Source organism: Turicibacter faecis (genome assembly GCF_037076425.1).
Lineage (GTDB): Bacteria > Bacillota_I > Bacilli_A > MOL361 > Turicibacteraceae > Turicibacter > Turicibacter faecis.
This window is the reverse complement of record NZ_AP028127.1, coordinates 837,402-952,744: the sequence shown is the minus strand read 5'-3', so window position 1 is coordinate 952,744 and position 115,343 is coordinate 837,402. Positions and strand designations below refer to the sequence as shown.

The following is a 115,343-nucleotide window of genomic DNA, read 5'->3' as shown; positions in this document are numbered from 1 at the left end:
CCATACTCTTTACCTCATTACCCCAGCCCCGTATCTTCCTCCGATAAAAGGCTGCGCGTCAAAAATGACAAAACATCCGATTCTCAAAGGAGTCGTGATCGGGATTTTCTTCCTCATTGGTAGTGGGCTCATTAGTCCTAATTTCCTCTCGATTGGTCGGAGAAACTTTTCAGATGATATTCAAATTATTGCTCATCGCGGTTCAGCAACCTATGTTCCTGAAAATACATTAGCTGCTCTTGATTATTCCATTCAACATGGTGCTGATATGGCAGAAATTGATGTTCAGATGACCAAAGACAAAGAAGTGATTTTGATGCACGACTCCAATCTGAAACGAACATCTGGTTATGATCAAAAAGTAACCGAGACAACTTATCAAAAAATCAGGCAATTAGAAGTAGGAGGACGATTTGATGCCGCCTTTTTCGGGGAACCGATCCCCACGCTAGAGGAAGCCTTAAAAAAGGCAAAAGGAAAACTGACACTCATGATTGAAATTAAAGTGAGCGATGACACCTCTGAGATAACAAAAAAAGTCATCGAATTAATTGAGGCACACAACATGGAAGATGAATGTCTCATTGGTTCGATGGATTATCGTGTCTTACAAGTGGCCAAAATGATTAACCCCGACATTCAAACCGTCTATATTACAGCGCTTGCATATGGGGATTATCAAAATTTAAAAGACGTTGACTACTACTCGATTGAGGCTTCCTTTATCTCCTATGCCCTCATTAGTCAAGTCCATCATTCAGGAAAACAAATCTATGCTTGGACGGTCAATAAAGAGGCCACGATGCAAACAATGATTGCCATGCAAGTGGATGGGATTGTCACCGACAACCCAACCCTCTTAAAAAAACAAATGGCGCATCTGAATGACCACTACATTATGTTCATCAATCAACTTTTTTTCAGACCTTCATGATAAAAGGGATCCCCAAACAGGTGATCCCTTTTATCATGAATTTTTAACCGTTAAGCGACTGATTTTACTTTGTTCTCGTTCCATTCATCGACGGTTCTCATGATTGGATAAAAGCATCCTCGCATGATTAAAATGGAGGATAACGTTAATAAAGCTAAGCCCACCATCGCAAATGAGGGAGAAACAGTATCTGCTATCCAACTCATTACTAATGATAAAACAGCTCGCATCAAAAATTGGCCTTGAGATTGAATAGACAACAACGTTGCCCGATTATCCTGAATCACTTTATTTAATAAAATAGTTCGGTAGGGAAACATGACCCCATTTACGATTGAAATCACTAAGATCGATAAGATAGTGACTAAAATAGACGCTTGATTTCCCAATCCTAAGATAGCAACTGTTGAAATAACGTATAACCACAGATAAAAATTAGAACTATTTTTGACATGTACAAACTTTTTAACGAGATGTACGCCAAAAGAGCTTACAATTAACTTCAAACACGTCACAACACCTAACCAGTTAGCATCTAAACCTTGGTCCACAAGTAACACCGATTCATACGTAAACGTTAAACTTAAAAAAGTAATTAAACACACGTTATGAAAAACAACAGCAAGATAGGCGGGAGATAATACCGTCCCCTTAAACTGTTTAAAAGACACCTTTCGTGGCGTTTGTTTAACCTTTATAGGTTTGAAACTTAATGCGGTACCCGTCGAAATTAAACTATTGACTATTGTGAGTAGAAATGGGAGTAACTGAAATACAGAATAAACCATTGACCCAATTAATTTAAAGCCTGATCCGACCAATTGCCGCCACATGATAGTATTTGATTGAACGATAGGATAGCGTTGTTCGCCTACTTGCTCGTATAAATATGCATCACTAATTCCGGAATCGCATGATACGGCTATGCCCCAACAAATAAAACTTAGCAATAATAGCGCCCGATTTGTCGTCACCATCATGAGTAACATCGAAAGCGTCATAAAAATACCCGAAAGCGCCAAAACAAATTTATATCCTATTTTTTCAGAAAGGTAACTCAATGGAATCTCTAATCCCATCACGGTTAAATCTTTGGCTGTATGAAACGCCGCAATGCTCACAAACGAGCATCCCAGTGATCGTAAATAAATGACATAAATGGCCGTCATAAAATGATTTAACGTAAAAATTCGATACAGATAAAATCGCTTCATATTTTTAGCTCCTATCCTCCATTAAAAGAATAACGATTCAAAATTATATTAATCTTCTAAATAGAGATATACGACTTTTGGACACATTTATTATTCATGTCTACGACTTGTTTATAACCCTGATTAAAATTCCGTTTTATAAATTCAGTAACATCAACTATTTCTTCTAAACTCATATTATATAGATTCAATTGTTCTTCATAATAAGCTCTATATACATTATATGAAATTGTTTTATACCCCTTATTCTTTAATTGAAGGAGTGCACTCATAGTATCTTCATAAGTATCAATACCGATAATCAAAACCGGCTCAATGTTTTCTTTACCAAATACCTTAGATGCAGTATCTAATATTGTGATGATTTCTGAAAACATGACATCTCCTTTATTATTCGGCACCCCCTGACTTGCCATATACTTCTTTCTTTTTTTATCACAAACAATTTCTATAGGATATAAATATTTTTTCACTCCGCATTTCTGTGCTTGTATCATTGCCTCTTCTGTATCTAATAAATGGGTTGAGACCTTAAACCATTGGTGTTCCTTACTCACTGGGTCAAACTGATTACACGATATTTCTTTTAAATTAATATATAAACTTTCTAAATAATTCAGTAAATGTTTAGAATCTCTAAATCTCCCAGTAGAGATATAAAATTCATTTAATGTTTGATAGTTTACCTCTGGTAGTTCACTTATAATATATCGACATAGCTGATCCGCCCTTAAATTTATAAGTTCATCGGTTCTATTTTTCGAGTACATTTCCTGAGTTCTTAGGCAAAATTTACATTCTTGATTACAAAATTGTAGGGGGTTTACACATAGGATATTTTCCCCATATAAATTTTTGGATACGTACGCAATATTATTTATAGAACATAAATTACACCATGAAGTAATGGTACATATTTTTTTATCTTCTAGATAAATATCTGTTCCCTTTAGATGGAAATTTGTAGTTAATATTGAGTCCTTTCCTCCCCAACTGTTTGGAACAACCCGCATGGTTATTGGTTTATTATCCACTGTTGCAATCACCCTTAAATATCTATAACTTTCCTCCTTAGGCGCATTAATAAATGATAAAGCTAACTCATCATCAACCTTAATACCACATATTGATAACGCCAGTAAATACAAATTTCTAATATTATCTTGTGAATATTCAGAATATCCTTTGAAAATTTCGTTAATTTGTGACAATGTATAATTAAATCTAATTTTTGGACTGACCAATAATGGTTTCCTATATCTTTCAATATAAGCAAAAGTAACTTTTTCGAGGGGTTCCTCATAAGAGTTTAATAATTTATATAAATTATTAAATATTTTCCCCCCGCTATTACCTAGTATTTTCTCTGTTTTGGCCAATAAAAGATTATTCATATTATCCTCTCCTTATTAAATAATAAACGAATAAGGTCTACCTAATTGGGATAGACCTTTCCCTATCTGTTGCCCCCTCATCATAACAAACCAGTCTGCAAAAAAGAACAGCAATTCCCTATTCGGTCATTGAAAATGCCTGAACGGTTCATTTAGTCAAAAAAAATCCCTTTTTTAAAGGGATTTTTCTGCCTCTTTTGTTATTAAACCTTCCAATTCTTTGACAAATCGTCTTGAAATGAGACAAGATTCTTTATTCTCAAAATAGACCTTTTTTTCTTTTTTATCTACCTTTACAACATTTTGAAGGTTAATGACATAAGATTTATGGCATTGAAACAACCGTTCATGAAGTTGCTCAACATCTCGCAAACTCCCCTAAAACTGTGTATTCATTTTTTTACTCACTAAATGTAGTTTATGAGAACCGGTCAACGTCTCAATATATAAAACCTCCTCGAAAGGAACACTCATTTGTTTGGTAGGAAATATTTACAAAATTAACGGTTTATATTTTTTTAAGATCATCAATCTAAATATTATCTTTAAAAAAAGAACGTAAATAAGTTTATCAAGTAAATTTTATGACTACGATTTATCCATGCTACTCCCCCTCTTACTTCTTTTCAACTTGAATATACTGTTTTTTTCTTAAAAAAATGTCGATTCATGCGGTATATGTATTATTAAATTTTTTAAAGCGTTATCAATTCTTTTGATAATATAATAATTAACAGCTATCTGAACTCTCCACACTTGATTTAGAATAGCTTCTCACCGGCTGACAAACGTTGAATCAACAGCTGGGAGAACTTATTCTTCTCTTTCCATCAATCATTCCTAAGAAATACATGTTATCCTTAATCAAATGGATGCTTTACTCCTAAGTAGGAAGTTTCCAATAAGAACACTCACTCTCATTTTAATAAACCTCTTCTTTCAAATAGCTCTACCCTATTTTAAAAACCATCCTTCCCAACAAAAAAAAGAGGGAAACTTGACCCATGGCACGCCTGGTTTCCCTCTTTTTGATTCTTATACTTGTTCGAATTGACTGTTATAAAGTTCAGCGTAAAAACCGCCTTTTGCTAGTAATTGTTCATGGTTTCCGCTTTCTAAAATATCGCCATCTTTTAAAACTAAAATCACATCTGCATTTTTTATCGTTGATAAACGGTGCGCAATAATAAAGGAAGTTCGACCGTGCATTAACTGATCCATCGCTTGTTGAATGATTAATTCTGTTCTCGTATCGACCGAACTTGTCGCCTCATCTAAAATAAGCATCGGTGAATTTTTAAGCATCGCTCGGGCAATCGTGAGCTGTTGCTTTTGACCGGCCGACAAGTTAAGTTGATCATTTAATCGCGTTTCATACCCTTCCGGCAACGTTTGAATAAAATGGTGTAATCCGACCGCTTCACAAGCGCGCTCAACATCTTCATCCGTTAAATGCGTTTGATTATAAATTAAATTTTCTTTAATCGTTCCTTCAAACAACCAAGTGTCTTGTAAAACCATACAAAATAAATCATGGATGTTTTCACGCGTCATATCATGAATTGAAACGTCATCAATTCGAATATCTCCTCGATTGATTTCATTAAATCGCATCAATAAATTAACAAGCGTCGTTTTTCCCGCTCCTGTTGGTCCGACAATCGCAACTTTTTGCCCTGGATGTGCCGTCATTGAGAAATCTTTAATGACAGGGCGATCACTTCCTTCATAGGCGAATGAGACATGGTCAAATTCTACTTTTCCTGTTACTTCTTCTAAATAACCGGCCTTTTTTGACTCGTCTTCCATTTCCCAAGCTTCTAAAAACTCAAAAACGCGGTGCCCTGCTGCCGAAGCGGATTGTAAACTTTGGGCAGCTTGTGCCATTTGTGCAAGAGGTTGTGTAAAATAGCGGACATACATAATGAACGCCACAATGACCCCGAATGAAATCGTTCCATTCATCGTCAATAATGCCCCGACAATACAAACGGCTACGTAGCCAAGGTTACCGATAAAGGTCATCAGTGGCATCATAAATCCGGCAAGAATTTGTGCCCGGTAAGTATTAGATGTCAATTCCTCATTAATCGTTTGAAAAGTTGAAATCATCTTTTCTTCACTATTGTAAGCTTTAATAATCATCTGACCTGAATAAGCCTCTTCAATATAACCATTTAATTTCCCAAGCCCCTCTTGTTGCTTTAAAAAGAACACCTGAGAGCGTTTCATAATGAACATCATCATAATAAATCCAATAATTGTCGCCAGTATTGCCGTTAGCGTTAGCACGACATTTGTCTTTAACATCATCACAATTGACCCAATAAACAAACAAGTTGCGCTGACTAATGTGGTTAAACTTTGGTTTAATGATTGCCCTAACGTATCCACATCATTTGTCACGCGTGATAAAATATCACCTGTCGTTGCTTGATTATAATAACTCATCGGTAAGCGGTTAATCTTCACCGTTAACGATGTTCGTAATTGCTTAGAAACTCGCTGAATCACTTGTGTCATAATGAGTCCTTGCGTCAGTGATAAAATGAAACTAACAGCATAAATCATTACAAGCGTGATCCCAATCGAAGTAATTCCTTCTAAATCAAGCTCGCCCATTAACCCATTTGTCATTAAATCGGTCATTTCTGATAATTTATCTGGACCAAAAAGAGTTAAGAGGGTTCCAATTACACTTCCAATGAGCGCTATGATAATTTGCACCGTATATTTTTTACAATATTTTAATAATTTTAAAAAACTACTCTCCTTTTTCTCCATCTTTCTCATGACTCAAGTTCCTCCTTTGAAAGTTGAGAGTATGCAATTTCACGATAAACCTCACAAGATGCCATTAAAGAATCATGAGATCCCATTCCAACAATTCGTCCTTCATCCAAAACAATAATTTTATCTGCATCCTTAATGGTTCCAATTCGTTGGGCGACAATAAATAACGTGGCACCAGCCGTTTCCTTTTTAAGCCGCTGACGGAGTGTTCGATCCGTTTTATAGTCTAGGGCAGAAAAAGAATCGTCAAAAATAAGGACCTTCGGACGACGGGCAACAGCCCTTGCAATCGATAACCGTTGTTTTTGACCTCCAGATAAATTCGTTCCACCTTGTGCAACATGCGCCTCATATCTCTCTTCCATCTTGTTAACAAACTCTGACGCTTGAGCAATCTCGATGGCTTCTTCTACCGTTTCATCTTGAGATGACGCTTTTCCGTTATCTCCAAACGCGACATTTGACTGAATGGTTCCCTCAAATAAGATGGCACGTTGTGAAACATAACCTAATTCATTACGAAGCGCCTGCTGGTCGTAGTCTTTAATATTGACTCCGCCAATTAAAATCTCACCTTCTGTTACATCGTAAAAACGTGGGATTAAATTAACCAGTGTACTTTTTCCACACCCTGTCGCTCCAATAAGGGCAACCGTTTCTCCTTGGGACACTTTAAAATTAATGTTATCTAAAACATAGTCCTCACCATCAGCGTATCTAAAGCAAACATCTTTAAATTCAATCTCTCCCATCAATCGCTCATCCTTAGGAATAAAATTCCCGTCTTCAATGGTCGGCTTCATCTCCAGCACCTCATTAATTCGACTCGCTGAAACCGTCGCTCGAGGAAGGATAAACATAATCATAATGAGCATCATAAAAGCCATCACGACTTGCATCGCGTAAGAAGAGAAGACGATCATATCTGAAAAAACCGTCATTCGTTCCATTCCAATTGCCCCATCAATTAAGAAGGCACCAATCCAGTAGATCGCAAGCGTTAAACCACTCATAATTAAGTTAATACTTGGAAACAAAAAGGCCATGACACGCCCAACAAATAAATTATTGTACGTTAACTCGGTATTGGCTCTTTCAAATTTTTCCTCTTGATATCCTTCGGCATTATAAGCTCGAATCACGCGTAATCCATTAATATGCTCACGTGCAATTTTATTGACATTATCGGTTAAGCGTTGAATGCCCTTAAACTTTGGCATTCCTAACCAAACGCAAATGGAAACGATAACAATTAAAACAGCAACTGCCACTGCCGTCGCTAACGTCCATTGCCAACCTTTATTCGTAATCTTTACTAAGGCCCATCCTGCTAAAATGGGTGCCTTAATCAGTATTTGAAGCCCCATGACAACAAACATTTGAACTTGCGTCACATCATTTGTTGAACGCGTCACAAGACTTGCTGTTGAAAAATGGTTAATTTCCTCCATTGAAAACGACTGAACACGGTTAAACAGTGCAAAACGTAATCTTCCGGATAAATTGGCCGCTATTTTCGCCGAAATCGCCGCTACAATAAAAGAAGTCGCTAGGCTAAAAAAGGCACATAGTAACATCTTCCCGCCTGCCGCTAAAATTTCTTCCATCTCACTTCCTTCTGTTTGCACTAACTGCGTAATCTTACTCATGTAGTCCGGTAATTTTAAATCAAGCCAGACTTGGGCAATGATGAAGAGGACGCTACATAAAAACAATAGCCACTCCCTCTTTTTTAATTGTCGAAACATCTTAATCATCTTTTCGCACTCCTTTTTCAAATCTCCACCTGATAACTATAACAAAGAAACATTAACTCATGATAAACAATTGAAAAAAGAGCAACTTTTTCATCAACCATGAGGTAGATTCCTATCTAGCATTGGTAAGTCATGATAAAAGGCCCCCTTTTATAAAGATTTAGGGAGCCTTATCGTAAAGATAGTCCGTTGGTTTGGTATACTTTCGCACGTAATCTCCCCCTGATGAAGGAGAATAATTTTTTTGACAATCGATAGACCCAGTCCGTTTCCCATCGTCTTTCGGGAATGGTCTTCTTGATAAAATTTATCAAATATTTTAGGAAGCGTCTCTTTCGCAATTCCGCATCCATTATCGGCAATCATCACGGTTAAATCCGCCTCATAACTTCCCATGGACACTTCGATCTTTCCACCTATTGGAACAAATTTAATGGCGTTATCTAATAAATTTAACCACACTTGATTGAGTAATTCTTTATTCGCATAAATATCCTCATCTTCAATCGTTGCAAGCAGTAAAATATCTTTTTTTATTAATTTGGGTTCAAACATCAAAATACATTGTCGTAACTGTTCCCCCAAATTAAAGCGTTGGCGATCAACTAAAAGAGTTTGTGATTCGATATTCGATAACATGAGGACATTCGTCGCTAAAGTTGACAGGCGGTCGGCCTCCTCTATCATAATCGTTAAATATTCCTCGCGCTCTTCCTTAGACAACGTATCATCCTTTAGAATCTGGGCAAATCCTTTAATCGAAACAATCGGAGTTTTAAACTCATGCGAAAAGTGATTAATAAAATCAGTGCGTAGCACCTGAATGCCTGCTAATTGTTCCGCCATCCGATTAAAATTATCAGATAACAGCTGATATTCTAAGGGATGAGTCATATTTAAACGCACCGAAAAATCCCCGCTAGCTAGTTGATCCATCGCTCCGGTAAAAATTCGAACATTTTTCAACATTTTATGCCCCCAGATAATTGAAATCGTTGTTCCAACTAAAAAGCAGGCAGCTAACGTCAACAACATAGGGTTAAGACTCTCCTCATCAAACCACCCGAGGCCAATCACCGTATAAATTAAACAGGCGGTAATCGTAAAAATCAAGACGTATAAAATAAAAATAAACAGCGTCGTATAAAAACTAAAACTAATTTTCGTTAATAATTGCCTCATTCCTTTTTCACCGCCTTATATCCAAGCCCTCGCACTGAAACTAACTCGAAAGCTTCACAATCAGCAAAACGTTTGCGCAATCGATTAATATGAACGTTCACGGTTGTGTCCGTACTCTCCGTGTCAACGCCCCAAATCTCATCCATTAACTGAATACGTGTAAAGATTCGTCCCGGATAAGATAACAATTTATACAATAAATAAAACTCCTTTTGTGGAAGCGTCTGCACGTCTTGATTTCGGTGCACCGTTAAGGATTCATAATCTAAGACGACATCGCCAATCGTTAATTTTTTCTCACTTGCAATTTTTGACCGTCGCAGTAAGGCTTTAATCCTTAAAACAAGTTCCTCCGTATCAATCGGCTTCGTCATATAATCATCGGTTCCCATGATAAATCCCCGCTTTTTATCTTCTGGTAATTGCTTAGCTGTCACCATTAAAATAGGCATCATAAACTCCGCCTCTCTTAATAATCTTGCCACCTCATAACCATCAAGCTTTGGCATCATCACATCCAAAATGACTAAATCGACATGATGAGATTCGATCACTTTTAATGCCATCTCACCGTCTTCGACGCTTAAGACATGATATCCCTCTCGCTTTAAGACGACCTCTAATAATCTTCTGGCATGCTTGTCATCTTCTGCCACTAAAATATGAATCATCACGAATCACCACCTTTAATATCTTACCTCTCCCCCAATAAAAGGCCCATCCTTGAAGACTCACTCACCTTAGTACGTCCTTCTAACACTCTTTTCGATAAAAATGACTGGTATTCTCCCTATAACATCCGCTTTATTATTTTACCAAACAAATATAAACTCTAAATAAACAAAAGAATAGAATTCAAAAAAAATCACGTTTTAATTCAGACGTGATTTTTTGGCGAAACGTCAAACAAGTTGAGTCCCTGGATGAGAAGTTTATCCTAAATTTTGTCCCTTCTGCTTGGATAGTTAGGCCTCCTTAGACGTCATAAAGCGATCCAGGGTCCTAGCCCTTCAAAAAAGGTGGCTCATTTTTTCGAGGTCACAAACAATTCAGACAAAAGACGAATTAAATCCGGATAAAGACATTGAAGTTCACAGGTTAGTGCCTCTAACTGTTCAAAATAGCTCTGTAACTGGCCGTCTGTAAAGTAAGGTTGACATCCGATAATTTCCCCTCTATACACATCGCATCCTTCATATGGATTCGCCGTCCCAACATATAGCTCATCCTCTTGGCTAACAAGTAATGTCCGTCCTCCGTAACTATACGGATTATTAAGTCCACTTAAAACCTCAGGTCTAAAATGAATACCATCTTTTGAAACATATAAATCGAATCCTTTCGGATACTGATATTTTTCTAAAAGGCAGATGATCTCCCCGTAAAGACATACAAGTTGCTGGTATTTTTCCTGTCCAATGCGTTGAATCAACCCCTCTTTTCGTTGGATAAATACATCTCGCATCAGTTTCATATTAACAGAATCATCAAACGTTGTTAAAATCAATTGATCTTGATAGGCAAGTAATTGCCACCCATATACATTAAATGGCGAATTAAAGCCCGATTTAAAGCCCGAAAGACTCGTTGTTCGTTCTCCTGTCTTCGGATGAGTTGGTTTCATTGGTCGTCCTCCTACAATGAGTTCCCAACAGTCACAACGATCAAAACGAACAAGATCAAAACCAAGCGGCGCAAATAAGGCTAATGGAAATTTTTTAGTTAATGCCACATATAAATGATTTTTAAACGTTCCCATCGACATGATTTCTTGATTCATTCCATCCCCAAATCCTGCATCACCAATTTTTATCCATTTATTCATTGCAGGTTGGCCCTCCATTGAACGCCAAACTTCTGCCCCGTTTTCACCTGAAACACCTAAATACAACTTGTGATTAAACACCTCCAGTGCATCTATTCCGCCCATCGGATTTTTATCTTTCTGAAAATAAGGATGATGAGGGTCCATAACGAGCTTAAATGGTTCAAACTCAGGATCGGCGCTCGAATACAGGTAGGAATTTTTTCCTCCAATTCCTTCCTGCAGCGTTGACACATAAAGTCTACCATTTAGTGAAGCAAATGAACGTGAACTTCCTCCAACTACCTGTGGTGTTCGTAGTTTTTTCCAAGTCACACCGTCAATACTTTTATAAATATAAACACGCTCCCCGATTGTTGCTGCATAAAGGGCTGTTGAATATTTTGATTCATGCACCGTCATCGCCCGAAACCCAAAACTTTTATCATAAGGATGTGTTTTAAACACGCGTTGCCATCCTTGTGTCCCATCCTTTTTATAACGCCAAATTTCAGCATTATTATCTAACCCCGTTGTTTGAACTTGGCCCAATAAAGGTCGTTTCGCTAATGAAAGCATCGATGTGAACATATTACGGCAAGTTCCAACATAAATATAATCTCCCATTTCCGCCATTGACCACGCATAATTATTTTGATGTGCATTAACAGGGTTCCACATATCAAATCCTTTAATTGCATTTAATTTTTCAAAACATAACATACTATTTCTCCTTTTTCTCACCTTTATTCTATGTTATAGTATGTTCACCCTTGAATGTGCGTGACACGAAAATGCGAAGGCCATCACTTTTTCCCTCAACATAAAAAGCTTTACAAAAAAAAGCATCTGAAGTCAATGTCCTCAGATGCATAAACTTATTTAAAATTTTAACGATACAAGCGAAGAACGCAAAACATCTACCCAAATATAAGTTTCTCTATTAAAAAACGAGTCCCCACATCATTTTTTAACCTTTTGTTCCCTTACTTTAAAATTATACTGAAAAGCTCCCACATATTTTGTCGTAATTTCTAAAAATCTTCTTTTTTTTAAATTTTTCTTTTAAAAAAACCTTATCTAGAAAGATAAGGTTCGTTTATTAACACGCTTGCTGTTTTAAAAAGTTTACCTGTGAGTGAGTAAGAACCTCACTCACAGATACAGTTTGTTTCAATACATAGCCAATCTGTCCATCATAAATGACTTTTAACCATAAATGATCTGATCCAATAACCTCAAATTTCGTATGGGATGGAATGATGGTTAACACCTCCGAAATCAATGATTTTTCTGCACGCAAATTTAAACTTGTCCATGTATATTGATAGACAGATATATGGCATTTTACAACTTTCACTTTCTATTCATCCTTTCTAATGACATTTCTCTTCATTTTATGAATGGCCCTTCAAACTTGTTCCTATTAAATGAAACTTTTCATGAAGTTTCCTAATGAATCACAACGGTCGTCCCATCTAAAATAGCGTCATAAATCCATTTCGCTTGATCCGCCGCTAAACGAATACACCCATGGCTTAACGCCTCGCCTAAGCGACCTTCCGTTACCTTTGTTCCACTTGGGTCATACAAAACTGAGTGATAATAATATCCTTCTTTGATTTTTGTGGCATATTTCGCTTGATAACGTCCTGTTTTAAAAGACTCTTTACGCCCATTAATATGAAAAACTCCTGTAATCGTAGGTGTTTGGGCCGCCCCAATCGAACATGGCCAACAATATAATTCTTTCCAGGATCCCTTAACATCCTCAAATACATACGTTTGCTTTGCCTTTAAATCTGTGACAACTAAAAAGGGAGTCGGACTCTTAATCTTCTGGTCATTTACGAACTTTTCAGCATTGTAATAAAAATTTCCGAGCTTATCAGGTTGATATTTGATTCCATCATCACTTAACAGATCAGCTTCAACATAGCCCAGTTTTCCTTCATAAAAGACTTGATTAAAAACTCCCTCTTGATCAACCACTTCAACCACTTGATGCTTTTTAATCGTCTTCATTGATTTGGATTCTTTTAAAGGTCTTGTTTTTAAACGCGTCGTTGCCGTCGTTATTTTGGTGACTGACACGTTACCTTTAGCGACATATCCCTCTCGATGGTTAAAACTCACCTTTAACCACTCATCATCTGAATCCAATAGTTCAAATCGAGAATAGGCTGGAATTACTTTAATAATCATAGCTGACTTCGAGGGTTCCTTTTGTAAATTTAGATTTTTGATCGTATACTTACTTATCCCTTCATTAACCTCTTCACTCATCTGATTCACATCCTTCCTCCTATCTTTTTCTATCGTATGTAAAAGACCCCGATTGGTGCTATGACCTAGACATTTTCTTCCTAATCGAAAAAAATTTTTTCATTCCCCCATGAAATATCCCCCTTATCGCAAATGCTTTATCAAAAGTGTCCCCCTCCTCACCATCTTTAAAATAATGGGGCACAAAGAAAAAAATCATAAAAAAAACACTTCATGTCTGACACATCAGGTCATCAACACAAAGTGCTTTTTTTCCTTTTATTTACTTATACTTGATAGGCCCGTTGAACCTTTAATTTCTTTCCTTTAATCGTCCGTGTCTTTAATCCATCGAGAACATCAAAACCTTTCCCATTTAAAATATCGATATAGGTCACTTGATCCTTAATCTCAATAATCCCGATATCCTCTTTACAAATTCCATCGATAGATAAAATCGTTCCAACAAAATCAACAGTGCGTAATTTCTTCTTCTTTCCACCATTTAAATAAAGTTTCATAATTTCACGATGAACATCCGCCTGTTTTGTCTGTTTCTGTTGCGGACGACGTTTGAGTTGAGACTCAAACCGTTCCCTTGACTGTTCGACCTCTATTTTTACAGGGCGCTCCTTCACCGGTAATTCAAACCCAATATAGGTTTGAATTTCTTCAAGCTTTCTCGCTTCAAATGGTGTCACAAATGTTACTGCTTTTCCTTTTTCTCCTGCGCGACCAACACGCCCCACACGGTGAACAAAAGCCTCGCCATCTTCCGGTAAATCAAAATTAAAAACATGGCTCATCTGACTCACATCGATTCCACGGGCTGCGACATCCGTCGCAATTAAATATGGGAATCTCCCCATTTTAAATTGGCGCATCGTCTCAAGTCGCTCTTTTTGTTCCATTCCCCCATGTAATTTTAAAACCGGATAGCCTTGCGCCTTTAATCCTTGATACAATGCGTCAACTTCATCGCGCGTCGCACAAAAAATCATACATTGAGTCGGATTCTCAATCGTTAAAACATCCTTTAATACGCGCACCTTCTCAGGCACCCGAACCTGATATAGCGCATGTTCGATGGATTCATTGACAATAGACTCTGATTCAATCGTTATCATAGATGGATTCTTTAAATACTGTTGGCTTAATTTTTCAATTCGAGCTGGCAGAGTAGCTGAAAAAAATAAGGTTTGTCGATTTAAAGACGTCATCTTTAAAATCATCTCAATCGTCTCGATAAATCCCATGCTCAACATTTCGTCGGCTTCATCTAAGACCACGTATTTTACTCGTTGTAAATTCAATGTCCCACGCTCTAAATGATCAAGCACACGTCCTGGTGTTCCAACAACGACATGCGTCTTTTGTTTTAACTGTTGGGCCTGTTCTTTAAACGGGGACTTTCCATAAACGGCAACCGCCTTTAACCGTTTAAAGCGTCCAATATTCATCATTTCCTCTTGAATCTGAATGGCTAATTCTCGCGTCGGTGTTAAAATCAATGCCTGTGGTCGATTTTCCTCCCAGTCAATTTGCTCACTAATAGCCGTTCCAAAAGCAGCAGTTTTCCCGCTTCCTGTTTTAGATTGGACCATCACATCGTTTCCTTTTAAAATCTCAGGAATAACACGTGATTGAACATCCGTCATTTTTTCATATCCGAGTCCCGCCAAAGACTTTAAAATTTCAGGACTTAGGTTTAATTCGTTAAAGGTTGACATCTTCCTACCTCTTTCAATTCTGTCTATTTTTAGGCTCATTGCCCGTAGTTTTCTTTATTTTTACAAATTTCTTCTTTTTCATTTCTTCTTCTCTATTGTAACACGATTCCTAATGGCGTCAATGTTTTAACCTTTTTAAACATAAAACTCGTTGGATAAACATTCAACGAGTTTTATGTGATGCCATTAGACTAACTTCCTTTTTATAAAAACTGACCTTTGTTTCATGGTGCCATTTAGTCTTTCGACTAGACGACAAGCGATTAAACATTTTAAAAGATCGCCTACAATAAACGGATAGACCGAGAGTTGAAAAGCGACGACAAAGTCTATCTCCATCAGAATGCTCATCCAAAAAGCACCCACGAAATAAACAATCGGCATCCCAATCCCTACGGTTAAAAAAATATTGGACCCGAGCTTTTGCGGGAATCGTTTTTTTAATCCGCTAATCACCCCCACCGAGATAAAAAAGGCGATTAAAAATCCTCCCGTCGGCCGAAGGAACACGGATATGCCCGAACTTCCCCCAGCGAAAACAGGAAAACCGATCAGTCCTAATATCAAGTAGGCACCCATCGTTGTCATGGCTTGTGCGGGGGTTAGCCAAAGTGCAATCGTATTAATCATAATCGTTTGTGCCGTAATGGGCGTTGTCATAAAAGGCAATGGAATTGATACATATGAGGAGACACAGAGCATCGCCAAACAAAGGGCGATTGATGTTATCTCACGAATTTTCATCATCTCTTTTCTCATAGTGAAGTCATCCCCTACTTTCTTCGGATTGAAACTTCACCCGAATGTAGCGTTTCAACCTCTCCATTTTGTAATCGGACAATGAGTCCACCCGTTTCATCGATGTCTTCGGCCACGCCTTCAATCGGAGCACGATTTTTAACAAACTCCACGGTCTTCCCCAAAACGTTCGATCGTCGTTTATATTCAACTAAAATCTCTTCATCAAAAGAAAAAGATGAACTAATCGGTAATACCTCATTTAATAAAGCCGCACAAATCTCATTTCGTGTCGTCTTTAAAGGAGTTAAAGCAGTGGCGATCTGTTTTAATTCATCTGGAAACTCTTCGTTCCAAACATTTAATCCAATCCCTAAGATCATGTATTGGACCTGCCCTGTTTCAAAATCGGTAACAGCCTCCGTTAAAATACCGCATACCTTTTTATCTCCTAAGTAAATGTCATTTACCCATTTGATACTAGGGGCTTGATGGGTCAAACGCTCTAGTACACGACAGATGAGGACGGCAACTTGCATCGTGACATAGACAGACTGACTCAGATGCATCTGAGGACGTAAAATAAGGCTCATATAAAGCCCCTCGCCCTTAGGTGAGTAAAAGGGCCTTCCAAAACGACCATGTCCCCTCGTCTGCTCATCAGCTAAGATCACATGCCCATGTTGGGCTCCTTCTATTGCACGAACCTTTGCCCGCGTATTCGTTGAATCAACTTGTGGGTAAATTTCAAGTTGTATTTTCTGATAATCGGAATGCAACGCCTTAATAATTAAATCCCGTGATAGGGGATCACGAACCTGGCATAAACGATATCCTTTATTTCCTATCGACTCAATTGGGTATCCCTCTTCCCTTAATTGTTTAATCACCTTCCAAATTGCTGTCCGACTAAAAGAAAGACGATTAGCTATTTCCTGACCGGATATGACCTCATCATGATGATTCATGAACAAGGCTAACACCTCTTGTTTTAATTCCATCAACTTCCACCTCTCTATTATCCTCATCATAGCATACCGCCCCTTTTATCGTCAACTACTTTGGTTTTCAAAGTTTATATATAAAAAAAACAGGTAGTTTTCTACCCGTTCTTTATATTGTGAGGATAACATCGCGCCATCCCCCACTTAAAAAACTTTTCTAAGAGGCTCCATTGAGGCGACCTTTGGATAATCATCCAACTATCTTGCAACACCAAGAAGAAAGCAACTGGAACCACGATAACCATAGGATTATACATGAATGCCTTTAGAATCTGACCATGCATGAGGCTAAAAAATGCCCGTGTAAACCCGCAACCTAAACAATCCATATGAAAGAGATGATACCAGATACATAAACGCTGGCCTTCAACGGTTTCAAGTGGAATCATATAGATTAAAATAAAAATAGCGGCATAAATAATCAGACGGATCCACCTTATTTTTTCACTCATTTATTGAAGCTCATTCCCGCCAGCATCTGTTGTAATCACCGTTCCACAAAGAATTAAAATACCTTCTACAAATCCCCATAATGACACAAGCGCAGTTGAAATTCCAAATGTGAAAATTCCAAGAATCACACTCACTAATAATTGAACAAGTCCAATTGTCGTATACCCTAAATAAAAGCGGTGAATTCCAAATACCCCCAAAAAGATTCCTAATAATCCAGCAACTAATTTTGATTTTGGAGCCCCCACTCCTCTTTTCAAATTAGTTCCGCATGTTGGACAAACATCCGCCTCTTTAGCAACTTCTGAACCGCAGTTTCCACAATAAGAATCACCTTTTGTTGTTGCTACTCCGCATGAAGTACAGTAATCAGCATTTTCATTTAACTCTTTCCCACAATGACGACAATACATACTCATCATCCTCTCTTTAACTCATGTTACACTCTTAATTTATGTCACAATTAACCGTTATATGACTTCTAAATGATTCCTCCGTAAAAAAGCGTTTGCTCCCTTTACAAGGAACAAACGCCTTCATTATTTCTTACCTTTACCCATCGTTTGTTTTAAACGTTCGCCATAAGAATGTTGATTTTTTATCCAATCCTCACATTCTACTTCTTCATCTGAAATCGACTCCCCATAAAAATAATAACCTAATGTACTCATACAGTAATTATTCACATTATGGAGACACGACCCGCAATGGCTTTTTTTATCTGTTACATCCATCCTCATATCTCATCTCTTTCTCTTTAAAGTTATACTGACCACCAATTACCATACATTTAGCGTCGGCCCCATGACCAATCGCATCAGTCTTAATCATCGGTAAAGATGGATTTTCAACAATTTGACGAACAAGTGTCACGATATCCGGCTGAAACGATTTTTTCTGCATTTCAGTGAAATGTCCGAGAATAAGGCCGTTAATCTCTTCAAATACCCCAAGTTGCTTATATTGATTCAAATAAGTTGCCATTTTCGCCACATCACCACTATACGCCTCAAGCAGTAAAATCTTCCCTTTAAACGAGGGCCAATACGCTGTACCTGCTAATTTTAAGAAACATCGTATATTTCCTCCAATCACAACGCCCTCCATCTTCTGTCCCTGAATCCAGTCAAATGGAAAAGTGAATAAGGCGTGTTCCTGCTCAAAAAGTGAGGCTTTAAATTGCCCCTGTTGTGCATCAGCAAAGGTTCCGACCAGGTGACGAATTTGATAGAGATAACTCGATTGTCCTGTTTTTGTATATAGCGCATTTAGCACCACCGATAAATCACTGTACCCGAAAAAAGGTTTGGGATGTTGGCTCATCCACTCGTAATCCAGATAGGAAAGAACTCCATTTGCTAAATCTCCTCCAGATACATCAAAAATCGCTCGGATATCTGGGTTTTTATAAAAATCCATCAACATCTTCGCACGCTCTTTATCTGAGGCATGATAGACACTCTCTTTAGCAAACAAAGAAGGGGGACGTACGGTAGAGAGCCCCATTTCCTCTAATGTTTGCTCTAACCGATCAAGCGTTGGTTTTTGTTGTACAGATAATCCGTTAGATAACGCAATCAACCCTATGGTTTGCGTTGGTTTTAATAAGGACACGAAAGATGACCTCCTTCGCTTTCACGTTGTTCTAATAGCGTACGCTGATGCTTTTTATTAAATGGGCTTAACATAATCACTGTACTAAACAAACTTGGATAGAATTTATTTAAATAGTTCAAATAGTAACACCATTCGTAAGTTAGGTAGCGATAAATGGCCGCCATATCTTCCTCTAAATGTGTGCACTTAATTTTTGATAAATCGGTAATATCTTGGGTATCTAATTCCTCTTTTAAATGCATAATTCGCATCAACATTTCTGTAAATGTCTCATGTTCATGCAAGCTATCTGTTGTCATGAGTGTAATAATAATATTTTTCCCCTCATGTAAAATTTGTTGCAACTCTCTTAAATCAATTTTAGTAAGTTGCACCTCATAATGATACGATGAGTTAAGTTGTTGTAGTCGTTTAAAATACTCATCATTCCAAACACTTGGATCTTGGATCCGTAATTTTTTACAAATAGCGACACGATCATCTTGATTAACAAAGTACTCCAATAATTGCGTTCCAAATTCAGCATAAAAAACGCCAACTAACATATTTAATTTTTCAAGATCCTGTTCCTTCTTACGTCTCTCTAACACGCGCTCTAAAATCATTGTCGTAAAAAAGACCTCTAGCGGAATAAACGCAATATCTGCAACTAAAAAGATCATCGTATGATGAACATCTTTAAAAATTAATACGTGGACGAAATGCAAAATCAAGGATAAACTCACGAGGCCACACCCGATGAGAATCGTTTCTTTCTGTCGTTTTTTCATCTTTAATTCCTCCTCTCTTAAACACCATGTCCGGACATTTTTATAAACACCCTCTATGACTGATTTAAGTCTATCTTATAGTCCACCTTTGTCCGCTATTTCTAACGCTTGATGAATTGAATAAACATTTCTATCTATTCCATATAAAACGTTTTAATTTTATTATAAACAAAAATGCTTAATTTAACAAGAAGATCCGTCTTCCCTCTTAGCATACCCGGAATCAAAAAAAACATCAACTTAACTACAAAGTTGATGTTTTTCTAAAGACTTTTTATTTCATTAATTGACAAACATTATTGGTAAATGCCACTGGATCTTCAATATCTAATCCTTCAATTAGGCGTGCCTGGTTATATAAAACATCTGTATATAAATCAAATTTAGCTTGATCTTGTTCATAAGCCGCCTGTAAAGATTTAAATACTTCATGATTAACGTTAACTTCTAGCACTTTGTCTGCTTTAACTTGTTGTCCATTTGGCATGGAATTTAACACTTTTTCCATTTCAATGGATAATTCCCCTTCATTCGCTAAACAAACAGGATGTGATTTTAAACGTTGGCTTGCACGTACAGCTTTTACCTTACCGCTTAAAACAGATGTCATATTTTCAAATAATGAGGCGAATTCTTTAGTTGCTTCTGCATCCTTTTCATCAGTTTCAAGGTCTAAATCGGCACTAGAAACTGATTTGAATTCTTTTCCGTCATAAGACATCAGCATCTTAATCGCAAACTCGTCAATATCTTCTGTAAAGTAGAGCATTTCATATCCTTGATCAAGAACTGCTTCTGATTGCGGTAATTTTTTAACTCGATCAATTGAATCCCCTACTGCATAATAAATATGAGATTGACCCTCTTTCATACGTGATACATATTCAGATAGAGTGACTAATTTATCTTCGTAAGAAGAAGTAAACATTAATAAATCTTGTAATACCTCTTTATTTGCACCAAAATCCGAATAAACCCCATATTTTAATTGACGACCAAATGATTGGTAGAACGTTTCATATTTTTCACGGTCATTTTTAATCATTTTTTCTAATTCATTTTTAATTTTTGTTTTAATATTTTTCGCTATTAACTTTAACTGACGATCATGTTGTAAGATTTCTCGTGAGATATTTAATGATAAATCCTCTGAGTCTACAATTCCCTTTACAAAGCTAAAGTAGTCGGGTAATAAATCCGCACATTTATTCATGATTAAAACACCGCTTGAATATAACTCTAACCCTTTTTCATATTCCGTTGTGTAGAAATCATATGGCATTTTTTCAGGAATATATAAAATAGCTTGATAGCTAACATTCCCATCAACACTTAAATGAACATGAGCTAATGGATTGTCAAATCCAAAATGTTTCTCGTGATAAAAAGCTTGATAATCAGCATCGGTCAATTCGCGTTTATTCTTTTTCCAAATTGGAACCATGCTATTCACTGTCTGCTCTTCTGTAACTTCTTCGTATTCATTCTCTGTTCCTTCTTTTAATTGCGAATGTGTGATATCCATTTTAATTGGATAACGAATAAAGTCAGAGTATTTTTTGATAATTGCTTTTAATTTGTATGGGTCTAAATATTCATCGAAGTTTTCATCTTCGGTATTTTCTTTAACCGTTAGGATAATATCTGTTCCCACAGATTCCTTTTCGCATGGTTCAATCACATAACCATCTGCACCGCATGACTCCCACTTATAGGCTGTCTCTGCCCCTAATGCTTTTGAAATCACCGTTACCTTGTCCGCCACTAAGAATGCAGAATAAAAACCAACACCGAATTGACCAATGATATCATGTCCGTCTTCTAATTCTGTATCTTTTTTAAACTGTAACGAACCACTCTTTGCAATGACTCCTAAATGCTCGTCTAATTCCGCTTCTGTCATCCCAATTCCAGTATCCGAAATTTTAATTTGGCGCTTTGCCTCATCAACCGTAATTTTAATAAAATAATCTTCCGAATTGAAACTTAAATTGTGATCCGTTAGTGCTCGATAGTAAAGTTTATCAATAGCATCACTTGCATTTGAAATTAATTCTCGCAAGAAAATCTCGCGATGCGTATAAATCGAGTTGATCATTAAATCAAGTAAACGTTTTGATTCTGCCTTAAACTGTTTCAATTGAATCGCTCCCTCTTGTTTTATCACTCGTTAAGTAAGAGTGCTAATACAATCTACTCTTTTTATATCATACCCCTATTAGCGTGTCAATCTTTTTTAAGAAAAATTAACCTTCCGTTATTCTCCCAACCCACTTTCTTTAAATTTATCACTAAATCCTGACATCAAGCGGTTGAGCGGTTTTTTCAAGAAAACTGAGACGAGAATAGCTACTATAATATAAGTACTTAGAATCACTATATCTCTAGATAAAACACTTTGAACAACCCCACCTATTGATTCTCGTGCAAACGAAATGGCATAAGTAAACGGTAAAAACGGATAAATGATTTGGAAAAATTTTGGAGTTAATTGGATAGGGAAGGTTCCTCCAGAACCCGCTACCTGTAAAACGAGCAGAATAATCGAAACAACTTTTCCGACATTTCCAAAAACAGAGACAAGTGAGTAAATAATGAATGTAAAAACGACACTTGTGAACAAGATACCGCCCACAAATAAGAGTGGATTCATACAATAAATTTTCAATAGGTATAAATCCCCCAATGCGATAATTAATCCTTGAAGAAGCGCAATACTTAAAAATAAAAGTAACTTACCAAAGTATTCTTCGCTTTTTTTATACTCTCCTCTTGCATGCACAGCTAACATCGAAATTAACAATGTCATTCCGACCCATTGAGCAAGTACACTATAAAATGGCGTCATCGCTGTTCCATAATTATGCATTGGGAATAACGTTTCTTCAACTAACTCAACAGGTGTAGCCATAAAGCTTTCACGTTGAGCAATTCCTTCTTGAATGAGCGTTAATACTTCCTGTAACCCTTCACTACTGTTTATTTCTCCAAGTTTCTCTGTCAACGTTTGTAGTTTTTCCTCTGCCTCTGGAAGCTTTCCATTAATATACTCAATTGCCGAAATTCCTTGGTCAGAACCACTATAGGCGGTATTTAATAAATTTGTTACATCAGGTAACTTATTACTTGCTTCATTTAAAACAGTTAAGACAGACTCTGCTGTTTCATACGCTTTATCGATAACTTGATTTAAAGAGGGAGCAATTTCGTCATCAAAACGTTTAACAATTGAATCGGCTGTGTTAGATACATCATTTAATAAAGTTAAAATTTGATCAAACACTGTCAAATCTGGTCCTTCTCCTGTTGCTAATTGACCTTTAACCTTTTCTAGTAGCTGTTGAACACGAGCTAAATCACCTTGAACTCCCTCAAGTTGCGCAATCATTTCATCAAATCGCCCTGCAGGAAACTTATTAAAACTTTTTAACATTTTAATAAACGATTGAATAAGTCCTTGTGTTCCATCTACCTTACTTATCAGTCGATCAACAACCTGTGGAGCCTGTTCTGAACCGCTTGAAATAGCATCCTTAACCCCTTGTGTATACGTTTTTAGTTCCCCACTAATCACCGATACAAGTTCTAAATCTGATTTTAGTGTTGGGACGAAATCAGAAAGGGCTGACTTCGATGAGGTTATAAAGCCTTCTAACCCTGTCGCCGTCTGCTTAGCAGAATCAATCGTTGATTCAATCAGAGGTAAATCATTTTGAATGGATTGGATTAAATCCTTTAATTGAATCCCTCCACGGTGAGCCGTGTCTACTAACTCATTCATCTCACCAAACTTAGAAACGAGCTCTTCTAACTGTGAGTGAACATGTGATAATTCAGGTAAAACCTTTTCTTGAATCTCAATTCCTAACTCTTTTCCTGCCTCTAACAAAATACCACTGACAGTTTTGACAATAGTTTGATTAATACTTTCTTGAACACCCGTTGCTCCTTTACTTGTTAATTTAGGAGCAATCGCATTTATTTTTTCATTCACTTGATAAATAATTTTTCCTTTTTTCACATCCGTTGTAACAAGAGATGAAATATCTTGTGAAAAATCAGTTGGAATTGTAAGAGAAGCATAGACTTTTCCTTCTTCTAAAAGAGTTTGGGCCTCTTTCTCGCTCATAAACTGCCATCCCATTAAATCATTGTTTTTTAACTCCTCAACTACTTGATCCCCAACATTTATTTCCTTCCCATTGAGCGTCGTTCCTTGATCATTGTTTACAACGGCAATTTTAATTTGACTGGTTGCTGATTGCCCATAAGGATCCCAGGATGCCTTAATATTAAACCAGGCATATAACGAGGGTAAAATGCATAGGGCTAAAACGACAATAGCTGCTGCGTAATTGGTCCCGATGTGTTTCAAATCTGTCTTATAAATGGTCCAAATATTTTTTAACATTTCAATCCTTCTTTCCTTATATTGAATAGAGCAATTATACACCTCTTGTCTGAAAAAATCGACAATGTTTCCCATTTTTCTTATATAAACTGTCATTTTTTTATTCAATCTTGATCGTTTATCACAAGATAAAAAGGGGATTAAAGATTTCCCATTATTATAAAATCCTCTCCTCATTATTATAAAAAAAAAGGCTCCTTTTTATAGGATGCCTTTCTTATCATATCTCATTCACCTTTTAAAGAAAAATCATTCTCTTGACAACTAAAAACAAATCGTTCAAATAAAAGTCGTTCGGCCTGATCCCTTTTATACCTTAATTCAGGGTGCCACTGAACGGCCACTAAAAACGGGTAATCTTGATGACGGACGGCTTCAATTAATCCATCCGGTGCTAACGCTTCTACAATTAGTCCCTCGCCTAATCGCTTAATTCCTTGATGATGCCGACTATTCACTGCCAATTGTTGAACACCTAACCAGTGTTGTAATACTCCATTCTCAGATAGGTATACCTCATGCGCTGGTTCATCATAGGGAGGCAGCTGACGATGCGAAAAAGAACGCTCTTTCATGTACTGACTTTCAATGTCTTGAAATAAACTTCCATTAAAATAGACATTTATAAATTGAAACCCCCGACAAACACCGAAGATAGGTTTTCTTTTTTCAATCGTTTTTGTTAGCACACACCATTCAAAATCATCTAAAACTTTTGATGTATGGCCACACTCCTCTTCTTTCACCTCTTCGTAAAGACTCGGATGAATATCATCACCCCCCGTTAAAAAAAGACCGTCTATTCGTGCTACTAGTTCCTCAATAAACTGTTCAGATTGAAAAATAGGTAGGATAATAGGAATTCCACCCGCATCATAGATTGCCTCAATATAGGTCCGTTTAACCCAACTACTTTGTTTTTTGTCATCCCAAAGAGGAACAATTCCAATTAAAGGACGCTTTGTCATCCATATCCCCCCTACTCTTTACCTCATTGATAATGTATCATATGCAACACCCTCTAGAGACGTAAAGGCCCATTACCCATTTTTTTATTTTCTGATCAATAGAAAAAGGGCCTCTCCCCATTTGGAAAGACCCTCTACATTATTTAGATTCAACTAAAATAAGTGGCACTACCATTTCTTCGCGTGTTAATCCGGCATGTGTTGCAGTAAAATTAAACTTTTCCTTTTTCACGGCTGGTAAATAACCTAGTACTTTATGCCCCGTCGCACAAGCGATAAAGTCCCCAATAAAATCGAGTGTTTTAGGATGAGGAGTATGGTACCCGAATAAATTCATTTCAAGTGCTTGTTGACGCGTGAGCAGAATAAAATCATCCCCGAATGTTTTATTAAATTGCGTAGAGAACGTCTCCCGTAAATCTTCACGAATAAAAAATGACATCAGGCGTCCCTCAATAAATGGTGGCATTAAAAAGCATGCCGTTAACTCAGGATAATCATTTAAATACGTCGTAGGCTCTACATCAATTAAACCATGATCGGCAGATATAATTAATAAAGTGTCCTTCATCTGTTGGGATAAATTCATTAATAGCTCATTAATTTCTGTCATTTTTTCTTTCGTTTTTGCCGAGTAACACCCCGATTCATGCATTGTTTTATCCGGGTCTGTCCAATACCCGAAAACAAATTTTTGTTCGTCAGTCGACACTAATTTTGCAACCTCATCAACTAATTGCTGTGCAGATTCAACACCAATCTTTGTATTTTTCCCTTGGTAATTGATATAATTTGGTTCAATCATATAAGCTTTTATGTGATGATTTGTCGCTTCTTCCACACGGTCTAACACATGAGTATAGCCCATTAATGTATATCCTGCATGGGGAAGCTCAAGTTTCTCACCTGTATAACTGTCAGTATTTAAAAAAGTATCGATGCAACGTCCATATTCCTTGAAATAGAGGGACCAACCTAACCATCCATGCTCAAAAGGTGATTTTCCACTATAATAGGCCGTCATCGCAGCAGTTGTAGTAGAAGGTGCTACAGCCGTTAACTCCTCCTTCAGATGGCGATTTAAAAAATCTGTTGACTTTAAGTTTTTCTCTAACGCATCAACCCCCATTCCATCAAAAACAAGAAGCACTACATTTTTATACTCCTTATCTAATACTTCTTTTATAACTGATAAAGACTGATAGGAAGACGCTACGTCATAATAGTTTAACAAGGTCGCCATAATATTCAAAGTACTTTTTTCATAATTAGGATAAATGATATTTTTCATTGAATCACTCCTTTATCTATTCTGTTAGTAGTCTTTCACACTTATTGATAATTTATAAAAAAATAACATTCCTTTTTTAGGCACCTTCCCGTTCATTCTATTACCTTTTTCATATTCTATACTGTAGCTGAATTAGAGATTGAAAGGATGTCGCACAAATGAAACAAAATATGAGATGTTTAGGAAATGCTCCAATGGGTGGATGTGTCACTATGCCACCTATGGGACAATATGAAACTTGCCAACAAGTTGTTGAACCAACTATTGCCTGTACCCCACAACAACACCACTATCATCGAGTTGATCATGTTATTCCGGTCGTTGTTCGAAATGTTCATCATCATCATAATCACCACAACTATGTCGTCAATCGTCAAGAAAGCGTGGAATCCTATTATTATGATGAGTATTTAGCTGGACAACCACCTATGAATTTAACACAAGGGATGCATTCGAATTCATTTGACTGGGGACAACCGCTTCCTCAAATGACTAGTAATCCCCAACCAACAACTGTAAGTCAATCAGTATATACACAACAAATGATGGCCCAACCAACAGTTACGCAGCAACCTCAATTAAATAACTTATCCTTAGTGAACAACGCTGGTTATTACAATCCGTTGATGTAACTTTATTCACCCGGGAAATATATATTTTCATCATGTATAAAAAATGACTAATCATTCGATTAGTCATTTTTTATTAACTTTATAGTATTAATTAGTCACCGATAATATCAAGGATATGGTTTTTAAGAGTATTCGAGTTTCCACCAAAGATAGCTTGAACTCCACCTTTAACTTCCATTACCCCTGCTGCTCCTAAAGCTTTTAAACGATCTTTATCAACTTTAGCAGTATCTTTAACTTCAACACGTAAGCGAGTAATACAAGCATCGATGTTTTCGATATTTTCTTCTCCACCTAAAGCTTCTAATACTAATGGTGCTTTTTCTTTCCACTCATCAGTTCCAGTTGCAGCTGATTTTTCTGCTGCTCCACCACCATTACGTTCTTGGAAGTCTTTTTTCGAGAATAATTTTACCTCTTCGTTATCATCCTCGCGTCCAGGTGTTTTTAAGTTTAATTTTTTGATTAAGAAACTGAATACGAAGAAGTATACAGCAAAGTAAACGACACCAACAACTAATACCCAATACCAATGAGTTGCTACACCAGCACCAGCAGGTAATAATCCGAATAAAACGAAGTCAATTAATCCACCAGAGAATGTCATACCGATGAAAACATCTAACATCGCCATAATCATGAATGATAATCCACAGAAGATAGCATGCACAACGAATAAGATTGGTGCAACGAATAAGAATGTAAACTCTAATGGCTCAGTAATACCTGTTAAGATTGTTGTTAACGCAGCAGCTCCTAATAAACCACCAACAGCTTGACGTTTTTCAGGTTTAGCACATTTATACATTGCTAAAGCAGCCCCTGGTAATCCGAACATCATGAATGGATATTTACCAGCTAAGAACGCTGTTGTTCCCATAACAATCTCATGCATTCTTCCAGATTCTAATCCAACTAAATCACCCATTGATCCTAATTGTACGAAGTAAGCTGTATTTGCCCCTTGAACAATTGTATCAACACCGTTGATTAATAAGTTAGCTTCAACGAATGAACCATACCAGAATGGTGTATAGAATACATGGTGTAATCCGAATGGTACACATGAACGTTCAACTAATCCGAATAAGAATGAACCAAATACTCCAGATGAGTTAACAACATTTGCTAATGCTCCAATTCCATCTTGAACGAAAGGCCAAAGGTAAGCTAATACTACCCCAACAACAGCCATTACTAAAGATGTAATGATTGGAACGAAACGTGAACCAGCAAAGAAAGATAAAACTGGATGGAATTGAATATTGAAGAATTTATTATGTAACGCAGATGTTACCATCCCTGTAATAATCCCACCAAACACTGACATATTTAAAGTGAAAATCCCAAGGTTAGTTGTCACATAAGTTCCGTATTCCCCAACGTTATCAGGTGTTACAACACCTAACTTCGTTAATCCTAATCCTAATAAAGTAGAGATAACTTGGTTCATAACTAAGAAACCAAACACAGAAGCTAACGCTGCTGTTGCTTTATCTTTTTTAGCTAAACCAGCCGCAACCCCAATCGCAAATAAGATCGGTAAGTTACCAAAAACGATATCTCCAATATTTTTCATAATTGTTAAAATCGCTGTAAGCACCGCAGAGTTATTAATCGCATTAGCGATTGTTTGATAAATCGCTGGTGCATCTGTCATTCCAGCAATTCCTAAGAATGCCCCACCAACACCAAGTAAAATACCGGCAATTGGTAAAGCAGCGATTGGAAGCATTAATGCTTTACCTGTACGCTGTAAATACTTAAACATACTTGAATCCTCCTCTTATCGTATAAGATAACCGCAACTCATGGTTGTATTATTTTGATCGTGTTGTATTATTTTTAATACCGCAAACTTTGGCAATAGAAATATGAAATTAAGCCATATATCTTCGCAACGTTTACATTTATGATTATAATACATTCCGTCATAAATTAATACCACTTTCATTCAATAGGTAACCGGTTACTCATCCTTTTTCACTATTTTTTTCTTCATGTTTTTTAAAATTAAATATGTTTTTTCGTCACATTCGCTCAATATTCTCCTTTATAAAAAATAAAATTCATGTGACATTTTACCTCTTTTTTTGTTCTAAATGATAATTACCTTCTTTTTTCACACTAAAATTATGGACGATTTTACTCAAAATATACATATTTTATTTAAAAAATCTTTTTTTATCCTTTCATCCTGCTGTATCCTGTTTAAAATGGCCCCATCCTCCGTTCAACCGAGACCCTTTTTATCCTAAAATTTAGTCGGACGATTTTTAGTAGAGCTATGGTTTAATTCATACCAACGTATATCTGGATGTGTATATCTTTTTTTTCTTTCCATCGATTTACCATATTGAATCGCCGACTTCGGACAATAGTGGAGACAGGCTAGACAATGTAAACACTCCCCCTTCCATGAAGGTTTTTGAGTCACCTCAATACATTTTGTTGGACAAATTTTCTCACATACTTTACATGAGATACAATGATCATTTGCGTAAAAAGGGGTGATTCGTTTAGACATGATTCGCATCCATCTCTGTCCCGCTAAGGTTCGTATCCTAGGAAAGAATTCGATAGCTTGTTCATAAACGTGCTCTTTTTGTGCTATTTCCCGATTTATTCTTTCTAAGGTTGGTAAAGTAGCTGCCAATATCTCATAAACCCTCTCATATGAATCGGTATGCCCCACAATTAAATAATTATGAGGCATTTTTAGGGTGTAAAAACTTGTTAAACGCCATCCTTTATCTTCAATGGCTTGATGCACAACCTTAAAACAATTTCCGATTTGTTTAGAGTAGGTCACAATGACTCCTAAATAATCGGGGTCTTCCCCTAAAAATGTTAACCGTGAAAGAAATTGCATCACAATTTCAGGAGGCGCCCATGCGTAAACCGGAAAAACGAAAATCACCGCCTCCCCCTTCTGCAACACGTAATCGTATTGCTCTGCCTCAATGGCCTGTATGATTGAAACGAGTCGTTCTTGTTGTACCCGCGCAATCGTTTCTGCTGCTGCCTGGGAGTTTCCCGTCCCACTGAAGTAAAAAATCATCTTCTCACCCTTTCACCGAACAGGTAAAGACCCACGTCGTTGGAGTCGAAAGGTCTTCATTAAATTGATAGCCTTCCTCATTAAATTGTTTGAGTTCTTCAACCGAATGAAGCTTGCGCGTTAAAATATAGCGTGCCATTTGTCCACGCGCTCGCTTAGCATACATCCCTACTGTTCGGAACGACTCTCCCTTTTGTTCTTTAAATTCAATCGTTAATACGCCATACTGTTGCTTAATCTGTTTGAAATCAACCACCTTGCTATATTCCGTAGAAGCCAAATTAATTAACACTTGATCACCTGGCGTTGTTGCGAGTGCTGACAAAAAGTAATCCGTTACTTCCTTTTTCCAATACTCATACAAGTTTTTTCCGTGTTCTCCCGAAAACTTTAACCCCATTTCTAACCGATACGGATTAATCGCATCAAAGGGGTGCAAAACACCATAAAGTCCTGATAAAATGCGCAACGACTCATTTGAAAACTCAAGTGCCCCTTGATCGAGTGTTAATGCATCCAATCCCTTATATGCTTCGCCAGAAAAAGCATAAATACTTGGAAGTGCCTGCAACTCATCCGAATAAAATTGACGATAGCGCGCACTATTTAACGTCGCCAATTCCTCGGACATCTTCATAAGACTTCCTAATTGTTCATTAGAAAAAGAAGACAATTGTTCAACTAACTTCGCTGTCTTTTCATGAAAAAGAAGCGCCTTAAAATTCGTATGGGGCACGTTCTCCCCTGATGTAAACGTCTTAGCAGGTGATAAAATCATTAACATTCTTCACACATCCTTATCTTTTATTTTCATATCCTAACACTGATTACTTTTCGATTAACCAACCTTTTATCCTTTCCATCAACTGGGCGTCATCCTATACATCCTATTTTAGCGATCACCTTTTAGAAAAACACCGTGCTACTCTATCGCGACGGTCACCCCATATTTAAATCCTACTCATAGAAAACAATGACCGACCTCTTTCTCTTAGTATTTTGGCTATATTCCCCACATTTTACTTAAAATGAGACTAAAAAGTTCATTAATATTTTAGCATATTTGTTTACAATCCCCTCACCATAACGCATAATTATTTATAATCACTATAAAAGAAAGAAGTGAAGTTTAATGGAACCTATTACTTTAACTGAAGGAATGCAAGCCCCTGATTTTACATTACCAGGATCTGATCAATGCCAACATCGCTTAAAAGATTACTTAGGACGAAAAGTAATTCTTTATTTTTATCCACGCGATCATACGCCAGGATGTACGAATGAAGCAAAAGATTTTCGCGATGCGATTCAATCCTTTAAAGACCAAAACGCTGTCATCTTAGGCGTAAGTCGTGACAGTGTTCAAAGTCATGAAAAATTCGTCGCTAAACACGATTTACCGTTTATTCTGTTATCTGATACCGAAGAAACGGTTTGTAAGCAATATGATGTATTAAAGGAAAAAAATATGTACGGAAAAAAAGCCATCGGGATTAAACGATCAACGTTTATCATCGATGAAACAGGAATGATTACAAAAATTTTCCGTAAGGTTCGTGTCCCTAACCATGTGGAGCAGGTCCTAGAACAATGTACTTTATAAAAACTTTATGATTTTAAAAGAGGATGTCTAACTCACGTGAGTTAGACATCCTCTTTTAAAAATGAAAAAAAATGAGCTCGCTCTTATACTTCCATGCAAAACGCCCCTTCTGCCAGATTACGTTGAGTGAGCTATTCGATGAAACTTCTAATGACAAAATGAAAAGACCCAAGGTACTGGGTCTTTTCTATTCTAAACATACATCCGATCAATCACAATGACACAACGGTATTGCGGATGGGTTTCTCTAATTTTTGCGATAACCTCATCTTTAATGGACTCCTCTGTCACTGTTTTGTTTAGTAGCGAGCCATTCACGACTAAATCAAAAATCAAATTTTTATTTGGTTCTTGCCCAATAATTCGAAAATCATGCATCGACATGATCACCGGATGCGCGTCAATAATTTGCTCTAGTTCTTTTTTCATCAGCTTAATCTCTTCGGTTTCTACAGAAACAGGATCCATATGAATCACTAGATGGAGCTTCAATTCTTCTGAGATTTGTCGTTCTGCTTCATCGATGATATCATGGATCGTCATCACATCGATGTCTGCTGGAATCTCCGCATGAATAGAGGCAATGACACATCCCACCCCATAATTATGAATCATTAGGTCATGTGCCCCCGTAATATGCTCAAATGAAAGGAGTCGATCATAGATCTGTTGCACGAGCTCCGCATCGGGTGCCTCTCCTAGAAGAGGACTAATCGTTTCCTTCACCAGATTATATCCCGCATATAAAATAAATCCTGCAACAATCACACCTGCATATCCATCAATAGGAAATGATGTCAAACGCGCCATTAAAAACGATAAAAGCACCGTACTTGAGGTAAAGACGTCACCTAAAGCATCCACGGATGCAGCCTTTAACGCCCCCGATTGAATCGCTTCTCCCATGTGTTTATTAAAGAAACTTAACCAAACTTTAACAAGCACCGATACAAACAACAATAAGAAAGAGACCCACTCGAAACGAACCTCACTCGGATTTAAAATTCGACCGACTGAGGATTGAATAAATTGAACCCCCACCAACATTACCATAAATGCTACAATGAGCGCTGAAATATACTCAATTCGCCCATGCCCATGCGGATGCTCCTTATCTGCTGGTCGATTTGCTAACTTCACACCAACAATTGTGACTACAGAAGATGCGGTGTCCGATAGGTTGTTAAAAGCATCGGCCATGACGGCGATACTTCCGGCTAACCACCCGACGCCAAACTTCACCCCAAATAATAATATATTAGCAAGGATACCAATTAATCCTGAAATAAAAATGAGCCGCTCTCGCCCCTCTTCTCTTGTTTCCTCCTGTTTTTCTAACCGTTTAATTAACCACTTCGCAAACATTGCACTCGACCTCCATTTTAAATTCCTGTCCACTAATTACCCATCATTCAACGTTCCGATTCGCCACTCTCATACATGATATCATACCCCATTCCCCTAAATTTTACTAGTCCTTGATGAGAAGTTCCCCCTTAAGGGCAACTCGTTCCTTCTTTTTAACATTTTTATCGCAGTCTCAGAATAAGGTATCTATAGACAAACGAAAAAGACAAACGAAAAGTGAGTTTACACTTTATGAAACAGACCTCGTTGTCTGGTTCCTACTATAAAAGGGCTATGGTGAGTGATCGATGAACGCGTTTAAAAGGATCCATCACTCATCAGTAAAAAGCAGAATGATCTTTTACCCTTCATCTCCCTAATCTCTATTCAAGGAATGCCTTTTGCCGGTGCCAAGGGGATAGATGTTATGAAGGCAAAAAAAGATTTTTGTGCAACTTAAAGCCTGGTTGAAACAAGAAGGAGGGAAGGAAACCAAGTTTTTGGTCTCCACTAATGATGATTAATTTTAAAATAGACTACGCAGACGGGGCACACCCAAAAATTTTAGAAAAACTCCTAACGACTAACGCGGACCAAACGCCAGGTTATGGGGAGGACGACTACTGTCAACAGGCACAGGCAGCCATTCAATCATACTTAGGTTCAACGCCATGCGAGATTCACTTTCTCGTGGGAGGAACCCAAACCAATTTAACCTTCATCTCACATGCCTTAAAACCATACGAGGCCGTCTTATCCGCCCAAACGGGGCATATTATGACAAACGAAGTAGGGTCAATTGAGGCAACGGGGCATAAAATTATTCCACTCCCTGCCACGGATGGAAAGGTGACGCTACATGCGCTCCACACCTTTTTTAAACAGCCTCAAACCATTCACATGGTCAAACCTAAACTTCTTTATCTATCGAATCCAACAGAACTTGGAACCCTCTACTCGAAACAAGAATTAGAGGAACTTTCTAAGTTTTGTCGACAGCATCATCTCTATCTCTATGTGGATGGCGCACGACTAGGAAGTGGATTAGTCGCTCCATCTAATACACTAACCCTTGAAGACTATGCACGTCTTACCGATGCATTCTATATCGGTGGGACCAAAAATGGAGCCCTTTTCGGAGAAGCGCTTGTCCTCATTCATCCTGAACTTGCCCAAGATTTCCGTCTGAATATGAAACAAAAAGGAGCTTTATTGGCAAAAGGACGTTTACTAGGCCTTCAATTCCTCACCCTTTTTCAAGACGCTCTCTTCTTTGAAATTGCCCATTTGGCCAATCAACGCGCGAATGAACTTCGCCAAGGTCTTTTACACTTAGGAATTTCCTTTTGGACGTCTACACAAACCAATCAATTATTCCCAATCTTGCCTAATCATCTTCTTCCGGTGTTAAGTGAGCGATTTTCCTTTACTATTTGGGAACCCTATGATGAGCATCATTCGGTTGTTCGACTTGTAACTTCCTATGCCACCTCAAAAGATGATATCATTCAATTTCTAGAAACCTTAAATACGCTATATAAAAAGGATGCCCTGAATTAATCAGATGCATCCTTTTAACGTTGTCCAATACAACCCATTCGGTATAAAAACCAAATGACAAATAAAATAATAACTAAAAGACTTGCAAATGTACTTCCCTTATAACGATCAATCGATGACCCGCTATCCTCATCCGCTATATCGTAATCCTCAATTGAGGCATCATCTACATCCGCCATCCTTTCCCCTCCTTCTATCACCATCACTGGGCATCATCAACTCACTATATATATATATGACCCACGTTTTATGATGTTCCCCCCAAAAAAATAATCACTGAATTATTCCATCAACGGCACCTTCGAGCTCCATCAATCCTGGGGCCTTAACCATTAGTGGAACTAATGATTAAGGCCCCGCTGACCGCTACAAAACGATAATAGCCATTAAATAAGCGAAGAAGGACCCCACCGCAACGATGTGCCATTTCATCCAACGTTTCCCTTGTTTGATCACATAGTAACCACTAATTCCAATGAACAACATCGTCAATGAAAAACCGCTATACCGCCAAAAACGGTCGCTTCCAATTTGCATGACCGTATCCATCACCATCGAAAGGATGGACACGGTACCTAATATCACGTGTAAATAAATCCCCAAGGAGGCCTTCTTAAAACCTACCTTTGCTACATAATAAACCCCTAGTGCTAGAAAAAAACAAACATGTGCCAGCATTCTATCTCACTCCTAATCCTTGCTTTTAATTTTTATCGTGTTGAATGGTGTCAATTTTAAAGAAAAAGTAATAAAACTTTGCAACAACCAAGGTCAGTAAGCCCACCCGCATCACAACTGAATCTACGAGGAAAAACGGAACACACAACATAGCATCCGCCATTAATAAAATCGTCCATTTTTGTCTTCGCGTCATTTGCCGATGTTTCACAAAATCTGCTAAATACTTTTGATAAAGGGACGTCGATTGAAACCAATTATCGAATCGCGTCGACCCCTTCACAAAACAAACGGAGGCTAATAGCAGAAATGGGGTGGTTGGTAAAATAGGTAACAAAATACCGAGGATTCCAAGACCAACACAAACAAACCCACCCATCACGAATAATCCCTTTACTAATTTCTTCATTCACTCTACCTCCCTATTTATCTAGTAAATGTTTAAAAAACTCCACCGGTGAATAAAACAACACGCGCGGTCCTGAAAAACGCATAACTTCTTTAATCTGTTGTCGCATTTTCTTTTTATAACAGTGAATTGGACATTTCTGACACGTCGTCTTCTCATCTTGAAATTTACAAAAATTCAAGCGTTGGTGGGCGTAGGAAAGTAATGCCTCACAATCTGAACACCTTCCCTTTGATTGGTGCTGATGCTTCTTGTGACAATACACATTGATCATCAATTCAATCACACGTTTTTCACGCTCAATTCTTCCCTTTGCCACGTTCTCCACTCCTATCGTTGATAATCATTATCATTAACTTTGTAAAAAGAGAGGACTAGGCCTCCCTAATCCACGCTTAAGAACTCATTTCTAACTTTCGATCTTTTAACTGGTACACTTGGTCACAAATCGCCGTTGTTGACTGGCGATGAGAGACAAGAATAATCGTCTTTTCCTGATGATAATCACGAATAGACTTTAAAATTGAACCCTCGTTTAACGCATCTAAATTACTCGTTGGCTCATCTAAAATAAGAAGACCCCATTATGTAAAAAGGCGCGTGCCAATCCTAGACGCTGTCGTTCACCTGAAGATAACAAGCCGCCTAACTCACCAACCGATGTATCATATCCCTTGGGTAGGGTCATGATAAACTCATGAATGGCCGCCTGTTTCGCCGCCTGCATCACTTCTTCTAAAGTAGCCTCGGCTTTTCCAATCCTGATATTGTTCACAATTGTATCATTAAATAAGTAAGTCTCTTGACTGACAAGCGTTTGCTTTGCTTTTAATGCATTCGTCGGAATCTTTGAAATAGTTGTGCCATCAATTGTAATACGCCCCGCCTGAACATCAAAATAACGCATTAATAATTTAATAAACGTACTCTTCCCCGTCCCACTCGGACCGACAAGTGCTAATTTATCCCCCTTGGAAATTGAAATTGAGGCCTCTTTAAAAATTGCTCTGTCACTAGAGGGGTATGTAAATGTCACCCGATCAAAAGCAAGATGATCAGCCCGAATCTCCATCTCCCCAGCGACCTCATCTACTTGTGGAACCTCATCTAATAGATCAAAAAGACGTTGAGCACACGCAAACGTATGCGCCAATGTATTGGATAAATTGCTTAAAGCGACGACAGGTCCAAACGACGAGGCAATGAGAACCAACGCAACCAAAACTGCCGTTAAACTTAATTGATGCGTTGTATAAAAATAAAAACCAGTCCCCGTAAAAACTAACATGGCCGAGGAAATAATGACTCCTGTTAACCCCGTAACAAATCCTTCATGATTTTTAATCTGTCTGACACTTTGATTTAAAGTACATGAGTGATGATCCAGATTGGCTAGACGGTTTGCCCCCTGATTAAAGAAAATAATTTCTTTTAACCCTCGCAAAGAATCTAAAATATATTGATTACTATCTGCAAATACCTGACGATATAAAACGCCTGCTTCCTTTACAGAAATCGATGAAAAATAGGGAATTAAAACGCCGACGACGATAAAATAAATAGCCGAAACCCATCCATAAACAGGATGAATTTGAGATAACACAAAAGAAATCAAACTATTCGTTAAGATAGCAATAGCGATAGGAGCAATCGTATGCGCGTAAAACACTTCTAATAACTCAATATCCGAGGTAATCATTGAAATTAGATTCCCCTTGTCTTTCCCTTCCAATTTAGCCGGTGCCAGTGTCCGCAATTTTGCAAAAATTTTATCGCGCAACAGATATAAAATTTTAAACGCAATATAATGACCGGATAACTGTTCCCCATAACGTAATAAGCCGCGACTTACAGCACAAACCCCCATTAAGACGAGGGCTGTTTCAAAGGATACAACACTCGAGCCCTCGACCCATGTTCCTAATGCAATCGCCGCTAAAACTCCAATCGCAATTGCTGCTAAAAATCCTAAGACCCCTAACGTTATCGTCATAACCATGACATGAATGAGTGGCTTTAATTCTAAAATTAATCGCCTCATTATCTTCAATCCAGATTGACGCTTCATCTGCTCACCTCTCTCATACTTTCTAACTGGTGTTGTTTTTCTACCATCCTAGTATAGTGTCCTCCTCGGTGCATCAATTCATGATGGGTTCCCGATTCCACGAGTTGTCCCTCATTTAACACATAAATAACCTTTGCCTCTTTAACACTTGCCAATCGGTGTGAAATAACCAACACAGTCTTTTGCTTGGCCAGCTCATAAATCGATTCCCAAATGGCCTCCTCACTTTCAACATCAATATTTGATGTCGCCTCATCAAAAATAATGACAGGACGATCGGCCAAAATAACGCGAGCCAGTGCTAACCGCTGTTTCTGTCCCCCCGATAACGAACTTCCATTATCCGAGACCTCCGTATCCAACCCTTGCGGTAACTGCATCACAAATGATTCTAAACGGGCAGTCCGTAACGCCTGCATCATTTCATCCGTTGTCACCCCTTCACGGGCCATTAATAAATTTTCTCTGATCGTCCCTTTAAAGATATGGCTATGCGCTGAAACGAGCGAAACATATCGATAAAGTTCCTCTTTCCTCACATCAGATAATGGAAGATTATTGATTAAAATCGATCCGTTCGCTACCCGTCTTTGGGCGAGGAGAAGAGAGGCAATCGTGCTTTTTCCACTTCCACTTTCCCCGACAATCGCGGTTAATCCCCCCGATTTAAGGTCAAGAGAAATATCCTGCAACACCTGTCGCTCCCCATCATAACTAAAATTAAGATGACTCAATTGAATCACCGTTTGAGGACTTGACGGCATCATTTCTAACGCTCCTTCTTCCTCCTCCGGTGCATCTAGCAGAGCAAAAATCCGATCCGAGGCTGCCATCCCATTCATCGCAATATGAAAATAAGAGCCTAGCAGGCGAAGCGGAATGAAAAATTCCGATGACAATAAAATAATAACAATTAAATCCCCGACTTGTAACATTCCTCGTTTAAACTCATATAGGGCAACAATTGTTCCAATGGCAGAGCCCCCAAAGGCAATCAAATCCATCACGTTAATCGAGTTTAATTGCATACTTAATACTTTCATCGTAATTTGTCGGAATCCCTCTGCCTCCTCATTCATTTCCTGGTGTTTTCGTTCGTCCTGATTATATACCTTAAGCGTTGTTAACCCTTGTAAATTCTCTAAAAAGGTTTCCCCTAAGTTTGCATAATTATTCCAGTAAGCCTTTAAAATTCTTTTTGCCACCTTCATGATAGCGACAATCGATAAAGGAATCAATGGTACCCCCAACATAAAGACAAGAGCCGCCTTAAACGAAATAAATGATAAACAGACGAACAAGGTTATTGGCGCCAATAACGAATAGAAGAATTGTGGAATATACTTGCCAAAATAAATCTCTAATTGTTCAACGCCTTCAATGGATAACTGAACAATTCCGGATGTTTTCTCTACTTGCTGATACGCCATGCCCAATCGCAGTAATTTCTGATAAATCAGACGTCGAAGTGTTGTTCGTGCATTTGCCGATGCTTGGTAAGAGTAACATCCATATAAATAATGACTCACCCACTTCACAACTAAGGCAATCATCACAACTATCATCCCTGTAGCTAAAGAAATTGGGCCAATCAATGGATACGACGACAACGCCTCCCCTATCGATCCCCCTGTCATATTTAACGCCTCGCCCTCTACCATTCGGTTAATCAACTGCCCAATCAACCAAACAATGACGATATTACAAACAATTCCCACCCAACTGCATAAAATAGTGAGCCCCATATACTTCTTCGACTCATCACACATCGCAATGAGTCTCTTGTTCATCATCATCTTTTAACTCCTCCTTTTTGATAACGATTATCATTGATAACTAATAGGATTATACCATGGTTTTCCCATTAAAAATTCAACTATATTTAGTTTTTACTACAAAAAAACACCAGTTCAACTGATGTTTTTAACTGTAGCAAGCCACGATTTTATCCAAATTTCCTGCTATAATCCTCATCAATTACTCCGATGTAGGAATTTTCTCCTTGTTAGGATCGTTAGCATGAAGTATACGCGATTAACTTTTAAACCAGCTCATTACGACTATTTTTCAAAAAAAGCTCCCTGGATCTCGTTGATCATACGAACCGAGTATAAGAATATCCCCATTTGACCGTCTTTATGATATTTCAATAACAGGAAGCTTCATCCCCTCTCCCCAGATCGATGACAGCTTATCCTGAGGGTCTTTATCAATAACTCTTTGGTATCCCTTCAATCTTAATAATTTCCTGACTCCCATAACGTTGCCTATAGAAAACGAGCTCCCTAATTGAGGCCTCCCTGCTTGAAATGAATAACCTCCATCCTCCAAGGATCCTTCACCATATATACAAGCTAAGAGTTGCCCCCATTTATCCTTTAACGGAAATTGCAACTCGACCTCTGCACCCATGGCTAGATCCTCAATCCTGACTTGATTAACGCTCAACATTAGACTTTCAACGAATAACTTTTGATAGCCAACCTCTAACCCTGATACCTCCTCCATCGTTTGCATCTCTATCACCTTTTTTCTTTAACTGCTTATACCAAAAAAATGTAGCAATTTGGCATCACCATAGTGATAATCTAAAATTCTCCCTAAATGATGAAGCGTTTTAGACACTTGGTAAACTGTTTCTTGTGTTAAATCGTCTGCTAAATCTCGATCTTGCATTCATAAAATCAAATCCCCATAAACTATCTTTTAATTTTCGATATATACGACCTCTAAGTGCTTCACTCACATCATCTACCTCTCCTTAACGATGGTTCCATCGTCTGTTCTAATTTTGATTAGATACCCCTTTTTTATTTTTATCCCTCCACTTTCGCTTACATTAAGTAAGTGTCTATTAATTAGGTTCTATTACAACATAAAAGCCTCTCCATAAAGAGAGGCTTTAGATCTATTCTAAATCTTCACCATTTGAGTGAATCACCTTTTTATACCAGTTATATGATTTCTTTTTCGAACGTCTTAAGGTTCCATTACCTTCATTATCTTTATCAACATAGATAAAACCATATCGCTTTTTCATTTCACCTGTTCCGGCACTAACAAGGTCAATGCACCCCCAAGTTGTATATCCAAGTAAATCAACCCCGTCTAATTCAACCGCCTCTTTCATCGCTCTAATATGTTCACGGAGATAGTCAATACGGTAATCATCTTCTACATAACCATGTTCATCTGGAATATCCACGGCACCTAACCCATTTTCAACAATGAACAATGGTTTTTGATAGCGGTCATATAATGAATTTAATGTAATCCTTAAACCTAGTGGATCAATTTGCCATCCCCATTCACTTGCTTCTAAGTAAGGATTTTTTAAAGTATCAAAAACATTTCCCTCTGTCATTTTATTGACGTCTGGATTTGCACTAACTAAACGAGAAGAATAGTAAGAAAAGGAAATAAAATCAACTGTATACGTTTGGAGTAATTCTTTATCCCCTTTAACAAATGGAATTTTAACACCTTCACGCTCTAATTGTTTTAAAGCATACGCCGGATATTCCCCACGTGATTGAACATCAATAAAGAAATAATTTTCGCGATCTTTTTCAATTGACCTCCAAACATCTTCTGGATGACAAGTATTAGCATAGGTATTTCCAGCAGCTAACATACATCCAATTTTAAATTCTGGATTTATTTCATGGGCAATCTTCGTTGCTAAAGCACTGGCCACTAACTCATGATGAGCCGCCGTATATTTAACCTGCTGCTTATTTTCACCTTCCTCAAAATACAATCCCGCTCCCATGAATGGGAAGTGCAAAATCATATTAATTTCATTAAATGTTAGCCAATACTTTACTTTATCTCTATACCGTTTAAAAATGGTCTCACAATATCTCACATAATGGTCAATCATTTGACGGCTTCTCCACCCACCAATCGTTTCAATTAAATGCATTGGCACATCAAAATGACAAATGGTTACTAACGGTTCAATACCATACTTTAAACATTCATCAAATACATTGTCGTAAAACTTTAACCCTTCTTCGTTTGGCTCTAATTCATCTCCTTTTGGAAAAATTCGTGACCATGCAATTGATAAACGATAACATTTGAACCCCATTCCAGCCAACAGTGCAATATCCTCTTTATAATGATGATACATATCAATTGCCTCATGACTTGGATAGTAATGCTCTTCATTGCAACTAAACATCTTCATCATTCCTGATCCCACTGAAAAACGATCACTTCCAGCTGGAACAACATCAACATTAGCTAATCCACGTCCTCCTTCTAAATATGCTCCTTCACATTGGTTTGCAGCAGTTGCTCCTCCCCATAAAAAGTTCTCTCTAAACGCCATTTGAATTCCTCCTGTGATTTTTTAAAATTTTATTATCTTTCAATCGTACGTATTGATAAACCCCCATTGGGAGAAATAAGGAACCCGTAAACATTTAGTTACGGATTCTCATAAGATACCTCCCTAAATTAATTCATTATTTAATCCATCCTAATCGTCTATATCTTTCTTGACTTTCATTTAATTTGCGGCTTTTTCAGCTTCATAGTTCATTCTGTCTATTTTCTTAATAAATGGAAGATAAACGAAGAACGATAGAGTTAAAATAGCGGTTTGTAATAAGGCCATTTTCCATCCTCCAACCAAGAATCCTGAAATAATTGGTGGCGTTGTCCAAGGTACCATAACTCCTGAAAATAATGGAACTAGCCCGATCGACATACAGAAATATAAAATAATTCCTGAAATAACTGGCATCAGTATAAACGGAAGAAGAAGGAATGGATTTAAAACAATTGGTAACCCAAATAAAATAGGTTCATTGATATTAAATAATCCCGGTACACCTCCTAGCTTTCCTAACTCCTTACACTGAACTGATTTAGCGAAGAAAATCATATAAACCACTAAACCAATGGTTAATCCGGCACCCGTAACTGTCATAAATTGATCAATAAACTGTTGGGTCACAATACGACCTCCATTTTCAATGGTTAACTCTAAGCCCGCATCAAGAATAGCCTGATTCGCTAATGAATTCGACTGAAGTAAAGAACCCATAATTCCTCCGACAATGGTTGATCCATGGACCCCAAACCACCATAAGAATGGAATAATTAACCCAACAGCAATAACTCCACCTAATGAATCAGTTAATCCTTGTAACGGTGTTTGAATAAATGAATAAATCGCTTCTATAAATGTTGTATCCAAAACAAATTTAAAGAATGAATAAATAAGCGTTGCCCCTGTAATAATAACAAAACCAGGAATTAATGCTGTAAATGAATTGGCTACTCCCTCTGGAACTCCGGCAGGCATTTTAATTCGAATATCATGTTTCATAAACCAAGCGTAAGTCCAACCAACAAGTAGTCCGATTACAATAGCCGCAATCATCCCTTGTCCTGCCGTCCACGTTTTATCAATTACATTGTTTACGACTGTTCCGTTCTCAGCGACTACATAAGGATTAGTAGTTAAAACAAATGAAACAGCCGCCAAAACACCAGCATTTAATCCTTGATACCCCTCATTTTTAACATACTCATAGGCAATTCCAACAACACCTATAAGCGCAACAATATTGAACGTAGCTCCATATGCCTGGTTTAATGGATCAATCCATCCCATTGAATCTAGCCAATCAACAACTGCTTGAATCGGAAAATTGGCAAGTAACAAAAAGATAGATCCAACGATTGTTAACGGCATACTATACAACAGCCCATCCTTTAATGCGACCACACCTTTTAATGTCACAAATCTCATAACTAATGGAATTACTTTATTTGTAAAAAACTCTTGCATTTAAATCCCCCCCTATTTTATTTTAAATTCAATGCAAACTCTAATACTTTCTCTCCATTCATCGTTCCATAATCGATCATTGGAATAACCGCAACCGGAATATTTTTTGGTTTGCAAATTTGTTGTGCTGTTTTTAAACGATACCCTACCTGTGGTCCTAATAACGCAATATCACAATCGTCTGTTTGCTGATCCATCTGTGCCTCAGGATAAGCAGCAATCTCTACCGCAATCCCTTTCTTTTCAGCTGACTCTAACATTTTTTTCACCAAAATACTTGTTGACATTCCACCCGCACAAAATAATTTAATTTTTAACATTTTCAATTCCCCCTTAGCGATTAAATTTATCTTGATAGATATCAATAAACTCCTCTGCGATAATTTTTAATGTTTCTGTTGTCATCAATTGATCTTCGGCATGCATTAACAATAAACTAAATGCTGTCTGTTCTCCTTCTGCTTCCTTTTGAATGAGTGAGGCATGTGCTCGATGCCCCTCCACAAATATTTTTACTCCATCTTCAATTAATTGCCTTGCTCCATCTATATTTCCCTTTTTTGCCTCCTGAATGGCCTCTACGTATAAACTACGTGCAGTGCCAACGGATGAAATAATTTGAAAACTAATTAACTCATTTCCCTTCACTATTTTCCCCCCTATTAAAGTACGGTTCCATTACTTTTGATAACTTGCTGATACCAATTAAATGATAACTTTTTATATCGAGCTAATGTTCCATTTCCTTCATTATCACGATCAACGTAAATAAAACCATAACGTTTTTTCATTTCACCTGTTCCAAATGAGATTAAATCAATACATCCCCAAGGCATATATCCAATAACATCAACTCCGTCTAATTCGATAGCCTTTTGTAACTCCCTTATATGAGTTTTTAAATATTCAATTCGATAATCATCTCTTATTTCACCAGACTCTAATTGTTGATCCACTGCACCAAACCCATTTTCAACAATAAATAAAGGAAGCTGGTATCGATCATAAAGAAGATTTAATGTATATCTTAGTCCTACTGGATCTATTTGCCATCCCCAATCTGATTCTTGTATATATGGGTTTTTAATAAAATTTTTAAATGCTACATCTCCCTTATTCTCTAAATGAGCCTTTATGGCTCCGGACATATAATAACTTAGCCCAATAAAGTCGACCGTTCCCTCTTTTAAAATTTGTTCATCTCCTGGTTCCATTACAATATTTAGACCTTTACGTTTCCACCATTTCTTTGCATAGTTTCCATAAGCACCTCGGCAATGAACATCAGCATAATACCAACGTTTTCGCATCTCTTCTTCACAAAGCATGACATCATCTGGATTACATGAATACGGATAAAGGGGAACCATCGCCATCATACACCCGATTTTAAAATTTGGATTTATTTGATGTCCTATTTTTACCACCCTAGCACTTGCCACTAATTCGTGGTGTACTGCCTGATAAACGACCTCCTCACGATTGTCCCCCTCATGAAACAAAATTCCTGAGTTACAAAAAGGAAATATATCCTCTTCAAAATCGGCCTGGTTATTAATCTCATTAAACGTCATCCAGTATTTTACCTTGTCCTTATACCGTCTCATAACTGTTTCAGCATATCTTACAAAGAAATCAATACACTTTCTATTCCTAAAACCTCCATACTCTTTTACTAAATAATAAGGCATCTCAAAATGAGAAAGTGTAATAATCGGTTCAATTTGATACTTCAATAATTCATCAAATAAATCATCATAAAACTTTAATCCCGCTTCATTTGGCTCTAACTCATCTCCATTTGGAAAAATTCTTGACCAGGCAATCGATGTTCTAAAACACTTAAAACCCATTTCGGCAAATAAGGCAATATCCTCTTTATATCGCGAATAAAAATCAATCCCCGTATGATTAGGATAATACTTTCCCTCCAACACTCCATCAGTAATTTCTCGACGAATGTCGTGCGAACCTGCTGTCATAACATCTGCAATACTAATCCCTTTTCCCTCTTTATTCCACGCACCCTCAAGTTGATGAGCAGCTACAGCCCCTCCCCATAAAAAATCTTTTCCAAATGAACTAGACATAAACTTTCCCTCCCAAGTATCATTAATTTCTTCCTACACCGCTATAATAACAAGCGCTTACATTTTTGGCAACACTTTACAAACCCAAAATAACAATTAGCATTTTTAGGAATTTGTTACATAAAAAAAACAAAGACTTCATCTTTTGGGCATAAAAAAACCCTACCTATTCGATTTAACATCCTCATGTAGGGTCATTATTAAACTATTTTTTATATAGCCTTATTGAAAGAAAGTGATTGAACTTTTTTACCTAACTTTTCTAAAATATGTAGGACCGGTACTTGCGTTGTTAGATCTAACTCTACAGACGTTCGCTCTAACGGAAAGTTATAACTAATTGTCAGATCAGAAATTTTAGAAATCGTATTTTTTTCACTGCTAGTAATAGCTACGGTTGCACAGTTAAAACCCGTAAATCGTTTTAACTGGTTAATTGTCTCATTACTTTCTCCGGAAACAGAGAGCGCAATAATAACAGATGCATCATAATAGCCCGGAGGTACTGGATAAAATGGATCATCAATATACTGGGCTAACTTTCCGACTCCTGAAAAATATCGCGCACCATATTTAGCTAATATCCCTGAATTTCCAATACCAATAAAAATAATTTTTTGTGCGTAGTAAATTAACCCCGCTACCTCATCTAATTTTTGATTAAACTCTTCTAATTCCACTCGATTTATAAAATCTAATAAGATAGCAGTGTCGGCAGACTGGATTCGTTTGTCTTCCTGATTCAAATACATTCTGTATTTTAATTTAAACTCAGAATATCCATTGCATCCAATTTTCTTACAAAAACGTAAAATGGTGGTCGTCGATACATGGGTAGCATCTGCTAGTTCCCTTATCTTCATCTCTACGACCTGATCTTGATGTCTCATAATATAGTTATAAACCTCTAACTCTAGCGCATTAAATGATTTAATTTCCTGACAAGTAAACATTCCGTCCCCCTCCATAACAATAAATCAGAGTCCCATCTGGTTTATTAGCCTTTTTAAAATCCTCTATCAAATTCCTTTTCATTATATAAGTAAACCGCTTTCTTTTCAATTGTTATTTTAGTAAAAAACAAAATTATATAACAAATTTATCCAGACTCTTCTTTGTTCGTCATCTTTTATGACCTTTGCCCCAAAAGAAATTCCCCTAGCAACATAATTCATCCTCTATTTATCCAACCCATATAATCCTCATCAGTTACTCCGATGTAGGAGTCTTCTCCTTGCGATGTAAATAACGAATCATCAATAGACCGGAACAAAAAAGACTCACCCCAAATCCGATGATAAAGCCAAGATAATGAATCATAGTTAGACATTCACTCACTTTCTATCTTTTGATAAATAATCATTTATAACCTTTCATTTAGTATGATCCTTTAACTTAACACCTATTCTTCCTATAAAACAAAACAATTGTATAAATGTATCAGCCTCCTCAATTTCTTGTACCACTCTCTTCTCCCATTTTTATCTTTCTAATCAACAGCACAGCCTTATAAAAAACAACAGCCTCTATTTATATCGTTCGTCTCAACTTTCCTATTTATTTAATCTGCCCACGTAGTTTTTCATCCATAATATGGTATAATAATTAATAATGCATAAAAAGGGGGTATAAACCTATGTTAAACGAAGCCTTAATTAACGATGTTTTGGATGAGGCGATGTCCTATGGGGCAGATTTCGCTGAACTTTACGTCGAACAAACACAAACCCAATCAATGGATTTAGTAGGCGGCAAAGTAGATAAAGCAAATCGAGGCCAAGATTTTGGAATTGGAATTCGACTTTTTCAAGGAACAAATTCAGTTTACGGATATACAAATGATGCCTCACGCGATAATCTATTAAAAACAACGCGTGAAATTGCCTCTGCTCTAATCGGCCCTGTGTTAAAAAAACCATTAAATTTAGTACGTCAAAACATCATGAATCAGCACCTTGTCCAAACTGATTTAAACGATGTTCCCGCCTCGCGTCGAGTCGAAAAATTACGTCAAATTAGCCAAGTGATTAAAGACTATCATCCATCTATTAGTCAAAGCGCTGCTGGTCTTTCTGAAAGAAAACAACACGTACTGATCGCCAATACTGAAGGAACCCTTGTTGAAGACACGCGCGTCTATACACGATTATCCATCCGCGCTGTCGCCTCTAATGGCTCAGAAATGCAAACAGGGGCATACGGCCCTGGTGCCTTACAGGGGTTTGAGTTTGTCGAGAATTTGGATACTGATTTCTTTGCAAACGACGCAGCCCGCCAAGCTGTCACAATGTTAAATGCTGGTCTTTGTCCAAGTGGAAAAATGCCAGTTGTCATGGATAATGGATTTGGTGGTGTCATTTTCCATGAGGCGTGTGGACACGGTTTAGAAGCTAGTTCCGTTGCTAAAGGGCTCTCTGTTTTTTCAAATAAGCTCGGTGAGCAAATTGCAAGTCCCGTTGTCACAGCAATCGATGACGGTACGATTAAAAATGCATGGGGATCGTTAAATGTCGATGACGAGGGAACCCCCACACAACGAAAAGTATTAATTGAAAACGGGATCTTAAAAAGTTATATGATTGATAAACTAAATGGTCGCCGAATGAATATGGCATCAACAGGTTCTGGACGACGCCAAAACTATCGATTTGCACCGACTTCTCGTATGACAAATACCTTTATTGCCAATGGTAATCATACCTTGGATGAAATGATTAAAAATACGGAGTACGGTCTCTATGCAAAAAGTATGGGTGGCGGTTCTGTGAACCCTGGAACAGGTGACTTTAATTTCGCCGTGAATGAAGGATACATTATCCGTAATGGAAAAATTGCAGAACCTATCCGTGGTGCGATGTTAATCGGAAATGGACCTGAAATTTTACATCAAATCGATATGGTAGGAAATAATTTATCCCGTGCCCAGGGAATGTGTGGGGCAGCCAGTGGTTCTATTCCAACCGATGTCGGGCAGCCTGCTATTCGTGTGAAAGAAATTACCGTTGGTGGTGCAAAGGGGGAATAATAAATGATAAATATCGATTTACTATTTAAAGCAGGATACGAGGCTGGATTAACAGACATGGAAGTCTATCTTGTAAAAAACGATAATTTTTCTTGCAAAGTATTCGAACAAAATGTTGATGCCTACTCTGTCTCAAAAACTCAAGGGTTATCATTTCGAGGAATTTATCAAGGTCAAATGGGATACACCTATACTGAGAAATGTGATGATTCTTCCATCCCATTCATCATCTCAAGTGTCATTGACAATGCTTCAGTGATGGAAAAGGAAGAAAACGAGCAACTTTATGCGGGGGATAAGGATTATGTAAAGCTAGAACTTTACCATCATTCCTTTAATGAGGTAACCGCATTAGAAAAGATTGAGTTCTTAAAGGCCATAGAAAAAGCATGTTTTGCTTTGGACCCACGCGTTAAATCGGTTGACTATTGCTCTTTCTCAAATGGTGCAAGTGAAGTGATTCTAAAAAATACAAAAGGGCTTGATGTGAGTGAGCGACAAAATTTTGCTTACGCTTATGTTAGCGTCCTTGTAAGTGAAAATGGCGAAAACAAAAATGATGGTGATTTTATTATTAGTACAGACTTTAGCGATTACGAAGCAGAGTCTTTCGCAAAAAAAATCGTCCATTCTGCCCTTTCGCAGCTGGGTGCTAAAAAGGTCAAATCTGGAACCTATCCGATTGTCTTAAAAAACTTAGTAGCCGGTGATATTTTAGAGGCCATGAGTGGTATCTTCTCAGCGGATGCAGTCATTAAAGACCTCTCACGATTAAAAGGACAGATTGGAAAGCAAATTGCAAGCTCCATCGTTACCCTCATTGACGACCCGCATCTTCCAAATGGTTTAGGAAGTTCTTCCTTTGATGGAGAAGGTGTAGCAACCTATAAAAAGGAAGTCATCACCGATGGTGTCTTAATGACCTATCTCCACTCATTAACAACAGCGAAGATTTTTAAGACGACCTCTACTGCCAACGCTTCACGAGCAAGCTTTAAAAGTTCCGTTAACATTTCACCAACCAATATGTACATCAAGCCTCAGGCCTCTCCATTAGAAGACCTTCTAAAAGCGGCGTTCAATGGAATTTACATCACGGATGTGCAAGGACTTCATTGCGGATTAAATGCCATTTCCGGCGATTTTTCTTTATCAGCAAATGGCTTTTTAATCGAAAATGGACAATTAACGGATCCTGTTCATGAAATGACCATTGCCGGAAATTTCTTTGACTTATTAAAAAACATCAAACAAATTGGAAATGATCTCGAATTTGGACCTTCAACGGTTGGTTCTCCAACCCTGTTTATTCAGTCATTAGCAGTTGCAGGCGAATAAACCAACTTTATAAATGCAGATAACCCCTTTAGTATTGTCGTTTTTTGTTGATAATATTGGAGGGGTTATCGCCTTTTTTCTCCTTTTTTATTAAAAGAGATGGGTTACACTATTTCTATAACCGGTAACACATTTCAAGTAGAGGAGTAGATTCTATGTTAATACCACGTCCAATTTTTGAAAATTATCAGTTTGTACAACAAATTGAGTTTAAACATAAAGATACACATCGCCCAGATTTAGGCTTAGATTATGTTGGCTTTATTCAATCATCTCACGTTGTTGCACGCACAATGATTGAATACGACATTACTTTTGCCCATGGACAAGAATGCAATGTTCTTGAATATACATTACGTCCATTGGCTGAACACGAAATCTTAGCTTGCCTAGAAGTCATGGTACAGTCGGGAACCCAATATGAACAATTTATCCGTGCAATTAATAATGAACCTAAATTGGCCATGTACCACCAAGAATTACCTGAAGAATCTAACGAATCTACGTCAGAGTCTGCGTTACACTTAACCTTTGCATAAAAAAAGTTCACTTCATTTGAAGTGAACTTTTTTTATAGCATTATCCTTTATAAGACATGGAAATATGATCAATTCCAGCATCCTGAAAAACTTCCCCATAAACGTTAAATCCTAATTTTTCATAAAAAGGAACAGCTGTTAATTGAGCATCTAAACAAATCTCCTTTGCCATTGTCTCCTTCTTAATATAGTTCATAACATCTTGCATCAATTTCTTTCCAACACCCCGACTACGGGCTTCCTGTCTAATCGCCACACGACCAATTTTATAAATCCCCTTTTCTTTGGGAATAATTCGCGCTGTGCCTAATGCCCGATTTCCTTCATAAATCACAAATAGAGGAACAAAGCGATCGTAATCATCAATTTCTTCCCAAACTGGAACATCCTGTTCGCCAATAAATACTAGGGTACGGATGGTTAACGCATCAATAAAATGTGCTTGTTTTTCAGCTAAAATAGTTTTCATTCTTCAACGAGCAAAACCAAGGTTTTGTTTTGCTATTCCCTCCATTCTCTTGATAAGCAATCTCTTCTTGCGTGACTCTTTAAATACCTCGCCTTTTTATCCTAATAGGTAGCGCGATGAATGGATTTAAAGTGGAGCACTCATAAAAAGCCGATGTAAAACTTCGACTTTAATGAGTGAGGCAATCTATTTCATTTTACCATATTCTTTATATAGCTGATTGAAATTTTCTAATGCTTCTTGTTCTTTCATCGAATGGGTATTTGCCTCATCAATAGCTAAATTAATAGCTGTTATGCGCTCATCAAGTGTAGCAATGGATACTTGATCATTAATAACCTCATAAAAATTTTGTTGTGCCTCATTTAATGAAATTAATGACTGCGTATATTGCTCCAACTCCTGTTCGTAAATTTGATAGGTTGAAACTAATTGATTTAATGGTTCACTGTCCACTGCTCCTAGTTCCTTTTCATCTAAACTTGCTTCATCAACACATGTTTGATAATCCTGAAGTTGTGATTCAATCTCTTTAACTAATTGACTTCCCTCGTCGACTAAAGGTTTTATCTGCTCAAAGTCTTCAAATCCTTGATCCATCAGTTGATTATAAAGAACCGTTTCCTGACTGAATAACTCAGTTAACGTCTCATACTGCCGATTGCACTCATTTTGCAATTTAATATGCTCATTTAGCACTTGAAAAACTTTAGACTCTGTCTTTCCTTGACACCCCATTAACATCAACGTGATACAAAGACTCACTAATATAAATAACTTTTTCATGAATAACACCGCCACTTCAAGCACCGACAACCCTATACCTAAATTCAAATTTTTTCGTTGAGCTAATCTTATTTATACCGTTGCAACGGTTAGCCCCTGTTTAGCTATACGCTGTCTCGTAGCAGTTCCTCCTCTCTACGGTAAGATTTTAAGGTAAGTATTCGATTAAAACGTCTGATCAACCATTAAACCTTTTAATAAAATATCTTTAATCACCATCAATAACTTCATATTTATTTTATCCAACTTTCCTGCTATATCCTTTTTAACAGACAAGTAAACGGAATAACAATCCTTTCACTTTGAACACGTTAAGTGTCACTATGAGCCCACCCTCTCACCCATAATTACTCACACCACTCTTTTAAACCGTTATAATCGCCCTCCAATCATCGCTATGTTGCGAGGCACTCCTACTAAACATATTACGTCATTTTAAACGGTAAGAACTTTACCGCAGGTGAGCACCTAGACGTTCCCCATGACAAAAGTTTAACGGCAGTATCATTGTATCTGCACTTATATATACTTTCCCCACTTTTATTCATTTCATACCTAACAAAATGGAATAACTTCAAAACATTTCCTATCGCTCTATCACCCATGATTCTTTCTATTAAATCACTGTGTGGATTCTTTTCAAATGATCTCCCCTAACGATTCAATAATCCCCATTAAACTTGAAATCTACTTAGCCATTTATTTGACCTAAAGGAACAGAATCTAGATTTTAACATAAGTATATATTATGATATCCTTTTAAAGAGGAGGGTCATCATTATGAGACAGGCCTTTTCACCGCCTCCGCCACCACCTCCACCATCCCCTTTTTTCACAAGTGAAAGCATTGATGCAGAACTTGGACAAACCGATGAAGAAACACTTGAGGCAGAGGATAAAGTTCCACCTGAATGTCCCAGATTTCTTCCATTTCTACTTTCACTGGACCCTTACGCATTAGTTACACTCGGATTTATTATTGCCATTTTAATTGCAATGGAAGCAAATAACCCTGAGGAGCAAGAGGCAATAGGTAACTTTTTAGAAGTTATTGCAACCAATATTGAGTATATCGCAGAGCAAGGGGCCTATTTACAAGAACTTGAGGATAGACGCCTTGAAAAAATTGAAGCCATTGAAAAAGAAGACTTAAAAAATGAAGTCAAGGAACTTAAGGAGGCATTAGCCAAACTGCAAGATCAAGTTTTATCGTGCTGCCATCCAGCTGATCAAACATAAAAGGGCTCAAAGAATTAATTCTTTAAGCCCTTTTATGTTTGATTTGAATATAATAAGATAGCAAAATCAACCCCATAGCGAGCGTCCCACCTGCAGTATCAATGCAGACATCTTTAAATGAACCTACTCGTCCGGGAACAAACAATTGGTGCCACTCATCAGTACAGGCATATAAAAAAACGCCAAATAATGTATAAAGCAACACTCTCCTTAAAACTGCATAATCTATAAAGACACTAAACATTAAAAGATATAAAATAAAATATTCTGTAAAATGAGCCGCTTTTCGAATTAAAAAGTGCAACTCCACTCCTAAAATTTGATCCGGTAAAAAAGGAAAAATAGAAAATAACTTTTCAACTAGCCCACTACTCTCACTTGATTGCTGCCCCGTCTGATGGGAAAATAAAAAGATAACAATCATCCATCCTAATAATAGACACCACTTTACCTTACGCTTCATCTTGACCCCCAAACATAATCCCCCTAATTAAATTAGGGGGATTTCTTCATTTAATTAACTAATTATAGTTTAAAATCGTTTCGCGGATATCATCCCAACGGAAAGCATCTCGAATACCATCTTCAATCGTATATTTCGCTTCCCAATCGATTAATTTTTTCGCACGTTCGCAGCTTGCATAAGCTCCTGCAACATCTCCTGAACGAGGATCTGTTTCTTTCTTGTTCACTTCACGCCCTAAAACGGTTTCGAAGATTGAAACTAGCTCTTTAACTGTTACCCCATTACCTGTTCCTAAATTAATCACTAAATAAGAATCATTCGGGTTCTCTGCATGGGCAAACGCTTGATCAAAGTTTTCTAATGCTTTAACGTGTGCCATTGCTAAATCCCAAACGTGGATATAATCGCGAATTCCTGAACCATCACGCGTTGGCCAATTCACACCTGTAATATTAAACACTGTTTCATCGCTTGAAGCAGCCTCTAATAATTTTGCTAGTACGTGCGATGGAAACTGAACATGAGATCCTGAGCGTAATTTTGGATCAGCACCAATTGGATTAAAATAGCGAAGAGCAATTCCATGCATTCCATACGCATGACAGAAATCTTGTAACACCATTTCCATCATATATTTTGTTCGTGCGTATGGACAAGATGGTTTTAACGGAGACTCCTCTGTCACTTTAAACCCTGGAACGACATCATAAACAGAAGCCGAAGAAGAGAAGACAATATTATCGCAACCAAATTCATGTAAATTTTTAAATAATTCTAATGATTTGGCTACATTTTCTTTGTAATATTCATAAGGGTTCGCCACTGAATCGGGAACAACAATTAATGCAGCAAAATGAATGCAATGCTTAATTTCTGGGTGATCAGAAAAGATTTTTTCTAACACTTGACGATCCGCAATATCCCCTTGATAAAAAATTTTCCCTTCCGTAAATTCTTTACGTCCTGTTACGAGTGAATCTAAAATAATTGGGGTATGTCCATGATCTTCAAGAGCAGAAACAACTGTACGTCCAATATATCCCGCTCCTCCAGTTACTAATACTTTCATAAATTTCATCCTTTCTTATCGAAACATTTTAATGAGACCCATCGACCCTGTCATGAAGACATTGAATTTTTTTACTCAAAAATTAATTCATTTAAATGAGCGATTGACCTCTAAATTCTATCATAATTATTGGAATAAAAAAACTCTAATTGATTTTTTTTGACATAATCCTCTAGTTTTTTATACAAAATTCTCAATTTATTTTTAGGATAGACCACGCTATTTTTATTCAACTCTTTCTTTTTAACTCAATCCTATCTTATTTTTCATTCAGTTCCGTGCCAATTGACAAAGGGGTCACAACCAGTAAAAAGCATGCCTCCCTTTCGGTCATAATTTGAATTTTCTCTCCATAAACCTCTAAACCATCATATCTAGACAAACATTCACCATTTATTGTTGAACTTCCCTCTAATTGAACTAAATAGGCTTGCTGATTCTTGGCCACCAAAAACTCCGTTTTTTTATTCCCTTCTTGTTTCAATACCCAAATTTGAACATTTTGTTGAAGTTGAATGGGATTATTTTTAGCATCAGATGCCATGAGGTACCATTGGTTCAAATGACAGTTCTCATTAAAGGTCGCATATTGAACGTGAGGGTGTAAATTTTTGTGTTGAGGTTTCATCCAAACCTGTATCATTCGCATAGGGACATCCCCCCAATTAAACTCGCTATGTTCAATCCCACTTCCCGCGGTTAAATAAGTAAAATCTCCCCGACGCATACATCCCCCACCTTGCCCCTTCACGGTATATGTTAGCTCACCTTCTAAAATAAAAGTTAAAATTTCAACTTCCTTATGAGGATGAAAGTGATAACCATATCCAGGATGCAAACTATCATCATTGATGGTCCGAATCAGATTAAATCGCTTCGCGGACTCCGGATGATTTTTTTTATAAAGATGAAAGAGGCTTTGAAGGGAGGGATGATAGGCAGTTCCTAACGTTTTTTTCTCTACTTTTTTATCATGTCATCAACCTCCTTCTAGTTAAATTTAAACACTTCCCTATCAATTAAACTGATTAGACATTCATTAAATTTAGTATTTCCCTTTTCCTAGCTCATATTCTTCATGGCACAAATAGAAAAATTTTACACTCATTAAAATATAAAAATGATTGAATTCCTATTTGAAAAGAGCTCATGCGAATCGTATAAAGACCCTCCCAATTATAAAAACACCACATCTATATTTTAATAGAAAAGGAACCTTCATCCAAGGTTCCTTTTCTATTTATTTAATGAATTAAATACTCTTTATATCGAATGAGAAGTGTTCGTAACTTCCGCATGGCTTTCGCTTCAATTTGTCGGATGCGCTCCCTCGTCACGCCTTCAATCGCACCAATTTCTTCCAACGTCTTTCGTTCGGCTCCATTTAAACCAAAACGATGAGTAATAACAAACTGTTCACGAGGGTTTAAATTTAAAATCATTTTATCCATATAATTCTTTAAATCCTCATCCATTGCTTTTTTTTCTGGATTATCGTACAAGCGTGAGGTTCCTTCTGACACCAACTCGTTGTCGTTTGAGATTAAATCTTGTAATTCGGTGTCCTCATCCTCTTTTGATACAAACCCATTTAAAGAGGTGGGCTTTAACATGTAGGTTTGCACACGCTTTACCGCCTCGTACTTCTCCTTTGGAATATTTAACTCCCCACACAAATCGGTCACATCAATAGGTTCGTCACCTTGATCCGCTTTTTGTTCATAACGCATCACCTGATTAATCGACTCAAACATATGCACAGGAATCCGAATCGTAAATCCCTCATCTGCAATTGCTCGCGTGACTGCTTGCTTAATCCAGTACGTTGCATAGGTTGAAAAATTATTATCGTAATTAAAATCAAATTTTTCAATCGCCTTCATCAATCCTTCGAGTCCAACTGAAAATAAATCATCGTAATCTAACTTATGGTGATAAAATTTAGTATACCGTCCGATAATCTTGTGAACTAAATTAGTATTATTAAAAATTAACCATTCAAGCGCCGACTGATCATGTTCTAAACGATATTTTTTTAAATACTCCAAATTATATTGATAATCATTTGAATGCTTTCTCATTAAAAGATTATGTGCGCTCTCTGGCACGCGGCTCATCGCCTCTTTTTTTTGATTTCGATTCTTCCTCGTCTTTGTATTCAAACTTTCCTTTTGGTCAGTGACCTCCACATAGTTCATTCGATATCCCCTCTTTCATCGAATTTGATCAGTCCTACAACTTTTAAAATGACACGATATGTCAACCTCAGTTTATGAATCAATCCCTCCTTTTTACAGACGGTCAAACAGTGGTATCCATTCTTTTTCTTATAAACGGAGGCACTTCTTTTAGGTAAACAAAAATTAACGGTCGTTTAAAACCATTTCCATTTTGATTATATTAACCAAGTTCTCTAATTATCACCTTTTATCGTTGAAAAAGATAAGAATTCTTTCATGACTTCGGTTCATCCTCCACATCACGAAGCACTTTTGATCACTTTAAACAGTCACTCTTTCACGAAGATGCCACGTCTCTTCCAATCAAATCACAACTAACCATTCGTTGTTATTCGACAACTTTGAGCGTTAACATACATATTTGATCATTGAGTCGTTCATACTATTAATAAAATTCCAACTAAAATCTTGGAATTTTGAAAGGAGTCAAAAACAATGGGTAAAAATGAAATGGGATCTCCAATGAATGCTTCTGTTCAAAGTATTAAAAATAAAAATGATGTTGAATTTGGTACAGGAAACGTCCCTGATACACGTCTAGAGGTAAAAAAATCATTACCTGAAGCTCGACGTTATACGCAATCTTCTAAAGATCGTCGTACGACAGAACAACTTTTAAAACGCTAATTAAAAAGTCCTATCATACCGATAGGACTTTTTCTTCCCCCCTCCACTCGTGGGCTAAAAAACTCAATCAACTTACATTAAATGGTATAATTTTTTCAAATAGTATCCATACTAACAGAAACTTATTTAAGCGGAGGGGTCCTAGGATGTCTACAAACTCACTAAAATCATCGCGTCAACAAATGATGTTTTTCTTTTATTGTTCCTTACTGCTGTCCATCTTTTTTCTCATTCAAATTCGCTATACCTTAAGCCTAGACTTAGCGGAATGGACAGCATCACAGTATACACTACTCTTTTTATTACTTTCATTTGTTGTGATTTGTTTTTTAAAATACCAATGCTATTCTCGAGATTTAAAACGAGATAGCCAATGTATCGATTTAGCAGAAAAAAAATTAACGCAGAAAAAAAATGCGCTTTATCAGCAAGTTTCTTCGATGAATCCTTCTGATTTTGGGGAACTTGTTGCCGATTTATTTCGGATCAAAGGATTCAAACGAATTTTTTTAACGCCACGAATGAATGAACAATTTTATGACATTGAAATGTATTTAGAAGATCAAAAAGTGTTAGTTTCCTGCCTTTTAAATGCAAACACTCATGAAATTCCTCAATCCTATTTAGAACGTCTTCATTTAATGATGAGAAACCAACAAATTGATCAAGGCGTATTTGTAACATTAAGCCCATTCGACGCTGATTGTTATACATTTGCCAAAGATAAACCTATTTTCTTAATTGATGGCGAGCAATTAATTGAGACACTAATCGAAAGCTCAGATTGGTAAATTTTTTCATACAAGGAGACCGTTTTTTCACTTACCTTTTATAAAATCCTCCTTTTTGTCTATAGTTAATACTAATTGACTTCAAATTTCTTTTCTGCTATTATTATAAACCCAACTATCTCTCATACCATGAGGAGGGACTTGTATGTTTGATGAATTAATTCGTAAAGCGACGGAAGTTTTAAATCCCCGTCGCCTCTCAGCTGCTGCCGAAGCTGGAAGTGTTGCAGCTGCCATTTTAACCGAGAGTGGCCATATTTATACAGGTGTTTGCATTGAAACTAAATGCTCCATGGGGTTTTGCGCAGAGCACGCGGCTGCTGCCGCTATGATTACAGCCGGAGAAAGTCATATCGTAAAAATGGTAGCCATCAATAAACGGGGAAATATATTACCCCCATGTGGTCGATGTCGAGAGTTTATTAGTCAACTTGACGACCAAAATATTCATGCCAAAATTCTTATTAATCGTACAAAGGCCGTTCCACTCAAAGATCTCCTTCCATATGATTGGCGTTTGGCAAAACATGTAGAGTTTGATGAATAACCCTCAATGGATAAAATAATAAAGACCACCTTATTAATGGGTGGTCTTTATTATTTTATCCAGCGCTTCATGTCGTTTGGTATTGGAATATGTAGCATTAACGGTTCACGTGTAATTGGATGAAGCATTTCAATCCGTGCAGAATGCAGCGCCAGACGTTTCATTTTATCTTTTGCTCCTCCGTATAGGACATCCCCAAGAAGTGGGTGCCCAAGATGACTCATATGAACCCTTATTTGATGCGTACGTCCTGTTTTCAACTCTAATTCTACCAAGGCATATCCTTGATACTGTCGTTTTAACTGATAATAAGTAAGCGCACGATCCCCTGTTGAACTGACACGACGTCGAGCACCGTGATGACGATCCCTTCCAATTGGTGCGTCGATTTTCCCCTTTTTCGTCTTCAACGTGCCAGAAACAAGGGCTACATACCAACGTCTGATTTTCTTCTCACTTAACCAATAATCTAACAAACTATGAGCTAAATATGTTTTAGCAAAAATAATTCCACCGCTCGTCTCTGTATCTAATCGGTGAATATAGCGAACACGGTTTTTCATTCCTCGCCTCTCATAGTAATAAGCTACCCCATTAGCAAGTGTCCCCTTCCCATCCTTTTGATCAGGATGAACCATTAATCCAGCTGGTTTATTAATAATTAATAGATGATCATCTTCATAGATAATTTCTAATGGCATCTTTTGAGGTAAAAAATCAATTTCCTCCTCCTCAAAAAGAGCGATAGCCAGTTCATCAGACGCATGAAGGATTGTTTCAAAAGAAACGCTATTCCCGTTTAATCTCACCTTTTTATTCATATACATCTCATGAATTTTTTTACGAGATAGATGGTACCCCTGTAAAAATTCACGAACTGTTTGTCCCGCCTGTTCGTCGTTTATAATAAAAATTAACTGTTCATCTTTACGAATCGTTGTCATTCGATCACTTCCTTACTTTTTTAATTGAACAACAACTCCTAGTACATCTTTTTCAATATCAATCACACCTAGGCGTGGACTTCGCGAATCCAGACTATCATTTCGATTATCTCCCATTACAAATAACTTTCCTTTGTCAATCATGAGGTCCACTTTATTATGACCGTTCATCGGTTCATTTAAGTAATCCTCTTCAATCAGATGGCCATTAACAAAAACGCGTCCCGATTCGATCACCAAATGATCTCCTGGAAGCGCAATGACGCGCTTTAAGAAAAACTTCAACTGCTTTTTTTGGTGTGCTCGAAAAGCGATCAAATCCTGTCTTCTTAGCCTTTGCTTACGTGAACGGCGACAATCTAGTAAAATGGGCTGATTGTTCTTAATCGTCGGTCGCATCGATTCCCCTCGTGCAATCGCCACACGAACAAAGCGTGAAATCAAATACCCTATACCTAAACTACATCCAATCTCGACCGCATAGTCTAACCATGTACTTTCTTCCTTCACGTTATCCCCTCTTTTCTCTCATTGTCATACCCATTCCTTATTATAACACATTTTCCTTCAATCGAATGATTTCTGCAAAGAATCATAAACTTCTGACAACTTCTCTTATATAATTTTCAAAATTATGGTAGACTATACATAACCTTAACCGGTATGCACATACTAAGCAAAATAATTATTGGAGGAATGCTTGATGAAAACAGTTATGGAACGTTTTTTAAACTATGTCACATACGATACGCAATCAAACCCCACGGCCCAAACAACTCCGTCAACGCCATCGCAATTAGCCTTTGGGGATATCCTTGTTCAGGAGTTAAAAGAAATTGGATTAACTCAAGTTGAAAAAGATGAAAACGGATATGTCTATGCAACATTAGAAAGTAATATCTCTCACGATGTCCCTGTCATCGCCTTTATCTCTCACTTAGATACGAGCCCTGATTTTACGGCTACCCATGTTAATCCCCAAGTTGTTAACTATCAAGGAGGAGATATTTTATTAAATAAAGAAAAAAACATCATCCTTTCGCCCAATGATTTTCCATCTTTAAATCAATATGTGGGACAAACACTTGTTACAACGGATGGGACAACCTTACTTGGTGCCGATGACAAAGCGGGGATTGCTGAAATCATGACAGCAATGGACTACTTAGTGAAGCATCCCGAGATTAAGCACGGATGCATTAAGGTAGCCTTTACTCCAGATGAAGAAATCGGACACGGGGCATCCAAATTCCAAGTCGAAAAGTTTGGAGCAGATTTTGCCTATACCGTCGACGGCGGAGTTCTTGGGGAATTACAGTATGAATCATTCAATGCCGCTGAAGCAAAAATAACGATTCATGGAAAAAGCGTCCACCCTGGAGATGCTAAAAACAAAATGATTAACGCTGGACTTATTGCCACCGAATTCATGAACCACCTTCCTAAACTTGAAACCCCACAATCAACTGAAAAATATGAAGGGTTTTACCACCTAACTTCAATTAGTGGTAACTGTGAAGAAGCCACTTTAAAAATTATCATTCGTGATTTTAATTCAGACAAATTTAATGAACGCAAACAATTTATTCAGCAATTAACTGAGCAGTTTAATCGTCAATATCCAACCAAGCCTATTGAACTGACACTAACGGATCAATATTACAATATGCACCTTCAAATTGAAGATAAAATGTATATTGTTGAATTAGCCAAACAAGCACTTATTGAATCCGATGTCGAACCACTTATTATTCCAATTCGAGGAGGGACAGATGGTTCTGGTTTATCATTCCGCGGCTTGCCTACCCCTAACCTCTTTACAGGTGGACATAATTTCCATGGGAAATTTGAATATATCCCTGTTCCGTCAATGGAAAAAGCTGTTGATGTGATTGTTAAAATTGCAGAGCTTGGTGCAACATTCAACTATTCACGTTAAACAACTTCCCCATTAAAACCTAAAAAAGGGAATTGAACCCCCTCGTTTCAATTCCCTTTTTATTTTATTCATAACTGAGGTTAGTAACTTCTAGCCCTTGTTTTCTAGCTTGTTGACGTGCCTCTAATTCCTTAATAATTTCCTCATGATAATCCCCTGTGATTTTGTAATACTTTTTATAAACAATGAAACATAGTGCAATAAAAATTGCTGGTAAGACGAACATTAGTCCTCGCATCCCCATCATTGTTGTCATTGTTTGTTGTGCATTTGCTACATAACCAAAGGCAGCAAGCCCGACTCCAATTAACCATCCGCTTAAAGCACTAGCCGATTTAACAAGTAGCGTCTGACATGAAAAGATAATACTTTCATTTCGCGTTCCAAATTTGTACTCACTATAATCTACAACATCAGCAAGCATAACTGTTGATGAGGCGATAATTAATCCTCCTCCCGCTCGAGCTAAAAATGCACCGATAGCAACCAATAATGTATTTTGAGGAGCAATAAAGCCACAAACAAGTAATACCAATAGCCCAACAATCGGTGAGACACATCCTAATCTAAATACATGCTTACGTCCCATTCTTTTCACTAAAATTGGGAACATTAATAAACCAGCAATTTCTGCGAATCCAGCACATCCATTATAGATTTGGAACATTCCTTCATTTTGAGTCACATATTTAAAGTAATAAAGTGCCATTCCGCCTAAAAATGATAACATTAAGTTCATACATAACACAATAACGATAAACACTTTTAATTGACCATTTTGCCCAATAATTTTAAATGTTTGTTTCAGTGTCACTCGGTCCGTTTCTGAGGCATTAGTCTTAGCAACTTTCGTTGATGGCTCTTTCACCTTTAAGCACATCACAACAGAGGTGATAATAAAAATAATAGAAATTCCTAACGCTAAATATTCAAAACCTTTCGCTTGATTGCCCTTACCTAATTGATGAACCATCGATAATCCAAACGTTGCTACACATAAATTTCCAATCGCTGCAAACACTCGCGGAATAACAGATATTTTTTCTCGTTCCTCTTTGTCTTGCGTTAAAGAAGGAATCATTGACCAATATGGGATATCCATAATGGTATATGTCATTCCCCATAAGATATACATGACTGAAAAATAAGCATATAATGGGGCCCCTGTTAAGTCTGGCTTCTTAAATAAGAAAAATAAAACAACCGCATTTATTAAAGTTCCTATTAAAATCCATGGTCTAAATTTTCCCCACTTTGTTCGCGTATTGTCTACTAACATTCCCATCATCGGATCATTTACTGTATCCCACACCCGCGCAATCAAAAAAAGTGTTCCAACAAATGCCGGGTTTAACCCAATCACATCTGTAAAGTAAAACATAATGTAAACACCAACAACCCCACAAACTAAATCCTTTCCTAATGCACCAAATCCGTATGCGTATTTGGCTGAATTTGTTAATTTCATAATTCCCCTCCTCTTAATGTAACCGTTTACTAAACGACTATGTACATAAAATACCACCCATCCGATTTTGTTGCAAGCGCTTTTATGGAATTGATTTCATTTTTTTTACTAATTTTTATTCCATTTATAAAGACAACTCATTAATGTTTGTTTTAAATGGTTAGATGTCTGTTTCTTATTCCATTCTAGAGTGTGTCTTTATTTTTCTTTTTGACGAATTGTCAATACAAATGCGACAGTTTCTCATGAAATAGCTCGAATGAAGTTTTCCAACCTAAGCATTTTCGTGGTCGATGATTAATGAGGAGGAGGGCTTCATCAATCTCTTTCTCACTAACTCGTGCTAAGTCCGTCTTCTTCGGAAAGAATTCTCGAAGAAGACCATTGGCATTTTCATTACTTCCTCTTTGCCAAGAGGAATAGGCGTCAGCGAAGTAAACAGGAACCTTTAAATCTGCTTCTACTTTGGAATAACAAGCAAACTCTTTTCCTCGATCAACGGTATAAGTTTTAAAGGTGTCTTTAGGAAAATGTTCATATAACTCACTAATCGCTCGGTACATTTCAGATGCTGAGCGATTTTCGATTTTAACGGCGACATAAAATCGTGTTTGACGTTCAATAAATGTAGCTAAACAGCCTTTACTTTTACCACGGCTTGAAACAACTGTATCAAGTTCCCAATGACCAAATGCCTGACGTTTTTTTACCTCTTTCGGACGTTGATGAATTGATGTCCCAATGTTAAATCGTCCGCGTGTTTCTCGTGGTTTTCGGCGTTTTCCCTTTTGCCTTAAACAGCTTAAATCCCCTAACAAAATCGTTCCGTCATAAATCCATCGATAAATAGTTTTGAATGAAATAACACCCTTTAAAACCGTATTAGAAATTTGTTCAGGCGACCAGGTTAACTTTAAATAATGTTGGATGGTTTGAATAACTTCTTCAGATTTGGTCTCTGGACGATGACAAACTAAGCGACGTTGCTCGGCTAATTCATCTGCTAGCTCTGCTTGATACGTCTTTTGAGTATTTCGTTTTAGTTCACGAGCAATGGTTGAATGATGACGATTTAATTGCCCCGCAATTTGTCTCGTTGAATAACCCATTTTTGAAAGAACTTCTATACGTGTACGCTCAAATGTGTTAAGATGTTTATAACTCATAAATAGATCTCCTTGTTAAGAATTTGGTGTGGTAACTTCATTCTATAACAAAGAATTCTATTTATGAGCTTTTTTTATTTGTCGCACTTAATATTACAATCTGTCTTTTAAAAAAAGCTTAACTTAAAAGAAGTAATGAAAACAAAGAAGCTTAAACCTTTATGAAAAAAAGCGTAAAAAAAGATGAGTGAATCTCCTTTTGTTTCACTCATCTTTTTTAGTTATTTTTACTTTTAAAGGTTTTTTAATAAAAAGTAAACCTAAACTTAACACTAATATTTTAATATCAAACCATAGACTTTGATGTTTCACATAGTATAAATCTAAGGCTAACTTTTCTTCCCATGTTAAGCTTTTTCCGTGTAATTGACTCCAGCCTGTCATTCCCGGGCAAACGGAATGGCGAGTGAGGTTAACATCTTTACTAGGAATCGAACGAATAAATCCTGGTCGTGGTCCTACTAAACTCATTTCCCCACGTAACACATTATAAAATTCAGGCAAATGGTCCAACTTAAACCTTTTTAAATAATAGCCGATAACACTTAATCGTTGATCGGCGGGCAATAGTTCGCCCTTTTCATTGCATGCCCGATTCATGGTACGAAAACGGGAGATTGTAAACCACTGTTCGTTCATGCCAGGATAGCGTTGTTTCTCAAAAACAGGCCATCCGATATCTAGATATACAAGTATAAAAATAATTAAATACAGTGGCGAGAGGGCGACAAGTAATGTACTTGAAACGACAATATCAAACCAGCGCTTCATTTTCATACCCCCTTATTTTCTGACATTTGACTCATCTCCCCATATAATGAGGAAATATTCTAATAGCAGTATATGTCACTTTTTGATGATTCGTTCCCTCCTTTTCCCTTATAAAAAAACTCTTAAAAGCTAAGCATCATCGCTAGCTTTTAAGAGTTTTTGATTTCTATTCACGAAATTGGCTATTATACAAATTAGCATAGAATCCATTGCATTTAAGCAGTGATTCATGTGTTCCCTGCTCAATAATTTCTCCCTGATTTAAAACTAAAATTTGATCAGCGTTTTTAATCGTGCTTAAACGATGAGCAATAACAAATGTTGTTTTCCCTTCCATCAGACGCAGCATCGCTTTTTGAATTTGAACCTCTGTTCGCGTATCAATAGATGAAGTTGCCTCATCTAAAATCAAGATAGATGCTTTTGATAAAACTGCGCGAGCAATGGCTAACAATTGACGTTGTCCCTGTGAGAGGTTACTTCCATTATCTGATAAAATCGTATCATACCCATCCGGTAACTGCATGATAAATGCATGGGCATTCGCCATTTTAGCCGCTAAGATCACATCTTCATCCGTCGCATCTAATCGTCCATAGCGAATATTCTCACGAACCGTTTCAGAGAAAAGATAGGTGTCTTGTAACACCATCGAAATATTACGACGTAAACTTGAACGCGTCAAGCGGTCAATATTTTCACCATCAATTAAAATATTTCCTGAATCAATATCGTAGAATTTTGTTAATAAATTGATGATGGTCGTTTTTCCTGCCCCTGTTGGCCCAACAATCGCAACGGTTTCTCCCCTTTTGGCATGGATACACGCATCTTTTAAAATCGTTTTTCCTTTATCATATGAGAATTTAACATGTTCTAATACAACGTCTCCATCGAGCTCAGCTATATCATGTGCTCCATCAGGATCTAATTCCGGGGCTTCATCCATAATTTCAAATACGCGCTCTGCCCCCGCTAATGCTGATTGAACCGTGTTAAAAATATTCAAAATCTCATTGATCGGACGCGTAAAACTTCTCATATATAAGATAAAGACAAAGATATTCCCAATTGAAAGCCCTGTTGTGTTTAGGGCCAAAATCCCCCCAACAACGGCTACGATTAAAAAGGTCATATTATTAATAAAGTTATTTAATGGTCCCATAAATCCTGACAAGGCTTGGGCCATAATCGAACTTTTCGTTAATTGACGATTAATTTTACCAAACTCATTTTCAACCGTTTCTTCTTGTGAAAATAAAAGAACGGCCTTTTGTCCGGAAACAATTTCTTCGATGTACCCATTAAGATTTCCTAAATCTTGTTGTTGTTTAATAAAGAACGGTTGAGTTTTTTTCACTAAAAATCGTGAAGTTAAAAACATCAACGGCGTCGTAATGAGTCCGACCACTGTTAATGCAGGACTTAATACAATCATCGCGATTAACATTCCGATAATCGTTACAATCCCTGAAAACATTTGTGTAATACTTTGTGATAAGGTCATATTAATGTTATCGACATCATTCGTTAGACGACTCATTAAATCACCGCTTGAGTGTGTATCAAAAAAACGTAGCGGTAGTTTTTGCATACTTGTAAATAAATTTCGGCGAATTTCAGCCGTCGTTTCTTGTGAAAGCTTCACCATAATTAAATTTTGAAAGTACGTGGCTAACACGCTAATGAAGTAAATGCCAGCGATAAAAAGGCACATCCATTTTAACCCTGCTAAATCGTGTGGCACAATATAATCATCAATAATATTCCCGTAGTAATTCGTTGCTAACACATTAACAACCGTTGAAATAATACATAATAAACAAACGAAAATTAAGGCATAAATTTTATGACTCATGTAACCAAGCAATCGTTTAATCGTTGACTTCGGATTTTTTAACTTTTCAGCTTGGTGAAAACGCCCACCAGGTCCGGCCCCTGGCCCCATCGGTCTAGCCATGATGAACCGCCTCCTCTCCTAATTGTGAAATGGCGATACTACGATAGATTTCATTCGTTTTTAATAATTCCTCATGCGTCCCGATTCCCGAAATATGTCCCTGATCAAGAACAATAATCTGGTTGGCATCCATGACTGCCGAAATACGTTGGGCAATCATAATCACCGTACTCCCTGTCATCTGTTCTTTAATTGCCTCTTGTAATTGACGCTCGGTTGCCATATCCAATGCGCTTGAAGAATCATCTAAAATTAAAATTTTAGGTTTACGAATCAAAGTCCTTGCAATGGAAACCCGTTGTTTCTGTCCACCCGATAAATTTTTCCCACGTTGTTCAACTTCTGTCTGATAACCAGACTCTTTTAATTGAATAAACTCCATGGCTTGTGCATCTCTTGCCGCTTGGTCTAATTCTTCATCCGTCGCGTCATGATATCCAAATTTAATATTCGACTCAATTGTTCCCGAAAACAAAATACTCTCTTGTAAAACTACGCCAATTTTATCTCGTAATTCATGTAGGCTTACCTCTTTAACATTTCGACCACCAATTAAGACCTCCCCCGAACTTACATCGTAAAGACGAGGAATTAACTGAACAAGCGAACTTTTACCTGCACCTGTTCCACCAATTATCCCTACTCGATCTCCTTGTTTAATTTTAAAGGAAAGATCCGTTAGAACCTCTTCACTGTGATCATGATATTTAAATGACACATCTTTAAATTCAATATCATACTGATCGATGACCTCAGGACTCTTTGAATCTTGAATGCTTGATTCCGTCATTAACACTTCATTAATACGATCTGCTGACGCTTTTGCCCTGGAAAAGTTCATCGATATCATAATAACCATCATTAACGACATCATAATTTGCGTTAAATAATTGATGAACGCCATGATTTTTCCAGTCTCTAACACACCTGCTTGAACTAAAAATCCACCATACCATAAGACAGCAACGATACTAAAGTTAACTAAAAGCATGACCACTGGATTTAAAATAATCATCAATTTCTGAGCACGAATACTTTGATTCATTAAATCATCATTTGCTTCATTAAATCGATCTTTTTGTTTATGTTCAATCGTAAATGCCTTAATGACGCGAACCCCTAATAAGTTTTCACGCATGACATTGTTCACTTTATCGATTTTTTCCTGCATACTTTTAAACAATGGGAACGATCGTGACATGACGATAGCAACAAAGATTAAAATAACAGGAATTGTAATAACAAAAATACCAGATAAATCTGAACTTAATCGATAAGCCATTAAAATTCCACCAATGCATAATAACGGTGCTCGCACTAAAATACGCAACCCCATCATCACCATGGTTTGAATCTGAGTAATATCATTAGTCAATCTCGTAATTAACGATGATGTTTTAAAATGATCCAATTCTAAAAAAGAGAGGGACTGGATCGTCGCAAATAATCCATCACGCAAATTTTGTCCTAAGTTGACAGCAGCAATCGTTGAAAAAATGGAACATCCAACACCGCCAATCAATCCGATCACCGCAAATCCAATCATTTTAGCTCCGGTCATCCATACATAGGTCGTGTCGCCATTTGTTATTCCAATGTCAATAATATTCGATAACATCGTCGGTAACATTAAATCCATCGAAACTTCAACAAGCATAAATAAAGGGGCCAAAATCGCATAAAGGATGGCCGATCCCTTTAAATAGCGTAATAGTTTAATCATGTGCCTCAATCTCCTTTCGACGCAAATTTTCATACATTCGCTCTAAATACTCTTTCATTTGCCCTCGCTCTGATGATGTAAAACCTTCAAACAAACAATCATCGATTTGACGGAAAGCTTGATTAATTCGATATTTTAACTCCATTCCCATCTCCGTTAAAAAAACGTTCGTCATTCGGCGATCATCCTGATTAGCCTGCCGATAAATCAATCCCCGTCGCTCCAAATGTGCGAGCAAACTCGTCACCGTCGCCGGTTGAATATGGCAATGTTTAGCTAACTCCTTTTGCGAACAGCCATTATGACGATGCAAATAGTCTAATACTTTCGGTTGCCCCTCCGTTAAGCCAAGCTTTTGAAATTCATATTGAAAAATTCGGCGATGCATTTTAGCTGTTTTTACAAATAATCGGTTCAAATCTAATAACTCATGTCCTTCGCATTCATCTTTCATCAACGGTGCTCCTTCCTTCTAAATGATTAGATATCAAACTATTAGATATCTTAATATTTAACATAATTGTCGGTTAAAGTCAATCACTTCCAAAAAAATAATGACTACAGGCCTTCTTCTGCGCAAACAAACTACTTTAAAAACTTCGCATGCTGCCATTCGTAAGGAAATAACGATAAATACGTCGGCTCTACATAACGCTCATCAATTAAAACAACAATCCCACGATCGGTATCTGAACGAATCACACGTCCAACGGCCTGCATCACCTTATTAAATCCCGGATAAAGATACGCATATAAATACCCCTTTTGAAAGGTTTCCTCAAAATATAACCGTCGTTGTTCAGTTAATGGATTAAGTTGTGGAAGTCCAACCCCGACGATGACCGATCCAATTAACCGGTCCCCAATCAAATCAATCCCTTCACTAAATATGCCTCCTAAAACAGCAAACGCCACCAATGTCTTTTCCGACTGAGCCTCAAATTGAGCTAAAAATACCTCACGATCATGTTCATCCATCTCACGCTCCTGAGCAATCACCACTTGCTCCTCGCCAACTAACGATTTATAGCCCTCAAACACTTGCTCTAAATACTGATAAGACGGGAAAAAAATAAAATAATTTCCTTTTCTCTGACGCGTGACTTGAAAAATCGTAAACACAAGTTTCGACAAAGAAGCTTCCCGCTGCTTATACTTCGTTGAAATGCCGTAATGAACATACAAATCTAAATTTTCACGCTCAAATGGGGACGGTAAAAAAATATGCTCACACGCCTCATCATGAAGCAACACCGTCTGATAATAACTTAACGGATGAAGCGTCGCCGAAAACAAAATAGCCGAACGAACGTGCTGCATTCGGTCATAAAGATAGAGACTCGGGTTTAAACAAATCAAACTGATTTTTAAATCTATCCCCATCCTTTCATACCGAACACGAAAACATTCATTATAAAAGTCAGATATTCGTAAAAACTGATGACATTCAAAATATAAATCCATTAATTGCGGCTTATACTCCGTTGTAGGATGCGCATATAAATATTTTTCTACCCCTTCTAATAAAGCCATCACTTTCGTTAAAAAAGAAGACTCGACTTCCTCCTTAAAAATTTCCTGTTTTTTAACCTCCTCTAACTCTTGCCGATACTCTAATAACTTCAAATTGAGGGCGTTTAATGCCTTATTAAGTGATTTGCTCTTTCCTTTGAATAGACGTTTAAGCTCTTGAACCTTTCCTTTAGTCAAAGAAGCACTATACATCTCACATGCTCGATCATACAAATTATGTGCCTCATCTATTAACGCAATATGAGGGGAAGGTTCGTCAAAAAAGCGTCGCAAATAGGCACGTGGATCAAACATGTAGTTATAATCACCGATAATCGCGTCACTAATTGAAGCCATCGCTAGCGAATACTCAAAAGGACACACCTGATGCTTTTTAGCATACGCCACTAGCCGATCGCGATTAAAGAGTTGCTCAGTTTCAAATAGGTCTTTGACCGCCTCATTGATCCGGTCAAAATAACCTTTAGCATACGGACAATAAGTGGGGTCGCACTTTACCTCTTCCATCAAACAAATTTTTTCCTTCGCGGTAATCGTGGTCACTTTTGCTACCCACCCCGTCGCCAAACACACATCAAAAGCTTTTTCAGCGACTTGCCTTCCTATTGTTTTTGCCGTTAAATAAAATATTTTTTGTTCTTGATCACTCAACGCCTTAATACTTGGAAAAATAGTTCCCATCGTTTTACCGATCCCCGTTGGGGCTCGTAATAGCAGTTGTTTACGTTCTTTAATACAGTGATAAACGGAGGCCGAAAGTTCTCGTTGGTAACTTCTAAAATCACCAAACGGAAAGGTGAAACTTTTAGCTGACTTTAATTTCAACGTCATCGAACGAACGAGAATCAAATACCACTTCAAATAAATTTGTAACGTTTGCTCCATAAAAGGTTCTAACTCTTCCTTCGTATACATTTCATCGATTTGTCGCGTTTGCACGCCTTCTAAATCACAATAAATTAGCCGCACCAAAACTTGTTCCCACTCCGGATGCTCGCATAAAAGTAAGTATGCATAAACTTTTGCCTGTGCAAGATGGGTAGGACGATCCCCTGGAATAATAGCGTCTAATGGCCGGGTAGTCGATTTAATCTCCCCTACGATCCATTGCCCCTCTCGTTCAAGCAATAAATCCACTCGTCCATTAAGGTGAAATTCATGCTCACCGATCGCGTAACGCCCTTCTACATAAACCTCGCATTCTTCCTCTAAATATCGCTCCTGAATCGCCTGGTGAGCTTTCGTCCCATACTGGGCGCGATTAGCAGAAAAATATTCTAAATTCAAATCACCTTGTTGATACACATAACTCACAATATCTTTAATGCCTTTTTTAATAATCATGCCATCACCTCCCACTTAAATGAAAAAAAAGAAGAATGAGCCTTCAACGGCTCGATTCTTCCCCTAAACTAAGCGAGTAGTCCATTTTTCCCCATCCCAAATATCAGTCACAACCTCACGATAAAACTCAGGTTCATGGGAAATTAAAAGGACACTTCCTTTATATTCTTTTAATGCTCGTTTTAATTCTTCCTTCGCGTCTACATCTAAATGGTTTGTCGGCTCATCGAGAATTAAGACGTTCGTTTCACGGTTAATTAATTTAGCTAAGCGAACTTTGGCTTGTTCCCCTCCACTTAAAACCATGACTTTACTTTCGATATGTTTTGTTGTTAATCCACACTTAGCTAATGCTGCACGTGCTTCACCTTGTGTTAAATGTGGAAACTCATCCCAAAACTCTTGTAAACATGTTTTGTCTTTTCCACCTTTGATTTCTTGTTCAAAGTAACCAATATGTAAATGTTCACCTAATTCAACACTTCCAGAAATAGCAGGAATTTCTCCTAAGATACTACGTAATAACGTTGTTTTCCCGATTCCGTTTGCCCCACAGATTGCAATCTTCTGTCCACGCTCCATCGTTAAATTTAAAGGAGCTGATAACGGCTCGTCGTACCCAATCACTAAATCTTTTGTTTCAAAAATATACCGTCCAGCGGTACGAGCCACTTTAAAATTAAATTCAGGTTTTGGACGCTCAGCTGCCAGTTCAATAATCTCCATCTTATCTAATTTCTTTTGACGTGACATCGCCATATTACGTGTTGAGACACGTGCCTTATTACGCGCAACGAAATCTTTCAAATCAGCGATTTCTTGTTGTTGTTTTTTATACGCTGATTCTAACTGTGCTTTTTTCGCCTCATAAATACGGACGAAGTTATCGTAATCTCCCACATAACGGTTTAACTCCTGATTTGCCATGTGGTAGATGAGATTAATCACACTATTTAAAAATGGAATATCATGTGAGATTAAAATAAAGGCATTTTCATACTCTTGTAAATAACGCGTCAACCATGTAATATGCGCCTCATCTAAGTGGTTCGTTGGCTCATCTAATAATAAAATATCCGGTTTTTCAAGTAATAATTTTGCAAGTAAAACTTTCGAACGTTGTCCCCCACTCAATTCCGTTACATCACGTTCTAAACCAATTTCTTGTAATCCTAATCCTTTTGCAACTTCTTCAACCTTCGCATCAATGACATAAAAATCATTATTCGTTAAAATATCCTGTAAGACCCCGACTTCCTCAAGTAAGGCATCCATTTCTTCTGGAGATACCTCTCCCATTTTCATGTATAAATCATTAATTTTTGCTTCCATATCAAATAAATATTGGAAGGCAGTTTTTAGCACATCACGGATGGTCATTCCCTCTTGTAAAGCAACATGCTGGTCTAAATATCCAACACGGACATTGCGTGACCACTCAACTTTTCCTTCATCAGGCACCAATTTTCCCGTAATAATATTCATGAACGTTGATTTTCCTTCACCGTTTGCTCCAACTAATCCAACGTGCTCACCTTTTAATAAACGGAATGAAACATTTTCAAAAATGGCGCGGTCCCCAAATCCATGACTTAAGTTTGTTACATTTAAAACACTCATTAACGACTCTCCCTTCAAACACACCTTCTCCATGTGTCGATTGAATTTTATCTTATTCGATTATATCTCACATTGTAGGGAATGAAAAGTATTTTTTCACTTGCTAAATTTGGGTGGACTCCAACTGACCACCTTTTTCTTGTTGCCATCTTTCATACCGTTTATTGCGCTCTTTTAACGTAATAATTTCCTCACTTAATTGCATGCGTTTAAACTTCATCGATGACAATCCATACGGGCTATATGATTTCGTATACGGAATAATTCGCGTAATCGCATAACTCCCCCCTGAAGAATAAAGCGGAATAAAATAAGCTTGATCAATTGCATACGCCTCAGCATCCGCATAAAGCTCATATCGCTTATCTATATTCGCCACTTCGGCATTCGCAAGGTCCTTTAACTCCTTATAAATATACAATCCTATCTGTTCCTTAATCTCTTTTTCTTCCTCGCTTTGGACAGCCGCTCGGTTAAGACCAAAACTTTTTAACAAATCCCCGTTATCCGGGTCTAAAATGTCTAAATAACTTTTCGGATCTCCGTAATCAGGTGACCACCCGGCCGAGAAGATCAAGTCACTATTCACTAACTCCGCCGTTTTTGACGCCAATAAATTCTCACGAGAACTCATAATGAGGTTCAGTCGAACCTCTCCTTCTAAAGATTCCTCGATACTTTGTTTTAAAGCCTGAGCACTTCGAAAACTCGTCTCGCTTTCTCCATTTAAAATCACATCTAAATAAACGGGAAATTGAACGCCCTCACGACTTAACTCCTCTTTAGCAATCGCCAACTGCTCTTTTGCAAGTTCCGGATTAAAAAAGGCCATTTGTCCATCCTCAAGACTCAGTTGTTTAGAGTAAAGCTTAGCATCTAACCCTTTTAGCGAATCGCTCACTAACGTCCCATAGTATTCTCCCGTCGAGGTTTTAACAAAAGTCGGTTGAGTAAGCATATTTCTTAACGAAGTCTTTTTCAATTCATCGCCAACCATTTGACGATTAATCGATTCCGTATCAATCGCTCGCATAATCGCGCGTCGAAAAGAAGTATTCAAAAGGGCCTGTTTTGTATCCTCCCGTTGTTTGTTTGTTTTGGGTGAAACATCCTGTTTACTATCTAGCGGTGAATGATACTGTTGACGATTAAAAACAAAGGTCGCAAACGCTACCGCACCGTTTGTATCCGTCACAAAGATAGAATCCCCATATTTTTCTTTCGCACGTTTCACAAGAGGGGGATTATTCACATCTAATGGAGCGGACACAATCTCCTTACGATCAAAAGCTAAAAAGAGCGTCGTCGGGTCCGCCTGTTGGCAATAAATGAGCTTTACTTTTTTCACGTGCACCTTTTCTTTATCCCAATAATTTGGATTGGCTACATATTCAATCGTCGACTTCGACGTAAAATTTTTTAAGAAATAAGCCCCATTGTATAAAATGGATTCCGGTTTAACGGCACCAAATTGACAGGTTGAATAATCGGGGTTCCCAAGACGGCAACCGGTTCCCTTCGACTCTAAAAAGCTACGGTTAACAGGAAGCAAAATCGAATACGTCGTCATCGTTGGAAAATACGGCGTCGGTTGAGTCAACTCATATTCAAGCGTATAGTCATCAATCGCCCGAACCCCCACCTCACTAAACGGAACTTCCCCTTTGACATAAGCGTCTAAATTTTTGATTAAAGGTTGCACCAAATAAAGGGTTTGGGATTGAAAATCAGCGGCATGCCAAAGCCCAGTAACAAAATCATCAGCTATCACTTCACCATAATCCACTCCTTCATCCGTATACCAATGCACCCCCTCTCTTAACTTAAATCGCCAAACGGTTTTATCTTCATTACTTTCCCAACTCGTTGCCATCGCGCCTACTAAATTTCCATACTCATCATGTTCAAGCAAGCCGTCAATAAAATTGGCAAAGTGCGCTGAATCAACGGTCTTGTACGTATAAAGATAATCAAATGTCTCCGGATCCATCCCATAAAACCCAATATAATCATCCGTTGAAATGTCTTCCTTCGCCTTTACAGGAATCGCAGCCACTAACATACAAAAACTCAGTCCTATTAAAAAAAACATCCGCATTCGTCTCATCTCATCACCTGTTTCTATCAAAAATAAGAGTAGCCAACTGGCTACCCTTATTTTTCTACCTCTGTTGCAAAACATACATCTTCTTTCAAAAAACACCAAATTCCTTAACTTTCACCCAAAAACTCTCTCTCCTGTTCACTTCTCACACTTATCACTTATCATCAATCCAAAGCGAGCATTTTCTAATGAAACAGATTCCCTTATTTCACTTGGAAAGAACAGGGAGTTGAAAAATTTTGTGCACCGCTATTGTTTTTTCTCCCCTCCCTCGTTAAAATAAAAACGAGGTGAAAAAAATGAATTTTTTTTCGATATTGTTCCGAATCTTTTATCTTTTTTGTTGTTTTAAATTGACTATCTTGCTTATATCTGAGTTCCTTCGAATACTAATTGAAAATTTTTCCTGGGGCGAAGGGATCCTTGCTCGTATAAAAAGCCTAAAAAAACAAGGCATCGATCAACTTAATCAAAAGTTAACTGTCCTGTGGGACCACCATCCACTTCTTCATACCGTGTATCTTGTGATTAGATTGCTCTACCTCCTCCTCACCATCGTTGTTTATATTAGTATCCTCATGGACCTTATGACCCTTCTATTCCATTAATAAAAACTTGTAGACAAAACCTTTTAATCAAGCATTTCTCTACAAGCCTTTCCTTATCAAAAAGCCTATCGTCGATGATTCACACGATAGGCTTTTATTTATTTTAACCGGATTTCTTTATAAGTCTGACTCATCTGATTTAAATCCAGGATATGCACTTACACCATGTTCAGATAAATCAAGACCTTTCATTTCTTCCTCTTCAGTGACGCGAAGTCCGATGGTACGTTTTAAGATGACAAAGGCGATATAGGAAGCAACAAAGCCCCAAATCGCAATAACCACTGCCCCAAGCACTTGAACACCTAAGAAGTGGAAACCGCCACCGTATAACAAACCACCTGTCGTTGCAAATACACCTGTTAAAATGGTTCCAAGAACTCCACAGAATCCATGAACAGGAATTGCACCCACCGCATCATCAACTTTAAATTTAGATTCTAATAAATAATTACCTGCCATCATCACAAGAGCTGAAAGAACCCCAATCGCAATAGCACCGAAAGGTGAAACAAGGTCGCATCCTGCGGTAATTCCGACTAATCCCGCTAATGCTCCGTTCATGGCTGCATCTACACTAGGTTTACCTTTTAACCAGGAAACAATAAGTGCGGTGACGGTCGCGGCTGATGGTGCTAAGTTTGTTGTTACCATAACATGAGCAATTGCCTCTGGATCACTTGCAGTTAATGTTGATCCTGCATTAAAACCAAACCAACCAATCCATAACACGAACCCCCCCATTGCAGCAAGCGTTAATCCATGACCGTGAATCGTATTTGCTGAACCATCCGCATTAAATTTTCCTCGGCGTGCACCAAGAAGTAAGACACCTGCTAAAGCAGCAAATCCACCTAGGGAATGAACAACAGCAGAACCTGCAAAATCATGGAATCCTAATTGAGAAAGCCATCCGCCACCCCAAACCCAGTGACCACTAATTGGATAAATAAGGGCTGTCATAATCGCACTAAAAATTAAATAGGTTGAAAATTTCATTCGTTCTGCAACTGCCCCTGAAACAATCGTCACCGATGTCGAGCAAAAAACGGTTTGAAAGAAAACATAGGCAAGAAATGGAATAATTAATCCGAGAAAACTATAATCACCGGAAATACACCAATCAGGCGTCCCAACCCATCCGAAGTTCGAACCATTAAACATTAACGAAAAACCAAGTACAAAGAAAACGAGTGCACCAATCGAATAATCGCAGAAATTTTTCATCATAATATTCGCCGCGTTTTTAGAACGCGTAAACCCACTCTCGACAAGCGCGAATCCCGCTTGCATCGAAAACACTAACACTGAAGCAATGACTACCCATAGGGTATCAATAATTACATTAAGATCAATTGTCATAATCTGTCCCTCCTAAAATCCCACACAGTCAGTGGAAATTTCCTTAGTCTAAATTTGGACGATGCGCAATTGTCTTTGGGCCCAAAAGAAAATTTAAAAGGCGTTCCTCATTTATTGAAGAACGCCTTTGTTCACATCTAGTTTTTATTAACTAAGACCTCTTTGTCTATACTTCATTATATTCCCACCTCTAAAAAAGGGAACCCCTAAAATGAAATTTTTTGTTTATCATACATTTTCCACTCCGGGAGTAACAATTCGACCACTTGATAAAATCGAGCACTATGATTAGCCTCAACCAAATGACTCAACTCGTGCACGACAACATATTCAATAAACGCATCAGGCTGATGAATTAAATTCTTATTAAAGGTAATCGTCCCGCGTTGCGGACGACACACTCCCCATGTCGCAGTCATCTGGCGGTACTTAATCTCCACAGGAGCACAACCTTTCCCATGAAAATATGGCCAATACGCATTCACTAACTGTTCAATTTTTTGCTGCAACTCGCAAAACATCCAGTTTTTAATCCATAAAACAACGCGTTCATCGTCATACGTTGAGGGACCAAAAAAATGCAACGTCTCTTCCCCTCGTTCAACTGATATTTTTTTTGCCGGGTGCCGTTTGATCGTCACACGCTGTCCAAAATAAAAAATTTCATCCGCCTGCAACTGTTTTTCAAGAGATAATAACGCTTGGTTTCGTTTCGCCTGAACCCATGACCACTTCGAAACAATAAACGATTCAATCATCTTTCGTTCAACACGTGGTGCAGCCGAAACCTCTACCTCCCCTGTACGACGGACCCGTAAATACATATTTTTTATTCTCTTACGTACAACCTTAACTTCTAGTCCCAAAACAACTAAACGTTCTTCTAACACATCATCACCACCTCGGTTAATCATTAAAACTCTCTTTTTATTCTCATCTTGTCGAACGCCTTCAAAACTTTCGCCGTCTATCACATGATTGATTTTACAACCCCTCGATTTCACGGACCCTGAAATAAACGTCCTCCTAACCTTAGAACACGAAGCCATGGACGTCAGAGCCCTTCTCCTGTAAGAAGCAATAGCTAACCTTTTCATCTTATAGATGACAGCCTACGCTCAATCCCCATCCATCGATTTAATCTTCCCGTTTACACCGTATTATCGAACCTCTCCCATTAAAAAAGACGTTATCAACAAACCAATTACCAACTAACCTCACACTTTGCATTCCTTCTCTTTTCAATGATCAGGTCGCTCATTAAACCTCCATTATTATAACATATTCAGAATCTTAAATACTCCCCCCCTTATCAATACGCCAACAATCGCTACTTTCCTTTTTCCGTATAAAAAAAAAGCCCCGTTGGGAGCTTTTTTTATCGTTTCGTTTCGACGGGTTGAATCCAAACCCCTGGATAATTAGCACGAGCAAGTGCTTGCTGTACTTTTTTCGCCTCGTTTAAATCAGAATATGATCCACAAACAACGCGATAATACGTTTCCGTTTTTAATGGTTCTGGACGGTCAACCACTTCATGTCGAGCTTCGCGTTCATAATTCATATTAAACGCTTTACTTAACGCCACGACAATCGCTTCAACATAAGCATCCTCTTGATTTAAAAAGGTATAAAGGTCTCCCTCATTATCTAAATAAAACATCTCGATAATATCACAAGAAACACCTCCACGCCAAGCCTCACGAATAATTCCATAATAATCCGTATAACTATACGTTTGGGTAAATCTTAACGTTTGCGGATTAATATGACGATCGTAAAACTCTCCGGTGTAAGCGCGTGAATAAATTTCTCGAAACGCATTAAGATGACTCAACTCTTCTTGTAAATAATACTCAAAACGTGCGCTATCCTCTGCCAGCGGCACATAAATTTCGGCTCCACGTAATTTTCCCTCTCCACCTGAGCTATTGACGTGAATACTAATAGCTAAATTAGGTTGTAACTCTGCAATTTGACGACCACGTGCTGAAGCATTTCCAACATACGTATCATCCGTTCTTAATTGCGTCACAGTAAATCCAATTTCTCTCAATCGTTTGGTTACTTTTGTCGCTACACGCAACGTAATATCCTTTTCACGATGTCCATTGTAATGAGCACCATTATCCCATCCACCATGACCAGCATCTACAACAATATAAGGCATACTATCACTCCTTTATTCAACACTTCCTGCCCTCTTATTATATATGCCGGCAAGCATCGAATCGTATGGGCGCTCTCAACGATTTTAAAACTGCCCTCTGCCTTGGGAAAAAGAGTGAGATTCGCCTTCACTTAAGAGAAAACACCTTCTACACAACGCTCTTTTCTTAGACTAAAAACACCCTCATCTCAGACAGCCCGTCATGCACTAACACCACAATTATTCTCCATTCGATTCCCTATTAAAAGGAGTCCACGACGTCTTCTATTCACCTCGACAAGACGTCACATAAAAAGGAGCATCCGATATAACCTATCCGATCCTCCTCAAAAACAAAGCTATTGATGTTGATGCAACACATGGACTAATCCTTGCTCATATAACATTTTAATATGTTCGTCATCCAGTGAAAGGAGCATCCGATATAACCTATCCGATCCTCCTCAAAAACAAAGCTATTGATGTTGATGCAACACATGGACTAATCCTTGCTCATATAACATTTTAATATGTTCGTCATCCAGTGAATAGTAAACCACTTTGCCAACCTTACGATAATTAACAAGATGGGCTTGACGCAACACACGTAATTGATGCGATATAGCTGACTGTGTCATCTCAAGCAACGATGCTAAATCGCACACACACATTTCCGACTGAACAAGAGCAGCCAAAATGCGAATCCGTGTTAAGTCTCCCATCGCTTTATATAAATCTGCCAGTTTTAATAACTCCTCGTCTCTTGGCATTTTTTCCTTCACCGATAAAACGACTTCATCATGAATAGCTTCTATGCTACATGTTTCCATTGCGTCACCTCATTTTTGCGTCCTGTAAAGATTATAAGGCGAATGATCAGAAAACGCAAGAAACGAATGCCAACTAACGATCCACCACCCATGATTTAAGTAGCGCCAAGTGCTCACGCAACTCCCATTTTAGCCGTTTATTAGCAGGGGTCGCTACGCCGATGATGATATGAGAAATACCTAATCGGCGGGCAAGTAATGAAGTACGCACACTATGAAACTCATTCGTTACAATTGCTACCTGATGTTTTCCAAATAGTGATTGAGAAAAAAATAAATTTTCAAACGTATTCGTCGAGCGGTCTTCAACAAGAATACGATTTTCTTCAATTCCATAATCTTCGATCAGTACCCGCTTCATCACCTGTGCCTCTGCAGGAAGCTGTGCGGTTCCCTTTCCTCCCGTCACAATGACATGAAGGTGTGGATTTTCTCTTAATAACGTTGCCCCTAATTCAAGACGGGCACGTAATGTAGGCGAGACATGCTGGTCCTTTAAACAAGATCCTAAAATTAAAAGGCAATTGATCTCTGGGGTCACGCGATGTTTTAGTGATTGATTCATTTTAAGATGCATCCCAATCATATAAAGGGTCACTGTTGTAAAAACGATAATCATTAAAATCCCCTCCTCTACCTTCCTACTATCAACCTATGCCTAAACGGTTGAAATCGTGTTGCTAATCTATCCAAAAAAGAGGGCAAATCCCCACACTTTTTGCATAGATTATAGTAGGAAACTTATCCCTAACGATAAGGAAGTGAATAAAATGAATGCGCAACCATTAACAATAACTCGATATATGATTCAAGCGGGTGACACGATTAAAAGCATTGCCACCCAATTTGACACAACCCCGGTTGAACTCATGAAATTAAACGGAAATAAGCCCCTTATCATTCAACCTAAACAATTCATCAACGTTCCCCTGCTAGAGAATAACAGGATCCATGTCATTGCTGAAGGGGAATCCCTCCAAGATCTTTTAATTCGTTACAAACTAACCCCAGATGAACTCGTTCATCTCAATCAAGACCTCTTTTTGCAAGCCGGTCAAATGGTAACGATTCAACATTAAAAAATCACACCATCAAACGGTGTGATTTTTTATATTCAATAAAAGCAATGACGTTCTCATCTACTTCTTTAAACTTGGCGCAAAGGCTTGAATCATTGCCTCTGCACACTTAATCCCGTCAATTCCAGCTGATACAATACCTCCTGCAAAGCCTGCACCTTCTCCTGATGGATAGACCCCTTTAACCGTCAGCGACTGTAATGTTTCGCTATCGCGATCCATTCTCACTGGCGAAGAAGAGCGAGATTCAACGCCAGTCATCACCGCATCATCCATCCCAAAGCCGTGTAATTTTCGATCAAAAGCCTTCAGACCATCTTTCATGGCATCTGTCATATACGATGGGAACAACTTATGTAAGTTTGTTAACTTAACACCTAATGCATATGAGGGAGTCACCGTTCCTAAACGTTTTGAGGCCTGTCCTTTGAGGAAGTCCCCAACTAGTTGAGCCGGTGCCTTATAATCGCTTCCTCCCATCCCAAAGGCTTTTTCCTCTAATCGACGTTGAAATTCAATCCCAGCCAGTGGATGATCTGATCCAAAATCCTCCGGAAACACTTGAACAAGTAAGGCACTATTCGCATTTTCTTGATTACGTGCATGCTCACTCATTCCATTTGTGACTAAACGCCCTTTTTCAGAACTTGAAGGGACAACAAGCCCACCTGGACACATGCAGAATGTATACACGCCACGTCCATTTTCAGCCTTATGCGTCAATCGATACTCTGCCGCCCCTAATTTTTCATGTCCCGCAAACTCTTTATATTGGGCCACATCAATTAAAGTTTGAGGATGCTCAATCCTTACACCGACAGCAAACGGTTTAGCCGTAAAAGAGACCCCACTCTCATATAACTCATAAAACGTATCGCGTGCACTATGTCCAATCGCCACAATCACATTTTCTGTTAACAGTGTGTCACCACCTTTGACTTTCACCCCGCAAATGTGCCCATCTTCCATTAAAAACCCTGTCACTTGTTGATTGAAGCGAACCTCTCCTCCAAGTGAAATAATCTTTTGGCGAATATTTTTCACAATTCCGCGTAACAAATCTGTTCCAACGTGAGGATGCGCCATATATAAAATATCTTCCGGAGCTCCGGCCTCAACCAATGCTTCAAGCACTTTTCGACCGCGTAAATCTTTCACGCGTGTCGTTAACTTTCCATCAGAAAACGTTCCAGCTCCGCCTTCCCCAAACTGCACATTTGAATTTGGATTTAAGATTCCCTCTTTCCAGAACTTTTCAATCGAACGTACGCGTTCATCAACCGCTTCACCACGCTCTAACACAATGGGGCGATACCCCATTTCAGCTAAAATTAAGGCCGCAAACATACCGGCTGGACCAAAGCCAACAACAACAGGACGATGGTTCATTGCCTCTTGACCTTTCACAGGATACTTATACTCAATATCTGGCGTTTTAGACACATTAGGTAACTTCTTCGCCAAGATTTTTTCTTCATCTTTCACCGCCACATCGACCGTATAGACGAAATCTAACTTTCCACGGCGACGGGCATCAATCGATTGTTTATAAATACGATAATCTAAAAGCTCATGCTCCTTTAACCGTAATTGCTTTAAAACTAACTCTTTTACCTTATCAATTGAATCATCTATTGAAATTTTAATTTGTGCGACTCGAATCATAACATCACTCACTTTCGTCCTCTTATTATAGCACAAAACGATCCATTATATCATTTTCCTACACCATAAAAAAAGCAACCGGCCTCTCAAATCGACCGGTCACTTTCGCTTTAACCCTAAAATTTATCTCATAAACGCTCATTCGCGCCATAAATCCATGAACGCTCTGTTCGTTCATGAACACCTATGCCTTTGCAGCAAAATAGTCCCTTTTCACATACTCATAAAATACCGCCATTGACATCGCATAAAGCGGTAAGATATAGATAATCGCTATTCCAAAGGTTAAGGCTCCTAAAATCGCCCATCCGAAGAAACTCGATTGTAAAATGACTAACTCCCATTTATGACCATTCATCATTTCACGACTACGGGTAATCGCCCCATCAGCCCCAATCGCCGGATCCTCACTGATAATAAACATCGCTTGAGAATAAGAATACGACTTGATCATCCCTGGAATTACTAATAGCAACGACCAAAAAAAGGTATATAACCATTTAATAAAATAGACGCTAACTGCTCCACCTACATTATCAATAGAAATAAAATCTCTTAATCCAAACTCTTGATGGTTTCTTATAAGACGCATCACCTCAATCGTCCCATACGAAACAACGCCCATTCCAAACACCGAGCATAACACCGATAAAAAGGGAATAAACACCCCGAGTAACGCGGATAAAACAATCACACCCACAACCGAAATCACCAAACAAAGAGCAAATTTTAACCAGGCTCCCTCATAAAAGTACGTTCGTGCCTGACGTTTTATTTCCTTCCGCCACTCGATCTTTTGAAATAAGGCAATCACAATAATAATCAGCGGAAGTGCTCCTCCACTAAAAAACAATCCAAGATTCACTTGATATCACTTCACTTTCACTAGTCCTATTATTATTCTACCGAGACTCCTTTATACTTTCAATCCTTTTAAACGATTTAAATCCATTAAATTCGCCCTTTACTAAAAAAAGGCTTCCCCCTTCCATAAACAAACACTGCCTTTCACCTCATCCGCTATTGATTCTAAACAGACGCCTCGGTAACTGAGTGGCTTTTTTTATACTTTTCCCCTTTAATGGCCTCTCCTCGTTCAATCCATCGACTTCCCCAACGGATGCCTGATTGGTTGTTCGACCTTTAACAAAGGGGCGCTTTCGCCCGCTCCATCCTGTTTAACCGAACCAACCTTTCATTGTAAACTCTAATTTATTTTTTCATTTCTTCAATCATATGCATAAACTTCTCTTTATTCACTTCATAACGATCACTATTTTTTCCAAAAATTTTTTCAGCACAATCTATTAAAATATAACACCATTCCTCTTCAGTTATATCCTCAGCTCCTTCAGGTACAGTCCAACCCATAATTTCTCCATTTCCTGAACTAAATGATATACGGAAATCTGGATTCTCAAATACAACATTTAAACATTCTACACTGTCATCTTTACTTTCAATGAATTGAGCAGATTTCGGATGTGCTTGTGCAATAAGACTGCTAAAAGATAGAAAAGCTATAAATAAGGAAATAACATATTTTTTCATCCTATTTTTTCTCCTTTTTTATTCTTTAGTATGCTCAAGAAAAGAATAAACATGATTAAGATATTTTCTCTTTTAACTGTTTAAAAATATAATTTAATACTACTATAAGACATGTCAGATATAAAACATATCAGAAAGATATACTCAGTATTTTAAATACATAAGGGCTCTCTTAAGCTGATTTTCTCATTAGAAATTACGGAATAACTCGCCTGTAATTTAAATGTAAGTTTTTTGAATCTTTAGAAGTTCTTTTTCATCTTTAAAAAGTTTAATCCACTTGAACCATTTTAAATAACTATTTAGATGCTTAGTTGAGACACCTCTAAACTTTTGTAAGAAAGCTTTAAAATTACTATAAAAAACATTGATATGTTGGATGTAATAAATACCTTTCATGTATTTTCCAGACGGAATTACCTTATGCTCTAAGTCTAATTGGGAAGCTAACCTCCCATATCCAGGGGCGCTATCCGTACACAAAACAGAGTGGGGAGAACTATGGCCTTCAAAGAAACGTTCACACTTACGGGATGGTCTTGGCATGTTAAATCGTGTTCTTTTGGAGTGATTTCCTTTATAGCTCTTTAATCATGCATTCGATATAATCAATCCACGCTTTTGGTTCTTTCTTTGAATAGGAAGTTGGCGTTTGAGTTCGTTGGCTAAATGATTGGCCACAGTTACGGCAAAGATAGCGTTAAATTCCTTTGGCTTTACCTTCCTTACGATAGGGTCATCATGACAAAAAGGGCATTTATATTACCCTGCTGAATATCTGGTTTCTTGAATTTCAGCTTGAGGTTTAGATAAATTTGATTTAAAGATTCCTTTTTTAACTTCAACTAAGATTTCTGGTAAATCAATTGGCGCTACTCGATTTAAAAATGATAAAATTATTGACTTTGGCATGAACCAACTAAACAAACGTTTGTTCTATCACTATTATAATGGATAGTTGAGGATTAAGTTATGCAAATTCTATGTGAAATATCAAAATTATCCTAAAACAGAGCTTTTTAAAAAAGGAAATCGCCCCCTTTTTTCGTATAGTAAGGCAGGAGGTGATTTTAATGCCCCTTCAGCGGGTTAGCTCATTATTCACAAAAAGAAAACCAATCTATCCCCCACTCACGCCCACTCAGCAGGAGTCGGGCCCCTCGATTCATACACGACTTAAACGTCTCATAAAAGAAGCAATCACCCTTAAAGCGAGCGATATTCATTTTACCTTAAAAGACAACGATATCCTCGTTCAATTTCGGGTCGGTTCATTAATGATTTCAAGCGATCGTATGAGCCCATCCACCTACGAACAACTCCTCGCTTATATCAAATTTCATGCTTCATTAACCCTTACCCATCCTAAACAACCTCAGTCAGGATTACTCAAGCTAAAAGATGCAACAGCGCTTTACTATACGCGCGTCTCCATTTTACCGACGCCTCATTATCAAAGTCTTGTGCTGCGACTCATCAATCATCACCATAAAAAAAAATTAGATGAAATTTCGCACTTTCCTCAAACGACTGATATTTTAAAAGATATGGCAAGAATGCCGGCCGGTTTAATTCTCATCAGCGGTCCGACGGGAAGTGGAAAAACAACAACGACTTACGCCTTGATCGATTACTTAAAAGACGAGCTTGGAAAAAGCATTGTGACCATTGAGGATCCCGTTGAGTACCAACAACCCGATATCGTTCAAATGCAAGTCAATGAAAGTCTTGGGATGACCTACGATGTTGGAATCAAAGAAATTTTGCGCCACGATCCCGATGTCATCGTCATCGGTGAAATTCGTGATGTCAAGACTGCCCGGCAGGCGCTACGTGCAGCCTTTACCGGCCACTTAGTCATCTCAACCGTCCATGCTAAAAATGTACGGGGAACCTTAAATCGACTCATCGACCTCGGAATATCCACCCAAGACCTTGAACAAGCACTCGTTGGCATCGCGAATCAACAATTAATTGAAAATAAGACCGACCGAAAGGCCATGTTTGAACTTTGTTTTGGTGAACAACTCGATCACCTATTTTCTCAACTTTCGCCCGCTTCGCTTCCCTATCACACATTAGACGAGGAGTTAGTATAATGCCCACAATCCATCACTTATCCCCCCGTTGGCCCCTTTGCGAACAACAAAAATTTTTAACTCGCTTTAGCCAACTGATTGAGCAAGGATTTTCGTTAGCACAAGCACTAGAGATTATGGGAACACTCTTTAAACAAGAGGCCATCGCTCCCTTCGCAGCGCATTGTGCCAATGGACAACCCTTTGCCTCCACCTTAGAAACTTGCCACTTTGAAAAACGAATTGTCTATATTGTCCGATGTGGCGAAGAGGCGGGGTCCCTCTTGCAAGGATTACAAAAGGCGGCGGAATATAGCGAACATTTAATTCAAAACAAGGCGGAGCTTTCTAAAAAATTACGTTACCCTCTCTTCCTATTTACCTTAATGATCGGAATACTTGGCATCGTCTATCTTTTTTTCTTCCCACAACTTGAAGATTTTTACCAAAGCTTCCATATTGAAGGCGATCCTACCTTACTAAATGGCGTCCTCCTTCTTCTTGGGGGGCTCCTTCTCCTTATCTTTCTCCTCATCGGTAGCTTCTTTCTCATTTTAACAAGTCCCCACCGATGTATTCCGCACCTCCTATTTCATTTTCCGCTGCTCAAATCGCTTTCTCAGCACGTTTTTTCCTACTACTTTAGCAGCCAATGGCTCATCTTCCTAAACTGCGGACTCCCGCTAAAAGAAAGTCTTTTCATGATGCGATCCTTTGAAAACATCCCCTTCGTCCGCCACATCATTGACGAACTTCAACAACGGCTAGAAAACGGTATTTCCCTTGGCGATTTGTTCGAAAAGAGCCCGTACTTTACCGCGTACTTCAAACTTATAATGAAACACGCCTTGCAGCTTGCAAAGGTGCACCAAGAATTAAAGACCTATAGCACCGAAGAATTCAAACAACTCACCCAACACATGAACACCTTATTTAAAACGATTCAATTTATTTTTTTAGCCCTCATCGGGCTCATTATTGTACTCATTTACTTAAGTCTATTACAACCCGTCTTTCAAATGGCGGAACTTATCTAAACAATCGGAGGATTATCTTATGAAAAAAAGAATTCAAATGAATCAAAAAGGATTTACACTTATTGAAATGTTAATTGTCATGGTCATCGTCGGGGTACTCGTCCTCCTCGTCTTTCCAAAAGCAAGTGCCGTGTTAGAGAAAACCAATCAGACCGGATGTGAGGCTTTTGACCAATCCGTTGAGGCACAAAAAACGTCAGCCGATCTCCTAGGCGAGCCCTTATCCGAATCTGAACTCAATCAAATCGCCAAAGACCGCGAAAAAGTGTGTAAGGAGGGCGAATGATTCTTAATCAAAAAGGATTTACACTCATCGAGGCGCTCCTAGCCCTCTTAATTACCGGAACATTATCTCTGATTTCCTTCCCACCCCTTGTAAAACTTTATGACGGCATCAAACTTAATCAGGCCATTGCGTTACTCCAATCAGATTTAAACTACATTCGCCAAGCGAATATGATGCCCTTTCAAGGAGGGACGTACACGTTACGCATCTATCATAAAGAAAACAAGTATGCGCTTCGACAAAACGGAACCAACCAGCAACTCCGGACACTCCCTCAAGGAATTTCTTTTCCATCCGTTAGTACAACACTAACCGATTTATCATTTAATAACCTCGGCCACATTGGAGGTGGTCAAACACTTCTTATTAAAAGTAAGTATCAAGAAAAAAAGATTGTCTTTTCAATCGGAACAGGAGGAATTGATATCCGTGATTCGAACGAACCAAAAGGGCTATATTCTGACTGAATGCCTCATCGGGCTGATGATCCTATGTACCGTTGCCATGAGTCTTTCCCACGTCTTACCTAAACTTCTCAAAAAGCAACAGCACCTTGACGTCCAACAAACGCTCTATTATCACCTCTATGTATTAAAAGATCGCTGGCTCTTTGAACCCAACACCCTCTCATTCCCCCTTCATCTTACCTCCCCCATCCCTTATACCGTCACCCAAAAAGACGCTCAACTTTGTGCGACTTATGACTGGAGGGAATCCGGTGAACAAAAAATTTGTCTATAGCTTATCTAATCATGGATTTTTACTCGTTGAACATCTCATCGGTCTCGTCATTACAGCCCTTCTGACACTTCTCATCCTTCGACTCTTCCCCCTCATTAAAACGTACCAAACCGATTTAGACCGGGTGAGTCATGAGGAAATAACAACCTTGCGCGCACGATTGCAAAAAGAAGCTCAACACGCGCTTCGGTTCGATATCTCAGGAGAAAAGCTTACCCTCTATCTTGAATCGGGTAAACAATCTACCTACTTTATTTCTAATCATCGCCTCATGCGCCAAGTCGATGGAAAGGGCGGCGAAGTCGCCCTCTATCATTGTGACCAATTAGACATCACCCAACATCATGATCAGTCCGTCACCCTCACCCTTCGCACTAAAAATAATAGCTATTCCATTTACCTAACCTCTCATCGGTTCCCACTTCAACCACTTAACGAGGATCAGGTTGACGAAACGGAGGTGCCAGTTTGATGAACCAAAAGGGGATGATTCTTCCCTTAACACTCGCGATGAGCTTAATGATCGCCCTTCTCCTGCTTCACCTCTCCTATCGAATTGAAGATCAGGCGCGTCTTTATCACCTCGAACGCGATCATTTAACACTCTCCCTACTCAAAAAAGAATGCGTCAAACAAATAACAGACCAACTAGGAACAAAAATCGTTGAAGGACATGAAAAAATACCACCTCAGGTCATTTCCTTACATAATGGGACCCCGGTTACCATAAGCTATAAAAATGGGTATGAGACACTTGCAGTCACCTATCAATTTCACTATAATGAATACTTAGAATCTGGGAGCATTACCTATGACAAAAAGACCCATGATTACACTATGAACTAGGAGGGATTTCATATGAAACCAATTGCCCTCATTGGCATGATGGGAAGTGGGAAAACCACCATTGGAAAACAACTCGCAAAGGAACTCCACCTCCCGTGGCACGATAGCGACCTTTTTATCGAACAAACAACCCATGAACAAATCAAAGACATCTTTGCTACCAAAGGGGAAGCCTACTTTCGCACACTAGAAACGAGAGCGCTCCAAACCCTTTTAACCTTTCCAGGCATTCTCTCAACCGGAGGCGGAATCATCATCCAAAAAGAAAATCGAGAACACCTCAAAAATAACGCCTACGTTATTTTCTTAGAGGCAAGCATCCAAACATTAGTCACTCGGATCGATGACCAAAATCGTCCCCTCCTCCAAAATGAACCAATGGAACAAAAACTTCGTACCTTGTACGACAAAAGGGAATCCCTCTACAGAGAATGCGCCCATGATACCATTAAGACCGATCATAAAACCGTAGAAGAAATCATCACCCTCATTAAACAAAAACTTCCTCAATAAACAAAAGCCCTTACCTGTTTTCAATTCACAGTTAAGGGCTTTAATTCGTCTATTGTAAAAATACACTTAAAACTCAGATTCATTTAGTTCTTTAAAATAGCGCATGATCAAAATAATAGATAACATAAAGGTTAAAAAATCCGCAATGGGTCCGACGTATAGCACTCCATCTATCCCTAACCACATCGGGAACAACAAAATTAAAGGGATATGAAAGAGTCCTTGACGGGCCAGTGAAAGAATCATACTCTGTTTCATTTTTTTCGTACTGGTAAAGAAGTTGACAATGAGCGGTTGAACCCCAACGACACAAATGAGCATCAAATAAATGCGCATGTATTTAGTCGCAAACTGAAAATACAGCTCCCCTCCTCCACCAAAAATCCCAACAATTTGGCGTGGAAAGAGTTGAAACAGTAAAAATGCCGTAAAACTAAACATCAATCCCATCATCATCGCTTTTTTAAACGTTTCTTTCACCCGACGGTAGTTTTTAGCCCCCTTATTAAATCCCCAAATTGGCTGACATCCTTGGGCTAGTCCAATTGAACACGCCGATAAAATTGTATAAAGTTTGGCGACCACTCCGGAAACTGCCAACGGAATAGCACTTCCATATAGACTTTGGGCACCATAAAAAACGAGCGTATGATTCATCAACACGTTGACCACCATCATTAAAAAATGCGTTAAACAATTAGGAAATCCTAATTTGGCAATCTCCCACACATACGTCGGTTGAAGCCGAAGATCTTGCCACTTAATCTTAAACGCCCGGAAGCGATTAAAATACCATAAACAAAGCGTTCCTGAAACCCCTTGACTTAAAACGGTGGCGAGTGCAGCACCAAAGATTCCCCATTTAAAAACGAGCATAAAAAGAGCATCAAGAACGACATTTAATAGCGCCCCCGTCATCGAACACCCCATCGCATAGCGTGGACTCCCATCCGCCCGAATCAGAAAACTACCCGCGGTAAAAAAGATAAAGAACGGGATACCAAATAGCGTGACACTTAAATAAAGATTAGCATAGTTAAACACTTCATCCGTTACTCCGCATAAATTTAAAATGGTTAACTTAAACAAAAATAAAGCCCCCATCATAACGACTCCCGCGCAACACATGAACCCAAGTCCATTTCCAATAAATCGTTTAGCATCCGACTCCTGTCCGGCTCCTTGACAAATATTAAAATGAGCCGCTGTCCCAACACCAACCAACTGAGAAATAGCAGTTGCCAAAGTGACGACAGGAAACGCAACATTCGTTGCCGCATTTCCAAGAACACCCACCTGATGACCAATAAACATCTGATCTGTAATATTATAAATCGCACTCGCCAAAAGGCTAATCATTGAGGGAATGGCAAATTTACAAATCAATTTAAAAAGAGGGGCCTCCCCTAATGGATTTGATTGTCCCGTTTGATCCATTTCTTCTCTCCTCCCTTTATAAAAAATCTATCTCTTATGGGGCGAAAAAGCTTTCACCTCTCATGTTACCTCTCTCACGATTTAATCATCAAACACATCGGATCAATGATAATGACCGTAAGTTTAGGATAAAACATGGCGCCACTTGTATACCCTATGTCTAAAAAACAATAAATATGTTTAAACATTGTTCATCACCAATGAACCTATAAAAAAAGGAGGCAAATTCGCCTCCTCCTAGTTGTTTAAAAATGGATTGTTTCTTTTTTCGTCTGCAACCGTTGTACAGTCACCATGGCCAGGATAAACAAGTGTATCATCTGGCAAGGTTAATAATTTCTGTCTGATTCCAGTCACTAACTGTTGATGGTTTCCATAAATAAAATCTGTTCGTCCAATCGATTGTTTAAATAGTGTATCTCCTGTGAATACCATGCGATCTTTCACAAAATAGTAACATAGGCTTCCCGACGTGTGACCAGGTACATGAAAAATTTTAACTTGGGTATCCAAACAAGTAAGCGTTGCCCCATCCGCTAACCAATGATAATCCAGGTCTTCACTTAACACAAACGGTTGATACATCATCGTTGAAAGATTAACCTCTGGTTGATCAAAATACTCTTTTTCTAATTTATGCGCATAAATTGGAAGACGGTACTTCGCTGCTAACTCGTTGACAGCACCAATATGATCAAAATGACCGTGAGTTAACAAAATTGCCTCAGGGATGAGTTTCTTCGTCCCTAAATATTGAATAATTTTATTGGCATTGGCAGCGGGATCCACAATAACTGCCCTTCCTTGACTTGAAACAACGTAGCACGTCGTTTGAACAGGTCCTAATACTAATGGATAAACGTTCAACAAAATCACCTCATCAATCGCTTAAAGCACCCACAAGGGGTGCTTTTCTAATTATTATTATAACGTTTTAGCTAAATAAGCTGAACCAACAATTCCCGCTTCATTTCCTAATTCAGCCAAAACAAATTGTGTTTGACGAACCGCACTGAAAGCATAATTTTGGTAATGTTTAACGATGGTATCGATTAAAATGTCTCCGGCTTTTGAAACCCCTCCACCGATAATAATCTTTTGTGGATCAGTTGTTGCTGCTAAGTTAGCTGCCGCTAAACCAATATATCGACCTAATTGATCAACCATTTTTAATCCAACAGCATCTCCAGCTTTCGCTGCATCAAAGACATCTTTAGCTTCGATTTTATCTAATTGACGTAACGTTGATTCTTCTGCTGTATGAAGTAAGAATTTTTCTGTTTCGCGAACGATTCCTGTTGCAGAAGCAACCGTTTCTAAACATCCTTTTTTCCCACAGTTACATTGATTCCCATCTTCAAGAACAACCGCTAAGTGACCGATTTCTCCCCCGGCACCATGAACACCTGCAACAACTTTACCATCAACGATGACTCCACCACCAACACCTGTTCCTAACGTAAACATGATCGCATCTTGTGCCCCTGCAGCAGCCCCTAACCATAATTCACCTAATGCAGCGACGTTTGCATCATTTCCAACTGCCACTGGAACTTTAATCATTTCTTCTAATTCCGTTTTCACATGGCGTTCTGTCCATCCTAAGTTCACGGCAACTTTGACAACACCATTATTATCAACAGGTCCTGGAACCCCAATTCCAACACCTTCAACCTCGCTTAATTGAATTCCTTTTTCTTCGCATTTTGCTTCAATCGTACGTGCAATATCAGAAACGATATGGTCCCCGTTATCTTCTTTATTCGTAACGATTTCCCAAGAATCTAAAATTTCACCTTTTGATGAAAATAATCCGCATTTAATTGTTGTCCCACCAACGTCAATTCCGAATACATATTTATTCATTTTCAAACTCCTCCTTATCATGCCACATAAAGTCAGATATCTTCCTATATCATGTACTTGATCCTTTAATAATTTCTTCGTATTCATTTTATCATAAAGTCTTCTTAATAAAAAGATGTAACCCCTTTAAAAATAACCAAACCCGTTACATATTCAAAATTCATAAAAAAAGCACCGTGTCAGAGTCCGGTGCTTTTTTTTAAAATTATTTAACTGTATTTAAAGTTTCTTTTAATACGTTAACTGATTTTGTTAATTTTTCTGTTTCTTCTTCAGTAATGTTTAATTCGAATACTTCACGGATTCCGTTACGGTTAACGATTGCAGGTACCCCTACGAATACGTCATTTTGTCCGTATTGTCCATTTAAGTAAGCTGAAACTGATAAACAGCTGTTTTCATCACCTAAGATAGCACGTACGATACGAGCTAATGCCATACCGATTCCGTAGTAAGTTGCACGTTTACGTTCAATGATGTGGTAAGCAGCGTCACGTACATTTACGTAAATTTGCTCTAAATCTTCTTGGTTGAATTTAGGGTTGTTAGCCACAACATCCATAATTGGTTGAACACCTACAGTTGTATGAGACCATAATGGGAACTCAGTATCTCCGTGTTCACCGATAATGTATCCGTGTACGTTACGTGGGTCAACATTTAAATATTTACCGATTTCGAAACGTAAACGAGCTGTATCTAAAGTTGTTCCTGATCCGATTACACGGTGACGTGGTAATCCAGATTCTTGCCATGCAACGTAAGTTAATACGTCAACTGGATTACTTGCTACTAATAAAATTCCATTGAATCCTGATTTCATGATTTCACGAACGATTCCGCGCATGATTTTTGCATTTTTTTCAACTAAAGCTAAACGAGTTTCCCCTGGTTGTTGGTTAGCTCCTGCTGTAATAACAACGATATCTGCTGTACGGCAATCTTCATATGTCCCCGCCCAGATATCCATTTTTTGTGGTCCAAATGGTAAACCATGGCTTAAATCCATTGCTTCCCCTTCAGCTTTATCTTTGTTTACATCGATTAAAACGAATTCTTCTAATCCGCCTTGGTTTAACATTGAGTATGCGAAACTCATTCCTACGAATCCTGTTCCGACTAAAGCAACGCGTCTTACACCTGTTTTCATATCTTTCACCTCTACAACATGTTTTTATGACATACACTTTCGTATGCCATATTTTCGCGAACTCCGACAGCTTCACTATTTTTATGAAATGCAAATGTGTCTTAAATTCATTTTTAATTATATACCATGATTTATTTTTTCACAAACATTATTCACTAAAAAGTGTAAAAAATCGCTTTCTTTCTTTATTTTTCTTTAGTCAATAGATAAAATAACCCATTCGTTCTACTAGATTAGTCTCCTCACTGCCTAAAAAAGCTAAAACCTTCAACTCTTAAAGTTCTCATCCATACATTTTGTTTGAACATAAAAAAAACCCTACCGAAGGCAGGGCTTGTAAAAAGGATGACTCCTTATTTTTTCTCGCGATGAGCAGTTGATTTACGGCAACGTGGGCAGTATTTATTCATCTCAAGACGTTCTGGGTTATTACGTTTATTTTTTTTAGAAATGTAATTTTCTTCACCGCAAACTGTACATTTTAATGTAAGATTTACTCGCACTAAAATCCCTCCAATCTAATAACAACTTCTACATTATAGCACGCACGACATCAAAAAACAAAGTTTTTTTTATCAATTTGTACTATAAAGTGTTTCTTTGTTGTTTAATCTCCTGTGTAAAAATTATAACAAAAGCTTAATCGTACCTCAAGACCTATTTATAAGTAATTTATCCCTTATTTAAAAATAGTTTCCAAGTCATTCGTTTTCGCCTATATTTTTTACACGTTAAATCAATTTATTATGGGGCCTTTCTCCCCTTTTATTCAGCCATTTCTGTTTTTCTTTATTCACCTTGTGCTACATTCTCCGGTGCTTGTCCTATAGTCTCTCCATTATCCACTTCATTTTGAGCCGCCATTCGTTCTTTCTTTAAATCAAAATAGGCTTGCATCGCTCGTTCACCAATTTGAAGCGAAATCGGGTGGGATTGACTCGGTAACTCACATTGCGGAACAATAACAGAAAGAGCCACCTCTGGTTTATCCGCAGGGGCGTAGGCAATTAATGTTCGACTATGCACGTCAATAAATTCGCCGTTGGCATCCTTGATGTATCGTCCATCCGCATCACGCGCATATTCCTGTGCCGTCCCTGTTTTACCTGCAGGATTATAGTTTGCCTTATAGAACGTTGAATATCCCGTTCCTCCACTTTGTTGTAAGGCCATTACAAACCCTTGATGAACACGATCAAAATATTGTTGATCTAATTCAACCACATTTAACAAATTAGGAGCAAACCCTTTAACTAATTGTTTTCCACTTATATCGTCATTCGATGGCAAATAGACTTCTTTCACGAGTGTCGGAGCAAAACGTCTCCCACTCGTCGCAACCGTTGAAACGTACTGAACAAGTTGCATCGGCGTGTATAAATCCGCCTGTCCAATCGCGAAGTCTAAAAGTTTCCCTGACGTTCGCTGCGCTTCAACTAATCCCGTCGACTCATTCGGTAAATCAATTCCAGTACTTACACCGAGTCCAAACTCATTAAAGGTTGAACGATATTTATCAAAAACATCTAAATTCAGATTTAGCGCCATGTACGGTGAATAATATGAGCCACCGAAACGAATCGTTTGGTCAAAGAAGTACACGTTACTCGACTTTTGTAACGCTGTTAAGTCATTAACCGCCCCTAATGTTTGCCACGATCCTTTGACAAGACCACCTTTAAAGTACATCTTTGTATCATTAACCACTTGTCCTGGCGTCGTCACTCCATACTTAAATCCACTAAGCAAGGTCGCACCTTTAACAACCGATCCGACCGTAAACGAACTTTGAAAAGTTCCAAGCGAGTTATCATAAATCACATAATCTTTTGCTTCGTCGTCCCAATCAATAATATTTCCTGTCATCGCTAACACTTCCCCCGTATTAGGGTTTGTCATCACGATGTACGCCTCACGTAAATACTTCGTCGTCGATGAATTTTTCTTCGCATTTAACAACTCATCACGGACAATATCATTAACGGCTGCCTGCAACTCGGCATCGATGGTTAACACTAATTCATACCCTCGTTGCCCCTCATAGATTTCATCATACGTTGACGTATCGTCATCATTCGTTAATAAATATTGCGACTTATGCCCACCAAGTAACGCCTCATAATAAAGTTCTAACTGGGATAATCCTACCCGATCGTTTGATTGATAGTCATGCGCCTTATAATAATCTACTAACACCGCTGGCAATCCTTGCTCATAACTTGAAACACGTCCATAAATCGGGTGCCACTGCGCAACACTTGGATACGTTCGATCCCAGTCGACCTCTGTATTCACCCCTGGCATCGACTCCAAATGTTCGCTAACGATCGCTACTTCTTCTTCAGTTGCACCTTTTTTAATAATATTAGATGTCTGATTTGTCCCCTTTTTCATATTAATATAAATCGCATGGGCCTCTTTATCCTGATCGGTAAGTTTTGATAACATGTCATCCGTTATACGACTGAGTTGTAATTGATAGAGCTTTTTATCCCCATACTTTTTCAACTCTTCTTTCGTATATAACTCCTTCGCCTCATCCTCAAATTTCTCTAAGTATAAGTCTTTTAAATCACGTGACGTCAACTTGCTAAAATCCACTTCAATTAAATCCGCCAATTTATCAGCAATTTGATGCATCTCTTTTTCACTGACATCCGCATACCGTTGATACGTAATCGTACTCACCGCCTCGTTATCAACTAACACAGACATATTTCGATCGTAGATGACCCCACGCGGAACATTCCGTTGCAAGGCAACAGTCGATGTCTTATTCACATAAGCCTGATAATCGTCCGAATACTTCACCTGAATAGCATATAAACGGAACGCAATCACAATAAACATTAACAAACAAACTACTTTTAATACTTGTATTCTAAAAACTAATGACTTGATTAGTTTAAATAACTTATCCACGTCCATCCCGCACCTTTCACTCTAACTTCTCACCTATTATATCACACTTAAAAACGGGTCTTTTGAATTTTTTGTGTAAAAAAATAGGTCATCTTGTCGTATGGGTTCCCACGACCCCCACACCTCTTCTTCCATCCAACAGGGGCGCGATAGGTGGGAAGATTTCATTCATCATCTTAACCCTGTTATCCTTGTTCATGAGATCCATTCTCCAATCAAATAAATCTCCCTCCTCACCTATGGATACATACCTTTAGTCTGTCCACTTTTGTTAAAATTAAAAAAACTGGTTCATTACTCGAACCAGTTTTTTTACTATTTACGAAGCCCTTCCTCAAAACGGCGCTCCACTTCATCCCAGTTAATAATTTCAAAAATAGCCTCTGTATAATCCGCCCGACGATTTTGATATTTCAAATAATACGCGTGCTCCCAAACATCAAGATTTAATAATGGTGTAAAGCCTGCACTTAATGGAGAATTTTGATTAAGTGTCTTCACCACCCGTAACTTTTTATTCTGATCAAGAACTAGCCATCCATAACCCGATCCGAATTGAGACGTTGCTGCCTGTGCGAGTAATCGTTTTAATTGATCAAAACTTCCAAACGCGAGTTTAATTTCTTTCGCTAATTTTCCAAACGGCTCCCCTCCGCCATTCGGTGATAAACTATAAAAATACAGGTTGTGATTGGCATACCCGCCCCCTTGATTAATCACCTCTTGACGAATATCAGCTGGAATTTCATCGGGATGACTCAGTACATCTTCTATCGTTTTCCCCTCAAAAAAAGAAGGATATCGTTTGACGAGTGCATTTAATTTATCTAAGTAAGCTTTATGATGCTTAGTGTAATGAATCTCTACTGTTTTTGCATCCAAAATAGGTTCTAATGCATTATAAGTATAAGGTAATGGTAAAAAAGGATATTCCGTCATCTCTTCGCCTCCTGATTTTTTTGTATAACAGTTGAAACACTCTGGAATTATTATATAATTAAAGACAGATAGGAAATGTCATTTTCGCATTTTATATCAAAAGAAGCTAAATTGTGGGGTGATTTACGGTGTCTCAGTTCACACATCGTCAACATACAAAACGTGTAAAAGTCGGAAACTTATTTATTGGTGGTAAAGATGAGGTCATTATTCAAAGTATGACCACAACGAAAACGCACGACGTCTTAGCCACAGTCGAACAAATTAATCGTTTAGCGTCAGCGGGATGTCAACTCGTCCGCGTCGCATGCTTAGATGAGGCAGATGCACACGCTTTAAAAGAGATTAAAGCACAAATTTCTATTCCGTTAGTCGTTGATATTCACTTCGACTATCGTTTAGCCTTACTTGCGATTGAAGCAGGTGTCGATAAAATCCGAATTAATCCTGGAAATATCGGAAACGAAGAAAAGGTTCGCCAAGTCGTTGAAGCGGCTAAGAAAAAACAGGTGGCCATTCGTATTGGAGTCAATGCCGGTTCACTCGAACGTGAAATTTTAAAAAAATATGGGCAAGCAACGCCAGAAGGAATGGTCGAAAGCGCCCAATTGCATGTTAAAATTTTAGAAGACTTAGGGTTTGAAGATATCATTATCTCGCTAAAAGCGTCGGATACAGATTTAGCGATTAAAGCGTATGAACTTGCAGCCCAAACGTTTGACTATCCTTTACATTTAGGAATTACAGAGGCAGGAACGGCATTTTCTGGAACAATTAAAAGTTCAATCGGACTCGGGATTTTACTTCACCAAGGAATTGGAAATACCATGCGCGTTTCATTAAGTGCCGATCCGGTTGAGGAAATTAAAGTCGCACGTGAAATTCTCAAAAATTTTGGATTAATCAAAAATGCTCCAACCCTTATTTCTTGTCCAACGTGCGGACGTATTCAATATAATTTAATTCCACTCGCTCAACGCGTTGAAGATTACTTAACCACAATTCCTCACGATATTCATGTTGCTGTAATGGGGTGTGCGGTTAACGGCCCAGGTGAAGCTAAAAATGCCGATATTGGGATTGCCGGTGGTCGCGGAGAAGGAATCCTCATCAAACACGGAGAAATTATTCGAAAAGTCCCAGAAGATCAAATGTTTGATACATTAGTCGAAGAAATTCAACTTTTAGTCAAAGAACGTGAGCAACAACAAAAAGCCTAACTTAAAAACCTCGAATATGCTTCGAGGTTTTTTTCATATCACGTAAAGACACAAAAAAGAATCTCACTTGTAAACGATGCCAGAAAAAAGATAAGCATTTTTCGAACCATTCTTCCATAAACTGCATAGTATAAAGAAGTGCCACTCATTTGTTACAAAGGGGGACTTGCTATGTATGAGTTACTAAAAACAACCTTGATGCATTTAAGTGTTGAGGAGTTATTCACTTTAAACTGTAAGAACGATTTGAAAATTGATCCCAATGACTTAATAAACTTTCATCATCTCCTGACCCATCATTGGAGTGAGATTATCGATGAGCCTTCGTTATCTTTAAATCATGACCAATTACGTACCTATTTAAAAACGTCTAATATATCTAAATACAATGAATTAATTACTGGAATTAAACGAAATATCATTTTTAATAAGACAGATTGTAATATTAAGTGCGACAAATAAAAAAAGCTCATAAATAGAATTCTTTGTTATAGAATGAAGTTACCACACCAAATTCTTAACAAGGAGATCTATTTATGAGTTATAAACATCTTAACACATTTGAGCGTACACGTATAGAAGTTCTTTCAAAAATGGGTTATTCAACGAGACAAATTGCGGGGCAATTAAATCGTCATCATTCAACCATTGCTCGTGAACTAAAACGAAATACTTAAAAGACGTATCAAGCAGAGCTAGCAGATGAATTAGCCGAGCAACGTCGCTTAGTTTGTCATCGTCCAGAGACCAAATCTGAAGAAGTTATTCAAACCCTCCAACATTATTTAAAGTTAACCTGGTCGCCTGAACAAATTTCTAATACGGTTTTAAAGGGTGTTATTTCATTCAAAACTATTTATCGTTGGATTTATGACGGAACGATTTTGTTAGGGGATTTAAGCTGTTTAAGGCAAAAGGGAAAACGCCGAAAACCACGAGAAACACGCGGACGATTTAACATTGGGACATCAATTCATCAACGTCCGAAAGAGGTAAAAAAACGTCAGGCATTTGGTCATTGGGAACTTGATACAGTTGTTTCAAGCCGTGGTAAAAGTAAAGGATGTTTAGCTACATTTATTGAACGTCAAACACGATTTTATGTCGCCGTTAAAATCGAAAATCGCTCAGCATCTGAAATGTACCGAGCGATTAGTGAGTTATATGAACATTTTCCTAAAGACACCTTTAAAACTTATACCGTTGATCGAGGAAAAGAGTTTGCTTGTTATTCCAAAGTAGAAGCAGATTTAAAGGTTCCTGTTTACTTCGCTGACGCCTATTCCTCTTGGCAAAGAGGAAGTAATGAAAATGCCAATGGTCTTCTTCGAGAATTCTTTCCGAAGAAGACGGACTTAGCACGAGTTAGTGAGAAAGAGATTGATGAAGCCCTCCTCCTCATTAATCATCGACCACGAAAATGCTTAGGTTGGAAAACTTCATTCGAGCTATTTCATGAGAAACTGTCGCATTTGTATTGACAATTCGTCATAAAAAATAACCATCCAAACGGATGGTTATTTTTTTATTGTTTTCCTAAAATACGTTCAAGATTTTTAGGGTCAAACTCCCCTTTTCTAAACATCTCAATTTCTTGTTTATACGGTGGTAATTTCTCTTTAGAATCCCCGCCAACAGCAACATAAGGTGTCTCTAAGATTTTCGGAACCTTTTTAAAATCTGGATGATACATAATGGTTTTGAGGGCATCAAATCCGATTTCTCCAAATCCAATATTCTCATGACGATCCTTTTTGGCCCCCATTATATTTTTACTATCATTAATATGGAAAACGGCAATCTGTTTCTTTCCAATTAAACGATCAAACGATTCTAAAACACCCGCGAAGTCATTCACTAAGTCATAGCCTGCATCATGAACGTGACAGGTATCGAAACAAACACGTAATTTTTCATTATGGACGACATTATCAAAAATATAGGCCAGCTCATCAAAACTACGCCCAACTTCCGTCCCTTTTCCTGCCATCGTCTCTAGCGCAATCGTAATATTCGTATCTTTCGTTAACACTTCATTAAGTCCTTCAACCACTTTGGCCAATCCAACCTCTGCTCCAGCTCCTACATGTGCACCTGGATGCAAGACAAGTGTATAAGCGCGCAGCGCCTCTGATCGTTCAATTTCTTTCGCTAAAAACTCAACGGCCAATTCAAACGTTTCCGGTTTAACAGTATTCGCTAAATTAATAATATAAGGTGCATGGACGACAATATCAGATAGTCCATGCTGCTTCATATACTCCCATCCCGCTTCAATATTTAGCTCTTCAATCGGTTTACGACGCGTATTTTGTGGGGCCCCCGTGTAAATCATAAACGTATTTGCACCATATGAGGCGGCCTCCTTAGCCGCTCCAAGAAGCATTTCCTTTCCAGCCATCCCAACATGTGATCCAATTTTTAACATCTTATACCACCTAACCCTCTATTATTTACGTTTACGTCGTTCCTGACGCTTCACCTGCTCCATTTGAGCTTTCATTTTCTTTTTATAACCCGGTGTTACCTTTTTCGGTTTACGGATTTTAGCTTTCGCAATTTTATCAATTTCATTTTCCTTTTTCACACGTTTTTGACGAGCATTACGCGCATTTACCTCCACTAATGCTCCATTTTTTAATTCACGATAGTTAAATTCAATTCCACGCGCTTCAAGTTGTTGTAATAATTCTTCCTCTTTTGAATCGTATAACGTAATCGCCATTCCATCATAATTTCCACGCGCTGTTCGACCGACACGATGAATGTAAAACTCTAAATCCTGTGGTAATTCGTAGTTAATCACGTGGCTAATTCCCTCAATGTCAATTCCACGTGCGGCAATATCTGTCGCTACAATATATTGAAACTCTAAATGACGAATACGTTGCATCATTTGACGACGTTGACGTGGGGTTAAATCCCCATGAATTTGTCCGACACGAAGCCCTGCCGATGTTAAAGCATTCGCCACCTCCGTTGCACTTTGTTTCGTATTCACGAAAATAATCGCTAAATAAGGGTTTAATGCCTTTAATAACTGGGCCACAATATTTACACGATTACGGTGTTTTGTCGGATATAAAACATGCTCAATTTTAACCGCTGTTTGTTGACGAGGTTGAATATGAATATGCACCGGAGCCGTCATATATTTTTTCAAAAAGGGTTTTAACGCTTGAGGAATCGTTGCTGAAAACACCATCATTTGTAAATCGTTCCCCATCGTTCCGGCCATCTGATCAATTTCAGTTAAAAATCCAGTTTCAAGCGTCATATCTGCCTCATCAACTACAAACATTTTTGCCGTATGAACGAATAAGGCGCGTTCGTTAATCGATAAATCTTTAATACGACCTGGAGTCCCAATTACAATTTGAGGTTGTGTTCCTAATTTTTCAATTGTTTTTTGCTTATCTGTTCCACCAACGAAACGTCCAATTTTAATTGGGTGCTCACAAAATGAAGCAAGTTGATTCGCTACTTGATAAATTTGATCCGCTAACTCACGCGTTGGAGTTGTGATCACGGCTTGAACTTGTTGTGCTTGTTCATCTAACTTTTGAAAAATCGGCAATAAGAAAGCATGTGTTTTTCCACTTCCTGTTTGCGATTGTCCAATAATATCTTTCCCTTGTAATGCTAACGGAATGACTTCCTCCTGGATTTGTGTTAATTCTTCAAAATGTAGACTCGCTACGGCTTCCTTTAAGTAAGGCTTAATCTTTAACTCTTCAAAACGTACAGACATTTCTACCACTCCTTCACTGTTAGTATGACTAACTTCTATCCATCTTAACGAAAATAACTCGTTATTTTGCTATTCCATTTGACATACAAATTCTATCATATCAAACATAGGACTTAAAATTCAAGCTATATTGTTCATTATTAGGAGTTTTAAGTCGAAATATGCTATAATAAATACATAATCTAAAGTAGAGGTGAATGCATTGAAAGTCATAAAAATTGCCCCAAGAGGTTACTGTTTCGGGGTTATTAGCGCCCTAAATATTGTTCAAGATGCAGCAAAAGACGAATCGTTACCACGACCTATTTATGTCCTTGGCATGATTGTTCATAACGAACACATCACGAAGGCGATTGATGATTTAGGCGTCATCACCATCGACGATAAAACAAAAACACGTGAAGAACTCCTTGAACAAATCGACGCCGGAACTGTTATTTTTACTGCACACGGAATCGCTCCCGCGGTAAATCAAAAAGCGATGGATAAAGGGTTAACCGTTATTGATGCTAGTTGTAAAGACGTCATTAAAACCCATGTTTTGATGAAAGAACATATCGATGCTGGCTATGACGTCATTTATATTGGTAAGCACGGACATCCAGAAACTGAAGGAGCACTCGGTGTAGATAAAGACCATATCCATCTCTTATCTAAGGCCGATGAATTAGAAAAACTCGCGCTAACTAACGAAAAAATTATTATCACCAATCAAACAACAATGAGCCTGTGGGATGTTTACTCACTCTCAGAAAAAATAAAAGAAAAATTTCCACAGGCAACCTTTATTAAAGAAATTTGTAACGCCACTCAAGTGCGTCAAGAGGCCGTCGCCAATCAAGCAGGAGCAGCTGATTTAACATTAGTTGTTGGTGATCCGCATAGCAATAATACGGCGCGACTCTCACAAATTTCAATCGAGCGTGCCCATACCCCTTCACATCGCATCGCCTCTGTAGCGGATATCGACCTTAATTGGCTCAAAGAGATCGAAACCGTTGCTGTCACAGCAGGAGCATCAACTCCAACGGCGGTAACAAAAGAAGTTATTGAATTTTTAGAAGCCTATGATCCAAAGGATGAGACCACTTGGGATACAACCTCGCAAATAACAAGCGACAAAGTGTTATTTAAACGCAAATAAAAATCCAGGAAACTCCTGGATTTTTATTTTTTCTTTTTCTCAAAGTGTTGGTAATCTTTCAAGGTTTCCCAATCTCCCCCCCAAATCCAACCGTATTGTTTAAACAATCGGTAGACGGCATCATCCTTTTTAATCATCCCCAGCGCATGCTGGTCCCGGTTGATATAAGGTAACCCATTCTTCGGAAGGACGATTTCACCTTTTATATAAGGATTAACCCGTGGATTCAAATCAATCGCCAAACCGTAGGCATGCTTCGAATACTTCTTCCCCCCGTCTCCCGTCACATAACGAAAGTTAAACGCACTACTGTTATTATCGGTCATCGACCATTCGTCATCACCGTCGTAACAATTCATAAGACGCATTTTTTCGATGGGGTAGCTCATCTCATACAGCGCTTGAAAGATTTCAAGAACCTCCTTGGCTACGGTGTGGTGGACAATGAGCTCCCCTTGATGAGGGCAACCATCATAGCCGATGTGCAACACCTTTAAATAACGTAATTCGTCGTAATTGACCACATTCGGATCTAAAAGGACCGCCTGTTTGAGTTGCGGACCATAGACTTGTTCCAATGTTAAACAGCAAAATCCATCCATTTTATCCCTCCACCCGATACATCCTTACTATAAAAATATACGGTAATCGTCCCATTTATGAAAAAAGCAACTCACTTTTTGACGTGAATTGCTTTTTGCTTTAACGACGACCAATCAGACAGCGATGTCTGCCATCTTTTATCGAATCGTGCCATTAGGCGACTTTACACGGTTACTCCGCTAAAAACAAAAAAAGGAGGAGCCCATTAGCTTCCCCTCCTAATTAATTAATATTGATTGGCCCCGTTTAGGAACTCCTCAGCTTTGGCCAAATACAGGGTTGCGACCCCTTTAAAATCAACACCTAAATCTTGGCTCAGTCCGATCATTTCCTTATATAAAGCAACATTATGCCATTGCAAGCATTGAAATGCTCGCCATAAATACACTCGACGATATTCTTCAGCACGTGGTTCACGACCGAGATAAACCGGTAAAAATTTTAAGGCTAATCCAAAATCTTTATTACCGACGCAAGCAACATCATACATCGGGTCGTTATTTCCAGCAAACTCCCAATCCAATAAATAAGGTTGTTCTTCCCCAATCACAATATTTGAAATTTGACTGTCATTATGACAAATCACTTGTTCAAATTGATCGAGGAATTCGCGGTGACTTAAAAATACTGACTTAAGATGGGTATACTTTTCATCGTGCGTATATCCTAATAATTTAACCTCTTGTTCGTATTTCTCTAATCGTTCATAAGGACCGTAATCCTTATGCGCTTTTAGTCCCGAATCGTGTAATCGATGTAAAACACAGGCTACTTCTTCTAAGTGAGATTCCGGGTCTGGCATCTCTCCTAATGGTGTTCCCTCAACGAATTTTGATAACTTATATCCCGTTTTCGTATCAAAGTAAACCAGTTTATTATTAATTCCAAGTCCATCAATAATTTGAATGTTGAACAATTCCTCTTTACGGTCAACAAATACCTCCGAGTTTTTTCCCGGAATACGGAAGGTATACTTTTTCCCCTTGGCTGAAACGACGTACATTAAGTTTGACATCCCCCCCATCAATCGGTAATCGACGGTTACATCGCTTCGTGCAACACCTAATGCGATTGCAGTTGTTGAACAAATTAAGCTTTCCATTGTCTCACTCCTATACCTTATTTTTTCCTTTATTGTATCACATCTTTTTTAAAAATAGCGTATTTCTTCTGCAAAATTCTTCATTTTTCCATCAGATTGTCTCAACTCCTGCTAACACCAAACTCATCGTGTTTGTTGGACACGTCTTAACATGACCCATGTCCCCATCGTCTTGAAACCTAATCGATGATAAATCCTTCCCGCTGCTTCATTATCGTAAAATAGACATACTCGCTTTTGTTCTGCTAACAAATCATAACATAGCTTTGATAAGGTTTGCGTCATGAACCCCCGTCGCCGATACAAAGGATGCGTCGCTACCCCGACAATCATTGCCGATTCCTCATTTTCAGCTGTTGATTGTGCCACACTAATCACTTCTTTGTGTTCATTTTCAATGTAGTAAATCCGTCCAGATTCATCCTTAATCTTTTGTCTTATATTCTGAACATTAGCCGAATCTGAGTGGAACTCCACTATCATCTGGATTAATGTCGCAATCCGAGGAGCATCTGCTACTGTCGCTCGCTTTACCCCTACTAACTCATTTGAGGGCAAATGAGTTCCATCTATTAATTCACACAAAAAGGTCATCTCTTTCTCTACTTCATTAAAACAACGATAAAAAGGGCGAACCAACCGCTCATCTCCTGAAATCATCTGTGCCGCAGGGTCTGTTTTAATAACATCTAAAAAGGACTGACACACCTCGCCCTCCTCCTTAAAATAAGGAAGATAGTGTTGCCGGTAACGAAGAAGAACACCTGTTAACTGATGATTCGTATCAAAATAACCATAAACAGTCTGAATACTTGAGTTAAACCCATAATTTCTAATATCCCCGATTTGAAATAAATTCAAAAGGGGCTCCTCTCGCAAAAACGTTAAAACCGCTTCGCGGTCCTTTTCCATCAATTTTCTAATCATCTAGTCTCCCCCACTGTCATACTATAACTAATCCTACCATACGTACAAGAAATTGTAAAGTTTACCAACCCATTCACAAGAGGGGAATCCTTCAATTTATGATAAAAAGGGCTGGCACCTGTATTGATTACCCTTTTTCGACATAACCGAAAAGGTTCTTTGTCAAATCGTGTGGGTGAATAAAATCTATACATGTAATCAAGAGGAATTAGGCCATCTTTTAGACGGCTTGATTCCTCTTCTTTTTTTGTTCAAAAGTGTATTTATGAATAATCAAAATTTTTGCTTTGACTACCCTACCAGTGGAGGAAACATGCTCCGCATGGCAGGTGACCTTTCCCTAGCAATTGATGAAATGTACGAGCTTCGCTACGTACGCTAGGGGACCCAATGATAGAAACTACGATATCCGAAGGCAATACGTTTAATGACTTTGACGTTATTGTTAATTCCTTCGAGTACTCCATTGGTATAAGGAGTTTTAATTGTATTTTTTACATAGTCTTGATAATGAGTGAGTGTTTTTAAAGCTGTTTTCATTTCGGGTGAAAGCAGGTCAGAGGGGTGTTGAATGGTATGATGAAATATTTCAAGGTTACGAAGTTTAATAGCCTGTTGGACAGTTTGGTAGAAATCATAAGTCTCCTTTAGTTCAGGGTCTAGGGCTAATAAAAAGTCACTAATTTCTTGTTGAGAGATCATCTTTTTGAAGCAGTTGGAATAGAAGTAATGAGTGGCATTAAGATCTTCTTGGGCTTTTAAGAGAAGTCGCCAATAATGTTTGAATTTATTATAAAACTCTTTATTTTGATTCATGAAACGAATGCGTGTTTTATTAAGAGCACGAGAGACTAGTTGAACGATATGAAATTTATCTAAAACAATCTTAGCCTTAGGGAATACCTCTTTAATGAGTGTCATATAAGGGGCGTACATGTCAATGACGATGTGGGTTACACCTTCACGAGTTTCCTTAGAAAACCGCATAAAATAGTCCTTTAGAGTACTTAAGCGACGGTCTTCAACGATATCAATTAGCTTTCCATTGGACGCATCACAAAAAATGAAAGACATTGCTCCGTTCCCTACCAATGGAGGATACATGCTTCGCATGGCAGGTGACCCTCGGCCGATTTAACCGACTTAAACTCGTCAAAACAAAGAACTTTTGGGAGAGAATTAAAGGGAAGCGGCTGTTCTTCATAGGAAGAATGAATGACGCGGTTAACGGTTGAATGAGAAACGTTAAGCTCACGTGCAATATCTGTTTCGGATTTCTTATGACTAGCTTCTAAAAAGATGGCTTGTTTTACGGGGGTGGAAATAAAACAATTAGGGTTAACAAGAGATGTTTCTAGGGTAAATGTTCGGTCACAATGACGGCATTTATAACGTTGTTTTTTTAAGTCTAGATAAGCATCAAATCCGGAAATTTTGACTAGCTTAATACGTGAAGTTTTGAAGCCGTGTTTAATGATATTTGAGTCAAAAGAATGACCACAGTGATAGCAATGAGTCGGTTGAAAAGAAAGAGTGCCTAAAATAAGTTTAGAACGGACATTCTTAATTTGAGTTTCTTGGATACAATTTTCTGAAAAAGTAATATTTTTATCTTTTAAATCAAGTAAAGTTGAGATACAATTAGTGTGAGACGTAAACCCAATCCTTTCGTGTTTTTTTGGTCGATTACATTGTATAGAATTTGGGACGTTATGTCTCTTTTTTTGTACTTATTTTTTAATTCCAATAAAAGAGGCGTGGGCATCACCCACACCAAATATTATAGAACCACAAAAAAACCAGAACATTTCTGTTCTGGTTCGCTAATCTTTATTAATGGGCCCATTAATAAAGGATTATTCTTCAGTTTTAACAACTTCGCGTCCTTTGTAAGTTCCGCAAGTTCCACATACGCGGTGAGATAATTTCATTTCTCCACATTGTGGGCAAGCTACCATACCTGGTACTTCTAATTTGAAGTGAGTACGACGTTTACGTTTTGCAGTTTTAGATGTTCTTCTTTGTGGTACAGCCATGTTGACACCTCCTACTTATCTTGAGTATCATTTAGCAATTTTGATAAAACTGCTAATCGCGGATCGACTTTTACTTCAGGTTCTGATTCGTGCAAATCTTCTTCTGTTTCAAATTCGATACCTTTTTTCTTCATTTCTTCGTAAGCACCTTCCTTCACCACACGTAAAGGTTTTTGTAGCAAAATATTTTGCCAAATAATCGGTGCGAGTTCAATTGTTGTTCCAGTTACGAGATACTCGTCTTCACCTTCTTCATAGAGATCAGCATCTAATACGAAAATTTCTACTGAATCGTAATCAAATGGATACTCTACATCATCCAGTGTAACGGCACAAGGGAGTGTCATCGTCCCTTCGATATGAAGGTTGAAAACAACTTTTTTTCCTTGAAGCTGTCCTGTTCCTGTCACTTTAACCTTTGAAAGTTTACGAATTTCATCGTGTGCGTTCACAATGTCAGAGAAATCAATCAGTTCATCAATTTCAAAAACTTTGGAACCTTGTTTGACTAGTTGAGCAATTGCCCATTTCATTACAATCACCTCTAATTGCAACAGATTACATTATACATACTTTGTATCCTATTGTCAACACATCACTTGATAATTTTCAACAAAAAGAATTGTAATCTTATAAATTTATCGCGTAGCACTCCTTTTTAATATCCCCTACTCATCAGGGAATATCATCTATCCATCCCAAAAAAAAATAGGCCATTTCGTTAACCGAATCAACGCCTCATCCGCTAAAACTTTAGCGATGTTCACCTAATCTTTGCTATAATAAAACAAGGAAGGTGATAAAAGATGAAAGCAACCGGTTTAATCGTTGAATATAACCCATTCCATAACGGTCATTTATACCATTTAACAGAAAGTCTTAAACAATCACAGGCCGATGTGCTCATTGTCGTGATGAGTGGACATTTTACCCAACGAGGGGAACCGACGATTGTAAACAAATGGGAACGCGCTAAAATGGCACTGTTAAACGGCGCCGATCTCGTCGTTGAACTTCCTTATGTCTATAGTTGTCAATCTGCCGACTTATTTGCAAAAGGGGCCGTTTCTATTTTAACACATTTACGCGTAAATGAACTCATTTTTGGAAGCGAAAGCGGAAATATTAATGAATTATTGACCCTCGATCAAATCATGCAAGAGGATCAATTTCAAAAAAAACTCAAACAACAGCTAAAATCAGGGCTTAGTCTTCCAAAGGCAAGTGCCGCGACCTTAGAATCCTTTAATCTAAATCATGAGTTAGCAACCTCTCCAAACAACACCCTAGGTCTTTACTACCTCAAAGCTATTCGTGAATTAAATAGTCCGATAACGGCTGGCACGTTAACACGAATACATAGTGATTACCGCGACCTCGCCCCAACGCATCACGCGATTTCTAGTGCAACGTCTATCAGAAATCTCCGTGAAAAGGGACAAGCCATTGATGCATTTGTCCCAAAAAATGTGGCCCACCTATTAAAGGAGCATTATGAGCTAACAGCAACCTACCACACGTGGGAAGCCTATTTTCCGTTTCTTAAGCAAAAAATTCTCACGCTCACCCCTAAAGGCCTCCTCGGCATCCATGATGTTGAAGAAGGACTTGAAAACCGTTTATATGCTGCGATGATAAAGAGTTCAAGCTTTGAAGAATTTATGAATCATGTCAAAACCAAGCGCTATACCCGAACACGGATTCAACGTATTTGTGCTCACATTTTGACGCAAACTGAAAAAACTTGGATTCGTGCTTTACAGATTGAAAACGGCGCCCCTTACGTTCGAATTTTAGGTTCGACCCCTACAGGTAAACGCTATTTAAAACAGATTAAAAAGGAAGTGACGGTTCCTATATATAGTAAATTCGAGCTAAAAGCTCATGAAATTCTCAAGCACGAACAGGCGGTCACCGCTGCCTATAGCGCGATTTTACCCGAACCACTTTGCACCCAACTAAACCAAGAAGAATATATGAATTTTCCTCTTCACATTGAGCGTTAACTCAGGCATTTCGTCTATTTTAAGGTATAATAAAAATTAGATGATTCATATGTTTTAATAAAGGAGTTGTTAAACATGACGATAAAAGAACAAATCAAACAAGCGATTGAACAATTAATCGATCCAAGCACACAAAAAACGTTAGGCGAACAGCACAGTATTCGCCATCTCGCCGTCAATGAAGAGGATTCAATTGTAACAGCGATTCTCGCCATCGGATTAATTAAAGGCCCAGAAGAAAAAACACTCTCACGCCAATTAGCGAAACTTATTAAAATTGACTTTAAATTCCGTGGAGTTAAATTACAATTTGAGCAGCTTCCATCACAAGAAGAATCGACAACAAAGAAAAAAACAACTTATATCGCCATTACCTCGGGAAAAGGTGGCGTTGGAAAATCAACGGTTACAGCTAATTTAGCCGTTGCACTTGCACGCTTAGGAAAAAAGGTTGGGATTATTGACGCTGATATTTACGGACCAAGTATCCCTCATATTTTCGAAATGAAAAAAGAAGGATTCCAATTAGCGAGCAATAATAAAATCTATCCTCCAAAGGCGTTTGATATTCCTGTCATTTCAACAGAGTTTTTCTTAGAAGACGATCAACCACTCATGTGGCGCGGTCCAATGCTTAATCGAATGTTAAATCACTTTTTTAACGACGTGGAATGGGACGAGAACTTAGATTTTATGCTCATCGATCTCCCTCCTGGTACAGGTGATGTTGCCATCGATATTCAAAAGCTTATTCCTGAAGCCTATGTCATCGTTGTAACCACTCCTCATCCGACCGCTTCACATATTGCCGTGAAATCAGGGTATATGGCTCAAACACTTAAACATCAAATCCTTGGGGTCGTTGAAAACATGTCTTATTACCCAAATCCAGTCAATCAGGCCCATGAGGCGATTTTTGGTTCAGGTGGTGGAGAAATCGTTGCAAATGCCTTAAAGGTTGACCTACTTGCTACACTCCCAATCGGTCAACCACAAAATAACCTCTCACACTCCATCTTCACTCCAACAGAGGATATTGGAGTTGCTTACCTCGGCCTTGCAAACAAAGTATTAAAAGCATTAAAATAAAGGTTCTTTGTCAAATAGTGTGGGTGAATAAAATCTATACATATAATCGGGAGGAATTAGGCTATTCTTTAGATGGTTTGATTCCTCTTCTTTTTTTGTTCAAAAGTGTATTTATGAATAATCAAAATTCTTGCTTTGAAATGGTAGAAACTACGGTATCCAAAAGCGATTCGCTTAATGACTTTGATATTGTTGTTAATTCCTTCAAGTACTCCATTTGTATAGGGAGTTTCGATAGTATTTTTGACATAATCTTGATAATGAGTGAGTGTTTTTAAAGCTGTTTTCATTTCGTGTGAAAGCAGGTCAGAGGGATGTTGAATGGCATGATGAAATATTTCAAGGTTACGAAGTTTAATAGCCTGTTGGACAGTTTGGTAGAAATCATAAGTCTCCTTTAGTTCAGGGTCTAGGGCTAATAAAAAGTCAATAATTTCTTGTTGAGAGATCATCTTTTTGAAGCAGTTGGAATAGAAGTAATGAGTGGCATTAAGATCTTCTTGGGCTTTTAAGAGAAGTCGCCAATAATGTTTGAATTTATTATAAAACTCTTTATTTTGATTCATGAAACGAATGCGTGTTTTATTAAGAGCACGAGAGACTAGTTGAACGATATGAAATTTATCTAAAACAATCTTAGCCTTAGGGAATACCTCTTTAATGAGTGTCATATAAGGGGCGTACATGTCAATGACGATGTGGGTTACACCTTCACGAGTTTCCTTAGAAAACCGCATAAAATAGTCCTTTAGAGTACTTAAGCGACGGTCTTCAACGATATTAATTAGCTTTCCATTGGACGCATCACAAAAAATGAAGGACATTGCTCCGTTCCCTACCAATGGAGGATACATGCTTCGCATGGCAGGTGACCCTCGGCCGATTTAACTGACTTAAACTCGTCAAAACAAAGAACTTTTGGGAGAGAATTAAAGGGAAGCGGCTGTTCTTCATAGGAAGAATGAATGACGCGGTTAACGGTTGAATGAGAAACGTTAAGCTCACGTGCAATATCTGTTTCGGATTTCTTATGACTAGCTTCTAAAAAGATGGCTTGTTTTACGGGAGTGGAAATAAAACAATTAGGGTTAACAAAAGATGTTTCTAGGGTAAATGTTCGGTCACAATGACGGCATTTATAACGTTGTTTTTTTAAGTCTAGATAAGCATCAAATCCGGAAATTTTGACTAGCTTAATACGTGAAGTTTTGAAGCCGTGTTTAATGATATTTGAGTCAAAAGAATGACCACAGTGGTAGCAATGAGTCGGTTGAAAAGAAAGAGTCCCCAAAATAAGTTTAGAACGAACATTCTTAATCTGAGTTTCCTGGATACAATTTTCTGAAAAAGTAATATTTTTATCTTTTAAATCAAGTAAAGTTGAGATACAATTAGTATGAGACATAAAACCAATCCTTTCGTGTTGTTTTAGCCGATTACATTGTATAGGATTTTGGGGACTATGTCTCTTTTTTTTGTCTCAATATTTATGGCAATCAAAAAGGTGTGAGTAATCCCACCCACACCAAAAATTATAGAACCAAAATAAATTGAATAACAACGACGATTTCTCTACTGAAATCGTCTTTTTGTTTGCAAAAACAGGGGGATGTGTCCTTCCCCTGCTCATTATGCACCTTATACGCCCCCCTCTTCTCATGAACATTTTTTACGAAAAACGATTCGACTAAACGAAGGGCTAACTTTCTGCTTCCTTACTAATACTAGACAACACTTACCTTCTAGCGTGCCCCTTTCCTTCTTATTGTCAACTCCGTTCATATTTTTATCCATATCATCCATAGTGATCCATCTATTGTTTTGTTAAACTAAAAAGGTAGCGATGATTTTTTTCTGCTAGAAAAGGCTGATATCAAAAAAGACTATCCCTTTCGATCTTCTCCTTAAATCATCGCTTTTTTATCACTAGACCTAAATTATTTTTTATCTTAAGTCTTGAAGGGATTAATTCATTAACTAAACGAGGTGTCTTATGAAATGTTATCAACGCGCTCAACAAATCATGCATGAACGTTTATCCACTGAAGAAGTGTACCCTGCTGGTTTCTTCATTCGAGATAGACGGTTGTTTTTAAAGCTAAAAATGGAAGACTTTACACCGCTTTGTTCCCCGTCTACCTTATCAAAAATCGAAACTGGAAAACTCGCTCCTTCCGCTTCCCTGTTAGAGGCTATCTATAAAAAATTAACGCTTTCTCCTAGGAAAAAGCCACCCGTAAAGGGATGGCTCTTTCCCATTCGCCAAATGATTTATCATCAAGACTTATCCGCCCATGACTTAAACGAAGCACATTTTGAACTGCACTACCAGTTCTCCCTCCTCAAATTTTCTTATTATCTTCTTCAAGGAAACACCAGTTATGCCAAACGTGAGATGCCCTTCCTTGAAAAAATGCTCCCTTATTTTTCGGTAGAAGAACTTCAATTTTATTTTCTCTTTATGGGTTATTACTACTTTTTATTACATGATGGACAACTTAGTAAAGGATACTACGACCTCTCTTATGAGTTAGCGATCAAACACCATTGGGATGATCCCCTGCTCCTTTTGATGTTAGCCCGTTATTACTCACTTTCCCGCCACTCGTTGAAGGCCGTTCAATTGGCCTATGAGGCGAATGCCCTCTTCCTCAAAGATTATGCAATGGGATACGCGCTTGACTGTGAGCTTCTTTTATGTCAAGAATATACATTCACTCATCTATTTTCAACCGCCTCCCCTTTACTTGAAAAATTAAAAGCGAAGTTAACACTTAAAGACCCATACAGACAAGTGTCTACCTTATTTAATCGTTACGGTGAGTATTACACCGCCCTTAAAGATTACCCTAATGCTGAAATCATGTACATTCAAGGTCTAAAGACGTCATCCTATAAGGTTGAAACCCTTACGTCCTTAATGGACCTTTACTATCAGTCTCAACAAACTACTAAATTAAAACAGTTGCTACAGCAGTTAACCCATTTCCCTTTTGCTGTGCCGCTCCCCGATATTTTAAAATGGAAATTCTATCATTACCTCATGAATCGCCCTCTTTCAGATTCTTTTCGAATCTTCCTTCAGGGAGAAGCGATTCCTTTTGCAAAAAAACGCCATG

The 115,343-nt window shown here is 38.0% G+C and carries 108 protein-coding genes and 3 pseudogenes (2 of these 111 cut by a window edge); 27 read left to right on the top strand and 84 right to left on the bottom strand.

Translation table 11 applies throughout. The features are described 5' to 3' along the window. Positions 1-934, top strand: partial view of a glycerophosphodiester phosphodiesterase gene (locus tag AACH31_RS04580; protein ID WP_161831669.1) — the 3' portion only. Its footprint begins 851 nt before the window's first position; only the last 934 of its 1,785 coding nucleotides appear in the window; its start codon lies off the left edge, out of view; the stop codon is at positions 932-934. 50 nt (positions 935-984) lie between these two features. On the opposite strand, the gene AACH31_RS04575 is transcribed toward AACH31_RS04580, so the two are convergent. The 22 genes from AACH31_RS04575 to AACH31_RS04470 form a co-directional block, all read right to left on the bottom strand. After that, positions 985-2,148 (bottom strand): MFS transporter, encoded by a 1,164-nt coding sequence (locus tag AACH31_RS04575; protein WP_161831670.1) that lies wholly within the window; start codon positions 2,146-2,148, stop codon positions 985-987. 56 nt (positions 2,149-2,204) lie between these two features. Next, positions 2,205-3,542, bottom strand: coding sequence for a hypothetical protein (locus AACH31_RS04570; protein WP_338617963.1), 1,338 nt, complete (start codon positions 3,540-3,542; stop codon positions 2,205-2,207). A 174-nt stretch (positions 3,543-3,716) separates the two neighbouring features. Beyond that, positions 3,717-3,914, bottom strand: coding sequence for a LytTR family transcriptional regulator DNA-binding domain-containing protein (locus tag AACH31_RS04565; RefSeq protein WP_161832057.1), 198 nt, complete (start codon positions 3,912-3,914; stop codon positions 3,717-3,719). A gap of 663 nt (positions 3,915-4,577) precedes the next feature. Then, positions 4,578-6,335, bottom strand: coding sequence for an ABC transporter ATP-binding protein (locus AACH31_RS04560; protein ID WP_161832058.1), 1,758 nt, complete (start codon positions 6,333-6,335; stop codon positions 4,578-4,580). Then, positions 6,332-8,092, bottom strand: a complete 1,761-nt coding sequence (locus AACH31_RS04555; RefSeq protein ID WP_161832059.1) for an ABC transporter ATP-binding protein — start codon at positions 8,090-8,092, stop codon at positions 6,332-6,334. Before AACH31_RS04555 ends, AACH31_RS04560 begins: the two co-directional genes overlap by 4 nt. A 150-nt stretch (positions 8,093-8,242) precedes the next feature. Then, positions 8,243-9,274 carry a HAMP domain-containing sensor histidine kinase gene (locus tag AACH31_RS04550; RefSeq protein WP_161832060.1) on the bottom strand — a complete coding sequence of 344 codons (1,032 nt, stop codon included), beginning with the start codon at positions 9,272-9,274 and terminating at the stop codon, positions 8,243-8,245. Further along, positions 9,271-9,945 (bottom strand): response regulator transcription factor, encoded by a 675-nt coding sequence (locus tag AACH31_RS04545; protein ID WP_161832061.1) that lies wholly within the window; start codon positions 9,943-9,945, stop codon positions 9,271-9,273. The genes AACH31_RS04550 and AACH31_RS04545 overlap by 4 nt, the downstream gene beginning before the upstream one ends. 353 nt (positions 9,946-10,298) lie before the next feature. Then, a complete protein-coding gene (locus AACH31_RS04540; protein ID WP_262950643.1) occupies positions 10,299-11,801 on the bottom strand; it encodes a hypothetical protein in 1,503 nt (500 codons plus the stop codon). 379 nt (positions 11,802-12,180) lie between these two features. Beyond that, positions 12,181-12,438, bottom strand: a complete 258-nt coding sequence (locus AACH31_RS04535) for an SH3 domain-containing protein (protein WP_161832063.1) — start codon at positions 12,436-12,438, stop codon at positions 12,181-12,183. Positions 12,439-12,530: 92 nt separating this feature from the next. Continuing rightward, positions 12,531-13,364 carry a L,D-transpeptidase family protein gene (locus tag AACH31_RS04530; RefSeq protein ID WP_237658932.1) on the bottom strand — a complete coding sequence of 278 codons (834 nt, stop codon included), beginning with the start codon at positions 13,362-13,364 and terminating at the stop codon, positions 12,531-12,533. 266 nt (positions 13,365-13,630) lie between these two features. After that, positions 13,631-15,073: a DEAD/DEAH box helicase gene (locus AACH31_RS04525; RefSeq protein WP_161832065.1), complete on the bottom strand. Its 1,443-nt coding sequence runs from the start codon at positions 15,071-15,073 to the stop codon at positions 13,631-13,633. Between the two features lie 186 nt (positions 15,074-15,259). Next, a complete protein-coding gene (locus AACH31_RS04520) occupies positions 15,260-15,832 on the bottom strand; it encodes a biotin transporter BioY (RefSeq protein WP_161832066.1) in 573 nt (190 codons plus the stop codon). 14 nt (positions 15,833-15,846) lie between these two features. Continuing rightward, positions 15,847-16,812, bottom strand: a complete 966-nt coding sequence (locus tag AACH31_RS04515) for a biotin--[acetyl-CoA-carboxylase] ligase (protein ID WP_161832067.1) — start codon at positions 16,810-16,812, stop codon at positions 15,847-15,849. Positions 16,813-16,913: 101 nt separating this feature from the next. After that, positions 16,914-17,267, bottom strand: coding sequence for a DUF2752 domain-containing protein (locus AACH31_RS04510; RefSeq protein WP_161832068.1), 354 nt, complete (start codon positions 17,265-17,267; stop codon positions 16,914-16,916). After that, positions 17,268-17,681 carry a TM2 domain-containing protein gene (locus AACH31_RS04505; protein ID WP_338617961.1) on the bottom strand — a complete coding sequence of 138 codons (414 nt, stop codon included), beginning with the start codon at positions 17,679-17,681 and terminating at the stop codon, positions 17,268-17,270. It lies immediately after the preceding gene. A gap of 126 nt (positions 17,682-17,807) precedes the next feature. Then, positions 17,808-18,008: a hypothetical protein gene (locus tag AACH31_RS04500; protein WP_262950647.1), complete on the bottom strand. Its 201-nt coding sequence runs from the start codon at positions 18,006-18,008 to the stop codon at positions 17,808-17,810. Then, positions 17,986-18,882 carry a S66 family peptidase gene (locus tag AACH31_RS04495; protein ID WP_161832071.1) on the bottom strand — a complete coding sequence of 299 codons (897 nt, stop codon included), beginning with the start codon at positions 18,880-18,882 and terminating at the stop codon, positions 17,986-17,988. The genes AACH31_RS04500 and AACH31_RS04495 overlap by 23 nt, the downstream gene beginning before the upstream one ends. Then, positions 18,870-19,655 carry a hypothetical protein gene (locus AACH31_RS04490; RefSeq protein ID WP_161832072.1) on the bottom strand — a complete coding sequence of 262 codons (786 nt, stop codon included), beginning with the start codon at positions 19,653-19,655 and terminating at the stop codon, positions 18,870-18,872. The genes AACH31_RS04495 and AACH31_RS04490 overlap by 13 nt, the downstream gene beginning before the upstream one ends. 274 nt (positions 19,656-19,929) lie before the next feature. Then, the gene (gene htpG / locus AACH31_RS04485) at positions 19,930-21,795 is read right to left on the bottom strand and encodes a molecular chaperone HtpG (protein WP_161832073.1); all 1,866 of its coding nucleotides are present in this window, start codon (positions 21,793-21,795) and stop codon (positions 19,930-19,932) included. 117 nt (positions 21,796-21,912) lie between these two features. Then, entirely contained in the window at positions 21,913-24,066 is a 2,154-nt protein-coding gene (locus AACH31_RS04480) for a YhgE/Pip domain-containing protein (protein WP_161832074.1), read from the bottom strand. Between the two features lie 227 nt (positions 24,067-24,293). Then, the gene (locus AACH31_RS04475) at positions 24,294-25,034 is read right to left on the bottom strand and encodes a gamma-glutamyl-gamma-aminobutyrate hydrolase family protein (RefSeq protein ID WP_262950652.1); all 741 of its coding nucleotides are present in this window, start codon (positions 25,032-25,034) and stop codon (positions 24,294-24,296) included. 139 nt (positions 25,035-25,173) lie between these two features. Then, positions 25,174-26,325, bottom strand: a complete 1,152-nt coding sequence (locus AACH31_RS04470) for an alkaline phosphatase family protein (protein ID WP_262950653.1) — start codon at positions 26,323-26,325, stop codon at positions 25,174-25,176. A gap of 158 nt (positions 26,326-26,483) precedes the next feature. Between AACH31_RS04470 and AACH31_RS04465 the strand changes: the two genes are divergently transcribed. Further along, a complete protein-coding gene (locus tag AACH31_RS04465; RefSeq protein ID WP_237658929.1) occupies positions 26,484-26,957 on the top strand; it encodes a hypothetical protein in 474 nt (157 codons plus the stop codon). A 91-nt stretch (positions 26,958-27,048) separates the two neighbouring features. Here the strand turns inward: AACH31_RS04465 and AACH31_RS04460 are convergent, their stop codons facing one another. The 3 genes from AACH31_RS04460 to yaaA all read right to left on the bottom strand — a co-directional run bounded on the left by AACH31_RS04460 (position 27,049) and on the right by yaaA (position 30,802). Next, complete coding sequence (locus tag AACH31_RS04460) at positions 27,049-28,728, bottom strand: PTS transporter subunit EIIC (RefSeq protein WP_161832077.1); 1,680 nt, start codon at positions 28,726-28,728, stop codon at positions 27,049-27,051. A 483-nt stretch (positions 28,729-29,211) separates the two neighbouring features. After that, entirely contained in the window at positions 29,212-30,018 is an 807-nt protein-coding gene (locus AACH31_RS04455) for an EFR1 family ferrodoxin (RefSeq protein WP_338617959.1), read from the bottom strand. A gap of 4 nt (positions 30,019-30,022) precedes the next feature. Next, the gene (gene yaaA, locus AACH31_RS04450) at positions 30,023-30,802 is read right to left on the bottom strand and encodes a peroxide stress protein YaaA (protein ID WP_338617957.1); all 780 of its coding nucleotides are present in this window, start codon (positions 30,800-30,802) and stop codon (positions 30,023-30,025) included. A 348-nt stretch (positions 30,803-31,150) separates the two neighbouring features. Between yaaA and bcp the strand changes: the two genes are divergently transcribed. Next, positions 31,151-31,621, top strand: coding sequence for a thioredoxin-dependent thiol peroxidase (gene bcp / locus AACH31_RS04445; RefSeq protein ID WP_338617956.1), 471 nt, complete (start codon positions 31,151-31,153; stop codon positions 31,619-31,621). A 192-nt stretch (positions 31,622-31,813) separates the two neighbouring features. Here bcp and AACH31_RS04440 read toward each other — a convergent pair whose 3' ends face one another. Beyond that, the gene (locus tag AACH31_RS04440; RefSeq protein ID WP_161832081.1) at positions 31,814-32,986 is read right to left on the bottom strand and encodes a cation diffusion facilitator family transporter; all 1,173 of its coding nucleotides are present in this window, start codon (positions 32,984-32,986) and stop codon (positions 31,814-31,816) included. 495 nt (positions 32,987-33,481) lie between these two features. Here AACH31_RS04440 and AACH31_RS04435 point away from each other — a divergent pair, with 495 nt between their 5' ends. Continuing rightward, positions 33,482-34,528 (top strand): threonine aldolase family protein, encoded by a 1,047-nt coding sequence (locus tag AACH31_RS04435; protein ID WP_338617954.1) that lies wholly within the window; start codon positions 33,482-33,484, stop codon positions 34,526-34,528. A gap of 14 nt (positions 34,529-34,542) precedes the next feature. Here the strand turns inward: AACH31_RS04435 and AACH31_RS04430 are convergent, their stop codons facing one another. The 13 genes from AACH31_RS04430 to AACH31_RS04370 all read right to left on the bottom strand — a co-directional run bounded on the left by AACH31_RS04430 (position 34,543) and on the right by AACH31_RS04370 (position 46,532). After that, positions 34,543-34,707 (bottom strand): hypothetical protein, encoded by a 165-nt coding sequence (locus AACH31_RS04430; RefSeq protein WP_161832083.1) that lies wholly within the window; start codon positions 34,705-34,707, stop codon positions 34,543-34,545. A gap of 187 nt (positions 34,708-34,894) precedes the next feature. After that, positions 34,895-35,206: a hypothetical protein gene (locus AACH31_RS04425; protein ID WP_161832084.1), complete on the bottom strand. Its 312-nt coding sequence runs from the start codon at positions 35,204-35,206 to the stop codon at positions 34,895-34,897. Between the two features lie 25 nt (positions 35,207-35,231). Continuing rightward, the gene (locus AACH31_RS04420) at positions 35,232-35,615 is read right to left on the bottom strand and encodes a YbaN family protein (RefSeq protein ID WP_161832085.1); all 384 of its coding nucleotides are present in this window, start codon (positions 35,613-35,615) and stop codon (positions 35,232-35,234) included. A 13-nt stretch (positions 35,616-35,628) separates the two neighbouring features. Continuing rightward, the gene (locus tag AACH31_RS04415) at positions 35,629-35,934 is read right to left on the bottom strand and encodes a nitrous oxide-stimulated promoter family protein (protein ID WP_161832086.1); all 306 of its coding nucleotides are present in this window, start codon (positions 35,932-35,934) and stop codon (positions 35,629-35,631) included. Between the two features lie 246 nt (positions 35,935-36,180). Then, positions 36,181-37,683: an amino acid ABC transporter ATP-binding/permease protein gene (locus AACH31_RS04410; protein WP_338617953.1), complete on the bottom strand. Its 1,503-nt coding sequence runs from the start codon at positions 37,681-37,683 to the stop codon at positions 36,181-36,183. Then, entirely contained in the window at positions 37,680-39,479 is a 1,800-nt protein-coding gene (locus AACH31_RS04405) for an ABC transporter ATP-binding protein/permease (RefSeq protein ID WP_262953897.1), read from the bottom strand. Before AACH31_RS04405 ends, AACH31_RS04410 begins: the two co-directional genes overlap by 4 nt. Positions 39,480-39,819: 340 nt before the next feature. Further along, entirely contained in the window at positions 39,820-40,191 is a 372-nt protein-coding gene (locus AACH31_RS04400; RefSeq protein WP_262953898.1) for a hypothetical protein, read from the bottom strand. A gap of 400 nt (positions 40,192-40,591) precedes the next feature. Continuing rightward, the gene (locus AACH31_RS04395; protein ID WP_161832091.1) at positions 40,592-42,019 is read right to left on the bottom strand and encodes a 6-phospho-beta-glucosidase; all 1,428 of its coding nucleotides are present in this window, start codon (positions 42,017-42,019) and stop codon (positions 40,592-40,594) included. Between the two features lie 180 nt (positions 42,020-42,199). Further along, positions 42,200-43,489 (bottom strand): PTS sugar transporter subunit IIC, encoded by a 1,290-nt coding sequence (locus AACH31_RS04390; protein ID WP_161832092.1) that lies wholly within the window; start codon positions 43,487-43,489, stop codon positions 42,200-42,202. Positions 43,490-43,506: 17 nt separating this feature from the next. Next, positions 43,507-43,809, bottom strand: a complete 303-nt coding sequence (locus AACH31_RS04385; RefSeq protein WP_262950890.1) for a PTS sugar transporter subunit IIB — start codon at positions 43,807-43,809, stop codon at positions 43,507-43,509. Positions 43,810-43,822: 13 nt separating this feature from the next. Beyond that, positions 43,823-44,137 carry a PTS lactose/cellobiose transporter subunit IIA gene (locus AACH31_RS04380; RefSeq protein WP_161832952.1) on the bottom strand — a complete coding sequence of 105 codons (315 nt, stop codon included), beginning with the start codon at positions 44,135-44,137 and terminating at the stop codon, positions 43,823-43,825. 14 nt (positions 44,138-44,151) lie between these two features. Then, the gene (locus AACH31_RS04375; RefSeq protein ID WP_262953899.1) at positions 44,152-45,579 is read right to left on the bottom strand and encodes a 6-phospho-beta-glucosidase; all 1,428 of its coding nucleotides are present in this window, start codon (positions 45,577-45,579) and stop codon (positions 44,152-44,154) included. A 212-nt stretch (positions 45,580-45,791) separates the two neighbouring features. Continuing rightward, positions 45,792-46,532 (bottom strand): MurR/RpiR family transcriptional regulator, encoded by a 741-nt coding sequence (locus AACH31_RS04370; protein WP_161832848.1) that lies wholly within the window; start codon positions 46,530-46,532, stop codon positions 45,792-45,794. 683 nt (positions 46,533-47,215) lie between these two features. Here AACH31_RS04370 and AACH31_RS04365 point away from each other — a divergent pair. The 3 genes from AACH31_RS04365 to AACH31_RS04355 all read left to right on the top strand — a co-directional run bounded on the left by AACH31_RS04365 (position 47,216) and on the right by AACH31_RS04355 (position 50,481). Continuing rightward, positions 47,216-48,604 (top strand): TldD/PmbA family protein, encoded by a 1,389-nt coding sequence (locus AACH31_RS04365; protein ID WP_161832847.1) that lies wholly within the window; start codon positions 47,216-47,218, stop codon positions 48,602-48,604. Positions 48,605-48,607: 3 nt separating this feature from the next. Further along, the gene (locus AACH31_RS04360; RefSeq protein WP_262953900.1) at positions 48,608-49,942 is read left to right on the top strand and encodes a TldD/PmbA family protein; all 1,335 of its coding nucleotides are present in this window, start codon (positions 48,608-48,610) and stop codon (positions 49,940-49,942) included. Positions 49,943-50,097: 155 nt separating this feature from the next. Continuing rightward, a complete protein-coding gene (locus AACH31_RS04355) occupies positions 50,098-50,481 on the top strand; it encodes a hypothetical protein (RefSeq protein ID WP_161832845.1) in 384 nt (127 codons plus the stop codon). Between the two features lie 40 nt (positions 50,482-50,521). Here AACH31_RS04355 and AACH31_RS04350 read toward each other — a convergent pair whose 3' ends face one another. Both AACH31_RS04350 and AACH31_RS04345 read right to left on the bottom strand, forming a co-directional pair. Then, positions 50,522-50,950, bottom strand: a complete 429-nt coding sequence (locus tag AACH31_RS04350; protein WP_161832844.1) for a GNAT family N-acetyltransferase — start codon at positions 50,948-50,950, stop codon at positions 50,522-50,524. Between the two features lie 186 nt (positions 50,951-51,136). Further along, a complete protein-coding gene (locus AACH31_RS04345; RefSeq protein WP_161832843.1) occupies positions 51,137-51,736 on the bottom strand; it encodes a YkyA family protein in 600 nt (199 codons plus the stop codon). Positions 51,737-52,516: 780 nt separating this feature from the next. On the opposite strand from AACH31_RS04345, the gene AACH31_RS04340 reads away from it, so the two are divergent. Beyond that, positions 52,517-52,975 (top strand): hypothetical protein, encoded by a 459-nt coding sequence (locus AACH31_RS04340; RefSeq protein ID WP_161832842.1) that lies wholly within the window; start codon positions 52,517-52,519, stop codon positions 52,973-52,975. A 22-nt stretch (positions 52,976-52,997) separates the two neighbouring features. On the opposite strand, the gene AACH31_RS04335 is transcribed toward AACH31_RS04340, so the two are convergent. The 5 genes and pseudogenes from AACH31_RS04335 to AACH31_RS04315 all read right to left on the bottom strand — a co-directional run bounded on the left by AACH31_RS04335 (position 52,998) and on the right by AACH31_RS04315 (position 56,708). Then, complete coding sequence (locus AACH31_RS04335) at positions 52,998-53,438, bottom strand: VanZ family protein (protein ID WP_161832841.1); 441 nt, start codon at positions 53,436-53,438, stop codon at positions 52,998-53,000. A 58-nt stretch (positions 53,439-53,496) separates the two neighbouring features. Then, entirely contained in the window at positions 53,497-54,510 is a 1,014-nt protein-coding gene (gene galE, locus AACH31_RS04330) for a UDP-glucose 4-epimerase GalE (RefSeq protein ID WP_161832840.1), read from the bottom strand. 259 nt (positions 54,511-54,769) lie between these two features. Continuing rightward, positions 54,770-55,054 carry a hypothetical protein gene (locus tag AACH31_RS04325; RefSeq protein WP_255421506.1) on the bottom strand — a complete coding sequence of 95 codons (285 nt, stop codon included), beginning with the start codon at positions 55,052-55,054 and terminating at the stop codon, positions 54,770-54,772. Positions 55,055-55,147: 93 nt separating this feature from the next. Then, positions 55,148-55,414: pseudogene (locus AACH31_RS04320) on the bottom strand (pirin family protein); the annotation flags it as partial. A 340-nt stretch (positions 55,415-55,754) separates the two neighbouring features. After that, positions 55,755-56,708, bottom strand: a complete 954-nt coding sequence (locus tag AACH31_RS04315; RefSeq protein ID WP_161832013.1) for a sigma-70 family RNA polymerase sigma factor — start codon at positions 56,706-56,708, stop codon at positions 55,755-55,757. Positions 56,709-57,185: 477 nt separating this feature from the next. On the opposite strand from AACH31_RS04315, the gene AACH31_RS04310 reads away from it, so the two are divergent. The 3 genes from AACH31_RS04310 (at position 57,186) to AACH31_RS04300 (ending at position 58,715) form a co-directional block, all read left to right on the top strand. After that, the gene (locus AACH31_RS04310; protein ID WP_161832012.1) at positions 57,186-57,377 is read left to right on the top strand and encodes a hypothetical protein; all 192 of its coding nucleotides are present in this window, start codon (positions 57,186-57,188) and stop codon (positions 57,375-57,377) included. Between the two features lie 146 nt (positions 57,378-57,523). After that, positions 57,524-58,168, top strand: coding sequence for a restriction endonuclease (locus AACH31_RS04305; RefSeq protein ID WP_161832011.1), 645 nt, complete (start codon positions 57,524-57,526; stop codon positions 58,166-58,168). Between the two features lie 145 nt (positions 58,169-58,313). After that, positions 58,314-58,715, top strand: coding sequence for a cytidine deaminase family protein (locus AACH31_RS04300; RefSeq protein ID WP_262950895.1), 402 nt, complete (start codon positions 58,314-58,316; stop codon positions 58,713-58,715). Between the two features lie 50 nt (positions 58,716-58,765). Here AACH31_RS04300 and AACH31_RS04295 read toward each other — a convergent pair whose 3' ends face one another. Beyond that, on the bottom strand, positions 58,766-59,659 hold the full coding sequence (locus AACH31_RS04295) for an RluA family pseudouridine synthase (protein ID WP_338617951.1): 894 nt from the start codon (positions 59,657-59,659) through the stop codon (positions 58,766-58,768). A gap of 12 nt (positions 59,660-59,671) precedes the next feature. Then, the gene (gene lepB, locus AACH31_RS04290; RefSeq protein ID WP_161832008.1) at positions 59,672-60,169 is read right to left on the bottom strand and encodes a signal peptidase I; all 498 of its coding nucleotides are present in this window, start codon (positions 60,167-60,169) and stop codon (positions 59,672-59,674) included. A gap of 193 nt (positions 60,170-60,362) precedes the next feature. Here lepB and pepT point away from each other — a divergent pair, with 193 nt between their 5' ends. Continuing rightward, positions 60,363-61,598 carry a peptidase T gene (pepT, locus tag AACH31_RS04285; RefSeq protein ID WP_161832007.1) on the top strand — a complete coding sequence of 412 codons (1,236 nt, stop codon included), beginning with the start codon at positions 60,363-60,365 and terminating at the stop codon, positions 61,596-61,598. Positions 61,599-61,662: 64 nt separating this feature from the next. Here the strand turns inward: pepT and melB are convergent, their stop codons facing one another. From melB to AACH31_RS04215, 14 genes are all read right to left on the bottom strand, one after another. Beyond that, positions 61,663-63,066, bottom strand: a complete 1,404-nt coding sequence (gene melB, locus AACH31_RS04280; protein ID WP_161832006.1) for a melibiose:sodium transporter MelB — start codon at positions 63,064-63,066, stop codon at positions 61,663-61,665. Between the two features lie 221 nt (positions 63,067-63,287). Further along, entirely contained in the window at positions 63,288-64,232 is a 945-nt protein-coding gene (locus AACH31_RS04275; protein ID WP_289461060.1) for an IS30 family transposase, read from the bottom strand. A gap of 204 nt (positions 64,233-64,436) precedes the next feature. Next, positions 64,437-65,003 (bottom strand): sugar transferase, encoded by a 567-nt coding sequence (locus tag AACH31_RS04270; RefSeq protein ID WP_161832005.1) that lies wholly within the window; start codon positions 65,001-65,003, stop codon positions 64,437-64,439. Positions 65,004-65,169: 166 nt separating this feature from the next. Next, entirely contained in the window at positions 65,170-66,963 is a 1,794-nt protein-coding gene (locus tag AACH31_RS04265) for an ABC transporter ATP-binding protein (RefSeq protein WP_161832004.1), read from the bottom strand. Next, complete coding sequence (locus AACH31_RS04260; protein WP_161832003.1) at positions 66,956-68,686, bottom strand: ABC transporter ATP-binding protein; 1,731 nt, start codon at positions 68,684-68,686, stop codon at positions 66,956-66,958. The genes AACH31_RS04265 and AACH31_RS04260 overlap by 8 nt, the downstream gene beginning before the upstream one ends. After that, positions 68,679-69,140 carry a MarR family winged helix-turn-helix transcriptional regulator gene (locus tag AACH31_RS04255; RefSeq protein WP_161832002.1) on the bottom strand — a complete coding sequence of 154 codons (462 nt, stop codon included), beginning with the start codon at positions 69,138-69,140 and terminating at the stop codon, positions 68,679-68,681. Before AACH31_RS04255 ends, AACH31_RS04260 begins: the two co-directional genes overlap by 8 nt. A 131-nt stretch (positions 69,141-69,271) precedes the next feature. Then, positions 69,272-71,563 (bottom strand): helicase C-terminal domain-containing protein, encoded by a 2,292-nt coding sequence (locus AACH31_RS04250; protein ID WP_338617949.1) that lies wholly within the window; start codon positions 71,561-71,563, stop codon positions 69,272-69,274. A 63-nt stretch (positions 71,564-71,626) separates the two neighbouring features. Next, positions 71,627-73,183, bottom strand: a complete 1,557-nt coding sequence (locus AACH31_RS04245; RefSeq protein WP_338617948.1) for an ABC-F family ATP-binding cassette domain-containing protein — start codon at positions 73,181-73,183, stop codon at positions 71,627-71,629. Positions 73,184-73,286: 103 nt separating this feature from the next. Beyond that, entirely contained in the window at positions 73,287-75,275 is a 1,989-nt protein-coding gene (locus AACH31_RS04240; protein ID WP_237658921.1) for a peptide ABC transporter substrate-binding protein, read from the bottom strand. Between the two features lie 737 nt (positions 75,276-76,012). Continuing rightward, positions 76,013-77,257, bottom strand: coding sequence for an ammonium transporter (locus AACH31_RS04235; protein ID WP_262950904.1), 1,245 nt, complete (start codon positions 77,255-77,257; stop codon positions 76,013-76,015). A 206-nt stretch (positions 77,258-77,463) separates the two neighbouring features. Then, on the bottom strand, positions 77,464-78,147 hold the full coding sequence (locus AACH31_RS04230) for a M48 family metallopeptidase (protein ID WP_262950906.1): 684 nt from the start codon (positions 78,145-78,147) through the stop codon (positions 77,464-77,466). A gap of 488 nt (positions 78,148-78,635) precedes the next feature. Next, a complete protein-coding gene (locus AACH31_RS04225; protein ID WP_161831996.1) occupies positions 78,636-79,427 on the bottom strand; it encodes an N-acetylmuramoyl-L-alanine amidase in 792 nt (263 codons plus the stop codon). Positions 79,428-79,882: 455 nt separating this feature from the next. After that, positions 79,883-80,236, bottom strand: a complete 354-nt coding sequence (locus tag AACH31_RS04220; protein WP_161831995.1) for an ArsR/SmtB family transcription factor — start codon at positions 80,234-80,236, stop codon at positions 79,883-79,885. Positions 80,237-80,309: 73 nt separating this feature from the next. Then, positions 80,310-80,855: a YdcF family protein gene (locus tag AACH31_RS04215; protein WP_161831994.1), complete on the bottom strand. Its 546-nt coding sequence runs from the start codon at positions 80,853-80,855 to the stop codon at positions 80,310-80,312. A 151-nt stretch (positions 80,856-81,006) separates the two neighbouring features. Between AACH31_RS04215 and AACH31_RS04210 the strand changes: the two genes are divergently transcribed. Next, entirely contained in the window at positions 81,007-81,315 is a 309-nt protein-coding gene (locus tag AACH31_RS04210) for a LysM peptidoglycan-binding domain-containing protein (protein ID WP_262953910.1), read from the top strand. 60 nt (positions 81,316-81,375) lie between these two features. Here AACH31_RS04210 and AACH31_RS04205 read toward each other — a convergent pair whose 3' ends face one another. From AACH31_RS04205 to AACH31_RS04190, 4 genes and pseudogenes are all read right to left on the bottom strand, one after another. Then, entirely contained in the window at positions 81,376-82,980 is a 1,605-nt protein-coding gene (locus tag AACH31_RS04205; protein ID WP_262950925.1) for an NAD(P)/FAD-dependent oxidoreductase, read from the bottom strand. 184 nt (positions 82,981-83,164) lie between these two features. Further along, positions 83,165-83,845 carry a DUF975 family protein gene (locus AACH31_RS04200; protein ID WP_161831992.1) on the bottom strand — a complete coding sequence of 227 codons (681 nt, stop codon included), beginning with the start codon at positions 83,843-83,845 and terminating at the stop codon, positions 83,165-83,167. A gap of 347 nt (positions 83,846-84,192) precedes the next feature. Then, positions 84,193-84,531 (bottom strand): hypothetical protein, encoded by a 339-nt coding sequence (locus AACH31_RS04195; RefSeq protein WP_161831991.1) that lies wholly within the window; start codon positions 84,529-84,531, stop codon positions 84,193-84,195. Between the two features lie 152 nt (positions 84,532-84,683). Further along, positions 84,684-85,443, bottom strand: a pseudogene (locus tag AACH31_RS04190) (IS1595 family transposase). A 161-nt stretch (positions 85,444-85,604) separates the two neighbouring features. On the opposite strand from AACH31_RS04190, the gene comGA reads away from it, so the two are divergent. From comGA to AACH31_RS04155, 7 genes are all read left to right on the top strand, one after another. Then, positions 85,605-86,630 (top strand): competence type IV pilus ATPase ComGA, encoded by a 1,026-nt coding sequence (gene comGA / locus AACH31_RS04185; RefSeq protein ID WP_161831990.1) that lies wholly within the window; start codon positions 85,605-85,607, stop codon positions 86,628-86,630. Further along, positions 86,630-87,646, top strand: coding sequence for a type II secretion system F family protein (locus AACH31_RS04180; RefSeq protein ID WP_161831989.1), 1,017 nt, complete (start codon positions 86,630-86,632; stop codon positions 87,644-87,646). Before comGA ends, AACH31_RS04180 begins: the two co-directional genes overlap by 1 nt. A 19-nt stretch (positions 87,647-87,665) precedes the next feature. Beyond that, on the top strand, positions 87,666-87,932 hold the full coding sequence (locus tag AACH31_RS04175; protein WP_161831988.1) for a prepilin-type N-terminal cleavage/methylation domain-containing protein: 267 nt from the start codon (positions 87,666-87,668) through the stop codon (positions 87,930-87,932). Beyond that, the gene (locus AACH31_RS04170) at positions 87,929-88,399 is read left to right on the top strand and encodes a prepilin-type N-terminal cleavage/methylation domain-containing protein (protein ID WP_262950913.1); all 471 of its coding nucleotides are present in this window, start codon (positions 87,929-87,931) and stop codon (positions 88,397-88,399) included. The genes AACH31_RS04175 and AACH31_RS04170 overlap by 4 nt, the downstream gene beginning before the upstream one ends. Before the next feature lie 251 nt (positions 88,400-88,650). Continuing rightward, positions 88,651-89,145, top strand: a complete 495-nt coding sequence (locus AACH31_RS04165; RefSeq protein ID WP_338617946.1) for a competence type IV pilus minor pilin ComGF — start codon at positions 88,651-88,653, stop codon at positions 89,143-89,145. Next, the gene (locus AACH31_RS04160) at positions 89,142-89,519 is read left to right on the top strand and encodes a hypothetical protein (RefSeq protein WP_161831985.1); all 378 of its coding nucleotides are present in this window, start codon (positions 89,142-89,144) and stop codon (positions 89,517-89,519) included. Before AACH31_RS04165 ends, AACH31_RS04160 begins: the two co-directional genes overlap by 4 nt. Positions 89,520-89,531: 12 nt before the next feature. Beyond that, positions 89,532-90,032 carry a shikimate kinase gene (locus AACH31_RS04155; RefSeq protein WP_262953915.1) on the top strand — a complete coding sequence of 167 codons (501 nt, stop codon included), beginning with the start codon at positions 89,532-89,534 and terminating at the stop codon, positions 90,030-90,032. 66 nt (positions 90,033-90,098) lie between these two features. Here the strand turns inward: AACH31_RS04155 and AACH31_RS04150 are convergent, their stop codons facing one another. The 7 genes from AACH31_RS04150 to AACH31_RS04120 all read right to left on the bottom strand — a co-directional run bounded on the left by AACH31_RS04150 (position 90,099) and on the right by AACH31_RS04120 (position 98,346). Further along, complete coding sequence (locus tag AACH31_RS04150; RefSeq protein ID WP_161831983.1) at positions 90,099-91,469, bottom strand: MATE family efflux transporter; 1,371 nt, start codon at positions 91,467-91,469, stop codon at positions 90,099-90,101. 237 nt (positions 91,470-91,706) lie between these two features. Further along, entirely contained in the window at positions 91,707-92,336 is a 630-nt protein-coding gene (locus AACH31_RS04145; RefSeq protein WP_338617943.1) for an MBL fold metallo-hydrolase, read from the bottom strand. Between the two features lie 57 nt (positions 92,337-92,393). Continuing rightward, positions 92,394-93,335, bottom strand: a complete 942-nt coding sequence (locus AACH31_RS04140; RefSeq protein ID WP_161831981.1) for an ROK family glucokinase — start codon at positions 93,333-93,335, stop codon at positions 92,394-92,396. A gap of 205 nt (positions 93,336-93,540) precedes the next feature. Continuing rightward, the gene (locus AACH31_RS04135; protein WP_161831980.1) at positions 93,541-94,485 is read right to left on the bottom strand and encodes an L-lactate dehydrogenase; all 945 of its coding nucleotides are present in this window, start codon (positions 94,483-94,485) and stop codon (positions 93,541-93,543) included. A gap of 353 nt (positions 94,486-94,838) precedes the next feature. Further along, positions 94,839-94,988 carry a 50S ribosomal protein L33 gene (gene rpmG / locus AACH31_RS04130; RefSeq protein ID WP_055242559.1) on the bottom strand — a complete coding sequence of 50 codons (150 nt, stop codon included), beginning with the start codon at positions 94,986-94,988 and terminating at the stop codon, positions 94,839-94,841. 286 nt (positions 94,989-95,274) lie between these two features. Further along, positions 95,275-97,413: a penicillin-binding transpeptidase domain-containing protein gene (locus AACH31_RS04125; RefSeq protein ID WP_161831979.1), complete on the bottom strand. Its 2,139-nt coding sequence runs from the start codon at positions 97,411-97,413 to the stop codon at positions 95,275-95,277. A gap of 309 nt (positions 97,414-97,722) precedes the next feature. Beyond that, complete coding sequence (locus tag AACH31_RS04120; RefSeq protein ID WP_161831978.1) at positions 97,723-98,346, bottom strand: superoxide dismutase; 624 nt, start codon at positions 98,344-98,346, stop codon at positions 97,723-97,725. A gap of 128 nt (positions 98,347-98,474) precedes the next feature. On the opposite strand from AACH31_RS04120, the gene ispG reads away from it, so the two are divergent. From ispG to AACH31_RS04105, 3 genes and pseudogenes are all read left to right on the top strand, one after another. Beyond that, entirely contained in the window at positions 98,475-99,566 is a 1,092-nt protein-coding gene (gene ispG / locus AACH31_RS04115; protein ID WP_161831977.1) for a flavodoxin-dependent (E)-4-hydroxy-3-methylbut-2-enyl-diphosphate synthase, read from the top strand. A 171-nt stretch (positions 99,567-99,737) separates the two neighbouring features. Then, a complete protein-coding gene (locus tag AACH31_RS04110; RefSeq protein WP_161831976.1) occupies positions 99,738-100,028 on the top strand; it encodes a hypothetical protein in 291 nt (96 codons plus the stop codon). Positions 100,029-100,102: 74 nt separating this feature from the next. Next, positions 100,103-101,047 (top strand): annotated as a pseudogene (locus tag AACH31_RS04105) (IS30 family transposase). A gap of 44 nt (positions 101,048-101,091) precedes the next feature. Here AACH31_RS04105 and AACH31_RS04100 read toward each other — a convergent pair. After that, on the bottom strand, positions 101,092-101,994 hold the full coding sequence (locus tag AACH31_RS04100) for a deoxyribonuclease IV (RefSeq protein WP_161832907.1): 903 nt from the start codon (positions 101,992-101,994) through the stop codon (positions 101,092-101,094). A 21-nt stretch (positions 101,995-102,015) separates the two neighbouring features. Continuing rightward, positions 102,016-103,317: a DEAD/DEAH box helicase gene (locus tag AACH31_RS04095; RefSeq protein WP_161832906.1), complete on the bottom strand. Its 1,302-nt coding sequence runs from the start codon at positions 103,315-103,317 to the stop codon at positions 102,016-102,018. 193 nt (positions 103,318-103,510) lie between these two features. Here AACH31_RS04095 and AACH31_RS04090 point away from each other — a divergent pair, with 193 nt between their 5' ends. After that, the gene (locus AACH31_RS04090) at positions 103,511-104,461 is read left to right on the top strand and encodes a 4-hydroxy-3-methylbut-2-enyl diphosphate reductase (RefSeq protein WP_338617941.1); all 951 of its coding nucleotides are present in this window, start codon (positions 103,511-103,513) and stop codon (positions 104,459-104,461) included. Between the two features lie 23 nt (positions 104,462-104,484). On the opposite strand, the gene AACH31_RS04085 is transcribed toward AACH31_RS04090, so the two are convergent. From AACH31_RS04085 to AACH31_RS04060, 7 genes are all read right to left on the bottom strand, one after another. After that, on the bottom strand, positions 104,485-105,063 hold the full coding sequence (locus tag AACH31_RS04085) for a M15 family metallopeptidase (protein WP_161832904.1): 579 nt from the start codon (positions 105,061-105,063) through the stop codon (positions 104,485-104,487). 227 nt (positions 105,064-105,290) lie between these two features. Beyond that, positions 105,291-106,166 carry a choline/ethanolamine kinase family protein gene (locus AACH31_RS04080; RefSeq protein WP_161832903.1) on the bottom strand — a complete coding sequence of 292 codons (876 nt, stop codon included), beginning with the start codon at positions 106,164-106,166 and terminating at the stop codon, positions 105,291-105,293. A gap of 123 nt (positions 106,167-106,289) precedes the next feature. Next, the gene (locus AACH31_RS04075; RefSeq protein WP_262951143.1) at positions 106,290-107,093 is read right to left on the bottom strand and encodes a GNAT family N-acetyltransferase; all 804 of its coding nucleotides are present in this window, start codon (positions 107,091-107,093) and stop codon (positions 106,290-106,292) included. A gap of 378 nt (positions 107,094-107,471) precedes the next feature. Then, positions 107,472-108,167: an ISL3 family transposase gene (locus tag AACH31_RS04070; RefSeq protein ID WP_338617939.1), complete on the bottom strand. Its 696-nt coding sequence runs from the start codon at positions 108,165-108,167 to the stop codon at positions 107,472-107,474. Between the two features lie 11 nt (positions 108,168-108,178). Further along, positions 108,179-108,637, bottom strand: a complete 459-nt coding sequence (locus AACH31_RS11785; RefSeq protein ID WP_432766971.1) for a transposase family protein — start codon at positions 108,635-108,637, stop codon at positions 108,179-108,181. A gap of 312 nt (positions 108,638-108,949) precedes the next feature. Then, the gene (gene rpmF / locus AACH31_RS04065) at positions 108,950-109,129 is read right to left on the bottom strand and encodes a 50S ribosomal protein L32 (RefSeq protein ID WP_006783624.1); all 180 of its coding nucleotides are present in this window, start codon (positions 109,127-109,129) and stop codon (positions 108,950-108,952) included. An 11-nt stretch (positions 109,130-109,140) separates the two neighbouring features. Beyond that, positions 109,141-109,662, bottom strand: a complete 522-nt coding sequence (locus AACH31_RS04060; protein ID WP_161832927.1) for a YceD family protein — start codon at positions 109,660-109,662, stop codon at positions 109,141-109,143. A gap of 273 nt (positions 109,663-109,935) precedes the next feature. On the opposite strand from AACH31_RS04060, the gene AACH31_RS04055 reads away from it, so the two are divergent. Beyond that, a complete protein-coding gene (locus AACH31_RS04055) occupies positions 109,936-111,135 on the top strand; it encodes a nucleotidyltransferase (protein ID WP_262951228.1) in 1,200 nt (399 codons plus the stop codon). Between the two features lie 75 nt (positions 111,136-111,210). Continuing rightward, the gene (locus AACH31_RS04050) at positions 111,211-112,224 is read left to right on the top strand and encodes an Mrp/NBP35 family ATP-binding protein (protein ID WP_161832929.1); all 1,014 of its coding nucleotides are present in this window, start codon (positions 111,211-111,213) and stop codon (positions 112,222-112,224) included. Between the two features lie 68 nt (positions 112,225-112,292). Here the strand turns inward: AACH31_RS04050 and AACH31_RS04045 are convergent, their stop codons facing one another. Both AACH31_RS04045 and AACH31_RS04040 read right to left on the bottom strand, forming a co-directional pair. Continuing rightward, positions 112,293-113,048, bottom strand: a complete 756-nt coding sequence (locus AACH31_RS04045) for an ISL3 family transposase (RefSeq protein ID WP_338617938.1) — start codon at positions 113,046-113,048, stop codon at positions 112,293-112,295. A gap of 11 nt (positions 113,049-113,059) precedes the next feature. Continuing rightward, positions 113,060-113,629 carry a transposase family protein gene (locus tag AACH31_RS04040; RefSeq protein WP_338617937.1) on the bottom strand — a complete coding sequence of 190 codons (570 nt, stop codon included), beginning with the start codon at positions 113,627-113,629 and terminating at the stop codon, positions 113,060-113,062. Positions 113,630-114,217: 588 nt separating this feature from the next. Here AACH31_RS04040 and AACH31_RS04035 point away from each other — a divergent pair. Further along, positions 114,218-115,343, top strand: partial view of a helix-turn-helix domain-containing protein gene (locus tag AACH31_RS04035; protein ID WP_262950817.1) — the 5' portion only. 128 nt of this gene lie beyond the right edge of the window; the window shows 1,126 of its 1,254 coding nt (coding positions 1-1,126); its start codon is at positions 114,218-114,220; its stop codon lies beyond the right edge, outside the window.

What these genes read in the sequence shown, in the direction of transcription:
- AACH31_RS04575 (WP_161831670.1), bottom strand. Translation starts at nt 2,148, where the DNA reads ATGAAGCGATTTTATCTGTATCGAATTTTTACGTTAAATCATTTTATG.
- AACH31_RS04570 (WP_338617963.1), bottom strand. Translation starts at nt 3,542, where the DNA reads ATGAATAATCTTTTATTGGCCAAAACAGAGAAAATACTAGGTAATAGC.
- AACH31_RS04560 (WP_161832058.1), bottom strand. Translation starts at nt 6,335, where the DNA reads ATGAGAAAGATGGAGAAAAAGGAGAGTAGTTTTTTAAAATTATTAAAA.
- AACH31_RS04555 (WP_161832059.1), bottom strand. Translation starts at nt 8,092, where the DNA reads ATGATTAAGATGTTTCGACAATTAAAAAAGAGGGAGTGGCTATTGTTT.
- AACH31_RS04550 (WP_161832060.1), bottom strand. Translation starts at nt 9,274, where the DNA reads ATGAGGCAATTATTAACGAAAATTAGTTTTAGTTTTTATACGACGCTG.
- AACH31_RS04545 (WP_161832061.1), bottom strand. Translation starts at nt 9,945, where the DNA reads ATGATTCATATTTTAGTGGCAGAAGATGACAAGCATGCCAGAAGATTA.
- AACH31_RS04540 (WP_262950643.1), bottom strand. Translation starts at nt 11,801, where the DNA reads ATGTTATGTTTTGAAAAATTAAATGCAATTAAAGGATTTGATATGTGG.
- AACH31_RS04530 (WP_237658932.1), bottom strand. Translation starts at nt 13,364, where the DNA reads ATGAGTGAAGAGGTTAATGAAGGGATAAGTAAGTATACGATCAAAAAT.
- AACH31_RS04525 (WP_161832065.1), bottom strand. Translation starts at nt 15,073, where the DNA reads ATGTCAACCTTTAACGAATTAAACCTAAGTCCTGAAATTTTAAAGTCT.
- AACH31_RS04520 (WP_161832066.1), bottom strand. Translation starts at nt 15,832, where the DNA reads ATGAGAAAAGAGATGATGAAAATTCGTGAGATAACATCAATCGCCCTT.
- AACH31_RS04515 (WP_161832067.1), bottom strand. Translation starts at nt 16,812, where the DNA reads ATGGAATTAAAACAAGAGGTGTTAGCCTTGTTCATGAATCATCATGAT.
- AACH31_RS04510 (WP_161832068.1), bottom strand. Translation starts at nt 17,267, where the DNA reads ATGAGTGAAAAAATAAGGTGGATCCGTCTGATTATTTATGCCGCTATT.
- AACH31_RS04505 (WP_338617961.1), bottom strand. Translation starts at nt 17,681, where the DNA reads ATGTATTGTCGTCATTGTGGGAAAGAGTTAAATGAAAATGCTGATTAC.
- AACH31_RS04500 (WP_262950647.1), bottom strand. Translation starts at nt 18,008, where the DNA reads ATGAGGATGGATGTAACAGATAAAAAAAGCCATTGCGGGTCGTGTCTC.
- AACH31_RS04490 (WP_161832072.1), bottom strand. Translation starts at nt 19,655, where the DNA reads ATGAAAAAACGACAGAAAGAAACGATTCTCATCGGGTGTGGCCTCGTG.
- AACH31_RS04480 (WP_161832074.1), bottom strand. Translation starts at nt 24,066, where the DNA reads ATGTTAAAAAATATTTGGACCATTTATAAGACAGATTTGAAACACATC.
- AACH31_RS04475 (WP_262950652.1), bottom strand. Translation starts at nt 25,034, where the DNA reads ATGACAAAGCGTCCTTTAATTGGAATTGTTCCTCTTTGGGATGACAAA.
- AACH31_RS04470 (WP_262950653.1), bottom strand. Translation starts at nt 26,325, where the DNA reads ATGAAAAATATCATTTATCCTAATTATGAAAAAAGTACTTTGAATATT.
- AACH31_RS04465 (WP_237658929.1), top strand. Translation starts at nt 26,484, where the DNA reads ATGAAACAAAATATGAGATGTTTAGGAAATGCTCCAATGGGTGGATGT.
- AACH31_RS04460 (WP_161832077.1), bottom strand. Translation starts at nt 28,728, where the DNA reads ATGTTTAAGTATTTACAGCGTACAGGTAAAGCATTAATGCTTCCAATC.
- AACH31_RS04455 (WP_338617959.1), bottom strand. Translation starts at nt 30,018, where the DNA reads ATGATTTTTTACTTCAGTGGGACGGGAAACTCCCAGGCAGCAGCAGAA.
- yaaA (WP_338617957.1), bottom strand. Translation starts at nt 30,802, where the DNA reads ATGTTAATGATTTTATCACCTGCTAAGACGTTTACATCAGGGGAGAAC.
- bcp (WP_338617956.1), top strand. Translation starts at nt 31,151, where the DNA reads ATGGAACCTATTACTTTAACTGAAGGAATGCAAGCCCCTGATTTTACA.
- AACH31_RS04440 (WP_161832081.1), bottom strand. Translation starts at nt 32,986, where the DNA reads ATGTTTGCGAAGTGGTTAATTAAACGGTTAGAAAAACAGGAGGAAACA.
- AACH31_RS04435 (WP_338617954.1), top strand. Translation starts at nt 33,482, where the DNA reads ATGATGATTAATTTTAAAATAGACTACGCAGACGGGGCACACCCAAAA.
- AACH31_RS04430 (WP_161832083.1), bottom strand. Translation starts at nt 34,707, where the DNA reads ATGGCGGATGTAGATGATGCCTCAATTGAGGATTACGATATAGCGGAT.
- AACH31_RS04425 (WP_161832084.1), bottom strand. Translation starts at nt 35,206, where the DNA reads ATGCTGGCACATGTTTGTTTTTTTCTAGCACTAGGGGTTTATTATGTA.
- AACH31_RS04420 (WP_161832085.1), bottom strand. Translation starts at nt 35,615, where the DNA reads ATGAAGAAATTAGTAAAGGGATTATTCGTGATGGGTGGGTTTGTTTGT.
- AACH31_RS04410 (WP_338617953.1), bottom strand. Translation starts at nt 37,683, where the DNA reads ATGAAGCGTCAATCTGGATTGAAGATAATGAGGCGATTAATTTTAGAA.
- AACH31_RS04405 (WP_262953897.1), bottom strand. Translation starts at nt 39,479, where the DNA reads ATGATGATGAACAAGAGACTCATTGCGATGTGTGATGAGTCGAAGAAG.
- AACH31_RS04400 (WP_262953898.1), bottom strand. Translation starts at nt 40,191, where the DNA reads ATGGAGGAGGTATCAGGGTTAGAGGTTGGCTATCAAAAGTTATTCGTT.
- AACH31_RS04395 (WP_161832091.1), bottom strand. Translation starts at nt 42,019, where the DNA reads ATGGCGTTTAGAGAGAACTTTTTATGGGGAGGAGCAACTGCTGCAAAC.
- AACH31_RS04390 (WP_161832092.1), bottom strand. Translation starts at nt 43,489, where the DNA reads ATGCAAGAGTTTTTTACAAATAAAGTAATTCCATTAGTTATGAGATTT.
- AACH31_RS04385 (WP_262950890.1), bottom strand. Translation starts at nt 43,809, where the DNA reads ATGTTAAAAATTAAATTATTTTGTGCGGGTGGAATGTCAACAAGTATT.
- AACH31_RS04375 (WP_262953899.1), bottom strand. Translation starts at nt 45,579, where the DNA reads ATGTCTAGTTCATTTGGAAAAGATTTTTTATGGGGAGGGGCTGTAGCT.
- AACH31_RS04370 (WP_161832848.1), bottom strand. Translation starts at nt 46,532, where the DNA reads ATGTTTACTTGTCAGGAAATTAAATCATTTAATGCGCTAGAGTTAGAG.
- AACH31_RS04365 (WP_161832847.1), top strand. Translation starts at nt 47,216, where the DNA reads ATGTTAAACGAAGCCTTAATTAACGATGTTTTGGATGAGGCGATGTCC.
- AACH31_RS04360 (WP_262953900.1), top strand. Translation starts at nt 48,608, where the DNA reads ATGATAAATATCGATTTACTATTTAAAGCAGGATACGAGGCTGGATTA.
- AACH31_RS04355 (WP_161832845.1), top strand. Translation starts at nt 50,098, where the DNA reads ATGTTAATACCACGTCCAATTTTTGAAAATTATCAGTTTGTACAACAA.
- AACH31_RS04350 (WP_161832844.1), bottom strand. Translation starts at nt 50,950, where the DNA reads ATGAAAACTATTTTAGCTGAAAAACAAGCACATTTTATTGATGCGTTA.
- AACH31_RS04345 (WP_161832843.1), bottom strand. Translation starts at nt 51,736, where the DNA reads ATGAAAAAGTTATTTATATTAGTGAGTCTTTGTATCACGTTGATGTTA.
- AACH31_RS04340 (WP_161832842.1), top strand. Translation starts at nt 52,517, where the DNA reads ATGAGACAGGCCTTTTCACCGCCTCCGCCACCACCTCCACCATCCCCT.
- AACH31_RS04335 (WP_161832841.1), bottom strand. Translation starts at nt 53,438, where the DNA reads ATGAAGCGTAAGGTAAAGTGGTGTCTATTATTAGGATGGATGATTGTT.
- galE (WP_161832840.1), bottom strand. Translation starts at nt 54,510, where the DNA reads ATGAAAGTATTAGTAACTGGAGGAGCGGGATATATTGGACGTACAGTT.
- AACH31_RS04325 (WP_255421506.1), bottom strand. Translation starts at nt 55,054, where the DNA reads ATGGCATCTGATGCTAAAAATAATCCCATTCAACTTCAACAAAATGTT.
- AACH31_RS04315 (WP_161832013.1), bottom strand. Translation starts at nt 56,708, where the DNA reads ATGAACTATGTGGAGGTCACTGACCAAAAGGAAAGTTTGAATACAAAG.
- AACH31_RS04310 (WP_161832012.1), top strand. Translation starts at nt 57,186, where the DNA reads ATGGGTAAAAATGAAATGGGATCTCCAATGAATGCTTCTGTTCAAAGT.
- AACH31_RS04305 (WP_161832011.1), top strand. Translation starts at nt 57,524, where the DNA reads ATGTCTACAAACTCACTAAAATCATCGCGTCAACAAATGATGTTTTTC.
- AACH31_RS04300 (WP_262950895.1), top strand. Translation starts at nt 58,314, where the DNA reads ATGTTTGATGAATTAATTCGTAAAGCGACGGAAGTTTTAAATCCCCGT.
- AACH31_RS04295 (WP_338617951.1), bottom strand. Translation starts at nt 59,659, where the DNA reads ATGACAACGATTCGTAAAGATGAACAGTTAATTTTTATTATAAACGAC.
- pepT (WP_161832007.1), top strand. Translation starts at nt 60,363, where the DNA reads ATGAAAACAGTTATGGAACGTTTTTTAAACTATGTCACATACGATACG.
- melB (WP_161832006.1), bottom strand. Translation starts at nt 63,066, where the DNA reads ATGAAATTAACAAATTCAGCCAAATACGCATACGGATTTGGTGCATTA.
- AACH31_RS04275 (WP_289461060.1), bottom strand. Translation starts at nt 64,232, where the DNA reads ATGAGTTATAAACATCTTAACACATTTGAGCGTACACGTATAGAAGTT.
- AACH31_RS04270 (WP_161832005.1), bottom strand. Translation starts at nt 65,003, where the DNA reads ATGAAGCGCTGGTTTGATATTGTCGTTTCAAGTACATTACTTGTCGCC.
- AACH31_RS04265 (WP_161832004.1), bottom strand. Translation starts at nt 66,963, where the DNA reads ATGGCTAGACCGATGGGGCCAGGGGCCGGACCTGGTGGGCGTTTTCAC.
- AACH31_RS04260 (WP_161832003.1), bottom strand. Translation starts at nt 68,686, where the DNA reads ATGATTAAACTATTACGCTATTTAAAGGGATCGGCCATCCTTTATGCG.
- AACH31_RS04255 (WP_161832002.1), bottom strand. Translation starts at nt 69,140, where the DNA reads ATGAAAGATGAATGCGAAGGACATGAGTTATTAGATTTGAACCGATTA.
- AACH31_RS04250 (WP_338617949.1), bottom strand. Translation starts at nt 71,563, where the DNA reads ATGATTATTAAAAAAGGCATTAAAGATATTGTGAGTTATGTGTATCAA.
- AACH31_RS04245 (WP_338617948.1), bottom strand. Translation starts at nt 73,183, where the DNA reads ATGAGTGTTTTAAATGTAACAAACTTAAGTCATGGATTTGGGGACCGC.
- AACH31_RS04240 (WP_237658921.1), bottom strand. Translation starts at nt 75,275, where the DNA reads ATGTTTTTTTTAATAGGACTGAGTTTTTGTATGTTAGTGGCTGCGATT.
- AACH31_RS04235 (WP_262950904.1), bottom strand. Translation starts at nt 77,257, where the DNA reads ATGACAATTGATCTTAATGTAATTATTGATACCCTATGGGTAGTCATT.
- AACH31_RS04225 (WP_161831996.1), bottom strand. Translation starts at nt 79,427, where the DNA reads ATGCCTTATATTGTTGTAGATGCTGGTCATGGTGGATGGGATAATGGT.
- AACH31_RS04220 (WP_161831995.1), bottom strand. Translation starts at nt 80,236, where the DNA reads ATGGAAACATGTAGCATAGAAGCTATTCATGATGAAGTCGTTTTATCG.
- AACH31_RS04215 (WP_161831994.1), bottom strand. Translation starts at nt 80,855, where the DNA reads ATGATTATCGTTTTTACAACAGTGACCCTTTATATGATTGGGATGCAT.
- AACH31_RS04210 (WP_262953910.1), top strand. Translation starts at nt 81,007, where the DNA reads ATGAATGCGCAACCATTAACAATAACTCGATATATGATTCAAGCGGGT.
- AACH31_RS04205 (WP_262950925.1), bottom strand. Translation starts at nt 82,980, where the DNA reads ATGATTCGAGTCGCACAAATTAAAATTTCAATAGATGATTCAATTGAT.
- AACH31_RS04195 (WP_161831991.1), bottom strand. Translation starts at nt 84,531, where the DNA reads ATGAAAAAATATGTTATTTCCTTATTTATAGCTTTTCTATCTTTTAGC.
- comGA (WP_161831990.1), top strand. Translation starts at nt 85,605, where the DNA reads ATGCCCCTTCAGCGGGTTAGCTCATTATTCACAAAAAGAAAACCAATC.
- AACH31_RS04180 (WP_161831989.1), top strand. Translation starts at nt 86,630, where the DNA reads ATGCCCACAATCCATCACTTATCCCCCCGTTGGCCCCTTTGCGAACAA.
- AACH31_RS04175 (WP_161831988.1), top strand. Translation starts at nt 87,666, where the DNA reads ATGAAAAAAAGAATTCAAATGAATCAAAAAGGATTTACACTTATTGAA.
- AACH31_RS04170 (WP_262950913.1), top strand. Translation starts at nt 87,929, where the DNA reads ATGATTCTTAATCAAAAAGGATTTACACTCATCGAGGCGCTCCTAGCC.
- AACH31_RS04155 (WP_262953915.1), top strand. Translation starts at nt 89,532, where the DNA reads ATGAAACCAATTGCCCTCATTGGCATGATGGGAAGTGGGAAAACCACC.
- AACH31_RS04150 (WP_161831983.1), bottom strand. Translation starts at nt 91,469, where the DNA reads ATGGATCAAACGGGACAATCAAATCCATTAGGGGAGGCCCCTCTTTTT.
- AACH31_RS04140 (WP_161831981.1), bottom strand. Translation starts at nt 93,335, where the DNA reads ATGAATAAATATGTATTCGGAATTGACGTTGGTGGGACAACAATTAAA.
- AACH31_RS04135 (WP_161831980.1), bottom strand. Translation starts at nt 94,485, where the DNA reads ATGAAAACAGGTGTAAGACGCGTTGCTTTAGTCGGAACAGGATTCGTA.
- AACH31_RS04125 (WP_161831979.1), bottom strand. Translation starts at nt 97,413, where the DNA reads ATGGACGTGGATAAGTTATTTAAACTAATCAAGTCATTAGTTTTTAGA.
- AACH31_RS04120 (WP_161831978.1), bottom strand. Translation starts at nt 98,346, where the DNA reads ATGACGGAATATCCTTTTTTACCATTACCTTATACTTATAATGCATTA.
- AACH31_RS04110 (WP_161831976.1), top strand. Translation starts at nt 99,738, where the DNA reads ATGTATGAGTTACTAAAAACAACCTTGATGCATTTAAGTGTTGAGGAG.
- AACH31_RS04100 (WP_161832907.1), bottom strand. Translation starts at nt 101,994, where the DNA reads ATGTTAAAAATTGGATCACATGTTGGGATGGCTGGAAAGGAAATGCTT.
- AACH31_RS04095 (WP_161832906.1), bottom strand. Translation starts at nt 103,317, where the DNA reads ATGTCTGTACGTTTTGAAGAGTTAAAGATTAAGCCTTACTTAAAGGAA.
- AACH31_RS04085 (WP_161832904.1), bottom strand. Translation starts at nt 105,063, where the DNA reads ATGGATGGATTTTGCTGTTTAACATTGGAACAAGTCTATGGTCCGCAA.
- AACH31_RS04080 (WP_161832903.1), bottom strand. Translation starts at nt 106,166, where the DNA reads ATGGAAAGCTTAATTTGTTCAACAACTGCAATCGCATTAGGTGTTGCA.
- AACH31_RS04075 (WP_262951143.1), bottom strand. Translation starts at nt 107,093, where the DNA reads ATGATTAGAAAATTGATGGAAAAGGACCGCGAAGCGGTTTTAACGTTT.
- AACH31_RS04070 (WP_338617939.1), bottom strand. Translation starts at nt 108,167, where the DNA reads ATGTCTTTCATTTTTTGTGATGCGTCCAATGGAAAGCTAATTGATATC.
- rpmF (WP_006783624.1), bottom strand. Translation starts at nt 109,129, where the DNA reads ATGGCTGTACCACAAAGAAGAACATCTAAAACTGCAAAACGTAAACGT.
- AACH31_RS04060 (WP_161832927.1), bottom strand. Translation starts at nt 109,662, where the DNA reads ATGAAATGGGCAATTGCTCAACTAGTCAAACAAGGTTCCAAAGTTTTT.
- AACH31_RS04055 (WP_262951228.1), top strand. Translation starts at nt 109,936, where the DNA reads ATGAAAGCAACCGGTTTAATCGTTGAATATAACCCATTCCATAACGGT.
- AACH31_RS04050 (WP_161832929.1), top strand. Translation starts at nt 111,211, where the DNA reads ATGACGATAAAAGAACAAATCAAACAAGCGATTGAACAATTAATCGAT.
- AACH31_RS04045 (WP_338617938.1), bottom strand. Translation starts at nt 113,048, where the DNA reads ATGTCCTTCATTTTTTGTGATGCGTCCAATGGAAAGCTAATTAATATC.
- AACH31_RS04040 (WP_338617937.1), bottom strand. Translation starts at nt 113,629, where the DNA reads ATGTCTCATACTAATTGTATCTCAACTTTACTTGATTTAAAAGATAAA.